This window comes from Pseudomonas sp. LH1G9 (assembly GCF_002949975.1).
Lineage (GTDB): Bacteria > Pseudomonadota > Gammaproteobacteria > Pseudomonadales > Pseudomonadaceae > Aquipseudomonas > Aquipseudomonas veronii.
This window is the reverse complement of sequence record NZ_CP026880.1, coordinates 454690-570032: the sequence shown is the minus strand read 5'-3', so window position 1 is coordinate 570032 and position 115343 is coordinate 454690. Positions and strand designations below refer to the sequence as shown.

Below are 115343 nucleotides of genomic sequence, written 5' to 3'. Positions count from 1 at the left end.
GCTGCAGCCGGCAGATACAATCCCTCCAGCGCCCTGATCTTGCGCGCGACGCTCACCCGCCAACGCGCGGCCGACATCAGGCTCAAGGGGATGCGGCCGGCCTGCAGGCTGAGGCGCTCCTGCGCGGTGACGTCGCGCACCAGTTCTTCGGCGAGTGCCGCCGTCAAACTGGGAAAATCGCGCTGCAGCACCTGCGCCAATGGATCGCCCGATGGCTGCTGTTTTTGGCCCAGCGCCTTGAAAAACAGGCGCTCCATGTGGGGCCGGTTGCGCGCGACCTCGGCCTCGAGCACCGCGACTTGCTCGGCGCGGGTGGCCGCCGCCGGCCCCACCAACGTTTCGGTGCTGTCGGCACCGACCTCGCCGAGCAGCCTGTCGAAAAAATCCCGCCCCGTATCCACGCCGGTGTTGATCCGTTGATGCCGCATGAAGCGCTCGACGGTCTCCACCACGATTGCCGGCGCGCGCTCATTGCGCAGATGTATCCGGCGCAGGACGTCCGCTGTCACCCCGCTGATCTGCTGAATCTGCTCGATGGCATCCGCCGGCACTGCGCGGGTAAACGGCCCCAGGCGCTGGAACGCCTTGGCGCCGTCCCACGTCAGCGGGTTTTCCCATTCGTGCCGCCAGGCGCCGGCACCGTTGTGGCTCAACAGCGGGGCATACGCATCGTTCAGGGACGGGTGCAATAGGCGCCATGGCTGCTCCGCCACCTTGAAATAAGCATCGTCCAGCCACAGGTAGCGCTCCGCCCCCAGGTGGTAAAGGCCAAGGGCATCGGGCTCTGCGGCGATACGGGCGGTATCGACGTGACTGACGTAGTGCGCGATCTCGCGCCGGTCGGGATAAAACGCGCCATCCGGCGCACGATGGCGCAACAGGGCGCGAGCGACCTGACGCCGAAAGTCGGCAACGCTGTGCTCCGCGCTCAAGCCGAGTAGACGCCGGTCATCGTCGGACAGCTGGCGCATGACCGCCAGATAGAAACCGTTGGCACCACTCAGCATGGCGCCGGTGCGCGACTCACGGTGGTAATACGGCGAAAATCGCCCTTGGCCCTGATCAATGACCACCACGCTGCGGTCCTGCGCCCCCTGCGAAACATAGGGCAGCGCTTGCGTGGCCGGGCTGACGAGCAACGCCTGGGCGCTGCCGTCGCGCAGTACGCTGTGGGCGAAATGCGCGGCCCAATCCTGGGTTTGCCGGTCAAATCGGCGCGGATGAAAAAGCCCATCGACGATGGCTTCGCGGCGCGTCACCAGGCGTGCGGCGCGCAATGCGTCGTAAAGCGCCTCGGGTTGCAGTTGCGACTGCAGCAGCTGGGTTTGCTGATGCTCCGATAACGGGTGTTCGCGCAACACCTCCAGCAACCGCGCCATGCTCAGTTCGGGGTGCAAGGCCCGTAGTTGGGTAATCACCGCCGGTACGGGCTGGTCGGGGCTGACGCGCTCGGGCAACAATTTGAGTACCGATGCACTGGCGCCCACCGCGTCAGCACGGCAGGTGTCGGCAAACCGCGTGAGCGCGTCAAACAGGTCGATCCCCAAGGCCTTGGCTTTAGTCGCCAATTGCTGGCGAAGCAACTGCGCGTCACCCGAAACAAGCGTCGGCACCAACGCCACAATGGCCTGTGCCACATGGGCGGTGAAGCGGCGCGGCGTGGCATAGGCGAACTCATGATTTTCCAGCGCGGTCAGCGTAACCACTGCCGTTGTCGCACGCGTTGCCTCCTTATTGTAGCGACGCACCTCCAGGCCCTGATGGTCTTCAATGCTCAACGACATTCCCGCCGGCCAACCCTCCAACTGAGTGAGCAGCGGCGCCATGACGTCCAGCGCGTCGACGGGTGCGGGGCGGCTGGGGTCGGCGCCTGCGGCCAGCCAATCGATCAGCCGGTCGGCGCGCAACCGATGCACGGCGTCGACCAAAGACGCCGACGCCGGCGCGCCCTCCCATACCTGGTTCAAGGTCTGTGCCGAGGTCGCGCTCGTTTCGAGCAAAATCTCGATTTGCCGTGGCAATACGTCCTGGCTGCCGAGCATTCTTTCGAGCACCTGCGGGCTCGACAGATGCCGGTGTTCAGGCACGGCGCTGTAGCGCTGGGACAAGCGTTGATACAAGTGCTGATGGCGACGCAACACGCTGCGCCCCAAACGCGTATGCAATCGACCACTGATCAGTAAATCGGCAAGGTCGGCAAACCCCTGGAGCAATTCGGCAGGCTCGCCGAGCAGCGCCTGCCGCCCCCCTTCGACCAACGCTTGCTCCATCGCTATGAACATTGCAAACGCCCTCACCCGCCCCAACCCTTTTAACGCCCCCGGCACCGGGATCAGCAGCACATCGAGGATTTCACCGATCAGGGTCTGGAACAGCTCGATCATGGTGGGCATGAAACCGGGCGTCTGGTGCGCCAATTCCTGCAGATTGGCGCGACTGCGCTCGCGATAGAAATCGTTCAGACTCAGCGCCGGGGACTTTTGCACGACGTTGCGCACATAGCCAACTTTATCGACGATGTTGACGCTCGGAATGACACGGGCCAGCCAGTCGACCAGTTTTTCCAACCCCTCAAGGTCGCGACGCGGCTGCGCGGTTTTACCGATTTGCTTGAGCCGCGCGCAGTCACGCAGCCACATGATCTGATACAGCCAATCGACCCGCCCCGCGCGGTAGGCCGCATGAAACTCCGCATGAAACACCTCACAGGCTTGCCGATGGCTGGCATGATGACGCAGCGACCCGCCGGGGCGATTCGGGATAAAACTGAAAGCCCCCTTGCAACCGCTGACGGAAAAAACGATGTGGGGAATGCTCAAGCTGTCGCCGGGAGGCTGGCCGGCGTAATGCCCGACCAAGCCGATCGATTGGGGCAACCAACTGATGTTGTCCGTCCCATGGGGCACGAAAAGCAGCATTTCCTCTACACGCTCCCAGCGCGCTTCTCCCGCCAGCGCACGTTTCACCTGCTGGTATTTGTCCCGGTCGACGCGGCTGGCTTCGGTGTTTCTCAAGGCCTCGATGAGGGCGAACTCAAACTCGGCATTCGCCAACCGCATGATGCTGCTGCCCAGCGAGGCGTTGGCCTGCAGCGCCTGGTCGAGACGGCGGCGCAGTTGCCCGCCGAGATCGAGCCGGCGCACCAGCGCAATGAATTCGCCGGCGGTCGCGTTGATGTTCCTGTCGAGGTAACTGGCATCGGCCAGGCCGGTGCGGCCGGGGTAGCTCCAGCCGGTCAGGCCGTCATAGTTCATACAGGCGGCGTCCCATAAGGTCACGCTAGAGATCTTGATCTCATCGCCTTTCAATTCGCGCCGGACGCGACCGGAGTGCTTGAGGTAGCGGGTATTGATCTTCGCTACCTTGGGGTCGATGTACTGGCCGGTCAGGGTTATCAACGCGCTGCGCAACGACTCCAGGGCATGTAGCTCGAACGCTTCGGTGAGTTGGCGGATGCCCTGCTCCATGGTGTGCTGCGCATCGATCCAGGCCCTTTGCAGGCGCACGTACTCACGTTTTTCGGCAAGATCGAGCCCGCCGAGAAGGCCGTCGAACTCGGCTCTCAAGCCATCCAGGGCCTGCAGGACTGACCACTCCAGGCCGGCCATCAAGGGTGCGCGCTGCTGCGCGATAAAAGCGCTCAGCGTGTCCTGCGGTGTGGGGGTAATCGGCTCGCTCATGGCTCTGCTCCTGAAAAGCTCAGCCTATCGCCTCGCCGTCAGCGTCTCAGGTAGCTATGTAGCGCCATGGATCAGCCGTGGTTCTTGTCGAAAACCGCCGGTCCCATCGCCGCAATCTGGCCCTCGATCAACGCATCGAAGGGTTTGAGTAACGGCTCGAAAGAAGTGGGCGCCTCCAGCACCTGCAACGCCTGCACAATCGCCTCCACCGTCGACAAGGCGCCGGGGCCCGGCGCCTTGCGCAGCCGGTAGCGCGAGACGGCGCCCGCGGCCAGCGTCACCCTGGGCAGCGCCGCCAGCAGCGGGTTGAGGTGCAACAGCTTGCGCGCCTTGCGCCAGGTGCCGTCGGGGACCACCAGCAACAACGGCCCGTCGCTCGGCCCATAAGCCTGCAGCGGCTGGGCATCGTCTGCCGGAAACAACAGGCGCGCCTGATAGCCGGGCGGGTTCAGCAAGCTCGGCAGATCGTCGAATACCTCGCCCACCACCAACTGCGCATTGTTCAAGCCCAACGCCGCCAACCGCGCGGTATTGAGCGCATGGTTGACCTCGCTCGGGTGCTGCAGCAGCAACACGCGGGTGCGGCTGTCGAGGCTGGGGATCAGCGCGCACAGGCAATGGGTGGCGGGCCGCAGGCAACGGGAACACTGGGGTCTGGACATGGTTTTTCAGGCCTGGTTGAGCTGGGTTTTGAGCAAGTCGCGAAACGTCTGGATCAGCGGCTCGCGGCTACGGCCACGGCGCATGATCATCGAGAACGGCGCCTGGTAGCCGAAGGTCGCCGGCAGCAGCACGCGCAGGTCGCCCTTGTCGGCCCAGGCCTGGGCGTAGTGTTCGGGCAGGTAGCCGATGTAGGCGCCGGACAGCACCAGGATCAGTTGCGCCTCCATACTTTCCACGGTGGCGGCGCTGTGCTTGAAGCCGTGGCGCGCCAGTTCCGCCTGGCTCCAGTAGCCGCGCCCGACCATGCGCTGCTGGGTGATCACCTGTTCGGGGATGCGCCGCTCATTGAACAACGGGTGCCGGGTGCTGCAATACAACCAGTGTTGTTCACGGTACAGCGGCATGTAGATCAGCCCGCTCATGCGGTTGGAGAACGCGCCGATGGCCAGGTCCAGGCGGTTGTCCTGCACACCCAGTTGCAGTTCGTAAGGGCTCAGCACCGACAAATGCAGGTGCACCGCCGGGTGTTCCAGGCTGTAGGCGCCGATCACCTCGGCGAACGGCAGGGCCTTGTCGCTGACGGTGGAGTCGAGCACGCCGAGCTTGAGCGTGCCGCGCAGCTCGCCTTTGAGCGCGGCGGCGTATTGCTCGAAACCTTCCAGTTCGCCCAGTAGCCGCAGAGTCTCCTGATGGAACAACTCGCCCTTGCTGGTCAGGCTGAACCCGCCCCGGCCACGGTGGCACAGCACCAGGCCCAACGCCGATTCGAGCTGGCTCATATAGGTGCTGATCGCCGAGGTCGACAGGTTGAGCTCGTGCTGCGCATTGGCGAACCCCTGGTGACGCACGACGCTGACGAAGATGCGCAGGAGTTTCAGATCAGGCAAGGCGTTGGCCATGGTCGGCTCCGGGGAGGTGATCGCAGTAGTCTACCTGCCGGCATTAGTTTAGAAAAATCTGAACTAAGTATTTGCCTCTGCCGATTCTTCCCACCCCGGGCTTTTCGCAGAATCGGCCGCTAATAAACACAACACGATGAGGCAATCCCGTGGACAAGATTTTCCACCAACCACTGGGCGGCAACGAAATGCCGCGCTTCGCCGGCATCGCCACCATGATGCGTCTTCCCCATTTGCAATCGGCCAAGGGCCTGGATGCGGCCTTTATCGGCGTGCCGCTGGACATCGGCACCTCGCTGCGCGCCGGCACCCGCTTCGGCCCCCGGGAAATCCGCGCCGAATCGGTGATGATCCGCCCGTACAACATGGCCACCGGTGCCGCGCCGTTCGATTCGCTGTCGGTGGCCGATATCGGCGACGTGGCGATCAACACCTTCAACCTGCTCGACGCCGTGCGGATCATTGAAGAAGCCTACGACGAGATCCTCGAACACAACGTCATCCCCATGACCCTGGGCGGCGACCACACCATCACCCTGCCGATCCTGCGGGCGATCCACAAAAAACACGGCAAGGTCGGGCTGGTCCACATCGATGCCCATGCCGACGTCAACGACCACATGTTCGGCGAGAAGATCGCCCACGGCACCACCTTCCGCCGTGCGGTGGAAGAAGGCCTGCTCGATTGCGACCGCGTGGTACAGATCGGCCTGCGCGCCCAGGGCTACACCGCCGAAGACTTCAACTGGAGCCGCAAGCAAGGCTTTCGTGTGGTGCAGGCCGAAGAATGCTGGCACCACTCCCTCGCGCCGTTGATGGCCGAAGTGCGCGAAAAAGTCGGTGGCGGCCCGGTGTACCTGAGCTTTGACATCGACGGCATCGACCCGGCCTGGGCGCCCGGCACCGGCACCCCGGAAATCGGCGGGCTGACCACCATCCAGGCGATCGAAATCATCCGTGGCTGCCAGGGCCTCGACCTGATTGGTTGCGATCTGGTAGAAGTTTCGCCGCCTTACGACACCACCGGCAACACCTCGTTGCTGGGCGCCAACCTGCTGTACGAAATGCTCTGCGTACTGCCCGGTGTGGCGCACCGCTGATGAGCACCCATGAGGTGTTGAAAGCGGCGGCCGACCTAGTGTCGGCCTTCGCACGCAACGACCGCGAGGCTTACTTCGGCGCGTTCAGCGCCGATGCCAGCTTCGTGTTCTACACCCTGCCCCAGCCGCTGCTCAGTCGCGATGCCTACCAGGCATTGTGGGACAGCTGGCGCCGGGACGAGGGGTTCGAGGTGCTGTCCTGCGTCTCGAGCAACGCCGTTGTCAGCCTGCAGGGTGATGTGGCGATTTTTATGCATGACGTGGCCACCGAGCTGCGCATGAACGGGGAGCAATTCAATAGCCAGGAACGCGAGACCATTGTCTTCAGACGGCAAGGGTTGGACGTACAACAAAAACAAGGCCTGTGGCTGGCCTGTCACGAACATTTGTCCGCTATGTCGGAAGGGCTGCCGCCCCCTTAGCCAATGTGATCGGAGCTGATCATGAATAATAAAAACAACGAAAACAGTATTCGCAAGATAGAAACCAACGGGGTCGAACAGATCCCGGACCATGAACGTACCGCCGGGCCCAAGGATCTGTTTCGCCTGATCTTCGGCGGTGCCAATACCTTTGCCACAGCGGTGCTGGGTGCCTTTCCTGTGCTGTTCGGCCTGTCGTTCCAGGCCGGTGTCTGGGCGATTGTGCTGGGCGTGCTGGTGGGTGCGCTGATCCTGGCGCCCATGGGCCTGTTCGGGCCGATCAATGGCACCAACAATGCTGTGTCGTCCGGGGCGCACTTCGGTGTCCACGGGCGGATCGTCGGCTCGTTTCTGTCATTGCTGACGGCGATTGCCTTCTTCTCACTGTCGGTGTGGAGTTCGGGCGATGCGCTGGTCGGCGGTGCGAAGCGGCTGATCGGCCTGCCGGAAACCGACCTGACCCTGGGCCTGGCCTACGGCGTGTTTGCCATCCTGGTGCTGACGGTCTGTATCTACGGCTTTCGCTTCATGCTGTGGGTCAACCGCATCGCGGTGTGGGCGGCGAGCCTGCTGTTTCTGCTGGGGATCTTCGCGTTCGCGCCGACCTTCGACAGCCACTTCGCCGGCAGCGTGGCCCTCGGCCAGAGCGGCTTCTGGGCCGCGTTTATCGGTGCGGCGCTAGTGGCCATGAGCAACCCGATCTCCTTCGGCGCGTTCCTCGGTGACTGGTCGCGCTACATCCCGCGTGAAACGCCGAAAATTCGCATCATGCTGGCGGTGGTCGCGGCACAGATCGCCACCTTGATCCCGTTCCTGTTCGGCTTGGCCACCGCGACCATCGTCGCGGTCAGGGCACCGGACTACATCGCGGCCAACAACTACGTCGGCGGCCTGCTGGCGGTGGCGCCGAGCTGGTTCTTCCTGCCGGTGTGCCTGATCGCGGTGATCGGCGGCATGTCCACCGGCACCACGTCGCTGTATGGCACGGGGTTGGACATGTCCAGCGTGTTCCCGCGCCTGCTGTCGCGGGTCAAGGCCACGCTGCTGATCGGGGTGATGTCTATCGCCTTCATCTTTATCGGACGTTTCGCCGCCAACCTGGTGCAGAGCGTGTCGACCTTCGCGGTGCTGATCATCACCTGCACCACCCCGTGGATGGTGATGATGATCATCGGCCTGATCGTGCGTCGCGGCTTCTACTGCCCGGACGACCTGCAGGTATTTACCCGCGGCGAACGCGGCGGGCGCTACTGGTTCAGCCACGGCTGGAACTGGCGCGGCCTGGGGGCCTGGATTCCGAGCGCGTTGGTGGGGCTGTGCTTCGTCAACCTGCCGGGGCAGTTTGTCGGGCCATTGGGCAACCTCGCCGAGGGCATCGATATCAGCCTGCCGGTGACATTGGGGCTGGCCTCGGTGGTGTACCTGAGCTTGCTGCGCCTGTTCCCGGAACCGGCTGCCGTGTACGGCCCTTCCGATCCACGCAGCGAACGCACGGACATGCGCGCTGAACCGGCGCTGCAAAAAGCCGCCTGACTTCCATAAAAAAATAATCGGAGACCCGCCGTCATGGCTTTGGATTTATTCGTCGTACTCATCTACGCCGCCGGCATGCTCGTGCTCGGCTATTACGGCATGCGCCGCGCCAAGACCCACGAAGACTACCTGGTCGCCGGGCGCAATCTCGGCCCGTCGCTGTACATGGGCACCATGGCCGCCACGGTATTGGGCGGCGCGTCCACCGTCGGCACCGTGCGCCTGGGGTATGTCCACGGCATCTCCGGCTTCTGGCTGTGCGCCGCGCTGGGCATGGGGATCATCGCGCTGAACCTGTTCCTGGCCAAGCCGTTGCTCAAGCTGAAAATCTTCACCGTCACCCAGGTCCTGGAAAAACGCTACAACCCCATGGCCCGCCAGGCGAGCGCAGTGATCATGCTGGCCTACGCGCTGATGATCGGCGTGACCTCGATCCTGGCCATCGGCACCGTGCTGCAGGTGCTGTTCGGCCTGCCCTTCTGGATTTCGGTGCTGCTCGGCGGTGGCGTGGTGGTGATGTACTCGACCATCGGCGGCATGTGGTCGCTGACCCTGACCGACATCGTGCAGTTCGTGATCAAGACCGTCGGCCTGATGTTTATCCTGCTGCCGATCTGCCTGTACCGCGTCGGCGGCTGGGACGAACTGGTGGCCAAGCTGCCGGCGTCGAACTTCAGCTTCACCGCGATCGGCTGGGACACGATCATCACCTACTTCATGATCTACTTTTTCGGCATCCTGATCGGCCAGGACATCTGGCAACGGGTGTTCACCGCCCGTGACGAAAAGGTCGCCCAGTACGCAGGCACTTTCGCCGGTTTCTACTGCATTCTCTACGGCCTGGCCTGTGCGTTGATCGGCATGGCGGCCCATGTGCTGATTCCCGATCTGGATAACGTCAACAACGCGTTCGCCGCGATCGTCAAAGTGTCGCTGCCCGATGGCATTCGTGGGTTGGTGATTGCGGCGGCGTTGGCGGCGATGATGTCGACGGCCAGCGCCGGCTTGCTGGCGGCGTCCACCGTGTTGACCGAGGACCTGCTGCCACGTTTGCGCGGCGGCAAGCAGTCGAGCCTGAACATCAACCGCCTGTTCACCCTGCTGACCGGTATCGCGGTGCTGGGCATCGCGCTGGTGGTGAACGATGTGATCAGTGCCCTGACCCTGGCTTACAACCTGTTGGTGGGGGGCATGCTGATCCCGCTGATCGGGGCGATCTTCTGGAAGCGCGCGACGACTTCGGGGGCGATTACGTCCATGACCCTGGGCTTCGTGACGGCGTTGGTGTTCATGTTCAAGGACGGCTTGGACGCGAACACGCCGATCTACTACAGCCTGGCAGTGGCGTTGGTGAGTTTTGTCGGGGTGAGCCTGTTGTCGCGCCGGCCTGAAACGGAACCGGCGCGAGCCGCCTGAACAAGCACGCGGGAAATCAGGTTTTCTTCAGCGGGTGCGACGTCGGATGTCGCACTCGTTTTTTTTGCGTGGCGTACCAAGCATCGCGAGGGCGGGTTTGCTTGCTCCCACACAAGCCCGTTCCTACATAGATTCTGCGATGTTCCGACGACTGCGGTTCAACGCCGACGTGGACGACGCTGCTCATCATCCGTGCGAATGGGCACCGGCTGCAGCGGGGGCTCGATCAGGCCCAGCGCAACGCCAAGGTCGTGGAGCCAGGTTTGGATTTTCTCTTTCATGATTGCCCCCTTTGAGGGTAGTGCGGGTCGGCGGAAATTCTTTCGCCTCTTCCTACAAATAGTAGCCCTAACTCCTACACATTGCATGAACGAAACCACAACGAACTATTACCAAATTCATGCAAATACGACAGATCGGTCAGGCGATCGCCCGGCTATCTTGCAGGAACCCGGCCTGGCCTTCGCGCTGCAGTTCGATCCATGCGTTGAGATTAGCGCCGAGCATACCCTTTCGCCACATCAGCCAGGTGGTCGCAGTGGCAAAAGGCTCAGATAGGGGATGAACGGACACGCTGTCCTTGCCTGGCAGGCTGTCGAGCATGGATTCGGACATCAAGGCCACGCCGGAACCGGCGATCACGCAGGCGAGCATGCCTTGATAAGACTCGATCTCAATGGCACGGCCCATCGCCACGTGCTCGTGGGAAAACCACGTCTCCAAACGTCGGCGATAGGAACAACTGCGTCGGAAGGTGAACACTGCACGGCCGGCAACATCCTGAGGGCCGAGTACTGGCGGGTGGTCGGCTTCGCAAATCAGCATCAGCTTTTCGTCGCACAAGGGCACACCGTCCAGGGACGCGATAGTCAGCGGGCCGTCGACCAGCGCCGCGTCGAGACGCCCGGTGATCAAGCCTTCGAGCAGCTCGCCGCTGGGCGCCGATTGCACCTGCAGATTCACCATCGGATACGCCTTGTGATAGCGCGCCAACAGTTTCGGTAAGTGAATCGCGGCGGTGCTGTACATGCTGCCCAGCACAAAGTCACCGGCCGGTTGCCCGCCTTGCACGGCACCGTGGGCTTCGTCGTGCAGCGCCAGCAGACGGGTGCTGTAGTCCAGCAACACTTTGCCCGCAGGGGAAAGCTGCAGGCGTTGACGTTCACGAACGAACAACTCGACGCCCAGTTGCTCCTCCATCTGCTTGAGCCGGGTCGACAGGTTCGATGGTACGCGGTGCAAGCGCTCGGCAGCGCGGGTGATGGAGCCCTCTTCCGCCACGGCCTGGAAAATGCGCAATTGACTGAACTCCATACCTTTCTCCAAAACTGAACAAGTTGCTCACTATTATTCATTTTTACAGAAAGTCAATCCACCTTAGCCTGCACGTCATTCGCTTTCCCGCAGGAAACCTTGCACATGTCGCCGTTGACTCGCCTCCTCGCCAGCTTTATCGCCCTGATGATGGCCATGGGCATTGGCCGCTTCGCCCTCACCCCGCAAATGCCACATCTGCTCAGCGAGGGGCAGATTGATCTGACCGGTGCCGGGCTGATCGCCGCCGCCAACTACCTGGGCTACTTCGTCGGTGCGGTGGATTCGATTTTCGCGCGCAGCCATCACCATGTACGCGGTCGCTTGTACGGCGGGTTGTGGTTGTGCGTGCTGCTGACCCTGGCGTCGTACTGGGCCCATGGGTTCTGGCCGCACCTGCTGTTGCGCTTCGGCACCGGCGTGGCCAGCGCCTGGGCGCTGGTGATGATCACCAGCCTCAGCCAACCGCTGGCGATTGCCGCCGGGCGGCCGCGCTTGGGCGCCCTGGTGTTTGCCGGGCCGGGCCTGGGGATTCTGTTGACCGGCCTGCTCGCGCTGGGTTCGAACCTGCTGGGACAAAGCTCCGCAACACTGTGGCTGGTCTACGGCGGGGTGGCGCTGCTGATGCTGCTGGCGATCCTGCCTTTCCTGCCTCAACCGAGCGTCACTGACACACCCGTCAGCGACGCGAGCAGCAATGCGAGCATCGCGCACCTGGGTTGGGTTTATTTCCTCTACGGCCTCGGCTACATCATCCCGGCGACCTTTCTGTCCCAGATGGCCAGCGCGCAGTTCAAGGGCGCCTGGCAGGCAGACCTGTTCTGGCCATGCTTTGGCCTGGCGGCTGCGCTCGGGGTGGTCGTGGCGAGCCTACGCCGCAAGGCCGCGAACACAACCCGCCGCTGGCTGATGACAACCTTATGGTTGCAAGCGGCGGGCGTATTTACCTGCTTGCTCGGCAACGGCTGGGGCCTGGCGCTGGGCGTGTTGCTCTGCGGCGCACCGTTTCTGGCGTGTATGCAGTTGGTGATGGCACGCTTGCGCGAGGTGGCGCCCCACGGCTACCAGCGCAGCACTGGGGTGCTGACCGCGAGCTTTGCCATCGGACAACTGAGCGGCCCATTGCTCGCGTCGATGAGCAGCCACCTGAGCGGCGGCCTGCAACCGGCGCTGGTGATCGCCGGTTGCGGGTTGTTATTGGCCGGCGCGCTGTTGCTGCGCCCGGCTGCGGCAGTCAGCCAGCCATCAGCGGCGTTGGCACGCGAGCCTGTTCGCGCCGAGCGAGCACCAGGAAAAACAGCCCACCCAGGAAACAGCCGGTAAACCAGGCGAAGTTGGCCATGCCCTGCAAGGCCGGGGTGAACGTGATCGCGACACCCACCAGCGTCGCCGGCAACAGAGCCTTGACCGCCGTCCAGTTCACGCCGCCGTCGAAGTAATAACGCCCGCCCGGGCTGTCATCGAACAGCGCATCCACGTCGATCTGCTGTTTTTTGATCAGGTAGAAGTCCACCAGCAAAATCCCGAACAACGGCCCGATAAACGCGGCGAGGATGTCCAGGGTGTAGTGGATCATCAGCGGGTTGTTGAACAGGTTCCACGGGGTGATAAAGACTGAAGCCACCGCTGCAATCATGCCGCCGGCGCGCCAGCTGATTTTGCTCGGCGCAACGTTGGCGAAGTCGAACGCCGGGGACACGAAGTTGGCGACGATATTGATGCCGATCGTGGCCGTGACAAAGGCAAAGGCGCCCAGCAACACGGCCATGCTGTTGTCGATACGCGACACGGTGGCGATCGGGTCGTGGAGCATTTCACCGAATACCGGCAAGGTGCCCGAGACGATCACCACGGTCACCAGGGAGAACGCCAGGAAATTCACCGGCAACCCCCAGAAATTACCGCGACGCACATCCTGCATGCTGCGGCAGTAGCGGCTGAAATCGCCGAAGTTCAGCGTCGGCCCGGAAAAGTACGACACCACCAACGCCGTCGCCACAATCACCTGGCCGAAAGCCTGCCAGCCCGACAAGGACTTTTCCGCCAGGGTAAAGCTGATATTCGCCCAGCCCGCCTTCCACACGATCCAGCCGGCCAGGGCGAACATCACCGCGTAGACCACCGGCCCGGCCCAGTCGATAAAGCGCCGGATAGACTCCATGCCCGCCCAGAATACGGCCGCCTGCACCACCCACAAGCTGAGGAAACCAAACCAGCCCAGGTAGGACAGGCCCGCGAAGTGCGGCTCTGCATACACGGCCATCTGTGGGAAAAAGCGCAGCACCACGATGATCAGCGCACTCGACGCCAGATACGTCTGAATCCCGTACCACGCCACCGCGATCAAGCCGCGTATCACCGCCGGAATATTCGCACCGAACACACCAAACGCCAGTCGGCAGATCACCGGGTACGGTACGGCCGCTTGCTGGCTCGGCCTGGCCACCAGGTTAGCGATCAATTGCACGATGCAAATGCCCGCGAGCAACGCAATCAGCACCTGCCAACTGGCCAGCCCGAGGGCGAACAGGCTGGCGGCGAAGACATAGCCGCCGACGCTGTGTACGTCGCTCATCCAGAAGGCAAAGATGTTGTACCAGGTCCACTTCTGCGGCAGTGGGCCCAGGTCCTGATTGTACAGGCGCGGGCTGTAGCCTTTGGGCAATTGTTCGGTCATCGCTTGGCTCCTCGAAATACCCGCCTGCGCTGCCGTAACGGGATGCATACGGAAGGCGGCATGGTTTGTATACGAAAGAGTCAGCAGAATGCGTGCCAATGGCCCACAATCCCCACGGGCCGGGGTGCCAAAGGATGTCTCGAGAGTTAGACCGGTGTATACCGCTCAGCAACGGTGCACGCCTTAATCCTGTACACAATCACTTGCACACCCGTTGTGCACACAGGTGCCTGACTGCGCAGCAAGCGGCGCTGAGGAATGTGGCCAAGTTGCTCAGGTCATCTGCGCCGTAGGCCGACAGAACAAGGATTTACGGGGCATCGGCACAGCCTCTGTAGGAGCGATTCGCTCCTACAGAAGAGCAAACCGCACTCAGCTCAGTTCAATGCGATCGGCATGAATCACAATCTGGCCCTGCTTGTAGAGCGCACCAATGGCCTTCTTGAAGTTGCCTTTGCTGACGCCGAACAAGTTGCTGATCACCGCCGGGTCGCTTTTATCGCTGACCGGCAGGCTGCCGTTGTTTTCGCGCAACTTGGCGAGGATCTTCGAGTTGAGGCTGGAAGCCGCTTCCTGGCCGACCGGTTGCAGGCTCAGGCTGATATTGCCGTCGGCGCGGATTTCCTTGATAAAGCCCTTCTCTTCCTTGCCCGGGCGCAGGAACTTGAACACTTCGTTCTTGTGGATCAGGCCCCAGTGCTTGTTGTTGATGATCGCCTTGAAGCCCATGTCCGTGGCCTCGGCCACCAGCAGGTCGACTTCCTGGCCAACCTGGTAGTTGGCGGGCGTCTTGTCCAGGTAGCGGTCAAGGCGCGCGGTGGCGGTGATGCGCTTGGTGTGTTTATCGAGATAGACATGCACCACGCAATATTCGCCAGCGGTCAATTGACGCTTTTCTTCCGAATACGGCAGCAACAGATCCTTGGGCAAGCCCCAATCGAGGAAGACACCGATGCTGTTGACTTCCACAACTTTCAAACTGGCAAATTCGCCGACTTGAACTTTTGGTTTTTCAGTGGTGGCGATAAGTTTGTCATCGCTGTCCAGGTAAATGAATACGTTAAGCCAGTCTTCATCTTCACTGGGAATATCTTTGGGGATATACCGATTAGGCAAGAGGATTTCACCGTCTTGCGCACCATCCAGGTACAAACCAAAGTTAGTGTGTTTAACCACTTGCAAGCTGTTGTAGCGCCCGACTAAAGCCATTTCCAATACCCTCATTGCGTGGGCGGCATTCTACCCGAGTTGCGTCCGGCACGCGCGCACGCCTGAAAATTCGCGGGTTCGCATGGCATTCTACTGGCACCGCCCCACTCGTCTGATCAATCGGCTGAATTCCGCCGCGCCAGCGGCGCCCGACAGACCGCGTGGTTTCGAGTTAAAACAGTAAGTTAGAGGCTTATTTCGACAACGAACTTCGCTGATTTCAGCCAGCGCACTAAATACAAGGGGATATTTACCAAGCAATTGTCAAGCATTTCCTGTACGATGCCTGGCCAAGTTAATTTTCTACAGGTTAGTGGCCGCCATGCGCGTAAAAGCATCCAACAGCAAAGCAAAGCCAGCTCCCGCCGTCGAAACCAGCGAGTCGATCAACAGCCAGATCGCTGCGTTCCTCAAGTCCGGTGGCGAAATCCAGCAGATTGCCAAGGGCGTGAGCGGCCAGACTTTCGGCCCGTCCAAGCAGATCAGCCTGGGCAAGAAGTAAGCTGACCGCGCAACACACCTGGTCCCTAAGCGTCTTGCCAGCAAGGCGCTAGGACTAGAGCCCGAAACACCCCATTGCTTCTCCCTGCAACACAAAATCGACCAACGGGCCTCACCGCCCGGCATTCGCCGGTATGCTTGCACACGTCTAGCACGGGCATCTGCACGATTCCTTCCATTACTGCTCCTCGCTTTTCATGGAGTGAAGCATGCTCAAACCCTGTATTTTCCTGCTCGCCGCCCTCGCCGCCAGCCCTTTGGCCGAAGCGCAGATTTTCCAGCGCGAATTGGGCGACTTCGATCTGAAACTGGGCACCACGCCCAGCCGCAGCATGGCCCAGGGCCTGGTCAAGCCGACATCGCCGGGCAGCGACGCCTTCCACGGCGGCCTCGACCTGAGCCACGACAGCGGCCTGTACATCGGCCAGTTCTCACCGAACATGGGCCTGTCTTCGGCGAGCAACCTTGAAATCGACTCGTACATGGGGTTCAAACACCCCTTCGACCAGACGCTCGGCTACGAAGTGGGATTGATCCACTACAGCTATCCCTCGCTCAGCCCCCTTGACAGCCAGGAGTTCTATGGCGGCCTGAACCTGCTGGGCAATCGCTTCGGCGCGTCCTTCAGCAACGACCCCGACCGCCAGGACAGCACCCTGTTCGCCGACCTTGGCGGCACACAGCCGTTCGGCATCGGCGTCAGCATGAAGTACACCACGCATCAACTGGGCAGCCCGGTCTCGGTGGACGGCGGTTCGATCCGCAGTTTCAGCGACTGGTCGGTGCAATTCTCACGGGCGTGGATGGGCGTTGACCTTGACCTGATCTACAGCGACTCCAGCCTCAACGGCGGCGACTGCTCGGCCTACTCCGGACACAATTCGCAATGCGATGGGCTGTTGACCTTGAAGGCAGCGCGGACGTTTTATTGATGGGCTGAACTGTCGCACCCAGCGCGGGTTCACATGCATTAACCCCCTCTGCGCAAGGACCCGCCCATGCTGAGCCGGCTCAACTTTCTGCTGCCATTCGTGATCCTGAGCCTGGCGCTTGGCGGCTGCAACCGCGTGGGTTTGGCCTACCGCAATCTCGACGTGATCATCCCGTGGACCCTCAGTGACTACCTGGACATGAACGCCGGGCAGAAACGCTGGTTCAACGACACCCTCCAGCAACACCTGGCCTGGCATTGCACCACGCAGTTACCAGGTTATCTGGACTGGCTCGACCGCCTGCAACAGATGGTCGACAACCATCAGGTCAGCGACAACGCCTTGCAGAGCCATACCGACGAAGCCAAACAGGCGGTGAGCGAGATCGCGCGCGCGATCACACCGTCGGCGGTCCACTTGCTGCGCGGGCTGGACGACCAGCAGGTCAAGGACATGAACGACGCCCTGGCCAAAGACCTGCGCAAGCGCCAGGACGAATACCTGAAACCGCCCCTGCCGCGACAGATCCAGGCGCGTGCCGAGCGCATGAGCAAGCGCCTCCATGCGTGGATCGGGCCGCTCAGCGCCAGCCAGCAGCAACGGGTGGTGGCCTGGTCTGCGGAGCTGGGTGACCAGAACCAACAGTGGATCGACAACCGCGCCCGCTGGCAGGCGCAGTTCATCGACGCTGTGCAACAACGCCACGCCCCTGACTTTGCGCAGAAAATGCAACAATTGTTGGTGGACCGCGAACGCGCATGGACCCCGGAATATCGGCAGGCCGATGCCCAGACGGAAACAGCCGCGCGCAGCCTGATCGTGGATCTAATGGCGCAAAGCAGCGTACAACAACGCCAGAAATTGACGCACAAAATCGCGGGCGTGCGCAGCGATTTCAAGGCGCTCAAATGCCTCAACGCCGCCGCAGACTAGAACGTGGGAGCAACATCGCGCCCACAGGCCCTTCAGGCAATCGCCGCCTTGGACGCCACGTCGTCGAACGTCGCCGGTTCCAGCGCATCCGCCTGCTCATCGAGCACCTGACGCGGGTGAGCGTGGCCCGGTATCGAGCTGTCGATCAACGCCAGCAATTGGGCTCCTCGTGGCGTCAGGATAAAGTTCTCACCATTACCACCCTCGTCCTCGGGCCGCGACTCGATAAACCCGCGCTTGAGCAACAGCGCCTCGTAATCCGCAGCGGTTTTTTTCAACACATCCAGATTGCCGGTGGACTCGCCCGCCATGACCTTCTCGGCGGCCTCCTGCTCGGCGTACTTACGCGGGGCAAAGCTGCCCTCGCCATTCTGCACTTCATGCAACAGCCGTTCGATCAGATCCCAGTTGTAAGTCGTCATCCTGATTCCTCCTGCGGGCCAAAAGGAAAAGCAGCCCGTTCAGAGTTGGGACACGTCTCGTCAGCGGCCGTTCAGCCGAATGGACAGGCGTCACTTCTGTGTACTTTCCAGACGTTCGCCGCCTCAACTGGGCGGAAAGAAGCTGCGGCCAAGGCAAAAAACCGCAGGCAAAAAAAAACCGGACAGCGTCCGGTTTTTTTATCGCGGCCCAGCCTTATTCGGCAGCCGGTGCTTCTGGCTTGCGGCGCTTGAGCGGCGCCATGCCGTCCTTGCTGACCAACGACAGGTTGTCGGTCTTCGGCCGGTTGGCGATCTTGCGCTTGGTCGGCGACTTGGCGCCGGCCTTCTTCTTGTCACCCTTGCCGTCGACTTTTTTCTTCTTCACGCCTACGGCCTTGCCCGAAGCCTTGACCTTCTTCGGCCCGGTGTAGGTGCCTTTGACTTCCTTGATGGTGCGGCGCTCGAACGACTGCTTGAGATAGCGCTCGATGCTCGACATCAGGTTCCAGTCGCCGTGGCAGATCAGTGAGATCGCCAGGCCATCGTTGCCAGCACGCCCGGTGCGACCGATACGGTGGACGTATTCGTCGCCGCTGCGGGGCATGTCGAAGTTGATGACCATGTCCAGGCCGTCGACGTCCAGGCCGCGCGCGGCGACGTCGGTGGCGACCAGGATCTTCACCCCGCCTTGCTTGAGGCGGTCGATTGCCAGCTTGCGGTCCTTCTGGTCTTTCTCGCCGTGCAGGACGAACGCTTTGTAGTCCTGCGCCACCAGGCGGCCGTAGATGCGATCAGCCGCAGCGCGGGTGTTGGTGAACACGATGGCCTTCTGATAGGTCTCGTTGGCCAACAGCCAGTTGAGGATCTGTTCTTTGTGGACGTTATGGTCAGCGGTGATGATCTGCTGGCGCGTGGTCGCGTTCAGGTCGCTGACGTTGTTGACCTGCAGGTGCTCGGGGTTGTTCAGGACCTTGGCAACCATGTCGCGCAGGGTCGAACCGCCGGTGGTGGCGGAGAACAGCATGGTCTGCTGACGATTCACGCACTCGGCCACCAGGCGCTGCACGTCATCGGCAAAGCCCATGTCGAGCATGCGGTCGGCTTCGTCGAGCACCAGCACTTCGACTTCCTTGAGGTCGAGGTTGCCGGCGTTGAGTTGCTCGATCATGCGGCCCGGGGTGCCGATGAGGATGTCCGGGACCTTGCGCAGCATGGCGGCCTGGACCTTGAAGTCTTCGCCGCCGGTGATCAGGCCGGACTTGATGAAGGTGAACTGCGAGAAACGTTCGACTTCTTTCAGGGTCTGCTGGGCCAGCTCGCGGGTCGGCAGCAAGATCAGGGTCTTGATGCTGACGCGGACTTTGGCCGGGCCGATCAGGCGGTTAAGAATAGGCAGGACGAAAGCGGCCGTCTTGCCACTCCCGGTTTGAGCCGTCACCCGCAGGTCACGCCCTTCGAGCGCGAGCGGGATGGCCGCTGCCTGCACAGGCGTAGGCTCGACAAATTTAAGCTCGGCCACGGCTTTGAGCAGGCGTTCGTGCAGGGCGAATTGGGAAAACACGGGTGCTACCTCGAAGAAATACAAAATATCAGCTGCATAGGGTAACGGTTTCGAGCGTCCAAACCGAGTTTCTTTACGCGAACAGGGCTAATCAGCTGCTTTTTTGTTAAGGCGTTTGTCTGTAACGCCAATGTAGCTGCTCTTAAATGCTCTAATCGACCAGTCTTGTCTTACAGAAGAATCGGTTTCACCCATGGATATCAAACAGCTCTGGCTCAACGTCAAAGACCTTTGGAACGCCCTCGATGAACACCCGCTGCTGCATTCCAGCCTGGGCTTGCTGGTGTTGTTGGTGGTGGCGCTGTTGCTCGGACGGGTGGCGCGTTACCTCATCCTGCATGCGGTCAAATTGCTCGGCCGGCAACCGGCCCTGCACTGGCTCAACGACCTGCGCCACAACAAAGTCTTCCACCGCCTGGCGCAGATGACGCCGTCGCTGGTGATCCAGTTCGGCCTGCACCTGGTGCCGGACCTGAGCAAGACCGCAACGCTGTTCATCGGCAACGTGGCGCTGGCGTTCACCATCCTGTTCGTGGTGCTGGCCATCAGTGCGCTGCTCAACGCCCTGCTGGACATCTATGCGCGCACCGAACATGCACGTACCCGCTCGATCAAGGGCTATGTGCAGTTGGCGAAGATGATTCTGTTCGTGTTTGCCGCGATCATCATCGTCGCCACCCTGATCGACCGCTCGCCGCTGTTGCTGCTGTCCGGCCTGGGTGCGATGTCGGCGGTTATCTTGTTGGTCTACAAGGACACCTTGTTGTCGTTCGTCGCCAGCGTGCAGTTGACCAGCAACGACATGCTGCGGGTCGGCGACTGGATCGAAATGCCCCAGGTCGGCGCGGACGGTGACGTGGTGGACATCACCTTGCATACGGTCAAGGTGCAGAACTTCGACAAGACCATCGTCTCGATTCCGACCTGGCGCCTGATGTCCGAGTCGTTCAAGAACTGGCGCGGCATGCAGGCGTCAGGCGGGCGTCGGATCAAGCGCAGCCTGTTTATCGATGCCAGCGCCGTGCGCTTCCTGCGCGACGATGAAGAAGTCCGCATGACCCAGGTCCACCTGCTCACCGACTACATCAGCCGCAAGCAGGCCGAACTCAAGGCCTGGAACGAAGCCCAGGGCCAAAGCGCGCAGTTGTCGGCCAACCGCCGGCGCATGACCAACCTCGGCACCTTCCGCGCGTATGCCCTGGCTTACCTGAAAAGCCACCCGGACATCCAGCCGAACATGACCTGCATGGTGCGTCAGATGCAAACCACCGCCCAGGGCGTGCCGCTGGAAATCTACTGCTTCACCCGCACCACGGCGTGGTCGGATTACGAGCGGATTCAAGGGGATATCTTCGACTACCTGCTGGCGGTGCTGCCGGAATTTGGCTTGAGCCTGTATCAACAGCCGAGCGGCACGGACCTGCGCAGCGGGCTGTTCGCAATGACGCAGAACACCACGACCGCCCAAGCGCTGGAGCGCTAACAAGGCAGACGGCGCGGGGCTCGCGTGTCCCTCGCCGGTCGAATCACCACACGCCCCCGCGCCCAATCAGGCCTTGCGCTACAGGCCAGGCCAACTCGGTAAATAGCCGAGGAACATGTCTAGTTGCCGCACGCGGCAAAATCAAACCGACGCCGCAACTAAGAAAACTCTACCTATACGTTTAGTGAATTTCACTATTCAGGCACCCGGTTTTTAATCTGTTTTTAGAAAAACCAAAGCTATAGCATCTGGCCATCGAACAACTCTGTGAGAAGGCGTTACTTATGTTATGGACAACTAAGCTTTCAGATGATGCGGCACACTTTGTATTAAGTTCGGATGCGGAAGCATTGACTCATTACTGCGGTGCAACTGCCTTTTCTCAACCTCGCGACTTTTATACCGACAGCCCCTACCAGCGGCCTTCAAGGCCGCAGGACGTGACCGATTCGATTATCAGCAGTTGCCTGACAAGCGAGCAACTCTCACACAGCCAGCATCTTTTGGCGCAACGTTTATTATTGAATATCTATGAGCAAGACTTGGTCTTTTTACCCAAGCCGCCCATGGCGCTGGATCTCAAGGTATTCAAGGAATTTTATGACCCATTGCATGCCGCGTCGGGTAAAAAGATTCGTCCGTTATTGGAGCACTACCTCTACAACTGGCTCAAGGAAGAGGTGCACATCAACGGCCCCTGGTGCCTGGACGCCTTTGTCGCCCACACCGACAAGGTCTTGGACGATGTGGCCCGCTCCGACTCAACACTCCATGAGGTCCTGACCACCAGCCGCCATCCCGAACGTGCCGCGCGGTTCTTCATGACGCAATGCGCCGGCGACTTCCTCAGTGAAGCCTCGGCCATGGCGCGCAATGTGCTGGGCAACAGCGGCGTGTACACCAGCGAGCTGTTCAAGATCCTGATCGACGAATACGGCTACGGCATCGACAAGAAAAAGCACAGCACCATTTTTGAAGACATGCTCAAAGACATGGACATGTCCCATCACGTGCATCACTACTGGCAGTTCTATACCCCGGCCTCGCTGTCGCTCACCAACTACTTCCACTACGTGTCGGCCAACCATGGCGAGCTGTTCCGCTATATCGGCGCCATGTACTACACCGAAGCCACACTGGCCCTGACCACCCAGCATCAGTCACGCGCCATCAAGACCATCTTCAACGGCACGGTCTCCACCGAATACTTCGACGAGCACTCACACATCGATGTGCATCACGGAAGAATGGCCCTGCAACGCCTGATCCTGCCGATGATCAAGCAGTTCGGCAACGCGATCATCCCCGACCTTATCCGCGGTTTCGAGGAGTTCCGCTTACTGCAGGACATCGCCGACGAAGAGCTGTATGCCCATATCAAGTGGCATGACGAGCTGGACGAACACCGTGCCCAAGCCAGCGCCCTCCAAGGCCGCAAGCCAGTGGACCTGACGATCACCGAGCCTGAACACGAGCTTTCGGTGCTGCACACCCACCCCAACGACGAGCTGTTCTGGGTCGAGTCCGGCGAGCTGGATTTCGTCGCCAGCCCCGAACTGAGCGTGCGCCTCAAGGCCGGGGAAGGCGTGGTGATTCCCAAGGGCATGCTGCATGGCACCCGCGTCGTCAGCCCGTCCTGCACTTACACCGTCACGGCCATTTGAGGACGCCGCCCCATGAAAGCCATCAGCCTGAACCTCAGCCACACCCACTATGTGGCGGTGGAAGGGAAAACCTACTTTCTCAAGCGCCATGCACATTCGACTCAACTGCTGCCGACCGCCTGCCCCCATCGCGGCGGCCCGCTGCACATGGGAGAAGTGACGGGTGACGGGCAAAGCGTGATCTGCCCCTGGCACGACAACGCCTACAAGGTCTGCAACCTGGAAAAGAAGTCGCTGCCCACCGTTCGCGTCAGAAACCAGATCAGCACCGTCATTGGTGACACCGAGCGGTGCGTGCCTCTCCTTAAACTCTCTCGTTACGACTGATGGTGCCCATGAATAATAAATCGACCCTTGCTGCGTTTTATTCGATCGTGACCCTCTTCACCGGCCTGGACATGGCGATTGTGATTGCCATGGTCTGGTTCGGCCTGGAGACCACCGGCTCGACCTTCCTGGTGGGCGCCACCTTATGCGTGGCGACCGTGGTGCCGTATCTGTGCGAGCAGTACATCGGCCGGTTCTTCACCATTGAACTGAGCATGAAACGGCTGTTGTACATTCGCCTGACCGCGTTCGCCGCCGTACTGGGGCTGTCGTTTACCGACGCGGCGCTGTTGCCGATCGGTTTCCTGGCGATTGCCTTCGTGGTGGGAGTCACCGACTACTTCACCATCAGTACCCTGGAATCGAAAAACACCAAGCTGGTGCTGGCCGGGCTGACCAACAGCGACACCTCGGCGCGCTTGATGCAAACCTCCATCCAGATCGGGGCCTTCGGTGGAGCGCTGCTGGGCGGGGTGATTGTGGATGTGTTCACGGTCAACCAGACCCTGCAGATCATCAGCCTGGGGGCGATCCTGTCGTTGGCGGCGATTCTTTTTGTCGCAGCCACGCCAACCGCCGACGCCACCGAGCAAGTCGCCGACACCCACACGGCGCAGTCTCTACAGTTGCCGCGCAACCTGTACATCCTGATCATCGTGTTGAGCATGATCGGCTTCCATATCGGCGCCTTCAACAGCCTGGTGCCGATCGTGTTCCAGAAGCTCAACGAATGGAACGCCACCCTGTTTGGCGTCGCCAGCGGCCTGGCGGGCCTCGGTGCGTTCAGTGCCGCGGTGCTGCCACGGATCAAGCTCAACAGCTACAGCGCGATCCTGCTGGTGATCCTGGCCGACGTGGCAATCGTCTATTTCCATAACCTCTACGTGATGATGGCCGCCGCTTTCCTGCTGGGTTTCTGCATCAACAGCCTGCGCATCCAATTGCGTAAAACCCTGATCGAGTCGGCGCCCAACGCACGGATCGCCGACGTGATCGCCGCCAAAAGCTCGCTCTACTACCTGCTGGTCAGTGGCTCGGCGCCGATGATCCTGACGTTCTTCACCACCACAGGCTTCCTCGGCCTCGAAGGTGCGCGCGTGCTGATGATCGTCTCCGCCGCGCTGTTGGCCGCTGCCGTACTGGTGTGGAACCTCACTCCCGCCGTCGCGGCCACCGCCACCACAAAATAGGAGTACCTGCTTTGGAAACCGTACTGATCGTTGACCCGTTCTCCACAGGTAAACTCTACGCGCCCTTGCTCAAGGCTCAGGGCGTGAGGTGCTTTGCCGTGATTTCCACCGACAGCTTGCCCGCGCATTTCACCGATGACCTGATCAGGGAAAACTTCGAGGCGGTCTACCACTGGGAAGAGGGTTTGCTGGAGATCCTCGAACCGCTGTCACTGAGCGCCGTGATCGCCGGTTGCGAAACCGCGATCTACCTGACCGACTACCTTACCGAAGTCCTGCGCGTTCCCGGCAACAGCCGCGTCACCAGCGACCTGCGTCGCAACAAGTTCTCCATGCAACACGCCCTGAAAAAACAAGGGCTGGCGAACATCGAATCACAACTGCTGAGCTCGCCGACGCGCATTGCAGAGGTGGTTGCCACGCTGGATGACAAGACCACCTACGTGGTCAAGCCGCTCAATTCCGCCGCCACCGAAGGCGTGGTGTTTGCCCAAGGCCGGGCCGGCGTCAAGAGTGCCTTGGACACTGCAGCCTGGCAGCGCAAAAACGACCTGGGGGAAATCAACCTCGGTTTCATCGTGCAGCCGTTCGTGTCGGGCCCCGAATATGTGGTGGATATGGTCGCCTTTGACGGCGTGTACATCATTGCCTCGGTGTGCAGGTACACCAAGGTCCAGAGAAACGGCAGCATGTTTGTCTACGAAAGCCTGGACACCCTCGACCCCCGCGCCGAAGACCTGCAACCGCTGACCGACTATGCCCGCCAGGCGGCCGCGGCGCTGAGCATCGAGGTCGGCCCGATTCATATGGAGATCATCTGGTCTGCCCACGGCCCGGTGATGATTGAAGCCGGCGGCCGCTTGCATGGCGGCATCGCACCGCTGCTGTTTCAACAAGTGTATCACCCGGATTTGCTCTCGCTGGCCATCGACAGCTACCTCGGCCGCCCACGCCCGCGCGCCGATGCGGTCAGCCAGATCAGCCACGGTCGGATCGGGTTCTTCTGCTCCGACGAACAACGCACCTTCGCCGCACCCTCGCCGCAGGCCCTGCAGAGCGTAATGGAGGACGAGGCCTATTGCGGCCACCGTTACTTCATCCGCCCGGGCGACACCACGCCGGTCACGATCGATTTTGCCACCTGCCCGGGGCTGTTCTGGCTGCAACACCTCTCGGCGCCGCAACTGGACATCAGCAGCGCCAATCTACGTAAACAGCTGTGGTGTTAAGACCATGAAAAGTCGTTTGATCATCCGAAAGTCAGCCAGTGATCTGGGCATCAACAACGCGTGCGCGGCGGTTATCGAAGACATTACCGTGTCGGACGACAAGAGCTTCGTCAGTGTCCTGCAAAGCAACCTGAATCACGTTGCGTCCCACCTCAACGAGCTGGACTCCAACGTCATTTACGAAGGCTTTGCCAAGCAACTCAAGAAGCTCGGCTACGAAAACACCGTGAGCGCCAACGAGAAACTGTTGCGGCGCTTCATCGCCAAGGGCGTATACCCCATCAACAACATCGTCGATGCCTATAACGCCGTGGCGATCCGGCATGGGGTCAGCATCGGCGTACACACCTACCACCGGCGGGACGACATCTACGTCATGCGCTCGGAGGCGCCCAGGGCTTTCCGCCCGCTGTTCGCCAAGAAGGAGATTACGATTCCAGCGGGCGATATCGTCTATACCTGCGGTGACGTGCCCCTGGCGAGTATCGGCAAGGTCGACGCCGACGCCCATGACTTCAGGCTGACGAAGGACTCGTCGAGCCTGCTGGTGGTGGTGCTGGGGCACGACGATACGCCGTTGGCCTTCAACCAGGCCGTCATCGAAGAGTTCGTCGACACCCTGCGCCAGCGAATGCCGGCCTTGAGTCATCACTTTCTCGAGACCGTACACGATCACGCCTGAGGCTGGAACCGCGTAGCCGCTGCCGGAACAGCAGCGGCTACCGCCAGGCCTTGAGCACCGGGTTGACCACCACCTCGCGCACATGCTCGATCTTCAGCAGGTTGTCCTTGAACACCATCAGCTCTTCAAAGTTGCGGTATTTGACCTCGAGCATCATGTCGACGTCGCCGAACAGCGAATAAGCCTGAACCACTTCACGGAACTGGTAGATCTTCGGAAACACCAGGTGGCAGTTGCTGCCATTGAGCGTGAGCATCAAAAACGCCGATTGCTGGGCTTCCTCATCGGCGGCGACGTTGATGGTGAAGCCGAGGATAATGCCCTTCTCGATCAGTTTCTGAACCCGCGATTCCACGGCGGTTCGCGACTTGTGAACTTGTCGCGCCAGCTGCGCCAGGCTGACCCGGGAGTCGTCCTTCAAGGCAGCAATGATCTGTTCGTCAACCTTGTCCACTCTGCCGCCCCCACACTTTTCTCTTCTATAACAGACTTTCATTCCCGCTCACGCCTGCCCTGGGCCTATCACCTCGCAGACTGTACGCCAGGCCCGGGCTTTATGCCCAACCGACTGATCCACACTGCCGCCAGAATCACCAAGCCGCCCAGGGCCAGGCGGCCCAACGGCTCGTGCTGGTTCCAGATCAACAGGTTCAATAACAGCCCCACCGGCACATGCAGGTTGTTCATCACCGCCAGCGTCCCGCCGTTGACCAGGCACGCGCCCTTGTTCCACCAGTACATGCCCAGGGCCGTGCTGACCAGCCCGAGGAACACCAGCACGCCCCATTGCAGCGGCGCTTCGGGGAGGAAATCAGCCTTGCCGAACACCAGGAATGCCGGCAACACCACCAGCAGCGCACCGAGGTAGAAATAACCGAAGCGCCGGTAGTGCGGCAGATCACTGGGGTAGCGCGCCACCAACTGCTTGTACATGACTTGCCCGGCGGCGTAGGTGAAGTTGGCCAGTTGCAGCAGCAGGAAGCCCCCAAGGAAGTGCGGGGTGACTTGATCGAAGCGGATGACCGCCGCACCCGCCACCGCGACCAGCGCGGCGACCAGGGCCCAGGGGTTGAAGCGTCGGTTGAGGGCGTCTTCGATCAGGGTCACATGCAGCGGCGTGAGGATGGTGAACAGCAGCACCTCGGGCACCGTGAGCACGCGAAAGCTCAGGTACAGGCAAACGTAGGTCACGCCAAATTGCAGCGCACCGATGACCAGCATGCCGCGCATGAAGGTCGGCTGCACCGAGCGCCAGCGCGTCAGCGGAATGAACACCAGCCCGGCCAGCAGCACGCGCACCAGCACCGCGAAGTAGCTGTCGACGTGACCGGCAAGGTATTCGCCGATCAAGCTGAAGGAAAATGCCTGTATCAGGGTGACAACCAGTAAGTAGCCCATGCGCGCCTCGTATCGAATGGGCGGGACATTAAAGGTTTTCGGCGGCTCACGAAACTCGGCGCAAAAAAAACCCGACCTCGCGATAGCGGCAGTCGGGCAGGAGCACTCAGGAGCAACAAGTGCAAAGGGAGGTTTTTACGCGGACTTGAAGGGTTTGCGTGGTGAGATATAAACACCGCGCGATTATGTGACGATTAAAGGATCACGCGACTTGCGCCAGCAACGCCTTGGCGTGGTTGATGCCTTTTTCCTGGAAGTCGCCGCTCAGGTTCACCCCTTCGGCGTGAATGAACGTCACGTCATGAATCCCGATGAATGCCATCACCTGACGCAGGTAAGGTTCCTGGTGATCGGAGCTTGCGCCGGTGTGAATCCCGCCCCGGGCGGTGAGCACGATGGCCCGCTTACCGATCAACAGCCCCTGGGGGCCGGTGGCGGTGTACTTGAAGCTCACACCTGCACGCAACACGTGATCCAGCCAGGCTTTGAGGGTGCTGGGGATGGCGAAGTTGTACATCGGCGCCGCCATCACCAACACGTCGGCGGCGAGCAATTCGTCGGTCAAGGTGTTGGAGCGATCCAGGGATGCCTGTTCGCTGGCGCTGCGCTGATCCGCCGGTTTCATCCAACCGCCGAGCAGGTTGGCGTCCAGGTGCGGAAGCGGGTTGAGCGCCACGTCGCGCACGGTGATCTGATCCGCCGGGTGCGCAGCCTGCCATTGGCTGATGAACTGCCGGGTCAGTTGGCGGGAGATCGAATCCTGCTGGCGGGCGCTGCTTTCGATGATCAGTACGTTGGACATGGCTGCGTAGGCTCCATCTGTAATTGCTGTAAGTCGATGGAGAAAAGATTAACCAGAGCCAATTCGATAAAAAAGCGCAAAAAACTGCTACAACCCATCTAGAAATTTGTTTATAAGCGGAGTATTGCTGTAGGCATGCTCCGCTGTCGCTTTATTTCGGTGCACATTCCAGTGCGATACGCATCTTGATGATCGCGCGGTTGAACTTGACGGTGGTGTTGGTGCTTTTGCCCGCCGGCACGCTGACAGTACGGCGACGGGGTGATTCCGGGCCGTTGGTGAAAGTCACCGAACACAGCGCGTCGCGCGTGCCGTAGTTGTTCAGTTGGATCGAACTGATGTCACCGTCCACGTCGGACGCGGTGTAATCCACGCTCACGCCGTCGATCTTTTTTGTCACATCGATGGGGTAGGCAAACGCACTGAGCGGCAGCAGTGCCAGCACCACACAACACAATTTTCTCATTCGGCAGTCTCCAATAAGGACTGTCAGCTTAGGACAAGAGGAGCTCATCTTGAAAGCGCCCCGCGTTACCCTCGATCAATGGCGCACGCTGCAAGCCGTGGTCGACCATGGCGGCTTCGCCCAGGCGGCCGAAGCGCTGCACCGTTCGCAGTCCTCGGTGAGCTACACCGTGGCCCGCATGCAAGACCAGCTCGGGGTGCCGCTGCTGCGCATCGACGGGCGCAAGGCCGTGCTCACCGACGCCGGCGAAGTGCTGTTGCGCCGCTCCCGGCAGTTGGTGAAAAACGCCAGCCAACTCGAAGACCTCGCCCACCATATGGAACAGGGCTGGGAAGCCGAAGTACGCCTGGTGGTCGATGCCGCCTACCCGAATGCACGCCTGGTGCGCGCCCTGACCGCCTTTATGCCGCAAAGCCGCGGCTGCCGCGTGCGCCTGCGCGAAGAGGTGTTGTCGGGGGTTGAAGAGCTGTTGATCGAAGGCGTGGCCGACCTGGCGATCAGCAGCTTCAACATCCCCGGCTATCTCGGCACCGAGATGAGCAACGTGGAGTTTGTCGCCGTCGCTCACCCCGAGCATGCCTTGCACCGCATGAACCGCGAACTGAGCTTCCAGGACCTGGAAAGCCAGATGCAAGTGGTGATCCGCGACTCCGGGCGCCAGCAGCCGCGCGATGTCGGCTGGCTCGGCGCCGAACAGCGCTGGACCGTCGGCAGCCTCGCCACGGCCGCCAGTTTCGTCGGCAGCGGCCTGGGCTTTGCCTGGTTGCCCCGGCACATGATCGAGCGCGAACTCGCCGAAGGCGTGCTCAAGCAGCTACCCTTGGAGCAGGGCGGCAGCCGTCACCCCACGTTCTACCTGTACTCGAACAAGGACAAACCCTTGGGGCCAGCGACGCAGATCCTCGTGGAGCTACTGCGCACATTTGACACCGCCCCCTGGATGCGCCTTTCGCCGCACCGCAGCAAGCCTGAAACGGAGTTCATGCATGGCCTGGTTCGAACATGAAGGGTGCAGCCTGCATTACGAGGAATATGGCCACGGCACCCCGCTGATTCTGATCCACGGCCTGGGCTCCAGCAGCCAGGATTGGGAACTGCAGATTCCGGTGCTGGCCCGGCATTACCGCCTGATCGTGGTGGATGTGCGTGGCCATGGGCGTTCCGACAAACCCCGGGAGCGCTACAGCATCAAAGGTTTCACCCTCGACCTGATCGCCCTGATCGAACACCTGGACCTGCCCGCCGCGCACGTGGTGGGCTTGTCCATGGGCGGCATGATCGCGTTTCAACTGGCGGTGGACGAACCGGCGCGGGTCAAGAGCCTGTGCATCGTCAACAGCGCGCCCGAAGTCAAGGTGCGCAGCGCCGACGATTACTGGCAATGGGCCAAGCGCTGGACCCTGGCACGCGTCCTCAGCCTGGCCACCATCGGCAAGGCCCTGGGCGACCGGCTGTTTCCCAAACCGCAGCAAGCCGACCTGCGCCGCAAGATGGCCGAGCGCTGGGCAAAAAACGACAAACGTGCTTATCTCGCCAGCTTCGATGCAATTGTGGGCTGGGGCGTGCAGGAACGACTTTGCAGAATTACCTGTCCAACCCTGGTCATCAGCGCCGACCACGACTACACCCCTGTGGCGCACAAAGAAATCTATGTAAAACTGCTGCTCGATGCGCGGCTGGTGGTCATCGAAGATTCCCGCCATGCCACACCCTTGGATCAACCCGATGTCTTTAACGCTACCCTGCTCGATTTTCTAAAGACAGTCGAAACAACTACCCAGGATCACTGACCCATGCTGAAAAAAATCGCCTTCTTTGCCGGTTCCGTTCTGTTCGCTGCCAACCTGATGGCCGCCGAGCCCGCCAAGGCGCCCCACGTATTGATCTCCACCACCAACGGCGACATTGAAATCGAACTGGACCCGGTCAAGGCGCCGATCAGTAGCAAGAACTTCCTGGCCTACGTCGACAAGGGCTTCTACACCAACACGATTTTCCACCGTGTGATCCCGGGCTTCATGGTCCAGGGCGGCGGGTTCACCGCGCAGATGGCGCAAAAAGACACCAACCCACCGATCAAGAACGAAGCCAGCAACGGCCTGCATAACGTGCGTGGCACGCTGTCGATGGCCCGCACCTCGAACCCGGATTCGGCCACCAGCCAATTCTTCATCAACGTCGCGGACAATGCCTTCCTCGATCCAGGCCGCGATGCCGGTTATGCCGTGTTCGCCAAAGTGGTCAAAGGCATGGACGTGGTCGACATCATCGTCAACTCGCAGACCACCACCAAACAAGGCATGCAGAACGTGCCAATCGATCCTGTCCTGATCAAGTCGGCCAAGCGCATCGACTGAGGTCCGCAGGTAGTTCCGCGCGGCGCTCACAAGGCGTCGCGCGCCTTTGAACAGGAGAGCCCGCCGGGCGGGCGTCAACCCTAATGCTCTATCGTCGTTTCGAACAACTGATCGATATTTTCCGCGACGCGCCCAGCGCCGCCCCTCCCGATAAAGTCCTGCCCTTCTACCTCTACTACCTGCGTCAGGTGTGGCCGTGTTTCGCCGCGCTGTTGGTGGTGGGCCTGATCGGCGCACTGATCGAAGTCGCGCTGTTCAGCTACCTGAGCCGCATCATCGACCTGGCCCAGGGCACACCGCCCGCGAACTTTTTCCAGATCCACAGCACCGAGCTGATCTGGATGGGCGTGGTCGCCCTGCTGCTGCGCCCGATCTTCGGCGCCCTGCATGACCTGCTGGTCCACCAGACCATCAGCCCCGGCATGACCAGCCTGATCCGTTGGCAAAACCACAGCTACGTGCTCAAGCAGAGCCTGAATTTCTTCCAGAACGACTTCGCCGGGCGCATCGCCCAGCGCATCATGCAAACCGGCAACTCCCTGCGCGATTCCGCCGTGGCGGCCGTGGATGCGATCTGGCATGTGGCGATCTACGCCATCAGTTCCCTGGTGCTGTTTGCCGAAGCCGACTGGCGCCTGATGATCCCGCTGGTGACCTGGATCGTCTGCTACAGCCTGGCATTGCGCTACTTCGTGCCGCGGGTGAAAGCGCGTTCGGTGATTTCCTCCGAGGCACGCTCCAAGTTGATGGGCCGCATCGTCGATGGCTACACCAACATCACCACCTTGAAGCTGTTCGCGCATACCCAATCCGAGCAGGAATACGCCAAGGAAGCGATCATCGAGCAGACCGAAAAAACCCAGTTGGCCAGCCGTGTGGTGACCAGCATGGACGTGGTGATCACCACCATGAACGGCCTGCTGATCGTCACCACCACCGGCCTGGCCCTGTGGTTGTGGACCCATTCGCTGATTTCCGTGGGCGCGATTGCCCTGGCGACCGGCCTGGTGATTCGCATCGTCAACATGTCCGGCTGGATCATGTGGGTGGTCAATGGCATTTTCGAAAACATCGGCATGGTGCAGGACGGCCTGAAAACCATCGCCCAGCCGCTGGCCGTGGTCGACCGCGACAACGCTCCACGCCTGACCGTGCCCCATGGCGAAGTACGCTTCGAGCAGGTGGATTTCCACTACGGCAAGAAGAGCGGGATCATTGGCGGCCTGAACCTGACCATCGAGGCCGGTGAAAAAATCGGCCTGATCGGCCCCTCCGGTGCAGGCAAATCGACCCTGGTCAACCTGCTGCTGCGCCTGTACGACCTGCAAGGCGGGCGCATCCTGATCGACGGCCAGAACATCGCCGAGGTCGCCCAGGAAAGCCTGCGCGAACAGATCGGCATGATCACCCAGGACACGTCGCTGCTGCACCGTTCGATCCGCGAAAACCTGTTGTATGGCAAGCCGGACGCCAGCGACGAAGAACTCTGGGCGGCCATACGCAAGGCGCGTGCCGATGAGTTCATCCCGCAGCTGTCGGACGCCGAAGGCCGCACCGGGCTGGATGCCCATGTGGGCGAGCGCGGCGTGAAACTGTCCGGCGGGCAACGCCAGCGCATCGCCATCGCGCGGGTGCTGCTCAAGGATGCGCCGATCCTGATCATGGACGAAGCCACCTCGGCGCTGGATTCGGAAGTCGAAGCGGCGATCCAGGAAAGCCTGGAAACCCTGATGCAAGGCAAGACGGTGATTGCGATTGCGCACCGCTTGTCGACCATTGCGCGGATGGACCGCCTGGTGGTGCTGGAGAAAGGCCAGATCGCCGAGACCGGCAGCCATGCCCAGTTGCTCGCCCACGGCGGGCTGTATGCGCGGCTGTGGCAGCACCAGACCGGAGGCTTCGTCGGCATCGACTGAAACTGCCGGGCCTATACAACTCAAAAGGTGGGAGGGGCTTGCTCCCACATGGGTGTCCTGGATTTGTGCCGCAACCGTGCTGTACTCAGTGCAGTGCCAAGACGGGCGCTGAAGTAAATCGCAGGGAGCATCACTGATTTACTGATTCGGTAGAGCGATCTATCAAGGACGGGTACATGTCTTTGTTCAAGCGTTCAGTCACAGAAGGTTTAGGTACGTTTTGGCTGGTGCTGGGCGGTTGCGGGAGTGCGGTGTTGGCCGCGGCGTTTCCCGCAGTCGGCATCGGGTTGTTGGGGGTGGCCCTGGCCTTCGGGCTCACGGTACTGACCATGGCGGTCGCCATCGGGCACATCAGCGGTTGTCACCTCAACCCGGCGGTATCGGTGGGGCTGGTCGTGGGCGGCAGGTTTCCGGCCAGGGAGTTACCGGCGTACATCGTTGCCCAGGTCATTGGCGGCATTATCGCCGCTGCGCTGTTGTATGTGATCGCCAGCGGCAAACCGGGGTTCGAACTGGCGTCAGGCCTGGCCTCCAACGGCTATGGCGAGCATTCGCCTGGCGGCTATTCAATGGCAGCGGGGTTTGTCTGTGAGCTGGTGATGACAGCGATGTTCGTGCTGATCATCCTCGGCGCCACCGACCCGCGTGCCCCGAAGGGCCTCGCCCCCATCGCTATCGGCCTGGCGCTGACCTTGATCCACCTGATCTCGATTCCCGTGACCAACACCTCGGTCAACCCGGCCCGCAGCACGGGACCGGCGCTGATCGTGGGTGGGTGGGCGATCCAGCAATTGTGGATGTTCTGGCTCGCGCCGATCCTCGGCGCGGTGATCGGCGGCGTGGCCTATCGATGGTTGGGCAAGGAGGAGCCGGCCTGAGGCAAAACGGGTTCAGCCCTGCCGATACGGCAGGGCTGCCCTCGCCTCTTCGGCATACGCCAGAATCCCCACCCGCTCGCGCTCCAGGAAGTCTTCGACGGCCGTCTTCAACCCTGGATGACGCAGGTAGTGCCACGACCGGGTGATCACCGGCTCGAACCCGCGAATCAATTTATGCTCGCCCTGGGCACCGGCATCGAAGCGCTGCAAGCCGTGGGCGATGGCGTAATCCATGCCTTGGTAGAAGCAGGTTTCGAAATGCAGGCGGTCGAATTCCGCCAGGCAGCCCCAGTAACGCCCAAAGAAGCTGTCGCCGCCGATCAAGCTGAACGCCATCGCGACCGGGCGCGTGCTTTGTTTGGCCAGCACCACGCGGATCGCTTCGGGCATGCGTTCGGCCAGCAGGCTGAAAAACGCACGGGTCAGGTACGGCGCCTGGCGGCGCACCGCGTAGGTGTTGGCGTAGCAGGCGTAGACGAAATCCCACTGCGCCTCGCTCAGTTCATGGCCTTGCAACCATTCGAACTCGATGCCCTGCCCCGCCACCTGTTCGCGTTCCTTGCGCATCTGTTTGCGCTTGCGCGAACTCAAGGCGTCAAGGAAGTCCTGGAAATCCCGGTAGCCGCGGTTCTGCCAGTGAAACTGACAGCCCAGGCGCGGCAACCAGCCCGGCTGTCGGGCCAGGGCGTCATCCGCCAGCGGGTCGGTGAAGTTGATATGGGCGCTGGAGAGCCCTTCGATTTCCAGGTAACCGGGCAGGCTGCCGAGCAACTCGAAACCGTCTTCAGCGCTGGCGGCCAACAGGCGCGGGCCGCTGACCGGGCTGAACGGCACGGCGACCAACAGCTTGGGGTAGTAATCGATACCGGCCCGCTCGCAGGCCTGCGCCCAACCGTGGTCGAAGACGTACTCGCCAGAGGAATGCCATTTGCGATAACCGGGCAATGCCGCCACTAGTCGATCACCGTCCCAGTGCAGTAAATGCTCAGGCTGCCAACCCGAATGCGGGCCGAGGCTGGCGCTGTCTTCCAGCGCGCTCAGGAACGCATGTCGCACAAAGGGCTGGGCCTGCGGCACCAGGGCGTCCCAGGCCTGCGGGGCGATTTCGGACAGGCTGTCCAGGCGTTGCAGCGGCATCGGCATCCTCACTACTTCAGGGCGTGAAAGCCTCGCGAGTATCGCTTATCGCCGCTCCCGACACACCTCCAAATCGCCGGACAAGGCTCTAAACCAATAGTTCCGTTTATAAATAATTTGTCATCTACCTGACATCAGTTCGCCACTGCGCCGTCATAAACGATCGCGATACTGACGCCTGTTTTTAGCGCGCCTGGTTCTACCCCGGCAGTTATTTTTCCGTCCGTCATCGGTCGGTTGTGTCCTGGATGGTTTGCCATCCCTCCTCACTTTCGGAGATTGATATGCGTCTTGCTTCCACTAAAACTGCGGCGGCCCTTTGTGGCGGCTTGCTGCTGGCCCTGAGCGTTCCGGCCAGCGCTGCAGTCGACGCTAAATTGCTCGACATGCTCAAGGCCAACGGTCAAATCTCGGCATCGCAGTACACTGAACTGCAAGCTGAGCTGGCCAAGGATCAGAAAGAAAAGCAGATCGCACAGCAAGCTCAACAAGAGACCAACGAACAGATCGCGGCCACCGCGAAAAAAGCCAACGACCTGAGCGTGTTCGACCAGAAACTTGCCTGGGCCGCCAAGACCCAGTTCAAGGGTGACGTGCGCTTCCGTCAGGAAACCGTGAAGATCCAGGGCGAATCCAACAACGGTGGCCGTGACAAGGACCGTCAGCGTATCCGTGCCCGTCTCGGCGCCTACACCGAGATCAACGACCAGGTCGACACCGGCATTCGTATCGCCACCGGCAGCAGCGACGATGCACGCTCCACCAACCAGGACCAGGACAACTACTTCGACAAGAAGTCGATCTGGCTGGATCTCGGCTACATCGACTACCACCCGAAGCAGATCAAGAACCTGCACGTCATCGGCGGCAAGATGCTCCAGCCATGGGTGAACATGGGCGACGTGATCTGGGATAGCGATATCAACCCGGAAGGTCTGGCCCTGACCTACAAATACCCGCTGGGTAGCAGCGCCGAGCTGTTCGGCAGCCTCGGTAACTACAACCTCAAGGACAACGTCGACGGCGACGGTGTGCAATTCCGCCACGACCTGCGCCTGACTTCCGGCCAGTTGGGCACGCGTTTCTCGGTGACCGACAACCTGAAAATGACCCTGGGCGGCAGTATCTACGCCTACCAGAACGACGAAAACAGCACCTGTACGAGCAGCACCACGCCTTGCGCACTGGCGGTCAACGGCAACTCGGCGAACGAACAATTCCGTCTGTACGAAGGTTTTGCCCAAGCCGACATCGGTGGCCTGGCCGTGCCGCTGGCGTTCTACGGTCAGTACGTGAAGAACAACGACGCTTCCACCGATCAGGACACCGCCTGGTTGCTGGGTGCCAAGTCCAAGGTGTTCGGTTTCAACCTGGACTACAACTACCGCGATACACAACGTAACGCTGTGGTAGGCGCCTTCACCGATTCGGACTTCGCCAACGGCACCACCGGTTCGCGCGGTCATAAGATGAAGGTCAGCTACGACATCGACAAGAACTTCGCTGTCGGCGCCACATACTTCCTGACCAAGGCTGACTACGCCAGCCGCACGCAGCGTGATGCCAACACCAACACCCTGCAGTTGGATGCTGAAGCCAAGTTCTAACTGTAAGTGCAACACGCCTTGGGCCAGGATGGCCCGGGGTGGCTGTAACAGCCTGGCGTGGGTGAATCGGTCCCCATCATCCGTCCGATTCCCCCATGCGAGTCTGCCTTCCCCCCGCCGTTACTGATCCTTGCGCCGCTCGGCGGCCAGCCGTTCAGCCAAGGCATCCACATCCTGTACCGGCGCCTGCGGCATGATCCGCAATGTCGCCTGCAGCAAGCGCATCTGACGGATAAAACGCCGGCAATTAGGGCAGAACATCAAGTGATGACGCACCAGCAGCCGCTCGCGAAAGGTCAACTGACCATCGAGAAAGTCACTGGAACGCGCCACTTGCTCTTTACACGTCAACATTCGCCGGTTTCCTCAAAATGCTCCACCGTGGCGAAGACTTTAAGCCGTGCGCGATGCAACAGCACCCGCACATTGGAGAGCGAAAGCGTCAGAAGATTACAAATCTCCTCCAACTCCAGGCCCTGGCGTTCACGCAGCACCAGTACGCTGCTTTGCAGTTCCGACAAACTCAGCAACGTATGTTCCAGGCATTTGCGCAGTTCGTCCTCCGTGAGCAGGGCTTCCGGGGTGTCCTGGTGCCAGGCAAAAGGGGCGACCGCCCAGTGACCGTCATCCGCGCTGAAACGCTCATCGCCGATCGTGCCGTGGGGCGAGGGCAAATCATCGAGTAACACTTCGCGACGATTCTGTTTGTAGCGGCTCTTGGCGGCATTGGCGGTGATGGTCAGCAGCCAGGTCTTGAGGCTGGAGCGCCCTTCGAACTTTGGCAGGTTGCGTACCACCGACAGCCAGGCGTCCTGTACCACTTCGTCGGCATGACGCTGACCGGCAATCGCGTAGGCCACCGCGCGCATGGCGCTTTGGTATTGGCTGACCAATTCCTTGTAGGCCCGCTGCTCGCCCTTGAGCAAGCGTTCAAGCAGGTGCGCGTCGTCCGCTACTGCCATTCGAGACCTCGGTTTCCAAGTGAGAACGCGATCTATGTGGAGGCTGGCTTGCCAGCGCCCACATTTGACCGCGGCGAGCCGCAGGATCAGCGTTTGCGCAGGATCACGCTGCCGATCGAATAGCCGGCGCCAAACGAGCTGAGTACCGCCACGGCGCCTTTGGGCAGGTCGTCCTGGTAAGTGTGGAACGCGATCACCGAACCCGCCGAGCTGGTGTTGGCGTAGGTGTCGAGAATCACCGGTGCTTCTTCCACCGTGGCTTCACGCCCCAGCAGCTTCTTCACGATCAGGTGGTTCATGCTCAGGTTGGCCTGGTGCAACCAGAAGCGCTTCACGTCGTTCACGTTCAACTGGTTTTCCGCCAGGTGCGTGCCGATCAACTCAGCGACCATCGGGCAGACATCCCGGAAGACTTTACGGCCTTCCTGCACGAACAGCTTGTCGGGCGCGCCGATGCCCTCTTCCGCCGCGCGGTTGAGGAAGCCGAAGTTGTTGCGGATGGTATTCGAGAACTTGGTCAGCAGCTTGGTGCTGACCACGTCGAACTGGTGCTCGGAGGTCGCCAGGTCAGCGCGCTCGAGGATCACCGCAGTGGCCGCGTCACCGAAAATGAAGTGGCTGTCGCGGTCGCGGAAGTTCAAGTGGCCGGTGCAGACTTCCGGGTTGACCATCAGGATCGCCCGGGCCTGGCCCAGCTTGATGCTGTTGGCGGCGTTCTGGATGCCAAAGGTCGCCGAGGAACACGCCACGTTCATGTCGAAGCCGAAACCGGCGATGCCCAGGGCTTCCTGGACTTCGATGGCGATGGCCGGGTAGGCGCGTTGCAGGTTGGAGCAGGCGACGATCACCCCGTCGATGTCGGCGGCGGTCTTGCCGGCGCGCTGCAGGGCCTGTTCGGCGGCGCCGATGGCCATCTGGCAGAGCACCGACCATTCGTCGTTGCTGCGCTCGGGCAGGCGCGGGGTCATGCGCTGCGGGTCCAGGATGCCGTCCTTGTCCATCACAAAACGGCTCTTGATGCCCGACGCCTTCTCGATGAAGGCTGCGCTGGACTCCGTCAGCGCCTGCACGTCACCGCGTTCGATGGCGGCGGCGTTCTCCGTGTTGAACTGCTGCACGTAGGTATTGAAAGACTGCACCAGCTCTTCGTTGGAGATGCTGTTGGCCGGGGTGTACAGGCCAGTGCCGCTGATGACGACGTTATGCACGGTCGTTCCTCTAAATCTGTCAGGCAGAAGATATTGGTACCGTCGTACCAAACTGTAAGTTGTTTGATTCCGTCCAGCGGGCATCAAACTGGCAACGCTTTATTCCATCGCGCCGCGGCTGCACACCAGCCCATCACGACGCTCCCGGCATTTATAACCGCGAAGTTTGCCACAAACCTGGGGATTTGGCGCCATATCCCGGATAAGCGCCATTGCCCATTGGGGTGATCACGCTTCGACCAGGCTCCATTGCTTGCTCAGGCGCTTGTCGGAAATCGGCACCCGGGTGCCCAACTGCTGGGCAAACAACGACACCCGATATTCCTCCAACCACCAGCGATAGAGCGCTAGCTGGGGGTCGTGCTTGCCTTCCTGGGCATGCTTGTTCAAACGGTTCTGGTACTGCGCCCACAGGCCCGCCAGCTCGCCGCTCCACACCCGATCTTTTTGCACCTGGCTGGGCAGTTTTTCCAGACGCAGCTCGATCGCCTTGAGGAAACGCGGCAACTCCTTGAACCACTGCGCCGGAGTTTCGCGCACAAAGCCGGGATAAACCAGATTGCTCAGTTGCAGCTTGATATCGTTCAAGGCCACCGCCTGGGCCAGGTCGATCTTGCCTTTGAAGCGCTTTTGCAGGCCGTGCCAGAGTTTCAACACGTCCAGGGTCAAGCGCGCCAGGCGCTCGGCGTGTTCGGTCCAACCGCCACGCTTGCGCTCGGCCAGCGCCGCCAGCCCGGCGCCGTCACGCGGCAGGCTGGCTTCGCCTTCCAGCACGCAGCTGTCGAGGCTGGCCAGCAAAATATCTTCCACCAGCGCCTCGATGCGCCCCAGTTCGCGGTGCATCAGGCCCAGCTCGGTCAGGCCGGGCAATTTGCCGCGCAGGAATTTTGCCGGTTCGGCCAATTGCTGCATCAGCAGGCGCTGCAAGGCCCGACGGTGTTGGAACTCGGCCTCGGCGGCGGTGGAGAAACGTCCTTCCTTGACCGTGCCGTTTTCTTCCACCAGCGCCGGGTACACCGTCATCGACAGCCCGGCGATCTTTTGCTGGGTCTTCTCGGCCACCGCCGCGAACACCTTGGCTTCCACCGGCTGTTGGCTTTTTGCCGTTTGCGGCACGGCCAACGCGGCCTGGCTGGCCTCGGCAAAGCGCGCGGTCAGTTCGGCCAGGTCGCGGCCTTCGCCGAGAAACTTGCCCTGGCCGTCGACCACTTCCAGGTTCATCTTCAGGTGGCTTTCCACCTGTTGCGCGGCCTCGGCCCAGGCTTCATCGCTGACGCGCGCGCCGGTCATGCGCAGCAGTTCGCGCCCCAGCGCCTGGGGCAGCGAGCCCTGGGCGAATTCGATACGTTGCAGGGCGGCCCTGACGAAGTCCGGCACCGGCACGAAATTCTTGCGCAGGGCCTTGGGCAGGTTGCGCACCAGGGCGATGCACTTGGCTTCGATCACCCCCGGTACCAGCCATTCCAGGCGTTCGGCGGGCAACGCCGGCAACAGCGGCGCCGGCACGCGCAAGGTCACGCCGTCACGCGGGTGGTTGGGTTCGAAGTGGTAACTCAAGGCCAGCGCCAGATCGCCCAGGTGCAGGGTGTCCGGGTAATGCGCGGCGGTGACTTCGCTGGCGTCGCGGGCCAGCACGTCTTCCTCGCGCATGATCAACAATTGCGGGTCTTTCTGGCTGTTGACCTTGTACCAGCTGTCGAACGTCGCGGTCTGGTGGATCTCCGCCGGCAAGCGCGCATCGTAGAACGCGTACAGCGTCTCTTCGTCGGCCAGGATGTCGCGCCGACGCGCCTTGGCTTCCAGCTCGTCGAGCTGCTCCAGCAACTGCTGATTGGCGGTCAGGCACTTGGCCCGGGACTGGATTTCGCCGCGCACCAGGCCTTCGCGGATAAACAGCTCGCGCGACACCACTGGGTCGACCGGCCCGTAATGCACCGGCCGGCGCCCGACCACGATCAGCCCGAACAGGGTGATCTGCTCGAACGCCACCACTTGGCCGCGCTTCTTCTCCCAATGCGGTTCGAAGTGGTTTTTCTTGATCAGGTGCCCGGCCAGCGGTTCGATCCAGTCGGCATCGATCTTCGCCACCATGCGTGCGTACAGCTTGGTGGTTTCGACCAGCTCGGCGGTCATCAGCCACTGCGGACGTTTCTTGCCGATGCCCGACGACGGGTGAATCCAGAAGCGCCGCTGACGCGCACCGAGGTAATCGCCGTCTTCGGTTTTCTGCCCGATCTGACTGAGCAGGCCCGACAGTACGGCTTTGTGCAGTTTCGCGAAGTCGGCCGGTTCCTTGTTGACGGTCAGTTGCATGTCGCGGCAGATCAGGCTCAGCTGGCGATGGGAATCGCGCCACTCGCGCAGGCGCAAGTAGTTGAGGAAGTTCTTGCGACACCAGTTGCGCAGCGGGCTGGCGGTCAGTTCCTGGCGCTGCTCTTCAAAGCCACGCCACAGATTGACCAGCCCGGCGAAGTCCGAATCGGCGTCCTTCCATTGTGCGTGGGCCTGGTCGGCGGCCTGTTGGCGTTCCGGCGGGCGCTCGCGCGGGTCCTGGATCGACATGGCGCTGGCCACGATCAGCACTTCCTGCAGGCTGCCCAGCTTGGCGGCTTCGAGCAGCATGCGGCCCATGCGCGGGTCCACCGGCAGGCGCGCCAACTGGCGGCCCAGCGGGGTCAGTTGGCTGTTGCGGTCAACCGCCGACAGTTCTTGCAGCAGGTTGAAACCATCGCTGATGGCCTTGCCGTCCGGCGGTTCGATAAACGGGAAGTCGCTGATTTCGCCCAGGCGCAGGTGCAGCATCTGCAGGATCACAGCCGCCAGGTTGGTGCGCAGGATCTCCGGGTCGGTAAATTCCGGGCGGCCGATAAAGTCTTCTTCGCTGTACAGGCGGATGCAAATCCCCGGCTCGACCCGGCCGCAGCGGCCTTTACGCTGGTTGGCGCTGGCCTGGGAGATCGCCTCGATGGGCAGTCGCTGCACCTTGGCGCGGTAGCTGTAGCGGCTGATGCGCGCGGTGCCGCTGTCGATCACATAGCGAATGCCCGGCACGGTCAGCGAGGTTTCGGCGACGTTGGTCGCCAGCACCACGCGCCGGCCCGGGTGGGACTGGAAAATGCGCTGCTGTTCGGCCGGTGACAGGCGCGCATACAGCGGCAAAATCTCGGTGTGCTTGAGCTGGGCCTTGCGCAGCATGTCGGCGGCATCGCGAATCTCGCGCTCGCCCGGCAGGAACACCAGCACGTCGCCAGGGCTGCGCCGCTCGCTGCGCTCGTAGGCGGCGATTTCATCGAGGGTGGCGAGGATCGCCTGGTCGACGGTCAAGTCGTCCTCGACGCGGTTGCCCTCCTCGTCCTGTTCCAGGGTCAGCGGGCGATACCAGGTGTCCACCGGGAAGGTGCGACCTGACACTTCGACAATCGGCGCATCGTCGAAATGCTTGGAGAAGCGCTCCAGGTCGATGGTGGCCGAGGTGATGATGACTTTCAGGTCCGGGCGACGCGGCAACAGGGTTTTCAGGTAGCCGAGCAGGAAGTCGATGTTCAGGCTGCGTTCGTGGGCTTCGTCGACGATGATCGTGTCGTAGCGTTCGAGGTAGCGGTCGTTCTGGGTTTCCGCCAGCAGGATGCCGTCGGTCATCAGCTTGATCAGGGTGTTGGAATCACTCTGGTCTTCGAAGCGCACCTGATAACCGACCAGTGCGCCGAGCGGCGTGGCCAACTCTTCGGCAACCCGGCTGGCGACGCTGCGCGCTGCGATCCGACGTGGCTGAGTGTGACCGATCAGGCCGTATTGGCCGCGACCGATCTCCAGGCAGATTTTCGGCAACTGGGTGGTCTTACCCGAACCGGTCTCGCCGGCGATGATCAGCACCTGATGCTTGAGCAACGCCGCCTTGATTTCGTCGCGCTTGGCGGCGATCGGCAGGCTGTCGTCGTAGCGGATCAGCGGCAGGCTGGCGCGCCGCGCCGTGACCTGGGCGCAGGACGCCTGCATGCGCGTCACCCACTGCGCCAGCTTCTCCTCATCGGGCTTCTTGCGCAGCTCGAGCAACTGCCGCCGCAAACGGTGGCGGTCGGCGAGCATGGCGTGATCGAGGTTTTTCAGCAGTTGGTCGATAGCGGGCGCTTGGTCAGTCATCAGGTGCGTTTTGGTCGTCTATTTATGCAGGGGGCGGATTGTCGCAGAAAACCGCCGGCATGCGCGCCCCTCATTCGTTCTCGCGTTCCTTGCGCCGGTACGGAAACACATCGATGACCTTTCCGGCGCGAATCGCGTCCTGCAGGCCCTTCCAGTAGTCGGCATCGTACAACTCGCCGTGCAGTTGATCGAACAGCTTGCGCTGGCCGGCGTCGGCGAACAGGAACGGCGGGAACTCTTCGGGGAACACATCCAGCGGGCCGATGGAGTACCAGGGCTCCGAGGCCATTTCATCCTCCGGCGTGCGGGGCGCGGGGATGTGGCGGAAGTTGGCTTCGGTGAGGTAGCAGATCTCGTCGTAGTCGTAGAACACCACGCGGCCGTGGCGGGTGACGCCGAAGTTCTTCAGCAGCATGTCGCCAGGGAAAATGTTCGCCGCCGCCAGTTGCTTGATCGCCAGGCCATAGTCTTCCAGGGCTTCGCGTTCCTGGGCGGGGTTGGCGTTGTCGAGGTAGAGGTTGAGCGGGGTCATGCGCCGTTCGGTCCAGCAGTGGCGGATCAGCACGGTATCGCCTTCGACGGCAACGGTGCTGGCGGCCACGTCGAGCAATTCGGCCAGGCACTCGGGCTCGAACTTGCTCAACGGAAAGCGAAAATCGGCGAACTCCTGGGTATCGGCCATGCGCCCGACGCGGTCGACGCTTTTGACCAGGCGGTACTTCTCGATCACGGTGGCGCGGCTGACGTTTTTCGACGGCGAGAAGCGGTCCTTGATGATCTTGAACACCGTGTTGAAGCCCGGCAACGTAAACACGCTCATGACCATGCCGCGGATACCAGGAGCCATGATGAACTGATCGTCGGTGGTGGCCAGGTGGTTGATCAGCGCGCGATAGAATTCCGACTTGCCGTGCTTGTAGAAGCCGATCGAGGTGTACAGCTCGGCAATGTGCTTGCCCGGCAGGATGCGCTTGAGGAAGCCGATGAACTCCGCCGGCACCGGCACGTCGACCATGAAGTAGGAGCGGGTGAAGGAAAAAATGATCGACACATCGGCTTCGTCGGTGATCAGCGCGTCGATCTGGATGCCCTGCCCTTCGCGGTGCAGCAGCGGGATTACGAGGGGCCACTGCTCGTCACGGGTGTAGATGCGTCCGACAAGGTAGGCACCCTTGTTGCGGTAGAGCACCGAGGAAAACAGCTCGACCTTCAGCTCAGGGTCCTTGCACACCCAGTCCGGCAGGTTCTCGCGCAGTTGCACTTCGAGGCGGCGCAGGTCGGCCGGCAGGTCCGCGTAGGGCTCGCTGAAGCTGTAATCAGCGAAAATCTGCGCCAGCATGTCGGAAATTTTGCCGACTGGGGTGTAGACCCGGGTTTGCGCCGCCCTCGCCCGGCGCAGGCTCGGCCGCGTGGTGTGGACGAACATGCAGCCGTCACTGATCAGGTCATGGCTGAACAGGCCACAGAAGATCGAGTTGTACCAGGTCTCGGACAGCTCATCGTCAAAGCGCAGGTCGATCAGGCCGATGTAGGCGCTTTTCACCAACGGCCAGGCCTCGATGTCCATCAGGGTGGCGTCATCGAAGCTCGCCCGCAGGCGGCTCGTCACTTCGCTGACTTTCTCCTCATACAGGTTGATACGCGCCGCCGAAGCCGCCTGGCCCTGCTGCCACTGGGCCTTTTCGAAACGTTCACGGGCACCATCGGTGATCTGGCGGAAGTGCTCGCGGTAATCGTCGAAGCCATCAAGGATCATCTGGGCGATAGCGAGGGCGGGTGTGCGCTGCGACATGCGGGAAACCTCGGACGGGTATCTGGAAGCCCAGAGCTTAGCCAGTCAAGGGAGCCAGGAGAAGCAGTCATTTAGCATGCTTGTTTGTGGACTTTCGTTCATTTCGCAGATTTATGGGCGTTATTGGAAACACTCACTGCGGCCAATGCACAAATCGGCCAACACAGCCGATGACGCGGGTTGTCCTGTAATCAGTGATTGTGTCGAGCCAGTCGCTGGGCAACACTCGCCGCCTTATTGATGTAGGAGTTTTCTGTGAGACCTGTCGACACCCTATACCTGCTGGGGCTGGCCGCGATCTGGGGCGCGAGTTTCCTGTTCATGCGTATTATCGCCCCGGAAATCGGCACGCTGCCGACCGCGTTCTTCCGCGTGTCGATTGCCGCCGCCGGGTTGCTGGTGATGCTCGCGGTGATGCGCGTGAACTGGGACTTCCAAGGCAAGTTCAAGACCATCCTGCTGCTGGGCGTAATCAACTCCGGCATACCCGCGACCCTGTACTCCGTGGCGGCCCAGGTGTTGCCGGCGGGTTACTCGGCGATCTTCAATGCCACCACGCCGTTAATGGGCGTGCTGATTGGCGGATTGTTTTTCAGCGAACGCCTGACGCCATCGAAAGTCGCCGGGGTGTGCCTGGGCCTGTTTGGCGTGGGCGTGCTGACCCGCGCCGGGCCGGTGGCGTTTGACCTGGAATTGTTGATGGGCGCGTTGGCCTGCCTGTTGGCCACCACTTGCTATGGCTTTGCCGGGTTTCTTGCGCGCCGCTGGCTGGATCAGCGCGGCGGGCTAGACAGTCGGCTCGCGGCCCTGGGCAGCATGCTCGGCGCGACCTTGTTCCTGCTGCCGCTGTTTGCCTACAGCGCCATCGTTCATCCGCCGGCAAGCTGGGGCGGCTGGCACGTGTGGTTGTCGTTGCTCGGGTTGGGGCTGATGTGTACGGCGTTTGCCTACGTCCTGTACTTTCGCCTGCTGACAGCCATTGGCCCGGTGCGATCGATGACCACCACCTTCCTGATCCCGCCGTTCGGGGTGCTGTGGGGTGCGTTGCTGCTGGATGAGCCGCTGTCGATGGCGCATCTGTATGGCGGGGTGCTGATTGCGGGGGCACTGTGGTTGGTGTTGCGGGTGGGCAAGTCAACCAGGTGAGCGTCGTGGCCGACGCATCGATTCACCTACCCTGAGCCCCGCTGAAGAGGCATAGTGCACGCCATCGGGAAATGACGCGGAATGAACCATGAATCACGCTATACATGAACGGGCCGTAAACACACTCGTTCTTTTGGCCTTGTCGGCCTCTTTCGTCATCGGCAATTTTCTTTGGCAAGGCCATGATAGTTTTAACCTCTGGGATGAAGGGTTCCTGTGGTACGGCGCGAAGCAAATCATTGCCGGGCAAATTCCGATCCGTGACTTCATGGCTTATGACCCTGGCCGATATTTTTGGTCTGCAGGCTACTTTTCCCTTGTAGGCGATACGGGAATCATGGCACTGCGCGCCTCCGTGGCGATGTTTCAAGTATTGGGCGTATATGCAGGGCTTTGGACCATCGCCATTGCGTTACGAGGAAACTCTCTCAAAAAGCTCGCTTTTCTATGTATCACCGGCCTTGCGCTCATGGCCTGGATGTACCCACGGCACAAGATTTTTGATATTTCGATTTCAATGATCATCGTTGCAGGCCTGACTTACCTCCTGCTTAACCCGACAGTAAAACGCTACTTCCTGCTTGGCGTGATCATCGGTCTCGCGGCCGTATTTGGCCGTAATCATGGCGTATACGGCGCCGTGGCCAGCGTAACGGCCATGAGTTGGCTCGCCATTAGGGCATCCGATCAGGGGCAACGATTCAAGGGCGTCCCGGCCTGGGCAGCGGGAGTGGCCGTAGGCTACCTGCCGGTCATCGCCATGTGTTTGTTCATACCCGGTTACTTCTCAGCCTTCATAGACACGATTGTGTTCATGCTCGAACAAGGCAACACCAATCTGCCGCTACCCGTCCCCTGGCCTTGGACCGTTGGCTTCGGAACCGCCGGCGTAGTCATCGAGACCAGATGGTTCCTCATCGGCCTCTGCTTCATGGCATTGCTGGCATTCGGTATTGGCGCACTGGGCTGGGTGTTTAAAGAACGGCTGCGAGGTAGACCCGTGCGCCCTGAACTGGTGGCCGTGGCTTGCGCAACGCTTCCGTATGCCCACTTTGCCTTTGCAAGGGCAGACGTCGGCCACCTCGCGCAGGGCATTTATCCGATGCTCCTCGGTATCTTCATCCTTTTGGCCACACTCAGAACGTGGGCGTCAAAACTGATACTGAGTGTGCTTACCGCCGCTGTCAGCTTGTTCATACTTGCCGCCTGGCAGCCTGGAATACTCGCCCGCACCCAAGATGGCTGGAGGCAGATCAACGTCTCGGGTTCGACCATATCCATGGACCCCGGTACCGCCGATGCGGTACAGCTCCTTAGGGACCTGACTGGCCGTTATGCCCCAGAGGGCCGAACGGTGCTGGTCCTGCCGTTCTGGCCCGGCGCCTACCCCTTGCTGGAACGGGAAGCGCCCCTTTGGGAGATATACGCACTTTCACCGCGCACCGAGGACTTCCAGCGCGCGGAAATCGAACGGATAAAGAATGCCGACCCAGGGTTCGTGCTGGTCTTCAACATGGCGATGGACAGTCGGGAAGCGTTGAGATTTTCCAATTCCCATCGATTGATGGACGACTATATCCGCGCCCATTTTGAACCGGTTCAGCCCACGCCTGATCCGGCCTACCAGATTTATAAAGCGTTACCCAAGGCGAAAATAAACCCGACCAGTGAAAAGGTTGTAGATTGATCGACAAATAGCCAGTTGATTTGTAAACTCGCCGACCGCGAGCATTGACATCGTTACATAGCGCCAACCTGAAAATTGACGCTCGCTCTGGTAACTGAAATTATTATGGATGAGGATGGATCGGTTTTGGTTAACTTTGATCGAAGCCTAGTCGGATTATCTGGCAGGCATGTAGCGATGGCCGTCGTTGCACTAATGTTTCTTACCTACTTATGGATAGGTGTTATTCCACTCCACGAAGGTGCGGGCTGGGACGGGAACGATTATGTCGCGTATGTAAAGTTACTGGCGGCTGGTGTACCGATCACTAACGACCCGTATCGACTCGTCAGAATGTCAGGGTTTGTTCAATTGATGCCTTTCGCCTGGCGCGGAGAAGGGAAGGAAACACTGGTTTTCATTCAGCGGTTGTTCAACATCGGCATTATGGCCGTCGGAACAGGCTGTTTGTTCAGCTGCTTGCGGAAATTGGGCGTGACGCCGCACAAAGCCATTTTATCCGTGATCCTGTTTACATTCAGCTGGGCAAGTTTGGTAATCCCTGTCTTTTATCCGATCCTGAGCGACAACCTGGCGATCCCTTTTAGTTGTATTGCCTTGTGGTGCTGGGTTAATCAGAAAAAATTTGCCCTGCACATTATATGCGCCTGGTTTGTCTGGTTGTTTCCAGCGCTATTTGTTGTCCCACTGGGGTTAATTGCCTTTCCCTACGGTACTATTAACAACACCACGATCAACATCAAGCAAGTTAAACGTATACAAAAATCATTATTTGCACTGTTTTTAGTGATTGGGCTCCTGGCTTACCATCACTTCATGAAAGATATCACCACGCTGAAAATCTCCACTCATATTATCAGCGGCGGGCAAACAGCCCTCGTGGGCTTCATACCGCTCTCACTCTTGGTCCAGTGTATCATTATCGCGTTGCTCGCCTGGATTGCCGCGAGCATTGCGTGCAGCCCGCAACTCTATCGAGGCCTCAAACTTCAAAGCCTGGTGCTGGGCGTCTGTACGGTCGCCATCAGCTTCCTGGTCATGCGTTCCGTGATTGATTTTTCGACCGGTTTCCAAGGCCCGCCGCTGACCGCAAACCTGATGATGCAGAGCGCCGGGGCGCCTCTTAAACCCTGGATATCGCATTTCCTTTACTTTGGTTTCTGCGTTCTGATTGTGGCCATGTACTGCATCCGATGGTCGTTCAACGGCGACCGTACAGTACCGATCGGCCTGCTGGTGATATTCATGCTGTTCTCTCCACTCTTGAGTTTTGGCTCCGAGAGCCGGCAGTGGATCGGGATCTTTCCGGTGGCCATTGTGATCTACGCGCTGATGGAGATTAAATGGCGGCAGCAGGTGTTTCTTGCGATAGTCGCTGTCCTCTCTCTCTTCACGTTGTACGGGCTCAGGGACGCGTCTCAGGCTGCAGTCGAGCAAACCCTGGGGCTGCAAAGCTCCGAATGGCAGTACTACTTCGGTCGTCAAGGCCCGTGGATGTCTGTGGAGTCTTACGAGTCTGGCGTGGTTGCACTGATAATGGTGGCCATCACTTATCTTTACCTGGGTGTAACGGGTAACAAAAAAATGGCCGTACCCGATACCTGAAACTCATGACACAAGCGTCAAAAAGCCCGCCGTTGCGGGCTTTTTCATGGGCATAAAAAGGTATCTCTGCGCTCCCGAACGAATCGACATGCGAAATTCATTGACGGCCGGCGGCCATGGGCCCTCTGGCCGCACGTTATAGAAAGACGGGCAAACTTTCCACGCCAGCACTTTTACTTATAACTTTATAAAGCGCGGTCAATTAAATATTAATGACATTCGAAAACCGAAAAAACATAACCTCATCATCAAGCCCGAGCGGCTACCGCACTGAAAACCTTCACACTGGTTATCCAATGCCTTGTTTTAAAACATGCAGGGCGCGTCGCGGGGTCTAAAACCAGCTCCCAACCCGCGCAGGAGATACTCAACAGACGCGGTATCAATCAGTACCTGCTCACCGACGGCCCGATAAAAAGGCACGACGTGCGCCATCCAGCCATTCCCCCACTCTTGTACTGTGCTGCCAACCACTACATAATCCGACCGCTGAGGTTGATGTCTTTAGCAACAGGGACGGAGACTGTGCCGTCGATAAATCGTCAGTTTTCGCGATACGCCGATAGCACTGCCAAGCATTTATATAGTTAAGAAATCAATGCTATACACACACTGACACCCCTCAGGAAAAACCATGTACAAGATGATTGCGGCAATAAGTTTTCTCGCTTTAACTGCAGCGACAATGACAGGATGCAACGACAAGGATGGGAGCAAGGGAAATGCAGCTGCCGGTAAGACCACTTATTACCCATCAGACAAATGCACCTTTGACACCATCGGTGGAAAGACCGGCGCAAGCGTTTATGTGCCGCGAGGCGTTGTACAATTCACCGGCTGGGCTATCGACACCGTTAACCAAAGTTCGCCAAAGGAACTCAAACTTCGCCTGATCGGCTACAAGGGTGATCCCGCCACCTTCAAGGAATATACCGTTGTTGATCGCCCGGACCTGGTGAAGGCATTCAACAATCAAAAACTCTTGAAAGCCGGTTTCTCCTTCAAGGCCGATTTATCTGCGTTGGAACCCGGTGGCTACAGCGTCTCCATTGAGATCCCTGGAGAAAGCTCCTCGCTTCTGTGCCAATCCAAAGCGTTGCTGGTCATCGAATAACCCTGAAAGCGGCTGCCATTCTCGAAGGTACCGTCAACGGTGCCAAGAGCATGGGCATCAAGTCGCGCGGCGCTGGAGCCTAAAGGCTTTACGCCATTGAAATGCGGAATTCAACGCAACAAAAGTATGCGATCCATAAACCCCACCTACCATATGGCCGTGGTATGAAGTCAGGTATCCGAGTCGGATCCATGCTCCACTTGAGTTCTTACCCCAAACAATCGGTCGGCTATCTGTCGACCGCGCTCCAGCCCTTCAGCCGTCAACCAAATCGATTTGTTCTTGTTCACCGGATTGCTGATGAAACCATGTTCATGCAATCGGCTCATGGTCTCGAAGTCGAACCCTTTCCAAGCATTGCCGTTATCAAAACTGAAGGTTACCAACAGGGCAAGCATGGCTTCTTCAATCAGTTTATCGTCGTATTCCATGATCGTTGCTCCGCTCGTTCTTTAAACTCACCGTAAACCCTACCGGCCATCAAGATGGACAGCGCGTTTAACTATGCGATACCGGCGAGCAGTTCCAGGGCAGTAAAGCTTCGTAGTCCTCAACCGAAGAAGCTGTCGGCAGGCGCTCAAGTACGTGGCGCAGCCACGCATAGGGCTCCTGGCCGTTGGCTTTAGCCGTCTCGACCAAACTGTAAAGTTGAGCACTGGCCGTCGCGCCTTTGGGCGTGTCGCTGAACAGCCAGTTCTTACGCCCGATAACGAAGGGCCTGATCGCACGCTCGGCGGCGTTGTTGTCGATCGGCAAGTAACCGGCTTCGGTGTAGCGAACCAACTTGATCCAGTTGCTGGCCAGGTAGCTGATGGCTTTGCCCAGTGCATTTTGCGCCGTCACTTGTGGCTGGGTTTTCTCCAGCCATGTTTGCAACTGCGCCAACACCGGCAGGCTGCTTTGCTGGCGGCTTTCGTAGCGATGTTCATCGCCGACTTCTTTTAAATCTCGCTCGATACCGTAAAGCTTGTTGATCAGATTCAGGGCGATATCAGCACGCCCGGTTTTGCCTTTAGGCTGCACCTTTTGCGCCTCGACAAACTTGCGTCGCGCATGTGCCCAACAGCCTAAACGTTCGACACCGGATTGCGCGCCCAAGGCGTTATAACCAGCGTAATCATCGGTCATCAGGTAGCCGCGATAACCTTCGAGCAGGCGCGATGGAACCTCCTGCGCCCGGCTGGTCGAGTAGTCAAAAAGGATGACAGGCTGATCCGGCGGCCCGCCGGTTTGCACCCACATCCAGGATTGACTGGTCGGCTCTCGATCAGGCTCTTTCAGCACCTGCACGCGCGTTTCGTCGCAGTGGATGACGCGACTTTCCAGCAGTCGATCACGCATCAAGTTGAGCAAGGGTTGCAGGTGTTCGCCACACTGGATAACCCAGCGTGCCAAGGTTTGTCGTGGAATATCGACGCCGTGGCGACCGAGTACTTTTTCGAAGCGATGCAGGGGCAGGCCATCGACGTATTTGGTCGTCAGCAACATCGCCAAAACGCTGGGGCTAACCATGCTCTTTTCGATCAGCTGCGCCGGTTTGTCGGCGGTGACCAGCGCGGTTTCACAGCCACGGCAGGCGTAGACCTTGCGCACATGTTTGATCACGCGGATTTGCATCGGCACGATCTCGAGCTGCTCGCTGATTTCCTCGCCAATGCTGTGTTTACGGCAACCGCAGGCACAGGTCAGCTCGTGATCGGGCAGTTCGTGAATGACTTCGATACGTGGAAGATCGGCGGGCAGAGGCTTGCGCTTGCCTCGTCGTTTGCTCGGCGCTACGACCTCTTCTTCAACCGTTTCGTCGACAGACTCGGCCACGCTTTCAGCTTCGTTGAACAAGGCCATTTGCGGGGTCGCGGGATCGGCAGTCTGCTCTGACTTGCGCCCGAAAAGACGCTGACGCAACAGCGCGTTTTCTTCTTCAAGATGAACGATCTTGCCCTTATCCGACTCGCGCTCACTCAGCATTTGCTCAAGCAGTTGCTTGAGCAAAACAGGGTCGTCAGGAAGGTCTTTGGGCATGGAAATCATGCCGTGGATTATACCGAATCAGGCGACGAATCGAGGTGTCAAAACTTGATGCGGCCGGTTGCGCCACAAATCAAAACCGTCCAATAACCAGTTGAGTTCTTGAACCGTCAGCACGATGGCTTCATCCGAACAATCCGGCGATGTTTTGAAGCGCTCGGACTCCAGGCGCTTTAGCCAAAGGCAAAAGCCGTTGCGTTCCCAATATAAAATCTTCACTCGGTTTCGAGGCTTGTTGAGGAACACGAAAAGCACCGGATCAAACACCGCGACCTTGATGTCCAGTTCGACCAGAGCGGCGAGGCCGTCGATGGATTTTCGGAAGTCGACGGGCTTGGGGTACAGATAGACTTTTTCGACTTTTGCGTCGGGACGCATCATGAAGTGCTGGCTCCGGAAAGGAATCGGGAGCACATCATCGAGGGTCAGGTGGCGGCTTTGAATGTGAGGTTTATGGAGCGCTTACCAACAAAAAAGCCCCGGGACACCTCGCCGCATTCGCAGCAAGAGGTCCCGGGGCTTAAATTTGCCTGACGGTCAGGTGACGGCAGGCGCTTGGCGCTGCAGTGTCAGCCTTTATCCATCAACCGCGTTTCGGGGCCGTGGAGAACACGTACCTGGAAAGAACAAACGTCATCGGTACCGTGATCGCGATCGCGATTAACGGAGCGACACGGCTATCAAGCCCAAGTTTCTCAACCCACACCCAGAGAATCAAAAGGCTGGTGAGGTATTGCGCCAGATAAACTAACGGAAATAAAGCGACCGATTTGATGCCCTGATGACTCTTGAAAACAAAGTACCGATTGAGGCTGTACGCAAGCACTATCCCGGCCACGTACGCGACCGTATAACTTGTTTTATAGGACAACACATTCAACAGCAGTAAATAGATTCCGTAGGTGACGAGAGTATTGAAACCGCCCGACACCAGGAACCGGGCAAAATCCACCTGCAGGATTTTAGCCGCTGCGCGCTTGATTCCAGGCATCATCGAGCGTTGGCAATCAGCGATTTGAATTCATCGTAGTTGCGGATGTAGTCGGCCGAATCGTAGTAATGCGACGCAAACACCATCAGCACTGCATCATGGGAATAACGATACTGGATGCCCCATGTCATCGGTGGCAGGTAAATACCCTTGTTGGGCTTATCCAGCACGAACTCTTCGCGGTTCCTGCCGTCGTCCGCGACCACATGCACCGAGCCTTTGACGGCAACCAGAAACTGGTGGCAGACCTTATGCGCATGTTCGCCGCGTGTTTCTGCGGTAGGCACGTCATACACTAGGAAATAACGTTCCGATTTGAACGGGATGGTGCGCTCGAATTCACCCGCGGACAGGCTGCCGCGAATGTCAGCGACTTCAGTCATCGTGTGCAACGTCACACCGCTGACCGTGGTTTGGACCACGCCCGGCTTGCTGGCAACCTTTTCAGCCCCCTCCTGGGAGGTGCTGACAGGCTTGGCATCAACGTAGCCGATAATTTTCGCAGGGTTGCCAACAACGATGGCATTGGGCGGGATAGAACGCGTGACCACCGCACCTGCGCCGATCATTGCGTTGGTGCCAATGGTCAGGCCCGGAAGGATCGTGCAGTTGGCGCCCAGCGAGGCGCCCTTGCGGATGATTGTGCGATCGAAGGCCTGCGGGTAGACCTTGCTGCGCGGAAACAGGTCATTCGTGAAGGTTGCATTCGGACCAATGAAGACGTCGTCTTCAATGGTGATGCCATCCCAGACCTGCACGCCGCATTTGAGCGTGACGCGGTCGCCGATGATCACATCGTTTTCAATGAACACGTTGTCGCATACGTTGCACTCACTGCCCAGGGAGGCCCCAGGCAGAATGTGCGCGAACGCCCAGACTCGCGTGTCTTTACCAATATTCTCGGATTCGCACAGTGCATGACTGTGAACGAAGTATTGCTTAGTGCTGCTCATTCTTATCTCCAAAATCTTCAACGCGCATTGGGATCGCCAAGGGTCGATTTTTTGTATTTTCGTAGGTACGCCATGCATAGGAGCCCACGATGCCCAGCCCCAGGAGATTCAAGCAGCCAAGGAAAGTGATTGTCAGCATGATCATCGCGTAGCCCGGCACTTCGATCATGCCGTGCAGCTTCGCCGCCAATGTGAAAACGCCGAACACCGCCGCCAGCACCGAGCCGAAAGCGCCGACGCGGGTCAGCAACCTGATGGGCAGGTCCGTGAAGGAAAACACGCTGTCCATCAGGTAATTGACTTTCTTGCGCAGGGTCCAGGCCGAAGTACCGTGAACTCTTTCTTGACGAGTGTAGGTCACGACTTTGCGGCGATAACCCAACCAGAAAATCTGCGCGATCAGCGAGCTATGTCGCTCATCCAGCGTCAGCAGTGTGTCCCTGAATGCCCGATTGCAGGCAAACATATCGACGCCGCCCGGTGGAATCTCGGGGATGACATACCGGCGGTAAAGGCCCCAGAAGAGGCTGGACGCCATGCGACTGCCCCACGGGTCCTGCCGCCCTTCTCGAACACCAACGACAACATCGGTGTCCTGGCCCAACAGCACGCGGTTCATTTCAAGAACCAGTTCAGGCGGCTCCTGCAGGTCCGCAGCCATCACCGCAAATCGGTCGCCGCTGCCATTTTGCAGCCCTGTACGAATAGCCATGAACGAGCCAAAGTTCTTCGACAGCAAAATGAGCTTGGATCGGAAAGGCTGCGCAGGCAGCTTCTCTCGCAAAATCTCATAGCAACGGTCCGGACTGCCGTCCACAACGAACACAACCTCAAGGTCGTTATCAAGCTGCGTATTCAGGCCAGCTATGGCGACGAGCAGATCGGGAAGATTGCCCTCGTTGCGATATACGGGGATGACCAACGTCAGCAAGGTTATTTCCCCTCAGAGAAGTAAGCAGTGACGGCCTCGATCACGCGATCGACTTCTTCGTCGGTCAGGCCAGGGTAGCAAGGCAGCGAGATAACCGTGTCACACGCTTGCTCGGTCACGCTCAAAGCGGCTGGCGTGGCAGCGTAAGCCGGTTGCTTGTGGTCAGCGATCGGGTAATGGATGTCGGTGCTGACGCTCTTTTCTTTCAACGCTGCAGCAAACTCCGCTCTCGCTTTCACACGCACGACGTAGAGGTGGCTTACATAATCTTCGCCGGTGGAGCACGGCAATTGCATATCCAGTGCCGCGAACGCCGCGTTGTAGCGCTTGGCGATCGAACGACGTTGCTCGTTCCAGGTATCCAGATGCGGGAGTTTCACACGAAGGATCGCGGCCTGCATTTCGTCAAGGCGGCTGTTGCGGCCGCCAGGGACGGACACTTGGTACTTTTGAGTCCAGCCGTATTGGCGCAACTGACGGATGCGAGTCGCGAGTTCGTCGTTATCGGTGACCACTGCGCCACCATCACCCAGGGCACCAAGATTTTTGGTGGGGTAAAAGCTGAAGCACGCAATCGTGCCAAAACTGCCGGCCTGTTTGCCATTGCGTCGCGCACCGTGGGATTGGGCGCAATCCTCCAACACCGGGACGCCGGCAGCCGAAGCGATACGGACGATTTCCTCGATGTTGGCCAGTTGACCGTAAAGGTGCGTCACGATCACCGCTGCGGGTTTGCTGTCCAATACGGCAGCAAGAGCTTTCGGGCAAATAGTCAAGCTGGTCGGGTCGACGTCAACGTACACAGGCTCTGCGCCGACCGCATGAATCGCGGTGCTGCCGTAGAAACCAGCGTTGGCAACGGCAACGACGTGGTGGCCGGACTCAACGCCAAGGCCCTTCAACGCAAGCTCAAGCGCATCTGAGCCGTTGGCAACACTGATGCAGTGCTTGATGCCTACATAGTTTGCGAATTCCTCTTCGAACAGCTTCACCTCGTTCCCGAGAACGTACCAGTGGCTGTCCAATACAGCTTTCAGAGGGGTGACAAAATCAAGGCCAGCGTTTGCCTTGACGGCCGAAAAAAGAACGATATTTTCCATAAAAAGTCCAAAAGTCACTGAGCAGGATGGTTGGCCTTGTCACAAAGGCTTGGCATTGCGAACAGCTGTAGAGATGAGGTGAGGGTGTAGAGAGTGACCTTGCAACCCTCTGTGTTGAGTGAGCGGGTAACCTGACCCGAATAGCCTGTGCGCAATGCCCTTGGAGCATTAAGCGCCTTGGCGACATCAGGCCGATCCTGGTCGACCGCCAATACGCCAATGACCTTTTCATTTTCAACGGCGATCACAAACTCCGGCGTACCGGCGCTTTCCGGCACATACGTCCAGCCGCTGAGCTTCCAGCCGTTGTCAACCTTGGAACCCTGGTCGATATTGCCCATCGCCGACGCATCGGCAGCGCGCGGCAGCGTCAGGTACGCCTGCGCTGTTTCAGGCACAACCAGCCGGCTGGACACTTCATCCTGAGCCAATGAAAACTTGCTCGAAGCGCCTTTACCGAGGCTTTGATAAAAAGCGTTCTGAATCGCACCACCGATGACCGACGCCTTCAGATTTCCGGCGGCAGTGATATTGGCGCTCCAACTCGACAAGTTGCTCAGCACCATGAAGACAAGCAACACGGCCAGGGCGATGCCGATTTTCTTCGCAGCACCGGTGTTTATTGGTTCATGCTCGATCATTTGGCCATCCTTTCTATCAGCCGCTTGGCGGTCAACGAAAGAAGAAGGCCTAGAAAGGGAATAGTCACAAACAAGTACCTGCCCTGGGGCTGCGGAAGTGAGTTTTGAGAAGCAATGAGGCTGAATAATGTCATGGCGGGAAACAGACCAATGATCATAACAAGGGGCAATACGTAATCCAGCGCGATGTCCCGCTTGGACTCTGTGGTGTTCAACGGTTTGATCTGGTCAAGTGCGACGCAAATAACGCCGACCAGGGCAAACGCTGCCAATTGGTAATAGGCAGTGGGGATGAATAAATTCATCCAGCCCGTCACAGAGAAATAGCTTTTCAAGGTCAACCCCAACCACGGCCAAAGGTTCGCCATGTTCAAGAAGTGGTGCCCACACCGTAAGTAGCAAGTACCAAAACCTGCAGCAGGATTGAGCCTGTGCAGATTGACGAACTCGATCTGGCCGGATATGCCCGATATTTCGCCATATTTGTGATAGACAAGCACCAGCATGGGTGCGGCCAGCACAATGGCGGCGACGATCATCGTGGGCATATGCGTCAGCACGTGCTTGTTCTTGAACACGCGCACCGACGCGACCATGACGAAGGCAAACACCAGCGCTGGAATAAAATACAGCTTGGCCATCAACATCAGGCCGATTGCCAGCCCAAAATACAGCGCGCGCTTGCGGGTGGGTAACTGTATGAAACTCGTCAGTGTGCTGATCAATAGCGCAATACTTGCCAGCCCATAGGCATCGCTGTTCAGATAACAGAACACAAACGTCACTTGTGGAATCAGGGCAATAACGCCGGCAATCAGCGCCGACATGGCTGGCGACAACCCGCTCGCGCGGGACGTGCGGAACAGCGCGCAAATGAATACGCCGCCCAGAATCCAATTGAAGCTGCGGGCACCCAGGTAGAGCATGTCAGGCGACACTATCCAGCTGCTCACATACGTGGTTGCCAAGGCGCCCAGGATGTGTGGAAAAGGAAGCCCGTGGTACCAGAACTCGCCCTTTTGCCAGGTATGCCCGGAAATAGCACCCACGAAGGACTCATGCGGCTCGGTAGCGAGCGGCAAGGCATGCGCTGCGTTCAGGTACTCCAACAAGTAAAAATGGGTCGACTCGTCGGGCGCACCATTGAAGGCAATGCCCAACGACCAACTCGCAACCACCAGAAAGTAACACGTTGCCAGTAACCACTGCCAGCTAAAGTCAGATAAGCCTGTAGTACTACAAGTTCGAATTTCATTACCCACTATCAGGCCTCTGTGCTTAATCAAAATGAGTCATCTCGCGTGCAAAACTGCTTACAATTTTACGCGAGGCGGCCACGCCAAACCGAAATCTTCATGATCCAGGGTAAGGTTCGGATTGTATGTATAGTCTTCCTGGATCTTCGGCCAACGCGCCTGAACATACAGAACCTCTTTGGAAAAACGCTCCTTCTTCTCAGGCGTATCCTCAAGGCCGCGTGTAGCCGACTCATGATGATACAACTCGGCAAAAGGCGTCCAAACATTGATGTAGCCCGCTTCCTGAACCCTCAGGCAGAAGTCGACATCATTGAACGCAATTTTGAGGTTCTCTTCGTCCAGCCCACCCACTTGCTCGAAAATAGACTTCTTGACGATCAGGCACGCCGCAGTGACTGCCGAAAACTCCTGAATCAGCGCGGCCCTGCAGAAGTAGCCGTAGTCACCTTTTGGCAGGTACTTATGCGAGTGCCCTGCGACACCGCCAACGCCGACCACGACGCCGCCATGCTGCAGGCGATCATCCGGGTACCAAAGGCGTGCCCCGACGGCGCCGATGTTTGGCTGCAGTGCAATAGACACCATCTCATCCAGCCACTCTGGTGTGATGACCTCAATGTCGTTGTTGATCAGTCCGATCAACTCACCGCGAGCCATTCTGACGGCACCATTATTTAAAGCCGAGTAATTGAACGGCCCATCGTCACGCATCACTCGAATATTATCTTGCTGATCGAGTTGGGCGAAATATTCTAGAGAGATGGGATCATCCGATCCGTTATCGATCAAGATAATTTCATAGTTAGTGTAGGTCGTCAGTTGCTGAATACTGTCAATGCACTGTTTTACCAGCGCGCAGGCGTTACGCGTGGGAATAATCAGCGTGACTAACGGCTCCACTGCTGGGCGGGCATAGTGAACCCGGTACATGCCCATCGGCAGCAGTTCGGTACGACCGATATTACCTTTGCGCTGCAGGTGCTCATCCAAGGCCTTGACGCCAGCAAGCGCTGCGTAGGGCTTTTCGTCGCCTGCCATTGCAGTACTGCCCGCGTGAATCCGCCAGTGGTAGAGCACCCGTGGAATATGCACGATTTGACTGCGATTGAGTTTCTCGGAGCAGCGCAAGGCAAGATCGTAGTCTTGAGCGCCTTCAAAGCCCGTGCGAAAACCACCAACCTCTTTCACCAGATCGGAGCGATAAACACCCAAATGGCAAACCATGTTCTGGGAGCGAAACAGAAACTCGTTCCAATCCGACTTAAAGTAAGGCGAACTGCGCTTGCCAGCAGTATCAATCTTGTCCTCGTCAGAATAAATAACACCTACATCCGGGTTGTCATGAATAGCACGGGCAACCCAATACAGAGCGTTCTCCGGCAGAAGGTCATCATTGTCCATCAAGGCAATGTACTGGCCCGACGCTAATATCAGTGCAGAATTGCTGGCGTTGGAGATATGACCATTTTCCTCGCGGAATACTACCTTGATACGCTTGTCTTGAGCCTTGAGTGACTCGAGATAGGTAATCACCTGCGCATCGGTGGAAGCATCATCGGCTATGCACAACTCCCAGTTCTTGTAGAGCTGCGACTGAACGCTCTCGACCGCTTCACGCAACAGGTCCAAAGGCGGATTGTAAACAGGCATGATGATCGAAATCAGCGGATTCGTTTTCCACTTGCGGATCTCTTCACTGATTTTCCAACGGCCGTTATCATCCATGGTGTCGTAATACTCGACCCACCGCGAATAATCGTGGCGGTCGGGCACTTCACGGGTCTCCTGGCCAACAAAGGCAAAGTTACTTGCCCCGGCAACCCAAACTACCCGCGCCTTCAAGCCTGCAGCGCCTTGTTGGCGCCACACCGCGATCGCCTTGCGTGCTGTACTGCGTAGTCCACCACCTCGACGGATCACCGCTGGCAATAACCGCCATACCCTTTTAACTTGGCTAACGCGCCTTAAAAGATTGCGAAAGGGCGCGGTCGCCTTCCAGCTGGATGATGACTGCATGGCAATAATGTGCAAATTCAAGTTATGGATATGCGTGTCTTTCTGAATCTGCTGCAACCGCAATTGCTCTTCGAGGTTGCAGATGTGAGCATCCTTATCCTTCAAAGACCCTTGCCATTTGGCCAACGTATTTTGCAACTCTTCATCTTTAAGAGCTACCTGGTGATGCAGCGTCTCGATAATCTGTAGCCGCTCCACTTCTGAATGTGCATGTTCGAGCGCCGTAGAAGCGATGAATTCTTCGATCTGTGAGTCTTTTTCGCCCAGCGCAAGATTGTATTGCTCAGTCAGGAGCTGAAGGGCTGCCTTATGCTCCTCACTGAGAAGCTGAATGGAGACTTTGGTCTCTTCACTCAATAGACGAAGTTGCTCAACGACCGCCTGAACCTCTCTGTCTTTTTCTCGAGTAGTTTGAGCGATTACCTCGGTATAATTTGAAGTAATAGATGTCTTCAACAGCCCAAGCACGTCATTGATTTGTCGATTAGAGTCGACAATCAGATCAAGCTTGCTATTTGAGTCAAGAATCTGGTCAAGTTTACTGCTTGAGTCCAGAATTAGATCGAGCTTGTTTTGCAGTTCGAAATTAGGATTTGTCAGTTCAGATTGATTCAGCACATTAATCTCTTGAGCAAGCTGCTCTTCCGTGAGTAAAGTAAGACTTACTTCCAGCTCAAGCAGGTCTATGCCACTGAGCGCTTCACCAGCTAAAGGAATCGCTAAACTCGGATCATCACTCAGCGCCAGATAAAGCGTATTGCGACCAACTTGGGGAATTCGCACGGCGGATGCAATGACAAGCGGATGACTAATGTCATCCTGCCACTCCATAACCGTTTCGCCGCTAGAGTACACCTTGATGGTATGAATGGAAAAGCTTTGACGTCGGTTGATCGGGTCAAACCGCAACTGCACACCAGGTGGCAAGCCAGGAGGGAGGGTAAACCGGATCAGTTGACGCCCATCATCGACCACTTGGAGCAACGAAGACTCTTCTGAAAAGTGACCAGCTGTATCACTCACATAGAGTTTTGCGTGCTTGGAGGGCGGGTACACAGCTCCCAGTTTGTGAATAATTGCTTCGGGTGACCAGTTGAGAAACTGATTTGCGTCGGCACCGGTAACCCGCTCTTGAAAGGCAGCTTCGGTAGCGATATAGCGTGTGATGTCCTCAGCGCTTATATCCATATCTGCGCTTGCTAACAGCTGCGTCACGAACTCCTGACGACTGATCGTAGAAGCACTGGGGTAGAAGGGATTCGCAGCGGCCATCAGCAAAAGTAGTGCCCGCATCATCAAATAGCCGAGTTCAACCCCCTCATCCATCTCCCACTCGATATCAATAAACTGCGGCTTATTGCGCTCATCGATTACGATGTTTTGCGGGACGGCATCAATATAACGGCCGGGAAGCAGAGACTTGGCTGAAGAAAGTTTTACGTCAGAGCCCTCTTCATCCAGTAGTATTTGCAGACAAGCCAGATACTTCTGTAAAAAGGGGGTAAACCCTTGCACGCTCCAGTCGCGGCGCGCAGCAACATCTAGGAACTCAAGGCTGAGCACGCTGCCTTTCGCGTAGGCGTCCACGCGGGGAAGCACATATTTGAAGCCGTCGTCGAGGTTCGCTTGCGCCTCATCGCCTATTAGATTACCCAGCTTTCTATAGTGGACCTGAATACCCTGCGGCGTTTTAACAAACAATGACTCCTTACAGTAGCGAGTCTTTCTACCCGTGCTGTAATGGTAGGCAAGCACGTCAGTGTCGAAAGGTTCGCTGTTTTCGGAAGACGCCACGACCAAGAAAGAGTTGGCTAGGTCCATGCCCAGACTATTGTCGATGACAACGGACCAAGCCTTCTCGAGGTTGAAAGTGGTCAGCTCTGGAAGCTGTGGGTCTTTCTTGACGTTCTGCCACGCCAAGGCAGAGGCATCGAAATCGTCGCATCCGAAGCCACTCTCAGTAATGATCGAGTTGGGTAGTTTATAATCCGGACTCGGCGCCAGAAAACTCGAAGCGGTAAACCCGGCTCGGGTGACAAGGTCCTTGAGCTCCTTCTTACCATAGGTTTTGGGCTGCCCATGTTCGTATCGGCCTTCGATGCCATACATTGTAATGCCGACATGGTCTTCAGGCGCACCCGCAAAATACTTGAGCCCCAACTGGTTTTCGATGGCGATGAAAAGATGCCCATCAGGCTTGAGCAATTGACGAACGCGCATCAGCATCGCCAAGGCGGGATCTTCCGCATTACTGAACATGCTTGCGTACTCGAGTACGCCAATAAGCGTGATGACATCGAATTGCTCATCGACCTTGAAATCGTCGAATCGCTCAGCCAGAACAGTTACGTTATCCAGTTCACGCGTGCGGCTCGCAGCTATTCCCGCCCGTCGAGGGCTGCCTTCCAGGCATAGAAGGTCTGCTCCGCATTCGCCGAGATAACGACTGATAGCGCCGCAGCCGGCACCGATTTCCAACACGCGAGACTTGAACAAGTGCTCAAACGGACGAAGGATATTAGCGCGTGTGGCGCTTAGGTGATAAAGCTTTGCCCAGTCGGTGCAGTACTGCGGAAGCTCATCTGACAAGACAGACACGTCTTTGGCGTTATGAATTATACCTGCGAGTTCAGCTTCGGAGCTATCACCATCACTGTAGGCAATACCCTGAAAATCAGAGCGCACCCACACATTTGTTTCACCATCCTTGGTATAACCATATTGATCGAGTTTAAACATTTGGGTCTACCGGATCGATTGTCATAGCAGCGGCAAGGTCAATCAGCCCCAACAACTTGGGAGTGGGTTCGACAACCAAATGAATGGAGTCATAACGCCTATCATGGGGAATGATGTCTTCGCCCTCTCTAGAGGCGATCCCTAAGGAAATAAAATAATCACCAGTAGCTAGTCTGTTTACGAACTTCACGCTGGCGATGGCCACGTTCCCAGACTCTCCCATGGATCGGGTTTCGGTACACTCCAACAAATAGGAGTTCGTGCCGTAGACCGTTACACCTTCCTTGGTTTTAATGGTGAATCCGAGAATTGGGTTAATCACTGGACGGTTAAACTTAAATGACACACCGAGTACAACTTCCTCACCCGACTCTATGCTCGCCGGAAACTCACGTCCGTTCGCACTCAAATGAAAATCCATTAACGTAGCAGCCCCATCCCCCCAACGATATTCATGTGGGTTATAGCCGATACGTGATGCATAAACATCGCTTTCCAGAGACAAGTGTAGAGTTTTCTCGATTAGCGCCACGGGCTCTGCGGTCACCGCCGCAGGGTTCGAAGGCTCATCAGCACTGGTATTACGACCAAACAAAATGTCGGTGTAGCGATTGATCACCGGGCGTGACTCTCCGATCATTTCAACCCGGCTTTGTTCCAATAGAATTGCGCGCGAGCAGTGCGTCACTACTTGCTCGCTGGAATGGGTCACTAGCAGGATACTAGTTCCGTTCTCTTTAAGCTGGCGCAGACGCTCGAAGCATTTGGCTTGAAATCGGGCATCACCTACCGAGAGCGCTTCATCCACAACAAGAATCTCAGGATCGACTTGTGCCTGGACTGCAAACGCAAGCCTGACCGCCATACCACTAGAATAGGCCTTCACCGGCTGATCGAGAAATTCTCCGATGTCCGCAAAACTGGCAATAGCATCAAAGCGATCGTTCACCTCATTACGCGTCAGGCCCAGAACCGCTGCGTTCAGGTAGACGTTTTCACGCCCAGTAAACTCAGGGTTGAAGCCTGAGCCCAACTCGAGCAATGCAGCGATACGCCCACGCGTTTCAATTTCGCCCATCGTCGGCGTCAACGTGCCACAAATGATCTGCAGCAGTGTGGACTTGCCTGATCCATTGCGACCTACGACACCTACCGTTTCGCCTTTTTTGACTTCAAAACTGATGTCACGCAGGGCCCAGAACTCTTTGCCATAGGTGGTGACTTGATCGCCCGCCCACCGCTGGAAACGCGGCACGATAGCTTGTTTCAGGCGATCACGAGGTTTGTCATAGGTGTAAAAACATTTGGAGACATTCCGAACGCTGATTACCGATTGATCAGATGACATCAGCGAACCCTTTACGTGTCTTTTGAAAGAACCAGAAGCCAATTGAAGCAATAAGTACCCCAATGACGATAGCCACACCTAGACTGCCCCAATGCGGGAGGTGGCCGAATAGCAGGACACTTCGACTTTCCTCAATTATGTAAGTCAGCGGATTGAGTTTTAGCCATGGCTTATAAACTTCAGGCAGCGCTGCTACCGGATAAAGCACAGGAGAAAGAAACAACAAGACGGTGGTAAGGACCGTAATCACGTGACCTACATCTCGCAGATAAACACCCAGCGAGGCCAACAACCAGCTTATTCCTAGGGTCGCTAGTATCAGTGGCACCAGGATCAAAGGAAACAGGAGTGCCGTCCAATAGAGTTGGCCGGTGATCAAGAACTGGGCGGCCAGTAATACGATCAGACTGATACAGCTATGGAACAGTGCAGAACCCAGGGTAATGACCGGCAAAATCTCCAACGGGAAGACTACTTTTTTTACATAGTTACTGTTGGTCATCACCAGAGAAGGTGCACGGTTAGCGCATTCAGCAAACAACCCATGAACGATCATGCCCACAAACAACAGGATCGCGAAACCACCTTTACCGGTATCAACACCGACCCAGCGAGATTTGAAAATCTCAGAGAACACGAAGGTATAAACCGCAAGCATCAGGATCGGGTTAAAAAATGACCATGTCAGCCCCATGACCGAACCGCGGTAGCGTCCGATCACTTCGCGCTTAGTCATTTGTGAGATCAACGAACGATTTTTCCAGAGGCTGGCCACCATGCTGACCGGCCCAGCTGAAGGTTTCAGGTGCGGGTCCACTATTCAAACACCTCAGCGTTAACAAAACGCGGGGCATTTGCATCTTTGGCGGACAGGGTGGGCGAATCGAAAAACGGCCAATCGATTGCGACGTCGGAATCGTTCCACGCCAGGCTCCGTTCGTGCTCAGGAGCCCAGTAGTCCGTGGTTTTGTAGAGAAATTCAGCACTCTCTGAAAGGACCACAAAGCCATGTGCGAACCCTTCTGGAATCCAGAGTTGAGACCTATTGCTGGCGCTAAGATGCGCCCCCACCCACTTGCCAAAGGTGGCAGAGCTTTTGCGCAGATCGACGGCTACGTCAAACACCTCGCCATGGGTGACCCGTACCAGCTTTCCCTGGGGCTGTTTGATCTGATAGTGCAAACCGCGAAGTACACCCTTTGCCGATTTGGAATGGTTGTCCTGGACGAAATTAACGGACTTTCCGACAGCCGCCTCGAACACCTTCTGATTGAAGCTTTCATAGAAAAAGCCCCGCTCATCCCCGAAAACTTTCGGCTCAAACAGAAAAACGTCCGGGATGACAAGTGGGGTAGCTCTCATCTTTAAAATATCTCCAAAGTGTAGCCAGCGCTGGTTTTTCGGCGCTGCTGGTCAAAAAGTGATTTCAAGGCAACTACAAAAAAGCTTGGCGAACGCCCTATAAAAAAATCTTTTCGTGCAGGAGGCGCTTCAGATATTGACCGTAACCATTCTTGGAGAGTGGCGCCGCGAGTTTTTCCAGCTGCTCAGCATCAATCCACTTCTGCCGGAACGCAATCTCTTCAGGGCAGGCCACTTTAAGCCCTTGGCGGTGCTCAAGTGTGGCAATGAAGTGACTGGCCTCAAGTAACGATTCATGGGTGCCGGTATCCAACCAGGCATAACCGCGACCCATGATTTCCACAGAGAGCTTGCCTCGCTCCATATAAATACGGTTTAGGTCAGTAATTTCCAGCTCGCCACGAGGTGAAGGCTTGATGCCCTTGGCAATCTCGACCACATCTTGGTCATAGAAATAGAGCCCCGTTACCGCATAGTTGGACTTGGGCTGAAGCGGCTTCTCTTCCAGGCTGATTGCCTTACCCTGGTCGTCAAACTCGACGACACCGTAACGCTCCGGATCATTCACGTGATAAGCAAAAACACTGGCGCCATCTTGGCGATGCATGGCGCTGTTGAGCAGCTCATTGAAATGATGACCATGATAGATATTGTCGCCCAGCACCAGTGCTGACAGATCGTTGCCGATAAAATCCTCACCAATGATAAAAGCTTGGGCCAGACCATCCGGGGAGGCCTGCACTGCATAAGAAATACTCAACCCCCACTTGCTACCATCGCCTAACAATTGCTCAAAGCGAGGCGTGTCCTGCGGCGTCGAGATGATCAATATGTCGCGAATACCCGCCAGCATCAGCGTGGTCAGCGGGTAGTAGATCATCGGCTTGTCGTAAACCGGCAGCAATTGCTTGGAGATTGCCAAGGTTGCAGGGTGCAGGCGTGTGCCTGAACCACCGGCCAAAATGATTCCTTTACGTTTAAGCATGTTCATTTCTCTAGAATTTCTATAAGCATCCGTGCCACACCGTCCTGCCATTCAGGCAGGCGCAATGAGAAGGCATTCTGCAGTTTTTGAGTGTCGAGTCGGGAATTGCCAGGGCGTTTGGCCGGCGTCGGGTAAGCCGCGGTGGTGATCGCGCCCACGTTGGCCGGTTCGACCTTGAGCTGCACCCCTGCCGCTTGCGCCTGTTCGAGCACGAAGCGGGCATAGCGGTGCCAGGTGGTCTCGCCCGCTGCGGCGAAGTGATACACCCCGCTCAACTGCGGGTTTGAGCCCATGGTGCGGATCGCGTGAGCGGTGACGTCGGCCAGCAGGTCCGCCCCGGTGGGCGCGCCGAACTGGTCGTCAATCACGTTCAGGCTGTCTCGCTCGATGGCTAGGCGCAGCATGGTCTTGGCGAAGTTGTTACCGCGCGCTGCGTAGACCCAGCTGGTACGGAAGATCAGATGTGCACAACCACTGGCCTGAATGGCCTGCTCGCCTTGCAGCTTGGTCGTACCGTAGACGCTCAGCGGCCCTACCGGGTCGCTTTCCAGCCAAGGGGTTTCGCCGGTGCCGGCGAACACGTAGTCGGTGGAATAGTGCACCAGCAGGGCATTCAGCTTCAGCGCCTCGGCGGCCAGTACCGCCGGGGCTTCTGCGTTGACACGCAGGGCCTGGGCAGGCTCGATTTCGGCTTTGTCGACGGCGGTGTAGGCGGCAGCGTTGACGATGACGTCAGGCGCAAACCGCTGCACGGTCGCGGCCAGCCCCTGCAGGTCGTTCAGGTCGCCGCAGTAGTCCTGGCTTTTCGAGTCGAGCGCAAGCACTTGGCCCAAAGGGGCCAAGCTGCGTTGAAGCTCCCATCCCACCTGGCCATTTTTGCCAAGTAGAAGGATCCTCATGCCGAACGCTCGGCGTAGTTTTTTTCTACCCATTCGCGGTACGAACCCGATTGGATATTGCTCACCCAATCTTGGTTGTCCAGGTACCACTCCACGGTTTTGCGAATACCGGTCTCGAAGGTCTCAGCCGGCTTCCAACCCAACTCACGCTCCAGTTTGCGCGCGTCGATGGCATAACGGCGGTCATGGCCAGGGCGGTCCGTCACGTAAGCAATCTGATCGCTGTAAGGCTTGCCATTCGCTTGAGGGCGCAACTCATCGAGCAAGGCGCAAACGGTGTGAACGATGTCCAGGTTTGGCTTTTCGTTCCAGCCGCCCACGTTATAGACCTCGCCCACAGTGCCCGCTTCCAGTACTCGACGGATGGCGCTGCAGTGGTCTTTTACGTACAGCCAGTCACGAATTTGCTGACCGTCGCCGTACACTGGAAGCGCTTTGCCTGCCAGTGCGTTGACGATCATCAACGGAATCAGTTTTTCCGGGAAATGGAACGGCCCATAGTTGTTCGAGCAATTGGTCGTCAGTACCGGCAAGCCATAGGTATGGTGATAGGCACGAACCAAGTGGTCGCTTGCAGCCTTGCTCGCCGAGTAAGGGCTGTTAGGCTCGTACTGGTGAGTTTCGGTGAACGCTGCATCATCTTTGGCCAGGGAGCCATAGACTTCGTCGGTCGAAACATGCAGGAAGCGGAAGGACTGCTGTGCATCGGCATCCAGGCCTTTCCAGTAGGCACGTACCGCCTCCAGCAAACGGAAGGTACCGACGACGTTAGTCTCGATGAAGTCTTCCGGGCCGTGAATGGAGCGGTCAACGTGCGACTCGGCAGCAAAGTTCAGGATAGCGCGCGGCTTGTGCTCAGCGAGCAAGCGCTGCACCAGCTGGCTATCGGCGATATCGCCCTGTACGAATACATGGCGCTTGTCACCCTCCAGCGAGCTGAGGTTCTCCAGGTTGCCGGCATACGTCAGCTTGTCCAGATTAATGACCGGCTCATCCGCCTGGGCTACCCAGTCCAATACAAAGTTTGCACCGATAAAGCCAGCACCGCCGGTTACTAAGATAGTCATTGAGTCAGATCTTTTTCAGTAGTGTTGCAAAAATTAGCCCGAGGTTCCCCATCAGTGTCTGCCGGTATAAACCGGCCGACCGAAACCCCAGCACTCGTCTAAATAACGTTTGACTCCGCGCACATTTAAAACGCGCAAGAGTCGTTCGATGCTCTTCGCAAAGACGATGCTGCATGGCTTCGAGTGCGCGAATATTCAGTTCGTTCCACTCGTAAAAACGTCCTTGAAAGATCATCCGTAGCCGAACCAGGCGAGCTGCCCAGCTGGAGTTGCTGCCAATCAGATTTTCATCATGCTGGCGGTACTGCATTCTAGGCTCGGGATCATAGTGAACGATGCCTCCCGCCCCCGTGACAAGCTGATACGCCCACCAATCGTGAGAAGGCACTACTACGTCCGCACCCGCCTCCACAATCAGCTTGCGAGCAGCCTGGTTAAAAACCATCGTATTGCCGCCCGCGATACTCTGAACCAACGCGTTAGAGAAATGCGGAGGCAGGGAGAAAAGCGGTGAAAAACCAAGCGCCCCCCCCGAGTCGCCTACCAACTGCGTGCGACCACAGTAGAGTGCAGGCACATCCGAAGGCTGGCTCTGCAACCAATCAACCGCCACCTGCAGCTTTTCATCATTCCAAATATCGTCTTGATCGCACCACGCAAAATAATCAGCCTGGATATCGGTCCGACAAGTCAGCGAGAGGAAATTGGCGACGAAGCCTTTTTGAGGGCCCGACACCACGCTTAGCCGGTGACTGCCCCAACGACTACAGTATTGCTGAAAAATCGCCAACGAGCTGTCTTTGGAACCATCGTCCGAAATGACTAACGTCCAGTCACGATGCATCTGCCGCTCAATAGAGTCGAGCTGTTCCGCAAGAAACGTCTCACCATTGTACGAACACATCAAAATCGCGACTCTTGCAACGCAAACGTCGTTAGGTAGAGCATTGGAAAGGCTGCGCGATACGAAAATAGACACAATATCCCTTGGGAGCGCACTACATATCCTGCTGGGAGGTAGGATATAGGCCGACAATAAGGTGGAAATTATTACAGTATTAGTTTGTAAGGGCAATCTTACTTGTGACCGGCGGTCAACCACCGGGAGCCCGTCACGCGCCCTACGATGAGGCATTGCACCTCTAGCCCGCAGCTCCTTGCCTGAGCCTCCAGATCGTATCAAGCCCCGCTTCCAAAACCGTGGCGCGCCGATGCTCCCGCGCTAGCAGCGCTTCGACCGAATGAATAGGAGCAATCTTACAAACAACCACCCGAAAAACCTCTTCCGCCCGCCCCCCCCCAGAGGTCGGTAAACGCCGCGAAAGGCATGACTCATATTCAGTTATGATGCGTCGAAAACTCCAACCCCGAGTGCCGACTGATCTATATCAACGAACGCGGAATCGCCGAAGCTGCGCACTGGATGAGCAACTCGATACACTTCATTATCAAGTTCACGACAAACCTTCGGCAAACTCTACAAAACATTTACCGCCCCTCATTCAAAATATGCAACAAGACGGCTTTGTCAAATGAAATATGAGTGGCGTTGAAACTGGAGCTGGAATGAATACCAAGACCATCGCTATTATCGGCGAAGGTTTCTGCGGCTCGACGCTGGCAGCGCAGTTGTTACGCCACCCGCCGGTCACCCCTCTGAAAATTCTGTTGATCAACCGGCCGGGCAGTATGGCCCGAGGTATCGCTTACAGCACCCAAGCGCCCGCGCATGTACTCAATGTCCCGGCAGGCAGAATGAATGCTCTGGCCGGCGAAGACGACAGCTTTTACGAGTATGTAAAACGCAACAACGCCACCGCTACCCCAGGCTCCTTTGTAGAGCGGCGCCTCTACGGTGACTATTTGGAAGCGTTGCTTCAACACGCGTCACGCAACGCAATACCGGGCTGCGAGTTGCACGAAGTGATTGGGGAAGTGGTCAAGATAATCCCCCAGCCGAATGCCGCTGGCGCACTTCTCTTGATGGATAACGGGGAACACTTTCGGGCCGACAGTATTGTTTTAAGCATTGGCAGTTGCGCACGCCAGGCGCCTTCGATTGCACCCGAATATCGGCAGTTCTACGAGAACCCGGGCTACGTGCATGACCCATGGCAACCGGGCGCACTCGACAGTATTGGCGCAAACGACCCGGTCTTCCTGATAGGCAGCGGGCTGACAATGCTCGACGTCGTACTTGATTTGCGTGACCGGGGACACACCGGCACTATCCAGGCCGTTTCGCGCCGGGGCCTGCTCCCGCAGCCTCACCGCGAATTGAACGCGCACCCCGCCTACGATGAAGGGCTGGCACAGCACATGTTGACCGATTGCACGGTGCGCCACTATGTACGTGCCGTCCGTGACGCGGTTCGCCAGCACGCGCAAACCGGCGGAGACTGGCGCGACATCATTGGTGGCCTGAGGTCCGCCACCCAGCAGCTGTGGCATGCATTGCCGCTTGATGAACGCCGGCGATTCCTGCGACATGTACGCCCTTACTGGGATGCCCATCGCCATCGTTGCGCTCCACAACCAGGCGCGCGCATGCACACCGAGCTTGCCCGCGGCACACTGAAGCTGGCGGCCGGACGCATCGTCGGCTACACGTCCAACCCTCACAATGTGAGCGTTGCTGTACGCCGACGTGGCGCCAGCACCGTGGAATAGTTGGAGGTCAAAGCGGTGATAAATTGCACGACGCCAGCACTGGACCTGCGCCAATTGGACGACCCGTTGCTCAAGTCCCTGCGCGCAGATGGCCTGTTGGTACCTGATGCACTTGGGACAGGCATGGACATCGCACCGTCGGGCGCACTGCTCAATTGCAATGCAGTGCCGTCAGACTGGTTGTATTACGTCGGCCCTTTCCTCCAGGCCCGGGACTGGGAAGCCACCGCAGTACCTGAACTGCGTGAATACGTGCAACGCTTGGCGCTCGAGCTGAACACTGCACTTACCCAGCACTGAATCACACATCGACGGACGCCCGCTTTAGAGGGCGCCCGTCAGCGCTGACTCAGTGATCATTCAACCTTTACGAAACACAAACCCCAACCCAACAACGATCAACCCCATCCCCAGCAGGCTCAACCACGCGAGCCGATTGCCGAAGATCAGGTAATCCATCACCGCCGTCACCGCCGGCACCAGGTAGAACAGGCTGGTGACATTGACCAGGTTGCCGCGGGCGATCAGGCGGTACAGCAACAGCGTCGCCAGCAGCGACACCACCAGGCCCATCCACAGCACCGGCAGGTAAAAACCGGCGGTGTGTTCAAAGTGGAACGGCTGGAACGGCACGAACACCGAGCACAACACCAACCCGGCCAGGTATTGCACGGGCAGCGTGCCCAACGGGTTATCGGTGATGCGCTTCTGCATGATCGAGCCGAAGGTCATGCTTGCCAGGGCCAGCAAACCGAACAACATCCCGGCCAGAGACATCCGCGACAGCCCGATGCCTTGGTACACCACCATGATCAAGCCGGCCAACCCCAGGCCCAGGCCGAACATCCGGCGCCAGGAACGCTGGCGCTCCATCAGCACCACGGTCAGGATCGGCTGCACACCCATGATGGTCGCCATCATCCCCGGCGTGACGTTGAGGTCCAGGGCCAGCAGATAGAAAATCTGGTACGCCCCCAACAACACCAGCCCCGTCGTCGCCGCATACCACAGCGGCTTGCCGGGTTGTGGCAGTTTCAGCTTGAGGATCGGTACCAGTATCACCAGCCCCGCCAGGGCGATGGCAAAACGGATCAGCAAAAAGGCGAAGGGTGACGCATGGGCCAGGCCCAACTTGGAGAAAATCGCCCCGCTGCTCCACAGCAATACGAACAGGCTCGTCGAGGCCGCCGCGGCCACGGATTGTTTCGACATAACAGACATGGTTACCACCTGTAATCAGGCAAAAAAAGCCGATTCAGCCAAGCAAGGCTGAAACTCAGTAGGTTTTTTTCAGGCGGGCATAGGGGAACAGCAATCAGCTGATCAGCCCGAAATGCCAACACCCGGCGGTGATACGACTGCGTACACCGGCGTGCTACTGACAGGTGGGGGGTAGTGGCTGATCTGCGCAGGCTGCAGGTTCCCGCACGGCACGACCACAGCGCTGGACGCTGAATCGACTACCGCTATGCACAGGAATGCAGGCATGGGCTGATCTTTTGAGGAGGTGAAGACGCGGTGACTATAACCAACCGCCGACATATTTTGCAATCGCTCCGGCAGCGCCCTTTTCGCGTGACGGCATTTTCATTTTGGCGCCGGAACCCACTCGCTATACTACCGAGCAGTTTTTTCCAAGGATGTCACATGACCGCATTGCCCTGGGTGTATCTCGTCCTCCTGTCCATCGGCTATGCACTGGCGTTGGTCTACGGCCAACTGGGTGTGCTCGCGGCCATCTCCGTGGCGCTGTTGTTGATCGCCGGGTATGCGGTACGCCAACAACGTACCCCGTGGGCGCGCTACGTCGGCCAGGGGTTGTTCATCGTCTTGGCCTTGGGCCTGGCGATGCACTGGCTACCGGGGTTCTACAACGGGCGCGGTATCGCCCCCCAGCGTTTCAGCGCCGATGCCGTGCCCTTCTCGATGTACCTCAACCAGGACAAACCACTGATCGGTTTCTGGCTGTTGCTGGCCTGCCCGTGGATTGTGGCGCGGCGTTCATTGCGCCTGTCGATCTGCGTGACAGCCCTGGCGCTGGCCCTGACGGCCATCGCAGCCCTGGGCGGCGCGGCGTTGCTGGGAATCATCAGTTGGGCGCCGAAGTGGCCGGAGCAGGCGTGGCTGTGGGTGCTGAATAACCTGTTGCTGGTGACGCTGGTGGAAGAAGCGCTGTTTCGCGGCTACATTCAGGGCGGCCTGAGCCAGCGCCTCAAACACTTGCCCTACGGCGAAAACCTCGCATTGCTGCTGGCCTCGCTGCTGTTCGGCCTGGCGCACCTGAGCGCGGGCTGGCAGTGGGTGCTGCTGGCCAGCATCGCCGGGGCCGGTTATGGCCTTGCTTATCGTTTTGGCGGCCTGGGTGCGGCAATTGCCACGCATTTCGGCCTGAATTTGCTGCATTTCGGACTGTTTTCCTATCCAATGCTCGCCGGCTGATTATTACGAAAATAAGTTAAATAAATGATCGCCATCGCCGATACCCCTTGAAAGCCTTGCGGATTGAATAACCATGCGTAATAACCAACCCGTTACCCAGCGCGAACGTACCTTCCCCGCTCAGCAACGGTTGATCTCCACCACAGATGCCAAGGGTGTCATCACTTATTGCAACGACGCTTTCGTCGAAATCAGTGGTTTCTCCCGCGACGAACTGGTACGTGCCCCGCATAACCTGGTACGCCACCCGGACGTTCCGGCGGCTGTGTTCGCACACATGTGGTCCACGCTCAAGCAAGGCTTGCCATGGATGGGCATCGTCAAGAACCGCTGCAAAACCGGCGATCACTACTGGGTCAACGCCTATGTGACGCCAGTGTTCGATGGCAACCAGGTGGTCGGCTATGAATCGGTGCGCGTCAAGCCCACCGCCGAGCAGGTCCGCCGGGCCGAAGCGCTCTACCACCGCATCAATCAGGGCAAGCCCGCCATTCCCCGGCGGGACAAGTGGCTGCCGGTGCTGCAGGACTGGCTGCCATTTATTCTGGTCAGCCAGTTGAGCTTCATGATTGGCGCATCGCTCAATTCTCAATGGGGCTTTGCCCTCGCGGCAGGGTTGTCGGTGCCGCTGGGCCTGCTGGGCCTGAGCTGGCAACAGCGCGGCCTCAAGCGTCTGCTGCGCCTGGCCGAACAGACCACCTCCGACCCGTTGATCGCGCAGATGTATACCGACAGCCGTGGCGCCCAGGCGCGACTGGAAATGTCGATCCTAAGCCAAGAGGCACGTCTGAAGACCTGTCTCACGCGCTTGCAGGACACCGCCGAACACCTCAACGAGCAGGCGGCGCAGTCCAACACCCTGGCGCACAACAGCTCCAGCGGCCTGGAACGCCAGCGTGTGGAAACCGAACAAGTGGCTACCGCGGTCAACCAGATGGCGGCGACCACCCAGGAAGTCGCCAGCCATGTGCAGCGCACGGCCGATGCCACCCAGGAAGCCAATCGCCTGACCGGGCGCGGCCGCGATATCGCCGGGGAAACCCGCGAGGCGATTCAGCGGCTGTCGGCCGCGGTTGGCGAGACCGGCGTGACGGTCACCCAACTGGCCAAGGACAGCGATGAAATCGGCGGCGTGGTCGACGTGATCAAAGGCATCGCCGACCAGACCAACCTGCTGGCCTTGAACGCCGCGATCGAAGCGGCGCGTGCCGGTGAGATGGGCCGTGGTTTTGCGGTGGTCGCCGATGAAGTCCGCCAATTGGCGCAGCGTACCGCTGAATCGACCGGGCAGATCCATACCCTGATCGCCAAGCTGCAGCAGACCGCCGCCGCTGCCGTACAAACCATGGACGCCGGGCATCGCCAGGCCGAAGAAGGCGTGGCGCGGGTGATGGAAGCGGACCAGGCACTGGTGGGCATCAGCGAAGCGGTGGCCAACATCACCGACATGACCACCCAGATCGCCGCCGCCACGGAAGAGCAAAGTTCGGTGGCCGAAGAGATCAGCCGCAATATCAGCACCATCGCGCTGTTGGCGGACCAGACCTCGGAACAGGCGTTGAACTCGGCGCAGTTGAGTGAAGAGCTTACTGTTACCGCCAATACCCAGTATTCGCTGGTAGAGCGTTTTAACCGTTAAACCGCTATCGGGGGCAAGTCGAATCGTCGCACCGCCCCTCCCACATTTAACCGCGTACATACCTTGGAATGCGGTCGAATGTGGGAGAAGGCTTGTTTCCTCCCACATTTAACCGTGTACACACCTTGGAATGCGGTCGAATGTGGGAGAAGGCTTGTTTCCTCCCACATTTAACCGTGTACACCTCATGTGGGAGGGGGCTTGCCCCCGATAGGGCCCTAACAGGCGCCGATAAACTGAGCCACTCGCACCGCCGCCGCCTCCAAATGCTGCTCATGGCTGAACCCTGAAGCCTTCAACGGTTTCAAATCATGATCCCCCGCCGCCAGCCACAGCACCTCGATGCTCGGTGACAAGTCGTACCCCTGCACCGCGGCCCGATTACCCAAGGCATCGCGTTCGCCCTGCACAATCAATGTCGGCGTGTTCAACCCGGCCAAATGCGCGACTCGCGGCTTTTCCGGCTTGCCCACCGCATAGAACGGATAACCCAGGCACACCAAGGCATCGGCCTCCAATTCATCGGCGAGCAAACTGGCCATGCGCCCGCCCATGGACTTGCCACCGATGGCCAGTTTCCCAGCGGCATGGCGTCGCACCTCGGCATACACCTCGCGCCAGCTTTCCAGCAGTTTCGGCGCCGGGTTGGGCGGGCGTTTGCCCCCGGCCAACCGGCGCTGGGCCATGTAGGGAAACTCAAAGCGCACCACATTGACGCCATGCCTGGCAAGGCGCGCAGCCATGTCGTTCATGAAAGATGAGTCCATCGGTGCGCCGGCGCCGTGGGCCAGGATCAGCGTCACAGGCGTATGTGCTGACGCACCCGAGGCGATATCCCACAGCCAGCCATGCTCCTGCACACACCGTGCCCATTGATCCCCGTCAATACTGGCCTTGTGCTCTTTGCCCATGCTTACCTCGCTTTTTAGTCTGCCTATAACTCCAGCCCAAGTGTCGCATTTGCTTGGGTTGAACCGTGGATGGGGAACCATGAACACTACTTTAAGTACCGCCTATAACTACAAGGTGGTCCGCCAATTCGCGATTATGACGGTGGTGTGGGGCATCGTCGGCATGGGGCTCGGGGTTTTTCTCGCGGCTCAATTGGTGTGGCCTGCACTCAACTTCGACTTGCCTTGGACCAGCTTCGGCCGCTTGCGCCCGCTGCACACCAACGCGGTGATCTTCGCCTTCGGGGGTTGTGCGCTGTTTGCCAGCTCCTTCTACTCGGTGCAGCGCACCTGCCAAACCCAGCTGTTCGCGCCGAAAGTCGCGCAGTTCTGCTTTTGGGGCTGGCAACTGGTCATTGTCCTGGCAGCGATCACCTTGCCACTGGGTTACACCAGTTCCAAGGAATACGCCGAGCTGGAATGGCCGATCGACATCCTGATCACTATCGTCTGGGTGGCTTATGCCATTGTGTTCTTCGGCACTGTGGCCAAGCGCAATACCAAGCACATCTATGTCGGTAACTGGTTCTTCGGTGCGTTCATCATCACCGTGGCAATCCTGCATATCGTCAACAACCTGGAAATCCCGGTCAGCCTGACCAAGTCCTACTCGCTGTACGGCGGTGCGACGGATGCCATGGTGCAGTGGTGGTATGGGCATAACGCAGTAGGTTTCTTCCTGACTGCCGGCTTCCTCGGGATGATGTACTACTTCGTACCCAAGCAAGCCGAACGTCCGGTGTATTCCTATCGCCTGTCCATCGTCCACTTCTGGGCGCTGATCACCCTGTACATCTGGGCCGGTCCGCACCACCTGCACTACACCGCGTTGCCGGACTGGGCACAGTCGTTGGGCATGGTGATGTCCCTGGTGCTGCTGGCACCAAGCTGGGGCGGCATGATCAACGGCATGATGACCCTCTCGGGCGCCTGGCATAAGCTGCGTAGCGACCCGATCCTGCGCTTCCTGGTCGTCTCGCTGGCGTTCTACGGCATGTCGACGTTCGAAGGGCCGATGATGGCCATCAAGACCGTCAACTCGCTGTCGCACTACACCGACTGGACCATCGGCCACGTACACGCCGGCGCGCTCGGCTGGGTGGCGATGATCTCCATCGGCGCGCTGTATCACATGATCCCGAAAGTCTTCGGCCGCGAGCAGATGTACAGCGTCGGCCTGATCAACGCGCACTTCTGGCTGGCCACCATCGGCACCGTGCTCTACATCGCCTCGATGTGGGTCAACGGCATCGCCCAGGGCCTGATGTGGCGTGCGATCAACGAAGACGGCACCTTGACCTACTCCTTCGTCGAAACCCTGGTGGCCAGCCACCCTGGCTTCGTCGTGCGACTGGTGGGCGGTGCGGTGTTCCTCAGCGGCATGTTGCTGATGGCTTACAACACATGGCGCACCGTGCGCTCGGCACAACCTGTCGAAGCCACCCCTGCCGCGCAGACGGCCTGAGGAGTCAGTGATGAAACACGAAACGATTGAAAAGAACGTCGGCCTGCTGATGCTGCTGATGGTGCTTGCCGTGAGCATCGGCGGCCTGACCCAGATCGTCCCGCTGTTCTTCCAGGACGTGACCAACAAACCGGTGGAAGGCATGAAGCCCTACACCGCGCTGCAACTGGAAGGCCGCGACATCTACATCCGCGAAGGTTGCGTACAGTGCCACTCGCAGATGATCCGTCCGTTCCGTGCCGAGACCGAGCGCTACGGGCACTACTCGGTTGCGGGCGAAAGCGTCTGGGATCACCCGTTCCTGTGGGGCTCCAAGCGTACCGGGCCAGACCTGGCGCGCGTCGGCGCACGCTACTCGGACGACTGGCACCGCGCGCACTTGTACAACCCGCGCAACGTAGTGCCTGAGTCGAAAATGCCGGCCTACCCATGGCTGGTGACGGCACCGCTCGACAGCAGCCACACCGAAGCCAAGCTCAAAGTGATGCGTACCCTTGGCGTGCCCTACACCGACGATGACATCAACGGTGCAGTGGCCAGCCTCAAGGGCAAGACCGAGATCGACGCGCTGGTTTCGTACCTGCAAGTCCTCGGCACCGCCATCAAGAGCAAGAGGTGAGCCATGGGATTTGAATTCGATGCGGGTACCATCCGCGGCCTCGGCACGCTGGTCGTCGCCATCGCCTTTATCGGCCTCTCGCTGTGGGTATTCAACAACCGACGCAATGCGGAATTCGAGCAGGCACGCCTGCTGCCGTTTGCCGACGAACCCACCGCCACCCCATCCGACGCTCAAGAAGCGCCTGCAACAAGGAGCAATCGGCCATGACTACCTTCTGGAGTACATGGATCTGCGTACTGACCATCGGCAGCCTGATCGGCCTGACCTGGCTGCTGTTCGGCACCCGCAAGGGCGAGACCAAGGGCAGTGTCGACCAGACCATGGGCCACGCCTTCGACGGCATTGAGGAATACGACAACCCGCTGCCTCAGTGGTGGTTCATGCTGTTCGCCGGCACCCTGCTGTTCGCCGTCGGCTACTTGATCCTCTACCCCGGCCTGGGCAACTGGAAAGGCGTCCTGCCGGGCTATGAAGGTGGCTGGACCTCGACCAAGGAATGGGACAAGGAAATGGCCAAGGCCGACGCCAAGTTCGGGCCGATCTTCGCCAAATTCTCGGCCATGCCAGTGGAAGAAGTCGCTAAAGACCCACAAGCGCTGAAAATGGGCGGGCGCCTGTTCGCCTCCAACTGCGCGGTGTGCCACGGCTCGGATGCCAAGGGCGCGTATGGCTTCCCGAACCTGGCGGACAATAACTGGCGCTGGGGCGGTTCCGCCGAGGCGATCAAGACCACCATCATGGGCGGTCGCCACGCGGCGATGCCGGCCTGGGGCGAAGTGCTGGGCGAAGACGGTGTGAAAAACGTCGCCGCCTATGTGCGTCACGACCTGGCCAAGCTGCCACTGCCAGCCGACAGCGGCGCCGACCTGGTCGCCGGCCAAGCCACGTTCAACACCACCTGCGTGGCCTGCCACGGTCCGCAAGGCCACGGTGTCGAAGCCATGGGCGCGCCGAACCTGACCGCGCCAAGCGGCTTTATCTACGGCACCAGCCTGGCGCAGTTGCAGCAAACCATTCGCCACGGCCGCCAAGGCCAGATGCCGGCGCAGGAAGTGCTGCAAGGCAATGACAAGGTTCACCTGCTGGCCGCTTATGTTTACAGCCTCTCCCACAACGCTGACGGCGCAACGCCGCAACGCCAGGCAGAGTAACGCTCCACCCCTGAACTGCCGCCCCTGATCCGGGGGCGGTAGCTCAACCTTCCTACGCGACCAAGTGTCGCACCCTTCCAAAGCACTGCTTTCCCCTCCTGCCATTCGGGTCTACGCTTGTCTGCACAGCGGATCGGTACAGACCGGTCGACGGTCGACTTGCACGCGCTGGGTTGCACACTTCTGCAGGGATGACAGGCGCAAAGGCTGGCAGCGACCGGCTGTCGTGCCACTGACCGTTCATCGCTTCAGCAGCGTGTCGACACACAGCGAGTCACCCGTCGACGCGTCACGCAAAAATTCCTGTCCGATCGATCAGTTTTTGATTTCGGATTTTGTCCTTACATCAAACATGGAAAGGGCGCAGAATCTGGCGTGGCACGCATTGACACAGGTCACCCTTGCGTTGCAATGGCACCTCGGTTTCTACATACTTGCGACCGATTTTTACCTATAAAAAAACCTAAACCGTGGAACCTTAGAATGAGCACAGCAATCAGTCCGACTGCTTATAACTATAAGGTAGTCCGCCAGTTCGCCATCATGACGGTGGTCTGGGGGATCCTTGGCATGGGGCTCGGGGTCTTCATCGCCTCGCAACTGGTCTGGCCGGAATTGAATTTCGGCTTGCCATGGACGACCTTCGGCCGCCTACGCCCGCTGCACACTAACCTGGTGATTTTCGCCTTCGGCGGATGTGCATTATTTGCCACCTCCTACTATGTCGTGCAGCGAACCTGCCAGACGCGACTGATTTCCGACGGCCTCGCCGCCTTCACCTTCTGGGGATGGCAAGCCGTGATCGTCGGGGCCGGCATCTCGTTGCCGCTGGGCTACACCACCACCAAGGAATACGCCGAGCTGGAATGGCCCATCGCCATTTTGCTCGCGATTGTCTGGGTGATCTACGCGGTGGTGTTCTTCGGCACCATCGCCAAGCGCAAGACCAAGCACATCTATGTGGGTAACTGGTTCTACGGTGCCTTCATCCTGGTGACGGCGATGCTGCACATCGTCAACCATGCGTCGTTGCCGGTCACCCTGTTCAAGTCCTATTCGGCCTACGCCGGAGCGACGGATGCGATGATCCAGTGGTGGTACGGCCACAACGCCGTGGGGTTCTTCCTCACCACCGGTTTCCTGGGGATGATGTATTACTTCGTGCCGAAACAGGCCGAACGTCCCATCTACTCTTACCGTCTGTCCATCGTCCACTTCTGGGCGCTGATCACCCTGTACATCTGGGCCGGTCCGCACCACCTGCACTACACCGCACTGCCGGATTGGGCACAGTCGTTGGGCATGGCGATGTCGATCATCCTGCTGGCGCCAAGCTGGGGCGGCATGATCAACGGCATGATGACCCTCTCGGGCGCCTGGCATAAGCTGCGCACCGACCCGATCCTGCGCTTCCTGGTGGTTTCGCTGGCGTTCTACGGCATGTCGACCTTCGAAGGGCCGATGATGGCGATCAAGACCGTCAACTCGCTGTCGCACTACACCGACTGGACCATCGGCCACGTACACGCCGGCGCGCTCGGCTGGGTAGCGATGATCTCCATCGGCGCGCTGTACCACATGATCCCGAAAATCTTCGGGCGTGCGCAGATGCACAGCGTCGGGTTGATCAACACACACTTCTGGCTGGCCACCATCGGCACCGTGCTCTACATCGCCTCGATGTGGGTCAACGGCATTACCCAAGGCCTGATGTGGCGTGCGATCAACGATGACGGCACCCTCACCTACTCCTTCGTCGAAGCGCTGCAAGCCAGCCACCCGGGCTACATCGTCCGTGCCCTGGGCGGCGCGTTCTTTGCCTCCGGCATGCTGTTCATGGCCTACAACGTCTGGCGCACCGTGCGTGCCTCCGACCCTGCAGAAGCCGAAGCCGCCGCCAAGATCGCCGTTGTGGGAGCCCACTGATGAAGCACGAAGTAGTCGAGAAGAATATCGGCCTGCTGGCCTTCTTCATGGTCATCGCCGTGAGTATCGGCGGCCTGACCCAGATCGTTCCGCTGTTCTTCCAGGACGTGACCAACAAGCCGGTCGAAGGCATGAAGCCGCGTACCGCCCTTGAACTGGAAGGCCGCGACATCTACATCGCCAACGGCTGTGTCGGCTGCCACTCGCAGATGATCCGTCCGTTCCGCGCTGAAACCGAACGTTATGGCCACTACTCCGTGGCCGGTGAAAGCGTGTGGGACCACCCGTTCCTGTGGGGTTCCAAGCGCACCGGGCCGGACCTGGCCCGTGTCGGCGGACGCTACTCCGATGACTGGCAACGCGCGCACTTGTACAACCCGCGCAACGTTGTGCCTGAGTCGAAAATGCCGGCGTACCCGTTCCTCGTGGAAAACAAGCTCGACGGCAAGGACACCGCGAAGAAGATGGAAGTCTTGCGCACCCTGGGCGTGCCCTACACCGACGAAGACATCGCCGGTGCAGCCGCAGCCGTGAAGGGCAAGACCGAAATGGACGCATTGGTGGCCTACCTGCAAGGCCTTGGCACCATCATCAAAAGCAAACGGTGATTCTTCATGGATATCGGGATGATTCGTGGCCTGGGCACCGTTGTCGTGATGGTGGCCTTTATCGGCCTGGCGCTGTGGGTGTTCAGCCCCAAGCGCAAGTCGGAGTTTGACGACGCAACCATGCTGCCCTTTGCGGATGACCCCGAAGCCATCAAGCACGTCGAGCAAGCTTCTAGGAGTAACAAAGAATGACTACGTTCTGGAGTCTGTACGTCACAGTCCTCAGTCTGGGTACCATTTTCGCCCTGACCTGGCTGCTGCTGTCGACCCGCAAGGGCCAGCGCGCCGAGCAAACGGACGAGACTGTCGGCCACTCGTTCGACGGTATCGAGGAGTACGACAACCCACTGCCGAAATGGTGGTTCATGCTGTTCGTCGGCACCATCGTCTTCGCCCTCGGCTACCTGGTGCTGTACCCCGGCCTGGGCAATTGGAAAGGCCTGCTGCCGGGCTACAACTACCTCGACAACGACAAGCAGACCGCCTTCGCCAACGGCCAGACCGGCTGGACCGGCGTGCATGAGTGGGAAAAGGAAATGGCCAGGTCGGACGCCAAGTTCGGGCCGATCTTCGCCAAATTCGCCGCGATGCCGATTGAAGAGGTTGCCAAAGACCCGCAAGCCCTGAAGATGGGCGGCCGTCTGTTCGCCTCCAACTGCTCGGTATGCCACGGTTCGGACGCCAAGGGAGCCTACGGCTTCCCCAACCTGACCGACGCCGACTGGCGCTGGGGCGGCGAGCCCGCGACCATCAAGGAAACCATCATGAAAGGCCGCCACGCGGTGATGCCGGCCTGGGCCGAAGTCATCGGCGAGCAAGGCGTGGCCGACGTGGCGGGCTTCGTGGTGACCAACCTTGACGGCCGCAAACTGCCGGAAGGCGCCAAGGCCGATGTGGCCAACGGCGGGAAACTCTTCGCCGCCAACTGCGTGGCCTGCCACGGCCCGGCCGGTAAAGGCACACCCGCCATGGGCGCACCCGACCTGACTCACCCGGGCGCGTTCATCTACGGTTCAAGCTTCGCCCAACTGCAGCAGACCATCCGCTACGGCCGCCAGGGCCAGATGCCTGCACAGGAACTACTGCAAGGTAACGACAAGGTGCATTTGCTGGCCGCATATGTTTACAGCTTGTCCCATGGGGATAAGAAGGCTCAAGAGCAGTAAGCTTCATCAGAAACACAAAAGCCCCGTACAGTACAAACTGGCGGGGCTTTTTTCTGGCAGCTATACGGGCCAATTAAATCGATGCGTTGATCGCCGCTACTGCTCTGGTTCATGGGTTAACCCATGGGACGAATGACCGCTCCACGCGCAAAAACCGTCCATACTTCACAAGTCAATTGATCCACGTCACCTACACCATCAATTGATTTCCCCCAACGCGACCAAAGGTCGCACCCTTTGCGCGTCATCGGGGGCGTATCATTACGCCACTGCAAGACCCTTCATTTGACCCCGACCGGCACGTACTGGCCGAGGCAAATCTCCACCGCCGTGGGATGCAATGATGAGCAAGCAAATACCGGTACAAGACGTTACTCCACCTGCCAAAAACTCCAGCAACGGTGTCGACCTCTACGCGTCGCGAGAGAAAATCTACACCCGCGCCTTCACGGGCCTGTTCCGCAACCTGCGCATGCTTGGCGGCGCCGGTCTGTTCCTGCTCTACTTCGGCACGGTGTGGCTGAACTGGGGTGGTCACCAGGCCGTGTGGTGGGACCTGCCGGAACGTAAGTTCTTCATTTTCGGTGCGACCTTCTGGCCCCAGGACTTCATCCTCCTCTCGGGCATCCTGATCGTCGCGGCCTTTGGCCTGTTCTTCATCACGGTGTACGCCGGGCGCATCTGGTGCGGGTATACCTGCCCGCAAAGCGTGTGGACGTGGATCTTCATGTGGTGCGAAAAAGTCACCGAAGGCGACCGTAACCAGCGCATCAAGCTGGACAAGGCGCCGATGGGCGCCAACAAGTTCCTGCGCAAGTTCAGCAAACACACGCTGTGGCTGCTGATCGGTTTTGTCACCGGCATGACCTTCGTCGGTTATTTCTCGCCGATCCGCGAACTGGTGTTCGACTTCTTCACCGGCCAGGCTGATGGCTGGTCGTATTTCTGGGTCGGTTTCTTCACGCTCGCCACCTACGGCAACGCCGGCTGGCTGCGCGAGCAGGTGTGCATCTACATGTGCCCCTATGCGCGCTTCCAAAGCGTGATGTTCGACAAAGACACCCTGATCGTCTCCTACGACCCACGTCGTGGCGAAGTGCGTGGCCCGCGTAAAAAAGGCGCCGACTACAAGGCCCAGGGCCTCGGCGATTGCATCGATTGCACAATGTGCGTGCAAGTGTGCCCGACCGGCATCGACATCCGCGATGGCCTGCAGATCGAATGCATCGGCTGCGCCGCGTGTATCGACGCCTGCGACAACATCATGGACAAGATGGATTACCCGCGCGGCCTGATCAGCTACACCACCGAGCACAACCTGTCGGGGCAGAAAACCCACAAGCTGCGTCCGCGCCTGATCGGCTATGCGCTGGTATTGCTGGCGATGATGAGCCTGTTGGCCACGGCATTTTTCATGCGTCCGCTGGTGGGTTTCGACGTCAGCAAAGACCGTGTGCTGTACCGCGAAAACGCTGAAGGACGGATCGAGAACGTCTACAGCCTGAAGATCATGAACAAAGACCAGCGCGACCACACGTATGTGCTTGATGCTGCCGGGCTGCCGGACCTCAAGCTGCAAGGCCGCCGCGAAATCAAGGTGGCTGCCGGCGACATCGTCAGCATGCCGGTCGAACTGTCGAGCGCGCCGGAGCAATTGCCGTCGAGCACCAACGAGGTGAAATTCATCCTCAAGGATGCCGATGACGCCAGCGTCCACATTGAAGCCAAGAGCCGATTCATCGGCCCACAAGTTCGTTAACGAGAGAGCTGAACAATGCCCGTAGCCACTGCCGCAAGCCCCTGGTACAAGCACCTCTGGCCCTGGATCATCATTGGTATCCTGGCTTGCTCGGTGACCTTGACCTTGTCCATGGTGACCATTGCAGTGAACAACCCGGACAACCTGGTCAACGACAACTACTACGAGGCCGGCAAAGGCATCAACCGCTCCCTGGACCGCGAACGCCTGGCCCAGACCCTGCAACTGCGCGCCAAGGTGCATCTGGATGAGCTGACCGGTGAAGTCGAACTGCACCTCACCGGCTACAGCAACCCGAGCACCCTGGAACTGAACCTGATTTCGCCGACTCAGCCCGAGAAGGACCGCAAGATCAACCTGGCCCGCAGCGACAGCGAACCCAGTCGCTACATCGGCCAGGTCACCGACAAGGTCGAAGGTCGGCGCTTCGTCGAACTGCTCGGCGTGGAAGGCGACAGGACCTGGCGCTTGTTCGAAGAAGAACAGGTCAACCACGACAAGGACTTGCTGCTCGGGGATGAACCGCTGCAGGGTGCTGAAGACCTGAAGAAGTAAACAGGCTGCGCTTCACGCATCGCGGGCAAGCCCGCTCCCACATGGACACCGCGATCCACTGTGGGAGCGGGCTTGCCCGCGATGAGGCCCTACCCGCCACCAAAGATCTAACGCCATGACCACCCCAACCCCCTGCTACCACTGCGCCCTGCCCGTTCCACCCGGTAGCCGCTTCACCGCCGTGATCCTCGGCGAACGCCGCGAACTCTGCTGCCCAGGCTGCCAGGCCGTGGCCGAAGCGATCGTGGCGGGCGGGTTGGAAAGCTATTACCAGCACCGCAGCGAAGCCTCGGCCAACCCCGAGGCACTGCCGGTGCAATTGGTCGACGAACTGGCGCTGTACGACCGCGCCGATGTGCAAAAACCCTTCGTGCGCCACGATGGCGAACTGGCCGAAGCCACGCTGTTGATGGAAGGCATCAGTTGCGCAGCCTGCGGCTGGCTGATCGAAAAACACCTGCGCAGCCTGCCCGCCGTGGCCGAGGCGCGCCTGAACCTGTCCAACCATCGCTTGCAGGTACGCTGGGCCGACGGGCAACTGCCGCTGAGCCAACTGCTCAGTGAGCTGCGCCATATCGGTTACGCCGCCCACCCCTATCAGGCAGACCGCGCCGCCGAGCAATTGGCCGGCGAAAACCGTCTGGCCTTGCGCCAACTCGGCGTTGCCGGGTTGCTGTGGTTCCAGGCGATGATGGCGACCATGGCCACCTGGCCGGAATTCAATATCGACCTCAGCGCCGAACTGCACGTCATCCTGCGCTGGGTCGCGATGTTTCTGACCACGCCCATCGTGTTCTACAGCTGTGCGCCGTTTTTCAAGGGCGCCATGCGCGACCTGCGCACCCGTCACCTGACCATGGACGTGTCGGTATCCCTGGCCATTGGCGGGGCTTACCTGGCCGGCATCTGGACCGCGATCACCGGCGTCGGTGAACTGTATTTCGATGCAGTGGGCATGTTCGCGCTGTTCCTGCTGGCCGGCCGCTACCTGGAGCGGCGGGCCCGCGAACGCACGGCCGCCGCTACCGCGCAGTTGGTCAACCTGCTGCCTGCCTCATGCCTGCGTTTGAACGCTGAAGGCCAGAGCGAACGCATCCTGCTCCCCGAGCTGGCCCTGGGCGACCGCGTGCTGGTTCATCCCGGTGCCGTGCTGCCGGCGGACGGGGTGATTCTCGACGGCCAGTCGAGCATCGACGAATCCCTGCTCACCGGCGAATACCTGCCGCAACCGCGTCAAGTCGGCGATGCGGTAACGGCCGGCACCCTCAACGTCGAGGGCGCGCTGACCGTCGAAGTGCGCGCCCTGGGCCATGACACGCGCCTGTCCGCCATCGTGCGCCTGCTGGAGCGGGCCCAGGCCGAGAAACCGCACCTGGCGCAAATCGCCGATCGCGCCGCACAGTGGTTCCTGCTCGGCTCGCTGGTCGCCGCCGTACTGATCGGCCTGTTGTGGTGGCAGTTGGACGCGTCGCGGGCGTTCTGGATCGTCCTGGCAATGCTGGTGGCGACCTGCCCGTGCGCGCTGTCGCTGGCCACGCCGACCGCCCTGACCGCCGCCACCGGCACCCTGCACAAACTCGGCCTGCTGCTGACCCGCGGCCATGTGCTGGAAGGCCTGAACCAGATCGACACGGTGATTTTCGACAAGACCGGCACCCTCACCGAAGGGCGCCTGGCGCTGCGTGCGATCCGCCCCCTGGGAGCGTTGAACAGCGACCAGTGCCTGGGCCTCGCCGCCGCCCTGGAAAATCGCTCAGAACACCCGATCGCCCGTGCCTTCGGGCGCGCGCCCCTGGCCGCCGACGAAGTGCTCAGTGCCCCCGGCCTCGGCCTGGAAGGCTGGGTGGGCGAACGTCAACTGCGCATCGGCCAACCGGGCTATGTGTGTGAACTCAGCGGTTGCCCGATCCCCGCCGCGCCGGATGAAGCCGGGCAATGGCTGCTGTTGGGCGACCGCGACGGCGCCCTCGCCTGGTTCGTCCTGGACGACCGCCTGCGCAGCGACGCCCCGGCCCTGCTGGCGGCCTGCAAGGCACGCGGTTGGCGCACGCTGCTGCTGTCGGGCGACAGTTCGCCGATGGTCGCCAGCGTCGCCGCCGAACTGGGCATCGACGAAGCCCACGGCGGCCTGCGCCCCGATGACAAGCTGCAAGTGCTGCAACAACTGCACAAAGAAGGGCGCAAAGTGCTGATGCTCGGCGATGGGGTGAACGATGTGCCGGTGCTGGCCGCCGCCGATATCAGCGTGGCCATGGGCTCGGCCACCGACCTGGCAAAAACCAGCGCCGACGCGGTGCTGCTGTCCAACCGCCTCGATGCCCTGGTGCAAGCGTTTACCTTGGCGCGGCGCACCCGTCGGGTGATCATGGAGAATCTGCTGTGGGCCGGGCTGTACAATGGCCTTATGCTGCCGTTTGCCGCGCTCGGCTGGATCACGCCGATCTGGGCCGCGGTCGGCATGTCCCTCAGTTCGTTGACCGTGGTGCTCAACGCCCTGCGCCTGACTCGCCTGCCGAGCGCGCCGACCGCCAGCACCCTCTCAGTAACCCGCCCGTTGCCGGCTTGAGCCGCGCGGGCATGGAGTGCAGATGCCAGCTTTATACGTGATGATTCCGGCGGCGCTGCTGATTGTGGCCATCGCCATCTACATCTTCTTCTGGGCGGTGGACAGCGGCCAGTACGACGACCTCGACGGCCCGGCCCACAGCGTGCTGTTCGACGATCAGGACCCAAACCACCTGGCCGCCGTCGACGAGGCCAACAGCCCCGAGCCCCCGGCCGACCCGAAAGATCCGCCCCATGCTTGATCTGGCGCCGCTGCTGGTCTCCGCGCTGATCCTTGGCCTGCTGGGGGGCGGCCATTGCCTGGGCATGTGCGGCGGCCTGATGGGTGCGCTGACGCTGGCGATCCCCAAGGAACAACGCAGCCGCAGGTTCCGCCTGCTGCTCGCGTACAACCTGGGGCGCATCCTCAGCTACGCCACCGCCGGCCTGCTGATCGGCCTGGCCGGCTGGGCCGTGGCCAACAGCCCGGCGGCGATGTTCATGCGCGTGCTGGCCGGCCTGCTGCTGATCAGCATGGGCCTGTACCTGGCCGGCTGGTGGAGCGGCCTCACCCGCATCGAAAGCCTCGGTCGCGGCCTGTGGCGGCACATCCAGCCGGTTGCCAACCGTTTGCTGCCGGTGTCCAGCCTGCCCCGCGCCCTGCTGTTGGGCGCGCTGTGGGGCTGGTTGCCGTGCGGGTTGGTCTACAGCACCCTGCTGTGGGCCGCCAGCCAAGGCAATGCGCTGGACAGTGCGGTGCTGATGCTGGCGTTCGGCCTGGGTACCTGGCCAGTACTGCTGGCGACCGGGCTGGCCGCCGAACGCGTCACGGCATTGTTGCGCAAACGCAGTGTGCGTACCGCCGGCGGCGTGCTGGTGATTCTGTTCGGTATCTGGACCTTGCCCGGCCCACATCAGCACTGGCTAATGGGCCACTAAAAGGCCATGTGGCATAGCGCCGCTCCCCGTTGACGCAAATCAAGATGCCATATCCGCCACGCCCCTAGACTCGGCCGACTAGTCTATCCGGGGGAACGCCCGCATGCTCGACGCCATTCGTTGGGACAGCAACCTGATTCATCGCTACGATTTGGCGGGGCCACGCTACACGTCCTACCCCACCGCAGTGCAATTCGACAGCCAGGTCGGCTCCTTCGACCTGCTCCACGCCCTGCGCGACAGCCGCAAGGCTGCACGCCCGTTGTCGCTGTATGTGCACGTGCCGTTCTGCGCCAACATCTGCTACTACTGCGCCTGCAACAAAGTCATCACCAAGGACCGCGGCCGCGCCCAGCCCTACCTGCAGCGCCTGGAACAAGAGATCCAACTGATCGCCTGCCACCTCGATCCGAAACAGACCGTGGAGCAGCTGCATTTCGGCGGTGGTACCCCGACTTTTCTCAGCCATGACGAACTGCGCCAGGTGATGGCCTGCCTGCGCAAGCATTTCAACCTGCTCGATGACGATTCCGGCGACTACAGCATCGAGATCGACCCGCGCGAAGCCGACTGGGCAACCATGGGCCTGCTACGCGAGCTGGGCTTCAACCGCGTCAGTATCGGCCTGCAAGACCTCGACCCGGAAGTGCAACGGGCGGTCAATCGCCTGCAAAGCCTGGAAGAAACCCGCGCCGTGATCGATGCCGCGCGCACCTTGCAGTACCGCTCGATCAATATCGACCTGATCTACGGCCTGCCCAAGCAAACCCCGATCAACTTCGCGCGCACCGTGGAAGAAGTGATCAAGTTGCAACCGGATCGCCTGTCGGTGTTCAACTACGCGCACTTGCCGGAACGCTTCATGCCTCAGCGGCGGATCAACGCCGATGACCTGCCGTCCCCGGCGGCAAAACTGCAGATGCTGCAAACCACCATCGAACAGTTGACCGACGCCGGCTACCGCTACATCGGCATGGACCACTTCGCGCTACCGGACGACGAATTGGCCATTGCCCAGGAAGAAGGCACCCTGCAACGCAACTTCCAGGGCTACACCACGCACGGCCATTGCGACCTGATCGGGCTCGGGGTGTCGGCCATCAGCCAGATCGGCGATCTGTATTGCCAGAACACCAGCGACCTCAATAGCTACCAGAACGCCCTGGCCGACGCGCAACTGGCGACCAACCGCGGCCTGGTCTGCACCACGGACGATCGGTTGCGGCGGGAAGTGATTCAGCAATTGATCTGTAATTTCAGCCTGACATTCGAGCAGATCGAACAGGCGTTCAATATCGATTTTCGCGGCTACTTCGACGAGATCTGGCCGCAACTCGAAACGATGGCCGACGACGGCCTGATCGAACTGGACGCACAAGGCATTCGCGTTCTACCGGCCGGGCGGCTGCTGGTGCGCTCGGTGTGCATGGTGTTCGATGCCTACCTGGAACATCAGAACCGGCAGCGCTTTTCGCGGGTGATCTGAAGGTTCTATGCCATCGCCAGGGAGGCCGCCTTCATGGCGTCTTCGCCGCTCAGGCCTTTCATGGCTTTGGCCAGCGAGGCTTGCGCGGTCACCAGGCTCGCCTGCAGTGCGCTGAGTGAGGCTTGCAGGTTGCTGGCCTTGACCCGCGCCTGGTCAGGCGTCAGGCTCGTGTCCGCCATCACTGCAGCCAGCTCGGCCTGTTTCTTGGCGATCTGCTCCTTGATCTGACGGATCATTTTCAGCGTCTGCTGAATGTTATCCGGCAAGCCACTCTCTTCGATATCGCTGTTGGCTTTCTTCGCGGTACCCGCAGCCTTCAATGCCGCTCCGGAAATAGTCACGGTCACGCCCTCGACCGCCTTGGCCGGACGCAGCGGCGCCGACGTGGCGTCCTCAAGTGCTTTGGCTGCCTTGGCTTCTTTAGCCTCCGCCACCAGGTCCTTGGGCTCGCGAACCGCCGGAACCGGCAGCTTGGCAGCAGAGTTTTCACCAATGGAAAGCATGATGTGAGCCTCCAGGCTCTAAGGGACACTGACTTGTATCGGCATCGATACAATAATCTTTATCCCGGCATCGGTTTTTCGTCCATGCTGGCCTCTTCTACCCACAGTGCGTTACCCTTATGTCTTATGTGTGTTTTCCCACAAGGATTTAAGAAATGTCCGAGCCCGTTAAGCTGCGCGCTAACAGCCAGGCCCATTGCAAGGATTGCAGCCTGGCCCCCCTCTGCTTACCACTTTCATTGAATCTGGAAGACATGGATGCGCTGGACGAAATCGTTAAACGTGGACGCCCACTGAAAAAAGGCGAGTTTCTATATCGCCAGGGCGACAAGTTCGATTCTGTCTATGCAGTACGTTCGGGTGCATTGAAGACCTTCAGCCTGAGCGACAGTGGCGAAGAGCAGATCACCGGCTTCCACCTGCCGAGCGAGCTGGTCGGGTTGTCGGGGATGGACACCGAGATTCATCCGGTGTCGGCTCAGGCACTGGAGACCACATCGGTGTGCGAAATTCCTTTCGAACGCCTGGACGAACTGGCCCTGCAACTGCCGCAACTGCGCCGCCAACTGATGCGTGTCATGAGCCGCGAGATCCGGGACGACCAGCAAATGATGCTGCTGTTGTCGAAGAAAACCGCCGACGAGCGCATCGCCACCTTCCTGGTCAACCTGTCGGCGCGGTTCCGTGCCCGTGGTTTCTCGGCCAACCAGTTCCGCCTGAGCATGTCGCGCAATGAAATCGGCAATTACCTGGGCCTGGCGGTGGAAACCGTGTCCCGGGTATTTACCCGTTTCCAGCAGAACGAACTGCTTGCCGCCGAAGGCAAGGAAGTACACATCCTCGACCCGATCCAGCTGTGTGCGTTGGCGGGCGGCTCCCTGGAGGGCTGATCCAGACACTTGCGGCCGCGCCAATCGGCCAGGCCGCAAGGTATACTTCGAGTCCGTTTTCCGCCCCTGGACTCTGCGACGATGACCTTCGATTCGTTCGACATCAAATCCCTGATCCGCCCTGTCATCGACTTCCCCAAGCCTGGGGTGATCTTTCGTGACATCACGCCGCTGTTCCAGTCGCCCAAGGCCCTGCGCCTGGTGGCCGACACCTTCGTCCATCGCTACGTCGAAGCCGATTTCAGCCATATCGGTGCGATGGATGCCCGGGGTTTCCTGATCGGCTCGATCATCGCCTACCAATTGAACAAACCGCTGATCCTGTTCCGCAAACAGGGCAAGCTGCCGGCCGACGTGTTGGCCGAGGGTTACCAGACCGAATACGGCGAAGCCTTCCTCGAAGTGCATGCCGACAGCCTGTGTGAAGGCGACTCGGTACTGATCTTCGATGACCTGATCGCCACCGGCGGCACGCTGATCGCCGCAGCAAACCTGGTGCGGCGCATGGGCGCGAAGGTGTTCGAAGCGGCGGCGATTATCGACCTGCCGGAACTGGGTGGCACGCAACGCCTGGAAGATATGGAGATTCCGACGTTTTGCCTGACGCAATTTGCGCTGAGCGAGCGTTGAGGATTATCACCGACACCACACAGCCCATGTGGGAGCAAGCCCCCTCCCACACTTTGTCCTGCCGCGTGGCTTAAAGCGCGATGGGTTTGCGACCGGCAAACGAATGCGCCAGGGTGCCGCCGTCCACCAACTCCAGCTCGCCACCCAGCGGCACACCGTGGGCGATCCGCGACGTGACCAGGCCTTTGTTGCTTAGCAGTTGGGCGATGTAATGCGCAGTCGCTTCACCCTCCACGGTCGGGTTGGTGGCCAGGATCACTTCAGTAAACGTGCCCTGCGCTTCGATCCGCGCCACCAGTTGCGGAATGCCGATGGCTTCCGGGCCCAGGCCGTCCAACGGCGACAGATGGCCTTTGAGCACGAAATAGCGCCCGCGATAACCGGTCTGTTCCACCGCGTACACGTCCATCGGCCCTTCCACCACGCATAACAGCGTGTCATCGCGACGCGGGTCGGCGCATTGCGGGCAGAGTTCTTCCTCGGTGAGGGTGCGGCACTGGCGACAGTGACCAACGCCCTCCATGGCCTGGCTCAAGGCCTGGGCCAACCGGGTGCCGCCGCTGCGATCACGCTCCAGCAGTTGCAGCGCCATGCGCTGGGCGGTTTTCTGGCCGACACCGGGCAAAGTGCGCAGGGCGTCGATCAGTTGGCGAATCAGGGGGCTGAAGCTCATGGGCGAAGGGTCCGACAAAACAACGAGACGCGGTTTATACCCGCGCCCCGGATTAGCGTCAAATGCTCAATCCTGCGCGACGCGCACCACCAACTTGCCGAAGTTGCGTCCTTCGAGCAAACCGATAAAGGCTTGAGGCGCGTGTTCCAGGCCGTCGACCATGTCTTCGCGGAACTTGATCTTGCCGTCGCGTACCCACGGCGCCATGGCGCTGAGGAATTCCGGCTGGCGATCGCCGTAGTCATCGAACACGATAAAGCCCTGGATACGCACGCGCTTGGTCAGCAAGGTGCGTTGCAGCGCCGGCAGTCGATCAGGGCCGCTGGGCGCTTCATGGGCGTTATAGCCGGCGATCAGCCCGCATAGCGGGATCCGCGCCTTGGGGTTGAGCAGCGGCAGCACGGCATCGAACACCTTGCCGCCGACGTTTTCAAAGTAGATATCCACGCCCTTGAAACAGGCCAGGGCCAATTCATTGGCGAAGTTCTCGCTTTTGTGATCGATGCAGGCATCAAAGCCCAGCTCATCCACCACGTAACGGCACTTGTCGGCCCCGCCCGCGACACCCACCACGCGCAGGCCCTTGAGCTTGGCCACCTGGCCCACCACCGAGCCCACCGCACCGGACGCGGCCGCCACTACCAGGGTTTCGCCGGCCTTGGGCTGGCCGATGTCCATCAGGCCCATGTAGGCGGTCATGCCCGGCATGCCCAGCACACCCAACGCCATCGACGGGCTGGCCAGACCGTTGGGCACCGGCATCAGGTTGCGACCGTCGCTAATGCTGTGGCTTTGCCAGCCGGTGGAGCCGACCACCAGGTCGCCCGCTTCGAATTTCGGGTTGCGCGACTGCTCGATACGGCTGACAGCGCCACCCGTCATCACTTCGTCGATTTCCACCGGAGCGGCGTAGGACGGTGCATCACTCATGCGCCCGCGCATGTAGGGGTCGAGGGACAGGTACAGCGTCTTCAACAGGACTTGGCCGTCTGCCAGTTCCGGCAGGGTCACACGTTCGAGGCGGAAGTTTTCCGCGGTTGGCGCGCCGTGAGGGCGCGAGACCAGGACAATGCGCTGGTTAAGCATCAGTTCTTGAGGCATCGGGGGGGCTCCGTTATCGAGGGTCGAATTCAATGGCATCAAGTGCAGACACTGGCCAAGGCGCCGAGGTTCGACAAAGTTACCCTTGCGTAGCCGCTACGCAGGGGAAAACAGCCAAAAAAAATGCCAGGCGCGATGCCTGGCATTCCAGTCTAGCTAAGGCTGGCCGATCAGAACGGCAGTTTCATGCCCGGTGGCAGTTGCATGCCAGCGGTCACGCCGGACATTTTGTCCTGGCTGTTGGCTTCGATCTTGCGCACAGCGTCATTGACGGCCGCGGCGAACAGATCTTCCAGCACTTCACGGTCGTCATCGCTGACGCCTTCGAGCAGGCTCGGGTCGATGCTCACGCGCTTGATGTCGTGACGACCGGTCATCACCACGCTGACCATATCGCCACCGGCTTTACCGGTGACTTCGGCGTTGGCCAGCTCTTCCTGCATCTTGGCCATCTTTTCCTGCATCTGCTGTGCCTGCTTCATCAGGCCGGCCATGCCACCTTTCATCATGGGAATCACCTCAAAAGTACGTGGATCAATAAGTAGCCCGGTGTCATGACGCCTGGGGCACCGGGGCTTCGACAGGTTCAATAGTATCGTGACGGACGACCGCGCCGAACTGTTGCATCAATTGTTGGATGAGCGGGTCACCGTGGATCGACTCCTCGGCCTCGCGCTGGCGATTGAGGCGTCGGCGGGTCGCGGCCTGGGCCGGGGTTTCCTGCTCGGGCTTGATCAACTCGATGGTGATGCTCAGCGTGCGCTCATGATACTGGTTGAGGGCATCGTTGAGCCGGCGCTGCTGGGTCGCGTTGAACAGGGCGCTGTGGGCCGGGTCCAGGTGCAGCAACCAGTGGTCGCCCTCGATGGCGATCAGGGTGCAGTTGGCGGCGATGCTGCCGGTCATGCCGGAAATCGGCAGTTTCGGGAACAGCTCCAGCCATTGCAGGGCCAGGCCGGTGGCCGGCGCGGCAGCGGGTTCCGCTTCGGGCTCGGGGGCCGGCTCGGCGGTGTGTTCGCTGGCCAGTTCGTCCAGGTAGCTGTAGGCCGAATCGATGTCCGGCTCGATGTAGTCTTCGTCCAGCGGCGGTTCGTCGTCCAGGTCGATGCCGGGCGTTGCGGCGTCCACCTGGGCGACGGTCGGCTCGGGGACGGGCGCACTGACCCATTCCGGCGCATCCGGTACCACGCTGTCCGGCATTGGCGTAGGCATCGGCGTCAGCTCGGGCTGCTCGCCGGCGGTTTCCAGCACGGGCTCCACGGCGGGCTGCAGCTCGACCTCGGGTTCAGCCTCTGCCGGGGCATTCCAGGGCAGGTCGACCACCGGGGCCGGTTCGGGCTCGACAACCGGCACCGGCGCGATCACCGGCGCGACAACCACCGGCTCAGGCACCGGCGCAACCGGCGCAGGCGCAGCAACCGCTGGCGCGACCACCGCCGCGCCAGCCACTGATTTGGCGGAATCAACTGTGGCCTGGCTGATCCCCACTGGCTTTAGCGGCTGTCTCGGCGCGTCCGTCGCATCGGCGGGGCGGAAGGCCAGCATGCGCAGCAGGACCATTTCGAAGCCGCCACGCGGGTCTGGTGCGAGGGGCAAGTCCCGGCGACCGATCAGGCCCATCTGGTAGTAGAACTGCACGTCTTCGGCCGGCAACGCCTGGGCCAGGGCCAACACGCGATCGCGGTCGCCGTGGCCGTTGTCGACGCCTTCGGGCAGGGCCTGGGCGATGGCGACGCGGTGCAGCACGTTGAGGATTTCCGAGAGCACACCGTTCCAGTCCGGGCCCTGTTCCGACAAGTGGCGCACGGCTTCGAGCAACGCCTTGGCGTCGCCTTCGATCAGCGCGTGCAGCACGTCGAACACCTGGCCGTGGTCGAGGGTGCCGAGCATGGCACGCACATCGGCGGCCATGACCTTGCCTTCACCAAAGGCAATGGCCTGGTCGGTGAGGCTCATGGCGTCACGCATCGAACCATCGGAGGCACGGCCGAGCAGCCACAGCGCGTCGTCTTCGAACGGTACGTTTTCGACACCCAGCACATGGGTCAAGTGCTCGACCACGCGCTCCGGGGTCATGTTTTTCAGGGAGAACTGCAGGCACCGCGACAAAATCGTTGCAGGGAGTTTCTGCGGGTCGGTGGTCGCCAGGATGAATTTGACGTAGGGCGGCGGCTCTTCCAGGGTTTTCAACAATGCGTTGAACGAATGACTGGAAAGCATGTGGACTTCGTCGATCAGGTAGACCTTGAAGCGGCCACGGCTCGGCGCGTACTGCACGTTATCGAGCAGCTCGCGGGTGTCTTCGACCTTGGTGCGGCTCGCGGCGTCGATCTCGATCAGGTCGACGAAACGCCCTTCGTCGATCTCGCGGCATACCGAGCAGGTACCGCAGGGCGTCGAGGTGATGCCCGTCTCACAGTTCAGGCACTTGGCAATGATTCGGGCAATGGTAGTCTTGCCGACACCGCGAGTACCGGTAAACAGGTAGGCGTGGTGCAGCCGTTGGCTGTCCAAGGCATTGATCAGAGCCTTGAGCACATGGGTCTGGCCGACCATTTCGCGGAACGAGCGCGGGCGCCATTTACGTGCAAGAACCTGATAACTCATCGAAAACCGTCGCAACTGAGAAGCGGAAGCCGGTAATGCTAGCGGAGCAAGGGGGAAATTGCATCCGGCACGCTTGCCTTATCTGCCTAAGATTGCCTGAGCGGCCCCGAAAAGGCCTGAACCCGGAGAGTGTATGCGCGTAGTCCTGGGCGCCTTATGGATGCTCACCACCGCCAGCCTTGCGGCGCCCGCGCCGTTGCGCTTCTCGGTTTCCGACAGTTGGGCGATGCCTATGGTGCAAGTGGAGGACGGCCAGCCCACCCAGGGTATTTTGTATGACCTGATGTCGAGCCTGGCCACCCAGGTCGGCCGCCCGGCCGAGTTCCACGTACTGGCGCGGGCACGCATTGCCGCGGCCATGGCCCATGGCGACATCGATGTGCGCTGTTATGTCGCCCAGGCCTGGCTCGACAACCTGTCTGGCGACTACCTCTGGAGCCTGCCGTTGCTGGTCCAGCGCAACGTATTGGTCAGCGTCCGCAACCAGCCGGTGCAATTGGCCCGGCTGGCGCCGCAGTCGATCGGAACGGTGCTCAATTACCGCTACCCCACGCTCGACCCATTGTTCGCCAAAGGCCAACTGAGGCGCGACGACGCCCGCAGCGAAGAACAAGTACTGCACAAACTGGTGGCCGGGCGCTTCAAGTATGCGGTGAGCAATGAATGGATCGTCGACCGCTTCAACCAGCACCTGCCGATGGAACAGCGACTGCACAAAGTCGCCATCATCGAGGAGCAAAGCCTGGGCTGCGCCGTGCGCAACGACCCGGACCTGCCGGTGCAACAAATCCTGCGCACCCTGCTGCGGATGAAGATGTCAGGCGAAATCGACGACATCATCCAGCTGTACACCGGCGAAGACGCCGTGCCCCCGCACGCTCCTGACAAGAACTGACAGCGCCGTCTTTTAGACTGGGCTCAACCACCCCGTCCTCAAGGAGCCTCCATGAATACCGTCGCCCATTACTTCCTGCTGTATGTCGACAGCCCTGCCACCAGCGCCAACTTCTACAGCCGCCTGCTGGACAAGCCACCGGTTGAATTGAACCCGACCTTTGCCCTGTTCATTCTCGATAATGGCGTCAAGCTCGGCCTGTGGTCGCGCCACAGCGTAGAGCCGGCCACCCAGGTCACGGGCGGTGGCGGCGAATTGGGTTTCCCCCTGCCCGACAACGCCGCCGTGGATGCCCTGCATGCCCAATGGTTGGCGCGGGGCGCCACGATCATCCAGTCACCGACCGTCCTGGACTTTGGCTACACCTTTGTCGCCCAGGACCTCGACGGCCATCGGTTGCGCGCGTTCTGCATGAGCAACTGAGCCGCGCCGCCAACGGCCTTCCAGGCTGATGGCCGCCACACTGGCGAGTACGATCATCGCGCCGAGCATCACCTGCCCGGCGACGTGCTCGCCCAGCAATATCGCCGCCATCGCCATGGCCACCGGCGGAATCAAGTACATCGCCACCGATGCACGGCTGACCTCGACATGCTTCAACACATAAGCCCAGGCCAGGTACGCCAAGGCACTGGGGAAAATGCCCAGCACCAGCACCGCCAGGTTTTCCGGCCAGGGCGCCTGCGCCACGGCGGCGGGCAGGCCTGGCAGGTTCACGCAGAGCATCAACGTGCCCGACCACACCATGTAGCACGCCAGGGTCAGCGGGCTGTAGCGGTGGGCACAGTGTTTCTGGATGGCGAAATACACGCTCCATGACACCGCCGCCAGCAGGATCAACAGGCCACGCGGGTCGATGTCGCCCACGCCCTGCTCACCCCAGATCACCACCAGCACGCCAAGCAACCCCAGCAATACACAGCTCCAGCGCCAGACACTGACCCGCTCCCTCAAGCAAAAAAACGCGATCAGCACACTGAACAGCGGCGCCGACTGCGCCAATACACTGGACGCCGCCGCCGTGACCCATTGCTGCCCATAGTTGAGGCAAGTGTGATGCAGGAACACCCCGAAAAAACCCAGCACCAGCAACCACGGCACATCTCGCAGGCGCGGCCGACCGACATCCAGCACCAACGCGACGCCGCCCATAAACACCGAGGCGATCAAAAATCGCAGCAACGCCAGTTGACCCGGACTGTAGCTGCGCAGCCCCATGTGTACGCCAACCGGCGAATAGGCCCAGCAGAGGATCACGCTGGCGATGACTAGCGTAAGCTTTAGGCGTGACGGGGAATTCATCAACGGCATCCAGAAACAGAGAAGGAATGCCGCCAGTCTTGGCCGGGTCACGCCGTAGGACAATTAAGCGTTTCTGACTTCTGAAATCAGTGGAACTGAGCAATGGAAATGGCCCAACTGAAGATGGTGCGAGCCGTGGCGCAAACCGGCAGCGTGGCTCAGGCCGCGGCGCAATTGCATTGCGTGCCGTCGAACATCACCACGCGCATCAAACAGCTGGAAAGCGAATTGGGCACGCCACTGTTCATCCGTGCCGGACGCGGGCTGGCGATCAGCGCCGCCGGTGAAATCTTCCTCGATTACTGCGAACGCATCCTGGCCCTGGTGGACGAATCCAAACGCGCGGTGGACGCCAACGCTATCCCGCGGGGCACCTTGCGGATCGGCGCGGTAGAGTCCAGCGCCAGCGGCCGCCTGCCACCGCTGCTGGCGGAATACCATCGACGCTACCCCGACGTCAGCCTCGAACTGGTGACCGGCGCCTGGGGCCAACTGCTCGACGACCTGCAACACCACCGCCTGGACGTGGCGCTGGTGGCCGCCGGCAACAAACGCTCCAAGCTCGAACACAGCGTGGTCTACAGCGAACGCCTGGTGCTGATCGCCAGCGCCTGCAGCGCACCGATCAAGCGTGCCGAGGACCTGGCAGGGCGAACCCTGCTCGTCTGGCCGCCTGGCTGCCCTTATCGCGCGGCCTTGGAAAACTGGGTCAAGCCCCATGACTTCAAGCCGACCATCGCCAGCTATGCCAGTTGGGGCACGATCATCGGCTGCGTCAGCGCGGGGATCGGCGTGGCGCTGGCGCCGGAGGGCATTCTGGCGCGCTATGAGCAGGCCAATCAGCTGGCGTCATACCGGTTCGAAGAACTGGCGGCCGTGGATAACCTGCTGTTCTGGCACAAGGACACCCAGCGACATCTGGCCCGGGATGCATTCGCCGGGCTGCTGCGCGAAACCTTCGGCCAACCCTGAGCGAACATCAGCTTTTCGGGGCAGCCAATCGCGCGTACTGATCCTGGCTGATCCAGCCGATGAACGACCGATCCTGAGCATTGACGAACTCGACCTGGGCCCAGCCGTCCTTGAAAGCCAGCACGCCGACCACATCCCCTTTGACGATATACGCACGCTTGGCCGCCTTGGCGCGCGGGGTCTTCAGCAAGTAGGCCTTGTCGGCGGACACGGTCACCAGGCCGATCCATGGCTTGTTGGCAGTCTGGCTCAGGTCCAGGCCGGTGGCGATTTCCGGCATCAACACACTGATGCAACCGGGATGCTGGCGACCCTGTTCGACGGTCAGGGTCACGCCGTCGGACGAAGGCGCCACGCTGCCGGGGTAGGCATCGTCAAGCCAGGTGGTCAACGCGTCGGGCTGGCCTTGCAGGTAGAACGCGCAACCACGGGTCACGCCCTCGCCCAGTTCTTCGGCGTAGAAACCTTCGACCTGATGCTCGGGCGTCACCGCCAGCATCAACCCTTCGTACTTGCCCGAATGCAACACAGCGGAACCGGCGAATACCGGCGCCACGGCACACCACGACAACACACCCATCGCGAGATAACGGATCATCTTATTTTTTCCTCTCAAGTGCGTCGTAGGCTTTTTTCATGAGGTCGTCATAGTTGCCGTAGTCCTCGCCGTTATAGTTACGGGCCATGGCGGTAAAGTCTTTGGCTTTCATGGCTTTCATCAATGCCGGGCTGTGGCTGCACAAGGCGAGGAAAGCCTTTAGTTGATTACCGGCATTAACTTTTAATGCGGCAACGAACTCAAATACGCTTGTGTAACCGCATGCCGCGAAATTGAACCCCATGATCTGAAACATGCCCCATGAGGCCGACATCAAGGCAGCTTCCTGATTCAGCGCAAATGCGGTGGCCATGGTTTCCCAGGCCTTGATCTGATCCTTGTTATTGACCTGCCACTGCGGCCCGGCCTTTCTGACGTAGGGGTACGACAGCAGCGGGTGCGCCTGGTCGTAGATACGCTTGGTGTACTTGCGAAACTGGTGCCCCTCAAAGGCGATCACCGGCAACTTGGCCGGGCCGAACCCGGAACGCCCACCCGATTCCACGGTGGCGAAGGCCCTGATGATATTGACGGAAATACCATTGCCCAGCTGCGTAGCGGCGTTCTGGAAGTCGCTATCGCTCAGGGTAATGCCCCCGTCGCACGTGGCCTGAAGTATCAACTGCCGATTGCGCCGCTCGGCCTCGACCATCGCGCGCATGCGGTCCAGGTACACATTGACCGTGGCCTGCACCGCACCGCCGCTGTTGTTGCCGAACACATTGAGAAAGCTCGGGATACGCATCGTCGGGAAGGCCTTCACCGGCACCTTCACCGCTTCCTCGATCAGGCTGTTGAACGTGCGACCGGTGGGGTCGATCACGCCATCGGGATGGGCGTACTTGAGATGACGGAACTGATACTGGCTGATGCACTGCACCAGTTGGCCGTCGCACTTGCCGTTTTCAGCCAACGGAAACCCCATCTTGGGGATGATCAAATTGAATAAATACTGAATGCACTGAACATCGGCGGGCAAGTTACGGGCTTTACCGGGCGAGCCAACTGAAGCACTGATAAGACGGGGTAACCCCTGCAGGCTTTTCATCACAGACATCCTTGTTAGTTAAAGAAGTGATAGCACTTCAATATCAAATCAGCGCCATTGTTATACTCTGAAACAAGTGGCCGGCGGAAACTAACAAGGTGGTTTGAGGTTGTCCAGCAGGGCTTTTTAACGGTGTGAAATAGCCGTCATACGCTGCGCAGTAAAACAACGGCAGATGACTGAAAAGAAGCTGGAAGGATGTGAAACAGAAGAGGTACGGCAAGGAGGAGCGTTATGGAGGCAACCCCACCAGCCACACCCCGGCACACAATGTTCCCGCTGTGGCTGCTGCCTTCCGGCTCTGACCAGGTTCACGGGTAATCGTTGCGGGGGGACCGATGGGGTCACCATAACGACGCTGGCCTCTCGGCAAGCCGCGCCATTGTACCGATCTGATCGGAAGTTACAACCGTTAGTACGGGATTAAAAAATGAAGAGGTTCAAGCACTTGCCCTAACCGCCCGGATCTCTCCTTCATGCCTGTGCCTGCAGGGCCTCATCCGCCCTGCCGCCCTCTTCCTGGATGACCAGGTGAATGAAGTGCAGCTTGGCGATCACTGCCGGTGGCAGTACGAAGGGGTAGAAATCCGGCTGGCCCATGGCGCGGGACAGTTCGTTGAGCATGCCGGCCAGTTCGATCCAGGCGTTGACGAATGACAGGAACGCCGCGCCGCCGGGGTGTTCGGGGTCGTAGAGGGTGGTGCGGGGGAACGGCTGGTAATCCAGGTCCATTTCGCGGGCGCTCATGCCGAAGCCCAGGGCGGTGTCGACGGCGTCCATCATGTGCAGGTAATGCGCCCAGGTTTCGGCCCAGTCTTCCCAGGGGTGCATGGTGGCGTAGGCGCTGACGCAGGTGTGGTGCCAATCCGCGCGCGGGCCGTTCTGGTAGTGCTGGTCGAGGGCGTCGGCGTAACTGGCGCGTTCGTCGCCGAACAGGTGGCGAAACGCTGGAAGCCAGTGGCTGTTGGCGATCAGCCGGTCCCAATAGTAATGGCCGACTTCATGGCGAAAGTGGCCGAGCAAGGTGCGGTACGGTTCGCGCATCTGCACGCGGATTTTTTCGCGGTGGGCATCGTCGGCTTCCTTGATGTCGAGGGTGATCAGGCCGTTGGCATGGCCGGTGGTCGGCGCGTTGCCTTCCAGGTCGATGCCAACGAAGTCGAAGGCCAGGCCGTTGTCTTCGTCGACGCTTTTGGGCACGACCTGCAGGCCCAGGCTGATCAGTTGCGCCACCAGCCGGCGCTTGGCCGTCTCGACCTTGCCCCAGCGCTCGGGGTTTTCTGCGATCGACAGGTCGGGAATGGTGCGATTCAGGCTGCACGCCACGCACAGCGCGGCGGTGCTGTGGGCGGGAATCAGCCAGTTGCAGGCGGCCGGGCTGTCGAGGTTGGCGCAGCGGCGGAAAGCGCCGGCGTCGGGGTTGTCGTCCAGCAGCCAAGTGTCGACGACCGGGCCCGCGTGCAATGAAGACAGGCGGCTTTGTTGCGGTGGGTAGCCGAGCAGCGCCGAGCAGGCCAGGCATTGGCTGTTGCGAAAGAACAACGACTGGCCACACCGGCACTGCCAGACCTTGCTGTTGCGCGAGGATTCGGCCATGAACGGTGCGGCGATGCGCGAACTGAGTTGCTCGAAGAAGCGGTACATGGCGATCTCTCCCGGGGTGACGAAGACTAGATCATTTCGCGCCCGGGATCGTTCCACTTTCTTCGAAGGGCCGCTTCGCAGCCCAGCGGGAGCAAGCGCCCGCATCACAAGAAGTTGTCAGACAGTGATGTTGTGCCGAGCCAGAAAGTCCACGAAGGCGTCTTCGTCCAGAACCTTCAGGCCCAGTTCGCTGGCCTTGGCCAACTTCGAACCGGCACCCGGCCCGGCCACCACGCAATAGGTTTTCGCCGACACTGAACCGGCCACCTTGGCGCCGAGGCTTTCGAGCTTGTCCTTGGCCACGTCGCGGCTCATCCGCTCCAGCGAGCCGGTCAGCACCCAGGTGTGCCCCGCCTCCGGCAAACCTTCGATCACTTTTTTCGCGCTCTGCCAGTGCATGCCGAATTCCTCGAGTTGCTGCTCGATGGCCAGGGCACGCTGGGCGTGGTCGGGGTTATCGAAGAACTCGCGCACGGCCTTGGCCTGCTTCTCGGGCAGCGCCTGGCGCATATCGAGCCAGTCGGCCTTGATCACGCCTTCGAGGGAGCCGAACTTGTCCGCCAGTTTCTGCGCGGCGCCGGGGCCGACGCTGGGCACGTTGAGTTTGTCGAGCAAACCGCCGAGGGTGGTGCTGGCGGCGAACTCCGCGGCCAGGTCGCCTTGGTCCTGCAGTTGCAGGCCGCACTTGTCCGGCGCCAACAGCGCGCCGATCACGTCCTGGTTGTGGCGATCCTCAAAGAAGCTGTGGATCTCGTGCGCCACTTCCAGGCCAACGTCCGGCAGGTACGTCAGCACTTCCGGCAAAGCGCGCTGCACGCGCTCCAGGGACGCCAGGGAGCGCGCCAGCACCTTGGCGGTCTCCTCGCCCACGTCGGGAATGCCCAGGGCGTAGATGAAACGTGCCAGGGTCGGCGTCTTGCTGTGTTCGATGGCGCTGATCAGCTTTTTGCTGGAGACATCGGCGAAGCCTTCCAGGTCGATGATCTGTTCGTACTTGAGCATGTACAGATCCGCCGGCGAGGCGATGAGTTTTTCGTCGACCAGTTGCTCGATGGTCTTGTCGCCCAGGCCGTCGATGTCCATCGCCCGGCGCGAGACGAAATGGATGATCGCCTGCTTGAGCTGCGCCCCGCAGGCCAGGCGACCGACGCAGCGGTACACCGCGCCTTCGCTGACGGTTTCCTTGCCCTTGCTGCGCTTGACCAGTTGCGTGCGCTCGACGTGGGAGCCGCACACCGGGCAGCTTTCCGGGATATGCACCGCGCGGGCGTGTGCCGGGCGGCGCTCGGTGACCACCGAGACGACCTGCGGGATCACGTCCCCGGCGCGGCGGATGATCACCGTGTCGCCGATCATCAGGCCCAGCCGCGCCACTTCATCCATGTTGTGCAGGGTGGCGTTGGACACGGTCACACCCGCGACCTTGACCGGTTTCAGCCGCGCCACCGGGGTGACGGCGCCGGTGCGGCCGACCTGGAATTCCACGTCGAGCAGCTCGGTCAACTCTTCCATGGCCGGGAATTTGTGCGCGATCGCCCACCGCGGCTCGCGAGCGCGGAAACCCAGTTCGCGCTGGGAGGCAATGCTGTTGACCTTGAACACCACGCCGTCGATTTCATAGGGCAGGTTGCTACGCCGCTCGCCGATATCGCGGTAGTAGTCCAGGCATTCCTGGATGCCCTTGGCCAGTTTCAGCTCATGGCTGATCGGCATGCCCCACTTCTGCAACTGCTGCAAATTGCCGATGTGGGTGTCGCTGATATCCGCCGTCACCTGGCCAATGCCGTAGCAGCAGAACTCCAGCGGACGGCTGGCGGTGATTTTCGAATCCAGCTGGCGCAGGCTGCCGGCGGCGGCGTTGCGCGGGTTGGCGAAGGTCTTGCCGCCGACTTCCAGTTGCGAGGCGTTCAGGCGCTCGAAACCGGCCTTGGACATGAACACCTCGCCGCGCACTTCCAGGGTCGCCGGCCAGCCGCTGCCGTGCAGCTTCAACGGGATATTGCGCACGGTACGCACATTCACGCTGATGTCTTCGCCGGTGGTGCCGTCGCCCCGGGTGGCGCCGCGCACCAGTTCGCCGTTCAGATACAGCAGGCTGACCGCCAGGCCATCCAACTTCGGCTCGCAGCTGTATTCCACCGCGGCACCGCCGCCAAACAGGTCGCCGGTCGGCAGGTCGAGGCCTTCGGTCACCCGGCGATCGAACTCGAGCATGGTGGTTTCATCGAAGGCGTTGCCCAGGCTGAGCATCGGAATCTCATGCTTGACCTGAGTGAACGCCGACAACGCCGCACCGCCGACCCGCTGCGTCGGCGAATCACGCGTGACCAGCTCCGGATGCTCGGCCTCCAGGGCCTTGAGTTCCTGGAACAAGCGATCGTACTCGGCGTCTGGGATGCTCGGCTCGTCGAGGACGTAATAACGGTAGTCGTGCTGATCCAGTTCAGCGCGCAATTCGAGGATGCGGGTGTGGGCGGCGGTCATGGGTGTTCTCTCATAAAGCAAAAGAGCAGCCGAAGCTGCTCAAATGTTGGTGCGCTTATTCTATCGACAACGCTTGAGGCCAAACCTCAGCGTTTCTGTGTCAGGGCGCGACGCTCGAACTCGACGATGCGCTGACGGTAGTGTTCGATGGTCTGGGCGGTCAGGACGCTGCGCTGATCGTCCTTCAGTTCGCCGTTGAGCTCCTGGGACAGTTTGCGCGCTGCGGCAACCATCACGTCGAAGGCCTGTTTCGGATGACGCGGACCCGGCAGGCCGAGGAAGAAGCTCACGGCCGGGGTGCTGAACAGGTCGATATCGTCCAGGTCGAAGGTGCCCGGCTTGACCGCGTTGGCCATCGAGAACAGCACTTCGCCATTACCGGCCATGCTTTCGTGGCGGTGGAAGATATCCATCTCGCCAAAGCGCAGGCCGCTTTCCAGAATGTTCTGCAACAGTGCCGGGCCCTTGAAGCCAGCGGCGTCGCGGCAGATCACGCTGATCACCAGGACTTCTTCGGCGGCCGGCTGATCGTTCACCGACTGGCGCGGCGCACTCTTGGCCGGGCTCTCGTCAGGGAAATCGTCATCGCGGCTGCTGAAGCTCGGGCCGTCGTCCACGCCCAGGTTCAGGTCGCCCTGATGCGGCTCGGCGGCGGCGGCACTGCCACGTTTGCCACGCTTGGAAGACGGTTCACGGGCTTCGCGCACAGGGGCGCTCATGGACGGCAAGTCATGTTCGTCCAGTTGCGGTTCCTTGTGGGTATCCAGCACACGGGGCGGCCCCAGCAGCTCGGCGCTGCCGTCGTCGTCGGGCAAGTTGGACAGGTTGCGGTCCAGACGGAACTTGAGCTTGCCCTTGCCGCCGCGCATACGGCGCCAGCCATCAAAAAGAATACCGGCAATGACAATAATGCCGATGACGATCAGCCACTCGCGCAGACCGATTTCCATGTAATCCCGTGCCTCTAATAAAAAATGCTGAAAAATAAGGGGTTTAGCACCGTGCAAACCGCTTTAAAACGTGGCGCCAACTCTATGTTCTGACTGACGTTTTGCCCACGCATACGAAAAATTGACATTAAACTAGCACGACCAAAGATAACTTTACACCGTCTGTCAAAATGCCTTGAACAAATATGCCAATTTGCCACTTTCGTCAGACCGGTAAACCGCCCTACATCGCGCTGATAATCTTCGCTACCGGCATGGCTCAGGAATCCACCATCGCCATCGCTTCTTCGACATCCACCGCCACCAATCGCGAACAGCCCGGCTCGTGCATCGTCACCCCCATCAACTGATCCGCCATTTCCATGGCGATCTTGTTGTGGGTGATATAGATGAACTGCACGGTCTGGGACATCTCTTTGACCAGGCGTGCGTAACGTCCAACGTTAGCGTCATCCAGTGGCGCGTCAACTTCATCGAGCATGCAGAACGGCGCCGGGTTCAACTTGAAGATGGCAAACACCAGGGCCAATGCGGTCAGGGCTTTTTCGCCGCCGGACAACAAATGGATGGTGCTGTTCTTCTTGCCCGGAGGCCGCGCCATGATCGTTACCCCTGTATCGAGTAGATCTTCGCCCGTCAGTTCCAAGTAAGCGCTGCCGCCACCGAAAACTTTTGGGAATAACGCCTGTAAACCGCCGTTAATCTGATCAAAGGTATCTTTGAAGCGGTTGCGGGTTTCCTTGTCGATCTTGCGGATCACGTTTTCCAGGGTGTCCAGGGCTTCCACCAGATCGGCGTCCTGGGCGTCCAGATAACGTTTACGCTCGGACTGTTGCTGGTATTCGTCGATGGCGGCGAGGTTGATCGCACCGAGTCGCTGGATACGCGCGGCAATCCGCTCAAGTTCTTCTTCGGCGTCTTTCTCGTTGGCCTGGGCGGTCAGGGTGTTGAGCACGCCGTGCAGGTCGTAGCCGTCTTCGAGCAGTTGGTCCTGCAGGGTTTTGCGGCGCACGGTCAGGGCCTGCCATTCCATGCGCTGTTGTTCGAGCTGGCCGCGAATCAGCTGGGATTGCTGCTCGGCCTGGGTGCGGCGTTTTTCCGCGTCGCGCAGTTCGCGGTCGGCGTCTTCCAGGGCGATTTGCGCGGTCTTGAGTTCTTCGTCGACGGTCATGCGCTTGTCGAGCAGCTCTTCGAGCTTGAGCCGCAACTCTTCCAGGGGCGCTTCGCCCTCCTCCAGGTTGAGGCTCAGTTGCTCACGCTTTTCGGTCAGGCGCTCGGACTGCATCTCCAGGCGCTCCAGGGCCTGGCGCGTGGAATCGTGCTGGGCGCGCAGGGAGCCGAGGCGCACCGCCAACTGGTGGGCGTGGTCCTTGTGCTGGCGCGCTTCCTGACGGACCCGGTCGAGGCGTTCGCGCAGGCTGTCGCGCTGGGCCAGCAGCAATTCGCGCTGCTCGGTGTCGACGGCCATGCTGTCGAGGGCTTCCTGCAATTGCAGGCGCGCCTCGCCGATCTGTTCGTGTTCGAGGGCGCGCTGCTCGCCCATCTCGGCCACTTCTTCGTCGAGACGAGTGCGGCGCAGGGTCAGTTGCTCGACCTTGGCCTTGCTCGCCGACAACTGGGCTTTCAATTCGCCCTGCTGGCGCGCTTCGTCCTGCAACAGGCGGCGCAGGTGTTCGCGGCCGGTCTCTTGCTGGCGCTGGGTGGCGCGCAGGGTTTGCAGTTCGGTTTCCAGGCTTTCCAGGGTAGCTTCGTGCTCTTCACGCTCGGCGATCAGCTTGACGATTTCCTGGCCACGGGCCAATAGGCCACTTTCCGCCTCACTGGCGCGGCGCACCCGCAGGAAGTGGCGGCCGACCCAATAACCGTCGCGGCTGATCAGGCTTTCGCCGGCGCCCAGTTGACCGCGCTGGGCCAGCGCCTGCTCCAGGGATTCCACCGGTTTGACCTGGCCCAGCCACGGCGCCAGGTCAAGCGCGGCCTCGACTTTATCCAGCAGGCTGCCCGGCACACGCGCGCCATCGGCGGCGGGGCTGAGCAAGCGCAGATCGCCCTGGGCAAAACCGGCCAGGTCGAAGCCGGCAAAATCATCCACCAGCACCGCTTGCAGGTCGGCGCCGAGCACGGTTTCCACCGCCAGTTCCCAACCGGCCTCGACCTTCAAGCCCTCCGCCAGACGCGGGCGTTCGGCCAAGTGCTGGTCACGCAGCCATTCGGCGGTGCCGGTACCAGGGTCCAACGCGGCCTGCTGCAAGGCTTCGAGGGACGCCAGGCGCCCGTTGAGCCGCTGCAGATCGCCTTGGGCCTGTTGCTGGGCCTGGGTCGCCTGTTGCAGTTGCTGACGCAATTGCTCCAGGCGCTCCACTTGCTGTTCTTCGCTGGCTTCCAGCTCTTCGAGGGTCATTTCGCTTTCGGCGAGTTGCTCGCTCAGCTCCAGGATCGCCGCGTCTTCCGGGTCGGCGGCGAGCAGCACGCGCTCTTCCTGCAGGCGACGCTGGCGCTCGGCCAGGCGCTCCATGCTGGTTTCCAGTTGCTGGATGCGCGACTGCTGCACCTCAGCCTGGCGGCGCGGTTCGGCGGAGCGCAGGTTGAAGGTGTCCCACTGCTCCTGCCAGCCGTGCATGGTGGTCTCGGATTCTTCCAGGGTGGCGGCGGCTTCTTCGGCAGCGGCGCTGGTGACTTCCTGCTCGGGGGTGAGCATGTCCAGCTCTTCGCCGAGGGTCAGCAGCAAGGTACGGTCGTGGCCGAGGTGGGACTCGGTCTCCAGGCGCGCGCGCTCGGCTTCCTTCAGATCGTCCTGCAACTGGCGCAGACGTTGCTGGCCGTGCTGGATGCTCTGTTCGACCCGGGCGATGTCGCCGCCCACCGAATAGAAGCGGCCCTGCACCAGATTGAAGCGCTCGGACAGGTCATGATGCCCGTCGCGCAGGCGCTCGATGCTGGCGTCGGCGTTGCGTTGTTCGGCCACCAGGGCTTCGAAGCTGATTTCCTGGGTGCCGATGATCGCTTCGCGCTGGCCGACCTGATCGTTCAGCGCCTGCCAGCGCAAGGCCGACAGTTGTGCCTTGAGCTGACGTTCTTCGCCCTTGTATTCCTGATACTTCTCGGCGGCCTGGGCCTGACGGTGCAGGCGCTCCAACTGGCGCTCCAGCTCTTCGCGCAGGTCGGTCAGGCGGGCGAGGTTTTCATGGGTGCGGCGGATACGGTTTTCGGTCTCGCGACGGCGCTCCTTGTACTTGGAGATGCCGGCAGCTTCTTCGATAAAGTTACGCAGGTCTTCGGGCTTGGCTTCGATCAGCTTGGAGATCATGCCCTGTTCGATGATCGAGTAGCTGCGCGGGCCAAGGCCGGTGCCGAGGAAGATATCGGTGATGTCCCGACGGCGACACTTGGTGCCGTTGAGGAAGTAACTGTTCTGGCTGTCGCGCGTCACTTTGCGGCGGATGGAAATTTCCGCGTAGGCCGCGTATTCGCCGACCAGGGTGCCGTCAGAGTTGTCGAACACCAGTTCGATGCTGGCCTGGCTCACCGGCTTGCGGCTGGTGGAGCCGTTGAAGATGACGTCGGTCATCGACTCGCCACGCAAGTTTTTTGCCGAGCTCTCGCCCATCACCCAGCGCACGGCATCGATGATGTTCGACTTGCCGCAGCCATTGGGCCCGACCACCGCCGCCATGTTACTGGGGAAGTTCACCGTGGTCGGGTCGACGAAGGATTTGAACCCCGCCAGTTTGATGCACTTGAGCCGCACGCTTAGGCGTCCGCCAACGCAGCGATCACCAGCGAGCAACTGCGCTGGCCGTAGGCCGACAGCACCAGGCGAATCTGCGGCAAGTCACGGGCGAGCACGGCGGCGAGCAATTGCTCGAACAGCGCGAGGTATTCGCTCATGGAAGCCTTGCGTTGATCCAGGGCCAGGTAATAGGCGCGGTTCATCGCCGGCTGCAGGTTCTCGACGGTTTCCTGCAAATACGGGTTGTTGGCAAAGGGGTACGCGGCACGCATCACATTGAAGCTTTCTGCGACGAAAGCGCGGATGTCCTGGCGTTCGAAATTGCTCACCAGGCGCTGCTGGATCTGCACGAACGGCGCCATGTCGGCCTGGGTCTGCCAGCCCTGCGCCACCGCATTGCCGAGCAGGATGTACAGCTCGGCCATCAACGTACACAGGCTCTGCACCTTGTGCGCGGTGAGTTCGGTGACGTGAGCGCCACGGCGCGGCAGGATCGCGATCAGGTGGCGACGTTCGAGGATCAGCAAGGCTTCACGCACGGAACCGCGGCTGACGTTGAGTGCCAGCGTAACCTTCTGTTCCTGGATCCGTTCCCCAGGCTTGAGATCGCCGCGAATGATACGTTCGGCGAGGTGGTGAGCGATTTGCTCGGCGAGACTGTCCGGCGCCTTGAACGTCATGTTTTCCCTTCAAAATCTTCTATCGATACAAGCGCGCCAGTGTAGCGCAAATGCCCGCTGATGGCGCTCGGCCCACCTTCAAGAATTTGGCATGAAATAAGCAACGATGAACCGCCAGAAGCCCCCAAAAACGCCGGTTCCAGAAGACTGGACCATAATTAATAGGGTTGTGACCGCATTTTCTTGACCTTTAGGTCAGAAAATCATTGACCGAAAAGTCAGACATGACTAGATTCGGCGCAAAGCGGTTAACAACAATAATGAGTCTGCGAGGCCTTCCGTGATCCAGTTTTTACTTAACCAGGAACTCCGTAGCGAGCACGCCCTGGACCCCAACCTGACCGTGCTCAACTACCTGCGCGAGCATGTGGGCAAACCCGGCACCAAGGAAGGCTGTGCCAGCGGCGATTGCGGCGCCTGCACCGTGGTGGTCGGCGAACTGCACAGCGATGAGCAGGGCGAGCGGATTCGCTATCGCAGCCTGAATGCGTGCCTGACGTTCGTGTCGTCGTTGCACGGCAAACAGTTGATCAGCGTCGAAGACCTCAAGCACCAGGGCCAACTGCACAGCGTGCAACAGGCGATGGTGGAGTGTCACGGTTCGCAATGCGGCTTCTGCACCCCCGGTTTTGTGATGTCGTTGTTCGCCCTGCAAAAAAACAGCGACGCCCCTGACCGCGACAAAGCCCATGAAGCCCTGGCCGGCAACCTGTGCCGCTGCACCGGCTATCGCCCGATCCTCGCCGCCGCCGAACAGGCCTGCTGCAACAAACCCCAGGATCAGTTCGACAGCCGCGAGGCCCAGACCATCGCCCGCCTCAAGGCTATCGCGCCGACGCACACCGCTGAACTCAACAGCGGCGACAAACGCTGCCTGGTGCCGCTGACCGTCGCCGACCTGGCCGACCTCTACGACGCCTACCCCCAGGCCCGCCTGCTGGCCGGTGGCACCGACCTGGCGCTGGAAGTCACGCAGTTCCACCGCACGCTGCCGGTGATGATCTACGTCGGCAATATCGACGAGATGAAGCGCATCGAGACGTTCGACGATCGCCTGGAAATCGGCGCCGCCGCCGCCCTCTCCGATTGCTACACCGCGCTGCGCCACGAATACCCGGACTTCGGCGAACTGCTGCAGCGCTTCGCCTCCCTGCAAATCCGCAACCAGGGCACCCTGGGCGGCAACATCGGCAACGCCTCGCCGATCGGCGATTCGCCGCCGCTGCTGATCGCCCTCGGCGCGCAGATCGTGCTGTGCAAGGGCAACGTCCGTCGCACCCTGGCGCTGGAAGATTACTTCATCGACTACCGCGTCACCGCACGCCAGGACAGCGAGTTCATCGAGAAGATCATCGTGCCCAAGGGCCACACGCGGTTCCGGGCGTACAAGGTATCCAAGCGCCTGGACGACGATATTTCCGCGGTGTGCGCGGCGTTCAACCTGAAGATCGACGACGGTGTGATCAGCGACGCCCGCGTCGCCTTCGGCGGTATGGCCGCCACGCCCAAACGCGCACAGCACTGCGAAACCGTGCTGATCGGCGCGCCCTGGAATGCCGCCACCGTGGAGCACGCCTGCGCCGCCCTGGCCGAGGATTTCACCCCGCTGTCGGACTTCCGAGCCAGCAAGGAATACCGCCTGCTCAGCGCGCAGAACCTGCTGCGCAAATACTTCATCGAGCTGCAAACGCCGCACATCGAAACTCGGGTGACCGCCTATGTCTAACCATCACGCCGTGGCAAAAACCCAGGCCGAACTGGCCGCGCTGTTTGCCCAGGACCTGACCTCCGGCGTCGGCCGCAGCGTCAAGCACGACAGCGCCGCCAAGCACGTATCCGGCGAAGCGCAGTACATCGACGACCGCCTGGAATTCCCCAACCAATTGCACCTGTATGCGCGCCTGTCCGACCGCGCCCACGCCAAAATCCTCAACATCGATACCGCGCCCTGCTACGCCTTCGACGGCGTGCGTATCGTCATCACCCACGAAGACGTGCCGGGGCTCAAAGACATCGGCCCGCTGCTGCCGGGTGATCCGCTGTTGGCCATCGACACCGTGCAGTTCGTCGGCCAGGTGGTGCTGGCCGTGGCCGCCCGCGACCTGGAAACCGCGCGCAAAGCGGCGCTGGCCGCAGTGATCGAATACGAAGACCTGGAGCCGGTGCTGGACGTGGTCGAGGCCTACCGCAACCAGCATTTCGTGCTGGACAGCCACACCCATCAACGCGGCGATTCGGCGACAGCGCTGACGGCCGCGAAGCATCGCATCCAGGGCACGCTGCATATCGGCGGCCAGGAACACTTCTACCTGGAAACCCAGATTTCCTCGGTGATGCCCACCGAAGACGGCGGCATGATCGTCTACTGCTCCACGCAAAACCCCACCGAGGTGCAGAAGCTGGTGGCCGAAGTGCTCGACGTGTCGATGAACAAGATCGTCGTCGACATGCGCCGCATGGGCGGCGGTTTCGGCGGCAAGGAGACTCAGGCCGCCAGCCCGGCGTGCCTGTGTGCGGTGGTCGCGCGCCTTACCGGGCAGCCGACCAAGATGCGCCTGCCGCGCGTCGAAGACATGCTGATGACCGGCAAGCGCCACCCCTTTTATATCGAATACGACGTCGGCTTCGACGACAGCGGGCGCTTGCATGGCATCCAGCTGGAGCTGGCGGGTAACTGCGGCTGTTCGCCAGACCTGTCGAACTCGATTGTCGACCGCGCCATGTTCCACGCCGACAACGCGTATTACCTGGGCGACGCCACGGTCAACGGCCATCGCTGCAAGACCAACACCGCGTCCAACACCGCGTACCGCGGCTTTGGCGGCCCGCAAGGGATGGTCGCCATCGAAGAAGTGATGGACGCCATCGCCCGTCATCTGGCCCTCGACCCGTTGGCGGTGCGCAAGGCCAACTATTACGGCAAGACCGAGCGCAACGTCACCCACTACTATCAGACCGTCGAGCACAACCTGCTCGAAGAGATGACTGCCGAGCTTGAGGCCAGCAGCCAATATGCCGAGCGCCGCGAAGCGATCCGCCGCTACAACGCGCACAGCCCGATCCTGAAAAAAGGCCTGGCGCTGACCCCGGTAAAATTCGGCATTTCCTTCACCGCCAGCTTCCTCAACCAGGCCGGCGCGCTGATCCATATCTACACCGATGGCAGCATCCACCTGAACCACGGCGGCACCGAGATGGGCCAGGGCTTGAACACCAAGGTCGCGCAAGTGGTGGCCGAGGTGTTCCAGGTGGACATCGACCGTGTGCAGATCACCGCCACCAACACCGACAAGGTGCCCAACACCTCGCCGACCGCCGCCTCCAGCGGTGCCGACCTGAACGGCAAGGCCGCGCAGAACGCCGCCGAAACCATCAAGCAACGCCTGGTGGAATTTGCCGCGCGCCACTACGCGGTGAGCGAAGCGGACGTGGCATTCCACAACGGCCATGTGCGCGTGCGCGAGCAGATCCTGAGCTTTGAAAGCCTGATCCAGCAGGCGTATTTCGCCCAGGTGTCGTTGTCGAGCACCGGCTTCTACAAGACCCCGAAAATCTTCTACGACCGCAGCCAGGCGCGCGGTCGGCCGTTCTACTACTTCGCGTTCGGCGCGGCCTGCTGCGAAGTGATCGTCGACACCCTGACCGGCGAATACAAGATGCTGCGCACCGACATCCTCCACGACGTCGGCGCTTCGCTGAACCCGGCCATCGACACTGGCCAGGTCGAAGGCGGCTTTATCCAGGGCATGGGCTGGCTGACCATGGAAGAGCTGGTGTGGAACGACAAGGGCAAGCTGATGACAAACGGCCCGGCCAGCTACAAGATCCCGGCCGTGGCCGACATGCCCTTGGATTTGCGCGTGAAGCTGGTGGAAAACCGTAAGAACCCGGAAGACACAGTGTTCCATTCCAAGGCCGTGGGTGAGCCGCCGTTCATGCTCGGGATTGCCTCGTGGTGCGCGATCAAGGATGCGGTGGCGAGCCTGGGTGACTATCGCCACCAGCCGAACATCGATGCGCCGGCGACGCCGGAGCGGGTGTTGTGGGGGTGTGAGCAGATGCGGCAGTTGGCTGCTGCGAAGGCGGTTGAGGCTGAAACCGAGATGGCTTCGCTGTAAATCGAGGTGCTGCCATCGGGGGCAAGTCGAATCGTCGCACCGCCCCTCCCACATTTTTCACCTGTGAATACATTCAAGTATGGGAAGGGGCTTGCCCCTCCCACATTTTTGATCTGTGAATACATTCAAGTATGGGAAGGGGCTTGCCCCTCCCACATTTTTGATCTGTGAATACATTCAAGTGTGGGAGGGGGCTTGCCCCCGATGACGGTAGAACTGACAACAGAA

General features: G+C 60.0%; 99 protein-coding genes, 1 other RNA gene and 1 pseudogene (1 of these 101 running past the window's edge). 49 read left to right on the top strand and 52 right to left on the bottom strand.

Translation table 11 applies throughout. The features are described 5' to 3' along the window. From C5F70_RS02690 to C5F70_RS02680, 3 genes are all read right to left on the bottom strand, one after another. On the bottom strand, nt 1–3680 hold the 5' portion of the coding sequence (locus C5F70_RS02690) for an NEL-type E3 ubiquitin ligase domain-containing protein (protein WP_104902688.1). 2191 nt of this gene lie to the left of the window's left edge; only the first 3680 of its 5871 coding nucleotides appear in the window; its start codon is at nt 3678–3680; its stop codon lies off the left edge, out of view. A gap of 71 nt (nt 3681–3751) precedes the next feature. Beyond that, the gene (locus tag C5F70_RS02685) at nt 3752–4342 is read right to left on the bottom strand and encodes a tRNA-uridine aminocarboxypropyltransferase (protein ID WP_104902687.1); all 591 of its coding nucleotides are present in this window, start codon (nt 4340–4342) and stop codon (nt 3752–3754) included. 6 nt (nt 4343–4348) lie between these two features. Continuing rightward, nucleotides 4349–5242 carry a LysR family transcriptional regulator gene (locus tag C5F70_RS02680; protein WP_017845303.1) on the bottom strand — a complete coding sequence of 298 codons (894 nt, stop codon included), beginning with the start codon at nt 5240–5242 and terminating at the stop codon, nt 4349–4351. A 149-nt stretch (nt 5243–5391) separates the two neighbouring features. On the opposite strand from C5F70_RS02680, the gene speB reads away from it, so the two are divergent. Genes speB through C5F70_RS02660 form a run of 4 tightly spaced genes read left to right on the top strand, consistent with a single transcriptional unit; the run spans nt 5392 to nt 9713 of the window. Next, nucleotides 5392–6342, top strand: a complete 951-nt coding sequence (gene speB / locus C5F70_RS02675) for an agmatinase (RefSeq protein WP_017845302.1) — start codon at nt 5392–5394, stop codon at nt 6340–6342. After that, nucleotides 6342–6764: a nuclear transport factor 2 family protein gene (locus C5F70_RS02670; RefSeq protein ID WP_017845301.1), complete on the top strand. Its 423-nt coding sequence runs from the start codon at nt 6342–6344 to the stop codon at nt 6762–6764. Before speB ends, C5F70_RS02670 begins: the two co-directional genes overlap by 1 nt. A 21-nt stretch (nt 6765–6785) precedes the next feature. Next, nucleotides 6786–8297 carry a cytosine permease gene (locus C5F70_RS02665; protein ID WP_104902686.1) on the top strand — a complete coding sequence of 504 codons (1512 nt, stop codon included), beginning with the start codon at nt 6786–6788 and terminating at the stop codon, nt 8295–8297. A 33-nt stretch (nt 8298–8330) separates the two neighbouring features. Then, nucleotides 8331–9713: a sodium:solute symporter gene (locus tag C5F70_RS02660; protein ID WP_017845299.1), complete on the top strand. Its 1383-nt coding sequence runs from the start codon at nt 8331–8333 to the stop codon at nt 9711–9713. 158 nt (nt 9714–9871) lie between these two features. Here C5F70_RS02660 and C5F70_RS30915 read toward each other — a convergent pair whose 3' ends face one another. After that, a complete protein-coding gene (locus tag C5F70_RS30915) occupies nt 9872–9994 on the bottom strand; it encodes a PA1414 family protein (RefSeq protein ID WP_017737772.1) in 123 nt (40 codons plus the stop codon). 139 nt (nt 9995–10133) lie between these two features. Beyond that, nucleotides 10134–11027 (bottom strand): LysR family transcriptional regulator, encoded by an 894-nt coding sequence (locus C5F70_RS02655; RefSeq protein ID WP_046382475.1) that lies wholly within the window; start codon nt 11025–11027, stop codon nt 10134–10136. Between the two features lie 105 nt (nt 11028–11132). Between C5F70_RS02655 and C5F70_RS02650 the strand changes: the two genes are divergently transcribed. Continuing rightward, nucleotides 11133–12350 (top strand): YbfB/YjiJ family MFS transporter, encoded by a 1218-nt coding sequence (locus tag C5F70_RS02650; RefSeq protein WP_046488332.1) that lies wholly within the window; start codon nt 11133–11135, stop codon nt 12348–12350. Here C5F70_RS02650 and C5F70_RS02645 read toward each other — a convergent pair. After that, nucleotides 12262–13704 carry an NCS1 family nucleobase:cation symporter-1 gene (locus C5F70_RS02645; protein ID WP_104902685.1) on the bottom strand — a complete coding sequence of 481 codons (1443 nt, stop codon included), beginning with the start codon at nt 13702–13704 and terminating at the stop codon, nt 12262–12264. The two genes, C5F70_RS02650 and C5F70_RS02645, sit on opposite strands and share 89 nt — an antisense overlap. 372 nt (nt 13705–14076) lie before the next feature. Then, nucleotides 14077–14913, bottom strand: a complete 837-nt coding sequence (locus tag C5F70_RS02640; protein ID WP_028617391.1) for a S1 RNA-binding domain-containing protein — start codon at nt 14911–14913, stop codon at nt 14077–14079. A gap of 322 nt (nt 14914–15235) precedes the next feature. Between C5F70_RS02640 and C5F70_RS02635 the strand changes: the two genes are divergently transcribed. The 3 genes from C5F70_RS02635 to C5F70_RS02625 all read left to right on the top strand — a co-directional run bounded on the left by C5F70_RS02635 (nt 15236) and on the right by C5F70_RS02625 (nt 17279). After that, nucleotides 15236–15415: a hypothetical protein gene (locus C5F70_RS02635; protein ID WP_003193095.1), complete on the top strand. Its 180-nt coding sequence runs from the start codon at nt 15236–15238 to the stop codon at nt 15413–15415. Nucleotides 15416–15623: 208 nt separating this feature from the next. Then, nucleotides 15624–16346: a TorF family putative porin gene (locus C5F70_RS02630; RefSeq protein WP_017845294.1), complete on the top strand. Its 723-nt coding sequence runs from the start codon at nt 15624–15626 to the stop codon at nt 16344–16346. 66 nt (nt 16347–16412) lie between these two features. Next, nucleotides 16413–17279 (top strand): DUF6279 family lipoprotein, encoded by an 867-nt coding sequence (locus C5F70_RS02625; protein ID WP_104902684.1) that lies wholly within the window; start codon nt 16413–16415, stop codon nt 17277–17279. 32 nt (nt 17280–17311) lie between these two features. On the opposite strand, the gene C5F70_RS02620 is transcribed toward C5F70_RS02625, so the two are convergent. Then, a complete protein-coding gene (locus tag C5F70_RS02620; protein ID WP_046382471.1) occupies nt 17312–17701 on the bottom strand; it encodes a hypothetical protein in 390 nt (129 codons plus the stop codon). A gap of 214 nt (nt 17702–17915) precedes the next feature. Further along, nucleotides 17916–19262: a DEAD/DEAH box helicase gene (locus C5F70_RS02615; RefSeq protein ID WP_017845291.1), complete on the bottom strand. Its 1347-nt coding sequence runs from the start codon at nt 19260–19262 to the stop codon at nt 17916–17918. A gap of 193 nt (nt 19263–19455) precedes the next feature. Between C5F70_RS02615 and C5F70_RS02610 the strand changes: the two genes are divergently transcribed. The 6 genes from C5F70_RS02610 (at nt 19456) to C5F70_RS02585 (ending at nt 25837) form a co-directional block, all read left to right on the top strand. Further along, a complete protein-coding gene (locus C5F70_RS02610) occupies nt 19456–20745 on the top strand; it encodes a mechanosensitive ion channel family protein (protein ID WP_017845290.1) in 1290 nt (429 codons plus the stop codon). A gap of 440 nt (nt 20746–21185) precedes the next feature. Beyond that, nucleotides 21186–22409 (top strand): iron-containing redox enzyme family protein, encoded by a 1224-nt coding sequence (locus C5F70_RS02605; RefSeq protein ID WP_256588350.1) that lies wholly within the window; start codon nt 21186–21188, stop codon nt 22407–22409. Nucleotides 22410–22421: 12 nt separating this feature from the next. Next, nucleotides 22422–22736 carry a Rieske 2Fe-2S domain-containing protein gene (locus C5F70_RS02600; protein WP_017845288.1) on the top strand — a complete coding sequence of 105 codons (315 nt, stop codon included), beginning with the start codon at nt 22422–22424 and terminating at the stop codon, nt 22734–22736. Nucleotides 22737–22744: 8 nt separating this feature from the next. Continuing rightward, the gene (locus tag C5F70_RS02595; RefSeq protein ID WP_104902682.1) at nt 22745–23926 is read left to right on the top strand and encodes a hypothetical protein; all 1182 of its coding nucleotides are present in this window, start codon (nt 22745–22747) and stop codon (nt 23924–23926) included. Nucleotides 23927–23937: 11 nt separating this feature from the next. Next, nucleotides 23938–25155 (top strand): ATP-grasp domain-containing protein, encoded by a 1218-nt coding sequence (locus C5F70_RS02590; protein WP_104902681.1) that lies wholly within the window; start codon nt 23938–23940, stop codon nt 25153–25155. Nucleotides 25156–25159: 4 nt separating this feature from the next. Then, a complete protein-coding gene (locus C5F70_RS02585; protein WP_104902680.1) occupies nt 25160–25837 on the top strand; it encodes a phenylalanine--tRNA ligase beta subunit-related protein in 678 nt (225 codons plus the stop codon). Between the two features lie 37 nt (nt 25838–25874). Here C5F70_RS02585 and C5F70_RS02580 read toward each other — a convergent pair whose 3' ends face one another. The 4 genes from C5F70_RS02580 to C5F70_RS02565 all read right to left on the bottom strand — a co-directional run bounded on the left by C5F70_RS02580 (nt 25875) and on the right by C5F70_RS02565 (nt 28503). Continuing rightward, nucleotides 25875–26291, bottom strand: a complete 417-nt coding sequence (locus C5F70_RS02580) for an Lrp/AsnC family transcriptional regulator (protein WP_017845284.1) — start codon at nt 26289–26291, stop codon at nt 25875–25877. 68 nt (nt 26292–26359) lie between these two features. Further along, nucleotides 26360–27235 (bottom strand): carboxylate/amino acid/amine transporter, encoded by an 876-nt coding sequence (locus tag C5F70_RS02575; protein ID WP_017845283.1) that lies wholly within the window; start codon nt 27233–27235, stop codon nt 26360–26362. A 202-nt stretch (nt 27236–27437) separates the two neighbouring features. Further along, nucleotides 27438–28037 (bottom strand): FMN-dependent NADH-azoreductase, encoded by a 600-nt coding sequence (locus C5F70_RS02570; protein WP_046489439.1) that lies wholly within the window; start codon nt 28035–28037, stop codon nt 27438–27440. Nucleotides 28038–28188: 151 nt separating this feature from the next. Then, nucleotides 28189–28503, bottom strand: a complete 315-nt coding sequence (locus C5F70_RS02565; protein WP_026139816.1) for a hypothetical protein — start codon at nt 28501–28503, stop codon at nt 28189–28191. A 49-nt stretch (nt 28504–28552) separates the two neighbouring features. On the opposite strand from C5F70_RS02565, the pseudogene C5F70_RS02560 reads away from it, so the two are divergent. From C5F70_RS02560 to aqpZ, 5 genes and pseudogenes are all read left to right on the top strand, one after another. Then, nucleotides 28553–29475: pseudogene (locus C5F70_RS02560) on the top strand (LysR family transcriptional regulator). 14 nt (nt 29476–29489) lie between these two features. After that, nucleotides 29490–30293 (top strand): alpha/beta fold hydrolase, encoded by an 804-nt coding sequence (locus tag C5F70_RS02555; RefSeq protein WP_104902679.1) that lies wholly within the window; start codon nt 29490–29492, stop codon nt 30291–30293. A gap of 3 nt (nt 30294–30296) precedes the next feature. Continuing rightward, a complete protein-coding gene (locus tag C5F70_RS02550) occupies nt 30297–30860 on the top strand; it encodes a peptidylprolyl isomerase A (protein ID WP_017845278.1) in 564 nt (187 codons plus the stop codon). Between the two features lie 83 nt (nt 30861–30943). Further along, the gene (locus tag C5F70_RS02545; protein WP_046382464.1) at nt 30944–32776 is read left to right on the top strand and encodes an ABC transporter ATP-binding protein; all 1833 of its coding nucleotides are present in this window, start codon (nt 30944–30946) and stop codon (nt 32774–32776) included. A 176-nt stretch (nt 32777–32952) separates the two neighbouring features. After that, nucleotides 32953–33654, top strand: a complete 702-nt coding sequence (gene aqpZ, locus C5F70_RS02540) for an aquaporin Z (RefSeq protein WP_046489436.1) — start codon at nt 32953–32955, stop codon at nt 33652–33654. 12 nt (nt 33655–33666) lie between these two features. Here aqpZ and C5F70_RS02535 read toward each other — a convergent pair whose 3' ends face one another. Continuing rightward, a complete protein-coding gene (locus tag C5F70_RS02535) occupies nt 33667–34791 on the bottom strand; it encodes a GNAT family N-acetyltransferase (protein WP_104902678.1) in 1125 nt (374 codons plus the stop codon). Nucleotides 34792–35075: 284 nt separating this feature from the next. Between C5F70_RS02535 and C5F70_RS02530 the strand changes: the two genes are divergently transcribed. Next, nucleotides 35076–36398 (top strand): putative porin, encoded by a 1323-nt coding sequence (locus C5F70_RS02530; protein ID WP_017845274.1) that lies wholly within the window; start codon nt 35076–35078, stop codon nt 36396–36398. Between the two features lie 120 nt (nt 36399–36518). Here C5F70_RS02530 and C5F70_RS02525 read toward each other — a convergent pair whose 3' ends face one another. From C5F70_RS02525 to aceK, 5 genes are all read right to left on the bottom strand, one after another. Further along, the gene (locus tag C5F70_RS02525; protein ID WP_017845273.1) at nt 36519–36752 is read right to left on the bottom strand and encodes an anti-sigma factor; all 234 of its coding nucleotides are present in this window, start codon (nt 36750–36752) and stop codon (nt 36519–36521) included. Beyond that, nucleotides 36746–37360 (bottom strand): RNA polymerase sigma factor, encoded by a 615-nt coding sequence (locus C5F70_RS02520; protein ID WP_017845272.1) that lies wholly within the window; start codon nt 37358–37360, stop codon nt 36746–36748. Before C5F70_RS02520 ends, C5F70_RS02525 begins: the two co-directional genes overlap by 7 nt. An 86-nt stretch (nt 37361–37446) precedes the next feature. Then, nucleotides 37447–38568 (bottom strand): beta-ketoacyl-ACP synthase III, encoded by a 1122-nt coding sequence (locus tag C5F70_RS02515; protein WP_017845271.1) that lies wholly within the window; start codon nt 38566–38568, stop codon nt 37447–37449. A gap of 228 nt (nt 38569–38796) precedes the next feature. Continuing rightward, a complete protein-coding gene (gene hrpA, locus C5F70_RS02510; protein WP_104902677.1) occupies nt 38797–42708 on the bottom strand; it encodes an ATP-dependent RNA helicase HrpA in 3912 nt (1303 codons plus the stop codon). A 70-nt stretch (nt 42709–42778) separates the two neighbouring features. Then, nucleotides 42779–44500, bottom strand: a complete 1722-nt coding sequence (gene aceK / locus C5F70_RS02505; protein ID WP_057003832.1) for a bifunctional isocitrate dehydrogenase kinase/phosphatase — start codon at nt 44498–44500, stop codon at nt 42779–42781. Between the two features lie 255 nt (nt 44501–44755). Between aceK and C5F70_RS02500 the strand changes: the two genes are divergently transcribed. From C5F70_RS02500 to C5F70_RS02485, 4 genes are all read left to right on the top strand, one after another. Further along, nucleotides 44756–45646, top strand: coding sequence for a DMT family transporter (locus C5F70_RS02500; protein WP_104902676.1), 891 nt, complete (start codon nt 44756–44758; stop codon nt 45644–45646). Nucleotides 45647–45734: 88 nt separating this feature from the next. Beyond that, nucleotides 45735–47333 carry a hypothetical protein gene (locus C5F70_RS02495; protein ID WP_104902675.1) on the top strand — a complete coding sequence of 533 codons (1599 nt, stop codon included), beginning with the start codon at nt 45735–45737 and terminating at the stop codon, nt 47331–47333. 177 nt (nt 47334–47510) lie between these two features. Beyond that, on the top strand, nt 47511–48938 hold the full coding sequence (locus tag C5F70_RS02490) for a hypothetical protein (RefSeq protein WP_104902674.1): 1428 nt from the start codon (nt 47511–47513) through the stop codon (nt 48936–48938). A gap of 634 nt (nt 48939–49572) precedes the next feature. Beyond that, nucleotides 49573–50052 carry a hypothetical protein gene (locus C5F70_RS02485; RefSeq protein ID WP_104902673.1) on the top strand — a complete coding sequence of 160 codons (480 nt, stop codon included), beginning with the start codon at nt 49573–49575 and terminating at the stop codon, nt 50050–50052. A gap of 170 nt (nt 50053–50222) precedes the next feature. Here the strand turns inward: C5F70_RS02485 and C5F70_RS02480 are convergent, their stop codons facing one another. The 17 genes from C5F70_RS02480 to C5F70_RS02405 all read right to left on the bottom strand — a co-directional run bounded on the left by C5F70_RS02480 (nt 50223) and on the right by C5F70_RS02405 (nt 69350). After that, nucleotides 50223–50483 carry a DUF6429 family protein gene (locus C5F70_RS02480; protein WP_104902672.1) on the bottom strand — a complete coding sequence of 87 codons (261 nt, stop codon included), beginning with the start codon at nt 50481–50483 and terminating at the stop codon, nt 50223–50225. Nucleotides 50484–50550: 67 nt separating this feature from the next. After that, entirely contained in the window at nt 50551–52083 is a 1533-nt protein-coding gene (locus C5F70_RS02475; RefSeq protein ID WP_104902671.1) for an IS66 family transposase, read from the bottom strand. 18 nt (nt 52084–52101) lie between these two features. Next, nucleotides 52102–52461: an IS66 family insertion sequence element accessory protein TnpB gene (gene tnpB, locus C5F70_RS02470; protein WP_019412232.1), complete on the bottom strand. Its 360-nt coding sequence runs from the start codon at nt 52459–52461 to the stop codon at nt 52102–52104. Nucleotides 52462–52663: 202 nt separating this feature from the next. Beyond that, the gene (locus C5F70_RS02465; RefSeq protein WP_104904522.1) at nt 52664–53071 is read right to left on the bottom strand and encodes a GtrA family protein; all 408 of its coding nucleotides are present in this window, start codon (nt 53069–53071) and stop codon (nt 52664–52666) included. Further along, nucleotides 53071–54024: a WxcM-like domain-containing protein gene (locus C5F70_RS02460; RefSeq protein WP_104902670.1), complete on the bottom strand. Its 954-nt coding sequence runs from the start codon at nt 54022–54024 to the stop codon at nt 53071–53073. The genes C5F70_RS02465 and C5F70_RS02460 overlap by 1 nt, the downstream gene beginning before the upstream one ends. After that, nucleotides 54011–54961, bottom strand: coding sequence for a glycosyltransferase family 2 protein (locus tag C5F70_RS02455; RefSeq protein WP_104902669.1), 951 nt, complete (start codon nt 54959–54961; stop codon nt 54011–54013). The genes C5F70_RS02460 and C5F70_RS02455 overlap by 14 nt, the downstream gene beginning before the upstream one ends. Next, nucleotides 54958–56055, bottom strand: coding sequence for a DegT/DnrJ/EryC1/StrS aminotransferase family protein (locus C5F70_RS02450; protein WP_104902668.1), 1098 nt, complete (start codon nt 56053–56055; stop codon nt 54958–54960). Before C5F70_RS02450 ends, C5F70_RS02455 begins: the two co-directional genes overlap by 4 nt. Nucleotides 56056–56069: 14 nt before the next feature. Continuing rightward, entirely contained in the window at nt 56070–56696 is a 627-nt protein-coding gene (locus C5F70_RS30910) for a hypothetical protein (RefSeq protein WP_256588349.1), read from the bottom strand. Then, nucleotides 56693–57856, bottom strand: coding sequence for a DUF2142 domain-containing protein (locus C5F70_RS30905; RefSeq protein ID WP_256588348.1), 1164 nt, complete (start codon nt 57854–57856; stop codon nt 56693–56695). Before C5F70_RS30905 ends, C5F70_RS30910 begins: the two co-directional genes overlap by 4 nt. Nucleotides 57857–58009: 153 nt before the next feature. Beyond that, nucleotides 58010–62710 carry a glycosyltransferase gene (locus C5F70_RS02440; protein WP_104902667.1) on the bottom strand — a complete coding sequence of 1567 codons (4701 nt, stop codon included), beginning with the start codon at nt 62708–62710 and terminating at the stop codon, nt 58010–58012. Then, the gene (locus C5F70_RS02435; RefSeq protein ID WP_104902666.1) at nt 62703–64058 is read right to left on the bottom strand and encodes an ABC transporter ATP-binding protein; all 1356 of its coding nucleotides are present in this window, start codon (nt 64056–64058) and stop codon (nt 62703–62705) included. The genes C5F70_RS02440 and C5F70_RS02435 overlap by 8 nt, the downstream gene beginning before the upstream one ends. Beyond that, nucleotides 64048–64875: an ABC transporter permease gene (locus C5F70_RS02430; protein WP_104902665.1), complete on the bottom strand. Its 828-nt coding sequence runs from the start codon at nt 64873–64875 to the stop codon at nt 64048–64050. The genes C5F70_RS02435 and C5F70_RS02430 overlap by 11 nt, the downstream gene beginning before the upstream one ends. Then, entirely contained in the window at nt 64875–65420 is a 546-nt protein-coding gene (gene rfbC, locus C5F70_RS02425; RefSeq protein ID WP_104902664.1) for a dTDP-4-dehydrorhamnose 3,5-epimerase, read from the bottom strand. The genes C5F70_RS02430 and rfbC overlap by 1 nt, the downstream gene beginning before the upstream one ends. Before the next feature lie 97 nt (nt 65421–65517). After that, a complete protein-coding gene (gene rfbA / locus C5F70_RS02420) occupies nt 65518–66405 on the bottom strand; it encodes a glucose-1-phosphate thymidylyltransferase RfbA (RefSeq protein ID WP_104902663.1) in 888 nt (295 codons plus the stop codon). A 2-nt stretch (nt 66406–66407) separates the two neighbouring features. Continuing rightward, nucleotides 66408–67304 carry a dTDP-4-dehydrorhamnose reductase gene (rfbD, locus tag C5F70_RS02415; RefSeq protein WP_104902662.1) on the bottom strand — a complete coding sequence of 299 codons (897 nt, stop codon included), beginning with the start codon at nt 67302–67304 and terminating at the stop codon, nt 66408–66410. Continuing rightward, nucleotides 67301–68371, bottom strand: a complete 1071-nt coding sequence (gene rfbB, locus C5F70_RS02410) for a dTDP-glucose 4,6-dehydratase (RefSeq protein ID WP_104902661.1) — start codon at nt 68369–68371, stop codon at nt 67301–67303. The genes rfbD and rfbB overlap by 4 nt, the downstream gene beginning before the upstream one ends. A gap of 4 nt (nt 68372–68375) precedes the next feature. Then, nucleotides 68376–69350: a glycosyltransferase family 2 protein gene (locus C5F70_RS02405; RefSeq protein WP_104902660.1), complete on the bottom strand. Its 975-nt coding sequence runs from the start codon at nt 69348–69350 to the stop codon at nt 68376–68378. A 587-nt stretch (nt 69351–69937) separates the two neighbouring features. On the opposite strand from C5F70_RS02405, the gene C5F70_RS02400 reads away from it, so the two are divergent. Both C5F70_RS02400 and C5F70_RS30900 read left to right on the top strand, forming a co-directional pair. Continuing rightward, on the top strand, nt 69938–71041 hold the full coding sequence (locus tag C5F70_RS02400; RefSeq protein ID WP_256588347.1) for an FAD/NAD(P)-binding protein: 1104 nt from the start codon (nt 69938–69940) through the stop codon (nt 71039–71041). A 15-nt stretch (nt 71042–71056) separates the two neighbouring features. Continuing rightward, nucleotides 71057–71341 (top strand): hypothetical protein, encoded by a 285-nt coding sequence (locus C5F70_RS30900; RefSeq protein ID WP_256588346.1) that lies wholly within the window; start codon nt 71057–71059, stop codon nt 71339–71341. A 60-nt stretch (nt 71342–71401) separates the two neighbouring features. Here the strand turns inward: C5F70_RS30900 and C5F70_RS02395 are convergent, their stop codons facing one another. Further along, entirely contained in the window at nt 71402–72262 is an 861-nt protein-coding gene (locus C5F70_RS02395; protein WP_104902659.1) for a DMT family transporter, read from the bottom strand. 426 nt (nt 72263–72688) lie between these two features. On the opposite strand from C5F70_RS02395, the gene C5F70_RS02390 reads away from it, so the two are divergent. Both C5F70_RS02390 and C5F70_RS02385 read left to right on the top strand, forming a co-directional pair. After that, nucleotides 72689–73480, top strand: a complete 792-nt coding sequence (locus C5F70_RS02390) for a CPBP family intramembrane glutamic endopeptidase (protein ID WP_104902658.1) — start codon at nt 72689–72691, stop codon at nt 73478–73480. Nucleotides 73481–73553: 73 nt separating this feature from the next. After that, entirely contained in the window at nt 73554–75119 is a 1566-nt protein-coding gene (locus C5F70_RS02385; RefSeq protein WP_017845265.1) for a PAS domain-containing methyl-accepting chemotaxis protein, read from the top strand. Between the two features lie 218 nt (nt 75120–75337). On the opposite strand, the gene C5F70_RS02380 is transcribed toward C5F70_RS02385, so the two are convergent. Next, nucleotides 75338–76030: an alpha/beta family hydrolase gene (locus tag C5F70_RS02380; protein WP_104902657.1), complete on the bottom strand. Its 693-nt coding sequence runs from the start codon at nt 76028–76030 to the stop codon at nt 75338–75340. A gap of 79 nt (nt 76031–76109) precedes the next feature. Between C5F70_RS02380 and ccoN (C5F70_RS02375) the strand changes: the two genes are divergently transcribed. From ccoN (C5F70_RS02375) to hemN, 14 genes are all read left to right on the top strand, one after another. Continuing rightward, on the top strand, nt 76110–77534 hold the full coding sequence (ccoN, locus tag C5F70_RS02375; RefSeq protein ID WP_017845263.1) for a cytochrome-c oxidase, cbb3-type subunit I: 1425 nt from the start codon (nt 76110–76112) through the stop codon (nt 77532–77534). A 10-nt stretch (nt 77535–77544) separates the two neighbouring features. Continuing rightward, nucleotides 77545–78153 carry a cytochrome-c oxidase, cbb3-type subunit II gene (ccoO, locus tag C5F70_RS02370; RefSeq protein ID WP_017845262.1) on the top strand — a complete coding sequence of 203 codons (609 nt, stop codon included), beginning with the start codon at nt 77545–77547 and terminating at the stop codon, nt 78151–78153. A gap of 3 nt (nt 78154–78156) precedes the next feature. Beyond that, nucleotides 78157–78363, top strand: coding sequence for a cbb3-type cytochrome c oxidase subunit 3 (locus C5F70_RS02365; RefSeq protein ID WP_017845261.1), 207 nt, complete (start codon nt 78157–78159; stop codon nt 78361–78363). Next, nucleotides 78360–79307 carry a cytochrome-c oxidase, cbb3-type subunit III gene (ccoP, locus tag C5F70_RS02360; protein ID WP_017845260.1) on the top strand — a complete coding sequence of 316 codons (948 nt, stop codon included), beginning with the start codon at nt 78360–78362 and terminating at the stop codon, nt 79305–79307. The genes C5F70_RS02365 and ccoP (C5F70_RS02360) overlap by 4 nt, the downstream gene beginning before the upstream one ends. A gap of 483 nt (nt 79308–79790) precedes the next feature. After that, entirely contained in the window at nt 79791–81233 is a 1443-nt protein-coding gene (ccoN, locus tag C5F70_RS02355) for a cytochrome-c oxidase, cbb3-type subunit I (protein ID WP_017845259.1), read from the top strand. Next, the gene (gene ccoO, locus C5F70_RS02350) at nt 81233–81841 is read left to right on the top strand and encodes a cytochrome-c oxidase, cbb3-type subunit II (RefSeq protein WP_017845258.1); all 609 of its coding nucleotides are present in this window, start codon (nt 81233–81235) and stop codon (nt 81839–81841) included. The genes ccoN (C5F70_RS02355) and ccoO (C5F70_RS02350) overlap by 1 nt, the downstream gene beginning before the upstream one ends. Nucleotides 81842–81847: 6 nt before the next feature. Next, a complete protein-coding gene (locus C5F70_RS02345; protein ID WP_016775513.1) occupies nt 81848–82033 on the top strand; it encodes a CcoQ/FixQ family Cbb3-type cytochrome c oxidase assembly chaperone in 186 nt (61 codons plus the stop codon). Further along, nucleotides 82030–83007: a cytochrome-c oxidase, cbb3-type subunit III gene (ccoP, locus tag C5F70_RS02340; protein WP_017845257.1), complete on the top strand. Its 978-nt coding sequence runs from the start codon at nt 82030–82032 to the stop codon at nt 83005–83007. Before C5F70_RS02345 ends, ccoP (C5F70_RS02340) begins: the two co-directional genes overlap by 4 nt. Nucleotides 83008–83350: 343 nt before the next feature. After that, nucleotides 83351–84766 (top strand): cytochrome c oxidase accessory protein CcoG, encoded by a 1416-nt coding sequence (gene ccoG, locus C5F70_RS02335; protein ID WP_104902656.1) that lies wholly within the window; start codon nt 83351–83353, stop codon nt 84764–84766. A gap of 15 nt (nt 84767–84781) precedes the next feature. Further along, on the top strand, nt 84782–85321 hold the full coding sequence (locus C5F70_RS02330; RefSeq protein WP_046489429.1) for a FixH family protein: 540 nt from the start codon (nt 84782–84784) through the stop codon (nt 85319–85321). 115 nt (nt 85322–85436) lie between these two features. After that, a complete protein-coding gene (locus tag C5F70_RS02325; RefSeq protein WP_102617637.1) occupies nt 85437–87887 on the top strand; it encodes a heavy metal translocating P-type ATPase in 2451 nt (816 codons plus the stop codon). A 22-nt stretch (nt 87888–87909) separates the two neighbouring features. Next, nucleotides 87910–88128, top strand: coding sequence for a cbb3-type cytochrome oxidase assembly protein CcoS (gene ccoS / locus C5F70_RS02320; RefSeq protein WP_057003824.1), 219 nt, complete (start codon nt 87910–87912; stop codon nt 88126–88128). After that, complete coding sequence (locus C5F70_RS02315) at nt 88121–88804, top strand: sulfite exporter TauE/SafE family protein (RefSeq protein ID WP_046382455.1); 684 nt, start codon at nt 88121–88123, stop codon at nt 88802–88804. Before ccoS ends, C5F70_RS02315 begins: the two co-directional genes overlap by 8 nt. A 103-nt stretch (nt 88805–88907) precedes the next feature. Next, nucleotides 88908–90290, top strand: coding sequence for an oxygen-independent coproporphyrinogen III oxidase (gene hemN, locus C5F70_RS02310; protein ID WP_017845251.1), 1383 nt, complete (start codon nt 88908–88910; stop codon nt 90288–90290). Between the two features lie 5 nt (nt 90291–90295). Here the strand turns inward: hemN and C5F70_RS02305 are convergent, their stop codons facing one another. Further along, nucleotides 90296–90793, bottom strand: a complete 498-nt coding sequence (locus C5F70_RS02305; RefSeq protein ID WP_079444494.1) for a hypothetical protein — start codon at nt 90791–90793, stop codon at nt 90296–90298. Between the two features lie 155 nt (nt 90794–90948). Between C5F70_RS02305 and fnr the strand changes: the two genes are divergently transcribed. Both fnr and C5F70_RS02295 read left to right on the top strand, forming a co-directional pair. Next, nucleotides 90949–91683 (top strand): fumarate/nitrate reduction transcriptional regulator Fnr, encoded by a 735-nt coding sequence (fnr, locus tag C5F70_RS02300; protein WP_017845249.1) that lies wholly within the window; start codon nt 90949–90951, stop codon nt 91681–91683. Nucleotides 91684–91764: 81 nt separating this feature from the next. Further along, nucleotides 91765–92313, top strand: coding sequence for an adenine phosphoribosyltransferase (locus C5F70_RS02295; protein ID WP_017845248.1), 549 nt, complete (start codon nt 91765–91767; stop codon nt 92311–92313). Between the two features lie 70 nt (nt 92314–92383). On the opposite strand, the gene recR is transcribed toward C5F70_RS02295, so the two are convergent. The 4 genes from recR to dnaX form a co-directional block, all read right to left on the bottom strand. Next, nucleotides 92384–92986, bottom strand: coding sequence for a recombination mediator RecR (gene recR / locus C5F70_RS02290; protein WP_017845247.1), 603 nt, complete (start codon nt 92984–92986; stop codon nt 92384–92386). Nucleotides 92987–93052: 66 nt separating this feature from the next. After that, nucleotides 93053–94087 carry an NADP-dependent oxidoreductase gene (locus C5F70_RS02285; RefSeq protein ID WP_104902655.1) on the bottom strand — a complete coding sequence of 345 codons (1035 nt, stop codon included), beginning with the start codon at nt 94085–94087 and terminating at the stop codon, nt 93053–93055. Between the two features lie 170 nt (nt 94088–94257). After that, nucleotides 94258–94596 carry a YbaB/EbfC family nucleoid-associated protein gene (locus tag C5F70_RS02280; protein ID WP_017527493.1) on the bottom strand — a complete coding sequence of 113 codons (339 nt, stop codon included), beginning with the start codon at nt 94594–94596 and terminating at the stop codon, nt 94258–94260. A gap of 43 nt (nt 94597–94639) precedes the next feature. Further along, a complete protein-coding gene (gene dnaX, locus C5F70_RS02275) occupies nt 94640–96694 on the bottom strand; it encodes a DNA polymerase III subunit gamma/tau (RefSeq protein ID WP_104902654.1) in 2055 nt (684 codons plus the stop codon). Between the two features lie 133 nt (nt 96695–96827). On the opposite strand from dnaX, the gene C5F70_RS02270 reads away from it, so the two are divergent. Both C5F70_RS02270 and C5F70_RS02265 read left to right on the top strand, forming a co-directional pair. Further along, nucleotides 96828–97589 carry an ABC transporter substrate-binding protein gene (locus C5F70_RS02270; protein WP_046489422.1) on the top strand — a complete coding sequence of 254 codons (762 nt, stop codon included), beginning with the start codon at nt 96828–96830 and terminating at the stop codon, nt 97587–97589. A gap of 51 nt (nt 97590–97640) precedes the next feature. Continuing rightward, nucleotides 97641–98012, top strand: a complete 372-nt coding sequence (locus C5F70_RS02265; protein ID WP_104902653.1) for a VOC family protein — start codon at nt 97641–97643, stop codon at nt 98010–98012. Here C5F70_RS02265 and C5F70_RS02260 read toward each other — a convergent pair. Next, nucleotides 97926–98891, bottom strand: a complete 966-nt coding sequence (locus C5F70_RS02260) for a DMT family transporter (protein WP_104902652.1) — start codon at nt 98889–98891, stop codon at nt 97926–97928. The genes C5F70_RS02265 and C5F70_RS02260 overlap by 87 nt on opposite strands. Nucleotides 98892–98993: 102 nt before the next feature. Between C5F70_RS02260 and C5F70_RS02255 the strand changes: the two genes are divergently transcribed. After that, nucleotides 98994–99863: a LysR family transcriptional regulator gene (locus tag C5F70_RS02255; protein ID WP_017845241.1), complete on the top strand. Its 870-nt coding sequence runs from the start codon at nt 98994–98996 to the stop codon at nt 99861–99863. Nucleotides 99864–99870: 7 nt separating this feature from the next. Here the strand turns inward: C5F70_RS02255 and C5F70_RS02250 are convergent, their stop codons facing one another. The 8 genes from C5F70_RS02250 to C5F70_RS02215 all read right to left on the bottom strand — a co-directional run bounded on the left by C5F70_RS02250 (nt 99871) and on the right by C5F70_RS02215 (nt 110997). After that, nucleotides 99871–100461: a hypothetical protein gene (locus tag C5F70_RS02250; protein WP_104902651.1), complete on the bottom strand. Its 591-nt coding sequence runs from the start codon at nt 100459–100461 to the stop codon at nt 99871–99873. 1 nt (nt 100462) lies between these two features. Next, on the bottom strand, nt 100463–101509 hold the full coding sequence (locus C5F70_RS02245; RefSeq protein ID WP_104902650.1) for an N-acetylmuramidase family protein: 1047 nt from the start codon (nt 101507–101509) through the stop codon (nt 100463–100465). 244 nt (nt 101510–101753) lie between these two features. After that, nucleotides 101754–101850: signal recognition particle sRNA small type (gene ffs / locus C5F70_RS02240), an RNA gene on the bottom strand. Between the two features lie 133 nt (nt 101851–101983). Further along, nucleotides 101984–103153 carry a putative zinc-binding metallopeptidase gene (locus C5F70_RS02235; RefSeq protein ID WP_046382447.1) on the bottom strand — a complete coding sequence of 390 codons (1170 nt, stop codon included), beginning with the start codon at nt 103151–103153 and terminating at the stop codon, nt 101984–101986. 117 nt (nt 103154–103270) lie between these two features. Continuing rightward, on the bottom strand, nt 103271–105637 hold the full coding sequence (gene ligA / locus C5F70_RS02230; protein WP_104902649.1) for an NAD-dependent DNA ligase LigA: 2367 nt from the start codon (nt 105635–105637) through the stop codon (nt 103271–103273). Nucleotides 105638–105723: 86 nt separating this feature from the next. Next, nucleotides 105724–106587, bottom strand: coding sequence for a cell division protein ZipA (zipA, locus tag C5F70_RS02225; RefSeq protein ID WP_017845234.1), 864 nt, complete (start codon nt 106585–106587; stop codon nt 105724–105726). Nucleotides 106588–106846: 259 nt separating this feature from the next. Beyond that, on the bottom strand, nt 106847–110335 hold the full coding sequence (smc, locus tag C5F70_RS02220; protein ID WP_104902648.1) for a chromosome segregation protein SMC: 3489 nt from the start codon (nt 110333–110335) through the stop codon (nt 106847–106849). A gap of 2 nt (nt 110336–110337) precedes the next feature. Beyond that, nucleotides 110338–110997 (bottom strand): GntR family transcriptional regulator, encoded by a 660-nt coding sequence (locus tag C5F70_RS02215; protein WP_017845232.1) that lies wholly within the window; start codon nt 110995–110997, stop codon nt 110338–110340. A gap of 280 nt (nt 110998–111277) precedes the next feature. Between C5F70_RS02215 and xdhA the strand changes: the two genes are divergently transcribed. After that, nucleotides 111278–112723 carry a xanthine dehydrogenase small subunit gene (gene xdhA, locus C5F70_RS02210; RefSeq protein ID WP_017845231.1) on the top strand — a complete coding sequence of 482 codons (1446 nt, stop codon included), beginning with the start codon at nt 111278–111280 and terminating at the stop codon, nt 112721–112723. After that, entirely contained in the window at nt 112716–115115 is a 2400-nt protein-coding gene (xdhB, locus tag C5F70_RS02205; RefSeq protein WP_104902647.1) for a xanthine dehydrogenase molybdopterin binding subunit, read from the top strand. Before xdhA ends, xdhB begins: the two co-directional genes overlap by 8 nt. Nucleotides 115116–115343 lie beyond the last annotated feature (228 nt).

Bases quoted from the DNA above. Each gene is read 5' to 3' on its own strand.
- C5F70_RS02460 (WP_104902670.1), bottom strand. From the start codon at position 54,024: ATGAGCAGCACTAAGCAATACTTCGTTCACAGTCATGCACTGTGCGAA.
- C5F70_RS02485 (WP_104902673.1), top strand. From the start codon at position 49,573: ATGTACAAGATGATTGCGGCAATAAGTTTTCTCGCTTTAACTGCAGCG.
- C5F70_RS02625 (WP_104902684.1), top strand. From the start codon at position 16,413: ATGCTGAGCCGGCTCAACTTTCTGCTGCCATTCGTGATCCTGAGCCTG.
- C5F70_RS02660 (WP_017845299.1), top strand. From the start codon at position 8,331: ATGGCTTTGGATTTATTCGTCGTACTCATCTACGCCGCCGGCATGCTC.
- C5F70_RS02435 (WP_104902666.1), bottom strand. From the start codon at position 64,058: ATGTCATCTGATCAATCGGTAATCAGCGTTCGGAATGTCTCCAAATGT.
- C5F70_RS02595 (WP_104902682.1), top strand. From the start codon at position 22,745: ATGAATAATAAATCGACCCTTGCTGCGTTTTATTCGATCGTGACCCTC.
- C5F70_RS02575 (WP_017845283.1), bottom strand. From the start codon at position 27,235: ATGGGCTACTTACTGGTTGTCACCCTGATACAGGCATTTTCCTTCAGC.
- hemN (WP_017845251.1), top strand. From the start codon at position 88,908: ATGCTCGACGCCATTCGTTGGGACAGCAACCTGATTCATCGCTACGAT.
- ccoG (WP_104902656.1), top strand. From the start codon at position 83,351: ATGAGCAAGCAAATACCGGTACAAGACGTTACTCCACCTGCCAAAAAC.
- dnaX (WP_104902654.1), bottom strand. From the start codon at position 96,694: ATGAGTTATCAGGTTCTTGCACGTAAATGGCGCCCGCGCTCGTTCCGC.
- C5F70_RS02680 (WP_017845303.1), bottom strand. From the start codon at position 5,242: ATGGCCAACGCCTTGCCTGATCTGAAACTCCTGCGCATCTTCGTCAGC.
- C5F70_RS02215 (WP_017845232.1), bottom strand. From the start codon at position 110,997: ATGACGTTCAAGGCGCCGGACAGTCTCGCCGAGCAAATCGCTCACCAC.
- C5F70_RS02525 (WP_017845273.1), bottom strand. From the start codon at position 36,752: ATGTTGACGTGTAAAGAGCAAGTGGCGCGTTCCAGTGACTTTCTCGAT.
- hrpA (WP_104902677.1), bottom strand. From the start codon at position 42,708: ATGACTGACCAAGCGCCCGCTATCGACCAACTGCTGAAAAACCTCGAT.
- ccoS (WP_057003824.1), top strand. From the start codon at position 87,910: ATGCCAGCTTTATACGTGATGATTCCGGCGGCGCTGCTGATTGTGGCC.
- C5F70_RS30915 (WP_017737772.1), bottom strand. From the start codon at position 9,994: ATGAAAGAGAAAATCCAAACCTGGCTCCACGACCTTGGCGTTGCGCTG.
- xdhB (WP_104902647.1), top strand. From the start codon at position 112,716: ATGTCTAACCATCACGCCGTGGCAAAAACCCAGGCCGAACTGGCCGCG.
- C5F70_RS02635 (WP_003193095.1), top strand. From the start codon at position 15,236: ATGCGCGTAAAAGCATCCAACAGCAAAGCAAAGCCAGCTCCCGCCGTC.
- C5F70_RS02395 (WP_104902659.1), bottom strand. From the start codon at position 72,262: ATGTCTGTTATGTCGAAACAATCCGTGGCCGCGGCGGCCTCGACGAGC.
- C5F70_RS02550 (WP_017845278.1), top strand. From the start codon at position 30,297: ATGCTGAAAAAAATCGCCTTCTTTGCCGGTTCCGTTCTGTTCGCTGCC.
- C5F70_RS02600 (WP_017845288.1), top strand. From the start codon at position 22,422: ATGAAAGCCATCAGCCTGAACCTCAGCCACACCCACTATGTGGCGGTG.
- C5F70_RS02245 (WP_104902650.1), bottom strand. From the start codon at position 101,509: ATGAAAAGCCTGCAGGGGTTACCCCGTCTTATCAGTGCTTCAGTTGGC.
- C5F70_RS02480 (WP_104902672.1), bottom strand. From the start codon at position 50,483: ATGGAATACGACGATAAACTGATTGAAGAAGCCATGCTTGCCCTGTTG.
- ccoN (WP_017845259.1), top strand. From the start codon at position 79,791: ATGAGCACAGCAATCAGTCCGACTGCTTATAACTATAAGGTAGTCCGC.
- rfbB (WP_104902661.1), bottom strand. From the start codon at position 68,371: ATGACTATCTTAGTAACCGGCGGTGCTGGCTTTATCGGTGCAAACTTT.
- C5F70_RS02250 (WP_104902651.1), bottom strand. From the start codon at position 100,461: ATGATCCGTTATCTCGCGATGGGTGTGTTGTCGTGGTGTGCCGTGGCG.
- C5F70_RS02620 (WP_046382471.1), bottom strand. From the start codon at position 17,701: ATGACGACTTACAACTGGGATCTGATCGAACGGCTGTTGCATGAAGTG.
- C5F70_RS02345 (WP_016775513.1), top strand. From the start codon at position 81,848: ATGGATATCGGGATGATTCGTGGCCTGGGCACCGTTGTCGTGATGGTG.
- C5F70_RS02385 (WP_017845265.1), top strand. From the start codon at position 73,554: ATGCGTAATAACCAACCCGTTACCCAGCGCGAACGTACCTTCCCCGCT.
- aqpZ (WP_046489436.1), top strand. From the start codon at position 32,953: ATGTCTTTGTTCAAGCGTTCAGTCACAGAAGGTTTAGGTACGTTTTGG.
- C5F70_RS02630 (WP_017845294.1), top strand. From the start codon at position 15,624: ATGCTCAAACCCTGTATTTTCCTGCTCGCCGCCCTCGCCGCCAGCCCT.
- C5F70_RS02535 (WP_104902678.1), bottom strand. From the start codon at position 34,791: ATGCCGCTGCAACGCCTGGACAGCCTGTCCGAAATCGCCCCGCAGGCC.
- C5F70_RS02570 (WP_046489439.1), bottom strand. From the start codon at position 28,037: ATGTCCAACGTACTGATCATCGAAAGCAGCGCCCGCCAGCAGGATTCG.
- C5F70_RS02255 (WP_017845241.1), top strand. From the start codon at position 98,994: ATGGAAATGGCCCAACTGAAGATGGTGCGAGCCGTGGCGCAAACCGGC.
- ccoP (WP_017845257.1), top strand. From the start codon at position 82,030: ATGACTACGTTCTGGAGTCTGTACGTCACAGTCCTCAGTCTGGGTACC.
- ligA (WP_104902649.1), bottom strand. From the start codon at position 105,637: ATGACCGCCGCCCACACCCGCATCCTCGAATTGCGCGCTGAACTGGAT.
- C5F70_RS02465 (WP_104904522.1), bottom strand. From the start codon at position 53,071: ATGCCTGGAATCAAGCGCGCAGCGGCTAAAATCCTGCAGGTGGATTTT.
- C5F70_RS02305 (WP_079444494.1), bottom strand. From the start codon at position 90,793: ATGCTTTCCATTGGTGAAAACTCTGCTGCCAAGCTGCCGGTTCCGGCG.
- C5F70_RS02565 (WP_026139816.1), bottom strand. From the start codon at position 28,503: ATGAGAAAATTGTGTTGTGTGGTGCTGGCACTGCTGCCGCTCAGTGCG.
- C5F70_RS02380 (WP_104902657.1), bottom strand. From the start codon at position 76,030: ATGGGCAAAGAGCACAAGGCCAGTATTGACGGGGATCAATGGGCACGG.
- C5F70_RS02235 (WP_046382447.1), bottom strand. From the start codon at position 103,153: ATGTACCGCTTCTTCGAGCAACTCAGTTCGCGCATCGCCGCACCGTTC.
- ccoO (WP_017845262.1), top strand. From the start codon at position 77,545: ATGAAACACGAAACGATTGAAAAGAACGTCGGCCTGCTGATGCTGCTG.
- C5F70_RS02365 (WP_017845261.1), top strand. From the start codon at position 78,157: ATGGGATTTGAATTCGATGCGGGTACCATCCGCGGCCTCGGCACGCTG.
- C5F70_RS02640 (WP_028617391.1), bottom strand. From the start codon at position 14,913: ATGGCTTTAGTCGGGCGCTACAACAGCTTGCAAGTGGTTAAACACACT.
- recR (WP_017845247.1), bottom strand. From the start codon at position 92,986: ATGAGCTTCAGCCCCCTGATTCGCCAACTGATCGACGCCCTGCGCACT.
- C5F70_RS02520 (WP_017845272.1), bottom strand. From the start codon at position 37,360: ATGGCAGTAGCGGACGACGCGCACCTGCTTGAACGCTTGCTCAAGGGC.
- C5F70_RS02450 (WP_104902668.1), bottom strand. From the start codon at position 56,055: ATGGAAAATATCGTTCTTTTTTCGGCCGTCAAGGCAAACGCTGGCCTT.
- ccoN (WP_017845263.1), top strand. From the start codon at position 76,110: ATGAACACTACTTTAAGTACCGCCTATAACTACAAGGTGGTCCGCCAA.
- C5F70_RS02315 (WP_046382455.1), top strand. From the start codon at position 88,121: ATGCTTGATCTGGCGCCGCTGCTGGTCTCCGCGCTGATCCTTGGCCTG.
- C5F70_RS02330 (WP_046489429.1), top strand. From the start codon at position 84,782: ATGCCCGTAGCCACTGCCGCAAGCCCCTGGTACAAGCACCTCTGGCCC.
- C5F70_RS02545 (WP_046382464.1), top strand. From the start codon at position 30,944: ATGCTCTATCGTCGTTTCGAACAACTGATCGATATTTTCCGCGACGCG.
- C5F70_RS02650 (WP_046488332.1), top strand. From the start codon at position 11,133: ATGTCGCCGTTGACTCGCCTCCTCGCCAGCTTTATCGCCCTGATGATG.
- ccoO (WP_017845258.1), top strand. From the start codon at position 81,233: ATGAAGCACGAAGTAGTCGAGAAGAATATCGGCCTGCTGGCCTTCTTC.
- C5F70_RS02685 (WP_104902687.1), bottom strand. From the start codon at position 4,342: ATGTCCAGACCCCAGTGTTCCCGTTGCCTGCGGCCCGCCACCCATTGC.
- C5F70_RS02270 (WP_046489422.1), top strand. From the start codon at position 96,828: ATGCGCGTAGTCCTGGGCGCCTTATGGATGCTCACCACCGCCAGCCTT.
- C5F70_RS02475 (WP_104902671.1), bottom strand. From the start codon at position 52,083: ATGATTTCCATGCCCAAAGACCTTCCTGACGACCCTGTTTTGCTCAAG.
- zipA (WP_017845234.1), bottom strand. From the start codon at position 106,587: ATGGAAATCGGTCTGCGCGAGTGGCTGATCGTCATCGGCATTATTGTC.
- C5F70_RS02610 (WP_017845290.1), top strand. From the start codon at position 19,456: ATGGATATCAAACAGCTCTGGCTCAACGTCAAAGACCTTTGGAACGCC.
- C5F70_RS02285 (WP_104902655.1), bottom strand. From the start codon at position 94,087: ATGCCTCAAGAACTGATGCTTAACCAGCGCATTGTCCTGGTCTCGCGC.
- C5F70_RS30910 (WP_256588349.1), bottom strand. From the start codon at position 56,696: ATGATCGAGCATGAACCAATAAACACCGGTGCTGCGAAGAAAATCGGC.
- rfbA (WP_104902663.1), bottom strand. From the start codon at position 66,405: ATGCTTAAACGTAAAGGAATCATTTTGGCCGGTGGTTCAGGCACACGC.
- fnr (WP_017845249.1), top strand. From the start codon at position 90,949: ATGTCCGAGCCCGTTAAGCTGCGCGCTAACAGCCAGGCCCATTGCAAG.
- C5F70_RS02295 (WP_017845248.1), top strand. From the start codon at position 91,765: ATGACCTTCGATTCGTTCGACATCAAATCCCTGATCCGCCCTGTCATC.
- C5F70_RS02670 (WP_017845301.1), top strand. From the start codon at position 6,342: ATGAGCACCCATGAGGTGTTGAAAGCGGCGGCCGACCTAGTGTCGGCC.
- ccoP (WP_017845260.1), top strand. From the start codon at position 78,360: ATGACTACCTTCTGGAGTACATGGATCTGCGTACTGACCATCGGCAGC.
- C5F70_RS02280 (WP_017527493.1), bottom strand. From the start codon at position 94,596: ATGATGAAAGGTGGCATGGCCGGCCTGATGAAGCAGGCACAGCAGATG.
- C5F70_RS02530 (WP_017845274.1), top strand. From the start codon at position 35,076: ATGCGTCTTGCTTCCACTAAAACTGCGGCGGCCCTTTGTGGCGGCTTG.
- C5F70_RS02265 (WP_104902653.1), top strand. From the start codon at position 97,641: ATGAATACCGTCGCCCATTACTTCCTGCTGTATGTCGACAGCCCTGCC.
- tnpB (WP_019412232.1), bottom strand. From the start codon at position 52,461: ATGATGCGTCCCGACGCAAAAGTCGAAAAAGTCTATCTGTACCCCAAG.
- C5F70_RS02390 (WP_104902658.1), top strand. From the start codon at position 72,689: ATGACCGCATTGCCCTGGGTGTATCTCGTCCTCCTGTCCATCGGCTAT.
- C5F70_RS02490 (WP_104902674.1), top strand. From the start codon at position 47,511: ATGGCCGTCGTTGCACTAATGTTTCTTACCTACTTATGGATAGGTGTT.
- C5F70_RS02555 (WP_104902679.1), top strand. From the start codon at position 29,490: ATGGCCTGGTTCGAACATGAAGGGTGCAGCCTGCATTACGAGGAATAT.
- C5F70_RS02585 (WP_104902680.1), top strand. From the start codon at position 25,160: ATGAAAAGTCGTTTGATCATCCGAAAGTCAGCCAGTGATCTGGGCATC.
- C5F70_RS02665 (WP_104902686.1), top strand. From the start codon at position 6,786: ATGAATAATAAAAACAACGAAAACAGTATTCGCAAGATAGAAACCAAC.
- C5F70_RS02655 (WP_046382475.1), bottom strand. From the start codon at position 11,027: ATGGAGTTCAGTCAATTGCGCATTTTCCAGGCCGTGGCGGAAGAGGGC.
- C5F70_RS02440 (WP_104902667.1), bottom strand. From the start codon at position 62,710: ATGTTTAAACTCGATCAATATGGTTATACCAAGGATGGTGAAACAAAT.
- C5F70_RS02325 (WP_102617637.1), top strand. From the start codon at position 85,437: ATGACCACCCCAACCCCCTGCTACCACTGCGCCCTGCCCGTTCCACCC.
- rfbC (WP_104902664.1), bottom strand. From the start codon at position 65,420: ATGAGAGCTACCCCACTTGTCATCCCGGACGTTTTTCTGTTTGAGCCG.
- aceK (WP_057003832.1), bottom strand. From the start codon at position 44,500: ATGTCGCAGCGCACACCCGCCCTCGCTATCGCCCAGATGATCCTTGAT.
- C5F70_RS02260 (WP_104902652.1), bottom strand. From the start codon at position 98,891: ATGAATTCCCCGTCACGCCTAAAGCTTACGCTAGTCATCGCCAGCGTG.
- C5F70_RS02400 (WP_256588347.1), top strand. From the start codon at position 69,938: ATGAATACCAAGACCATCGCTATTATCGGCGAAGGTTTCTGCGGCTCG.
- C5F70_RS02495 (WP_104902675.1), top strand. From the start codon at position 45,735: ATGAATCACGCTATACATGAACGGGCCGTAAACACACTCGTTCTTTTG.
- rfbD (WP_104902662.1), bottom strand. From the start codon at position 67,304: ATGAGGATCCTTCTACTTGGCAAAAATGGCCAGGTGGGATGGGAGCTT.
- C5F70_RS02645 (WP_104902685.1), bottom strand. From the start codon at position 13,704: ATGACCGAACAATTGCCCAAAGGCTACAGCCCGCGCCTGTACAATCAG.